The 112,290-nt window shown below is 59.2% G+C and carries 101 protein-coding genes and 3 pseudogenes (1 of these 104 only partly in view); 49 read left to right on the forward strand and 55 right to left on the reverse strand.

Annotated elements, in window-relative coordinates; all coding sequences use genetic code 11:
• From AC3WTM_RS19720 to potE, 5 genes are all read right to left on the reverse strand, one after another.
• On the reverse strand, nucleotides 1-509 hold a 509-nt coding region (locus AC3WTM_RS19720), incomplete at its 3' end, for an OmpP1/FadL family transporter (RefSeq protein ID WP_492587634.1).
• Nucleotides 510-929: 420 nt separating this feature from the next.
• Nucleotides 930-1,469 carry a phosphohydrolase gene (locus tag AC3WTM_RS19725; protein ID WP_102672326.1) on the reverse strand — a complete coding sequence of 180 codons (540 nt, stop codon included), beginning with the start codon at nucleotides 1,467-1,469 and terminating at the stop codon, nucleotides 930-932.
• The gene (locus AC3WTM_RS19730) at nucleotides 1,469-1,870 is read right to left on the reverse strand and encodes a hypothetical protein (protein ID WP_008050481.1); all 402 of its coding nucleotides are present in this window, start codon (nucleotides 1,868-1,870) and stop codon (nucleotides 1,469-1,471) included. The genes AC3WTM_RS19725 and AC3WTM_RS19730 overlap by 1 nt, the downstream gene beginning before the upstream one ends.
• Nucleotides 1,871-2,050: 180 nt before the next feature.
• Nucleotides 2,051-4,336 carry an Orn/Lys/Arg family decarboxylase gene (locus AC3WTM_RS19735; RefSeq protein WP_102672296.1) on the reverse strand — a complete coding sequence of 762 codons (2,286 nt, stop codon included), beginning with the start codon at nucleotides 4,334-4,336 and terminating at the stop codon, nucleotides 2,051-2,053.
• A 16-nt stretch (nucleotides 4,337-4,352) separates the two neighbouring features.
• On the reverse strand, nucleotides 4,353-5,738 hold the full coding sequence (gene potE, locus AC3WTM_RS19740) for a putrescine-ornithine antiporter (RefSeq protein ID WP_102672297.1): 1,386 nt from the start codon (nucleotides 5,736-5,738) through the stop codon (nucleotides 4,353-4,355).
• Between the two features lie 182 nt (nucleotides 5,739-5,920).
• On the opposite strand from potE, the gene AC3WTM_RS19745 reads away from it, so the two are divergent.
• Together AC3WTM_RS19745 and AC3WTM_RS19750 are read left to right on the forward strand one after the other, a co-directional pair.
• Complete coding sequence (locus tag AC3WTM_RS19745) at nucleotides 5,921-6,250, forward strand: hypothetical protein (protein WP_102672298.1); 330 nt, start codon at nucleotides 5,921-5,923, stop codon at nucleotides 6,248-6,250.
• Nucleotides 6,251-6,372: 122 nt separating this feature from the next.
• Entirely contained in the window at nucleotides 6,373-6,789 is a 417-nt protein-coding gene (locus tag AC3WTM_RS19750; RefSeq protein ID WP_102672299.1) for an organic hydroperoxide resistance protein, read from the forward strand.
• Between the two features lie 156 nt (nucleotides 6,790-6,945).
• Here the strand turns inward: AC3WTM_RS19750 and AC3WTM_RS19755 are convergent, their stop codons facing one another.
• The 6 genes from AC3WTM_RS19755 to AC3WTM_RS19780 form a co-directional block, all read right to left on the reverse strand.
• Entirely contained in the window at nucleotides 6,946-7,455 is a 510-nt protein-coding gene (locus AC3WTM_RS19755; protein ID WP_102672300.1) for a copper chaperone PCu(A)C, read from the reverse strand.
• 1 nt (nucleotide 7,456) lies between these two features.
• The gene (locus AC3WTM_RS19760; RefSeq protein WP_102672301.1) at nucleotides 7,457-8,062 is read right to left on the reverse strand and encodes an SCO family protein; all 606 of its coding nucleotides are present in this window, start codon (nucleotides 8,060-8,062) and stop codon (nucleotides 7,457-7,459) included.
• 193 nt (nucleotides 8,063-8,255) lie between these two features.
• Complete coding sequence (locus AC3WTM_RS19765; protein ID WP_102672302.1) at nucleotides 8,256-9,140, reverse strand: ChaN family lipoprotein; 885 nt, start codon at nucleotides 9,138-9,140, stop codon at nucleotides 8,256-8,258.
• Between the two features lie 52 nt (nucleotides 9,141-9,192).
• Nucleotides 9,193-9,960 (reverse strand): heme ABC transporter ATP-binding protein, encoded by a 768-nt coding sequence (locus AC3WTM_RS19770; RefSeq protein ID WP_102672303.1) that lies wholly within the window; start codon nucleotides 9,958-9,960, stop codon nucleotides 9,193-9,195.
• Nucleotides 9,960-10,943 (reverse strand): FecCD family ABC transporter permease, encoded by a 984-nt coding sequence (locus tag AC3WTM_RS19775; protein WP_173677977.1) that lies wholly within the window; start codon nucleotides 10,941-10,943, stop codon nucleotides 9,960-9,962. The genes AC3WTM_RS19770 and AC3WTM_RS19775 overlap by 1 nt, the downstream gene beginning before the upstream one ends.
• Nucleotides 10,944-11,086: 143 nt before the next feature.
• Nucleotides 11,087-11,230 (reverse strand): hypothetical protein, encoded by a 144-nt coding sequence (locus AC3WTM_RS19780; RefSeq protein ID WP_158247459.1) that lies wholly within the window; start codon nucleotides 11,228-11,230, stop codon nucleotides 11,087-11,089.
• 96 nt (nucleotides 11,231-11,326) lie between these two features.
• On the opposite strand from AC3WTM_RS19780, the gene metE reads away from it, so the two are divergent.
• Nucleotides 11,327-13,615, forward strand: a complete 2,289-nt coding sequence (metE, locus tag AC3WTM_RS19785; RefSeq protein WP_102672305.1) for a 5-methyltetrahydropteroyltriglutamate--homocysteine S-methyltransferase — start codon at nucleotides 11,327-11,329, stop codon at nucleotides 13,613-13,615.
• 105 nt (nucleotides 13,616-13,720) lie between these two features.
• On the opposite strand, the gene AC3WTM_RS19790 is transcribed toward metE, so the two are convergent.
• From AC3WTM_RS19790 to AC3WTM_RS19825, 8 genes are all read right to left on the reverse strand, one after another.
• Entirely contained in the window at nucleotides 13,721-14,392 is a 672-nt protein-coding gene (locus AC3WTM_RS19790) for a class I SAM-dependent methyltransferase (protein ID WP_102672306.1), read from the reverse strand.
• Nucleotides 14,393-14,503: 111 nt separating this feature from the next.
• On the reverse strand, nucleotides 14,504-14,722 hold the full coding sequence (locus tag AC3WTM_RS19795; RefSeq protein WP_057715420.1) for a DUF4287 domain-containing protein: 219 nt from the start codon (nucleotides 14,720-14,722) through the stop codon (nucleotides 14,504-14,506).
• A gap of 121 nt (nucleotides 14,723-14,843) precedes the next feature.
• The gene (locus AC3WTM_RS19800; RefSeq protein WP_102672307.1) at nucleotides 14,844-15,365 is read right to left on the reverse strand and encodes a cytochrome C; all 522 of its coding nucleotides are present in this window, start codon (nucleotides 15,363-15,365) and stop codon (nucleotides 14,844-14,846) included.
• Nucleotides 15,366-15,586: 221 nt separating this feature from the next.
• A complete protein-coding gene (locus tag AC3WTM_RS19805; RefSeq protein WP_008050506.1) occupies nucleotides 15,587-16,108 on the reverse strand; it encodes a methylamine dehydrogenase light chain in 522 nt (173 codons plus the stop codon).
• A gap of 18 nt (nucleotides 16,109-16,126) precedes the next feature.
• Nucleotides 16,127-16,753, reverse strand: a complete 627-nt coding sequence (gene mauD, locus AC3WTM_RS19810; protein ID WP_090454794.1) for a methylamine dehydrogenase accessory protein MauD — start codon at nucleotides 16,751-16,753, stop codon at nucleotides 16,127-16,129.
• Between the two features lie 5 nt (nucleotides 16,754-16,758).
• The gene (locus AC3WTM_RS19815; protein ID WP_102672308.1) at nucleotides 16,759-17,298 is read right to left on the reverse strand and encodes a MauE/DoxX family redox-associated membrane protein; all 540 of its coding nucleotides are present in this window, start codon (nucleotides 17,296-17,298) and stop codon (nucleotides 16,759-16,761) included.
• Between the two features lie 11 nt (nucleotides 17,299-17,309).
• Nucleotides 17,310-18,458 (reverse strand): amine dehydrogenase large subunit, encoded by a 1,149-nt coding sequence (locus tag AC3WTM_RS19820; protein ID WP_102672309.1) that lies wholly within the window; start codon nucleotides 18,456-18,458, stop codon nucleotides 17,310-17,312.
• A 231-nt stretch (nucleotides 18,459-18,689) separates the two neighbouring features.
• Nucleotides 18,690-20,180, reverse strand: coding sequence for a sensor histidine kinase (locus AC3WTM_RS19825; RefSeq protein WP_102672310.1), 1,491 nt, complete (start codon nucleotides 20,178-20,180; stop codon nucleotides 18,690-18,692).
• Between the two features lie 339 nt (nucleotides 20,181-20,519).
• On the opposite strand from AC3WTM_RS19825, the gene AC3WTM_RS19830 reads away from it, so the two are divergent.
• The 9 genes from AC3WTM_RS19830 (at nucleotide 20,520) to feaR (ending at nucleotide 28,419) form a co-directional block, all read left to right on the forward strand.
• Nucleotides 20,520-21,683, forward strand: a complete 1,164-nt coding sequence (locus AC3WTM_RS19830; protein WP_102672312.1) for an acyl-CoA dehydrogenase family protein — start codon at nucleotides 20,520-20,522, stop codon at nucleotides 21,681-21,683.
• Between the two features lie 31 nt (nucleotides 21,684-21,714).
• Entirely contained in the window at nucleotides 21,715-22,086 is a 372-nt protein-coding gene (locus tag AC3WTM_RS19835) for a hypothetical protein (protein ID WP_057715413.1), read from the forward strand.
• A gap of 3 nt (nucleotides 22,087-22,089) precedes the next feature.
• Nucleotides 22,090-22,560 (forward strand): nuclear transport factor 2 family protein, encoded by a 471-nt coding sequence (locus tag AC3WTM_RS19840; RefSeq protein ID WP_102672313.1) that lies wholly within the window; start codon nucleotides 22,090-22,092, stop codon nucleotides 22,558-22,560.
• On the forward strand, nucleotides 22,557-23,681 hold the full coding sequence (locus AC3WTM_RS19845; protein WP_102672314.1) for an amidase: 1,125 nt from the start codon (nucleotides 22,557-22,559) through the stop codon (nucleotides 23,679-23,681). The genes AC3WTM_RS19840 and AC3WTM_RS19845 overlap by 4 nt, the downstream gene beginning before the upstream one ends.
• 23 nt (nucleotides 23,682-23,704) lie before the next feature.
• Nucleotides 23,705-24,988: an aromatic ring-hydroxylating oxygenase subunit alpha gene (locus AC3WTM_RS19850; protein ID WP_102672315.1), complete on the forward strand. Its 1,284-nt coding sequence runs from the start codon at nucleotides 23,705-23,707 to the stop codon at nucleotides 24,986-24,988.
• On the forward strand, nucleotides 24,985-25,485 hold the full coding sequence (locus AC3WTM_RS19855; RefSeq protein ID WP_046040360.1) for an aromatic-ring-hydroxylating dioxygenase subunit beta: 501 nt from the start codon (nucleotides 24,985-24,987) through the stop codon (nucleotides 25,483-25,485). The genes AC3WTM_RS19850 and AC3WTM_RS19855 overlap by 4 nt, the downstream gene beginning before the upstream one ends.
• 10 nt (nucleotides 25,486-25,495) lie before the next feature.
• Complete coding sequence (locus tag AC3WTM_RS19860; RefSeq protein ID WP_102672316.1) at nucleotides 25,496-26,236, forward strand: SDR family NAD(P)-dependent oxidoreductase; 741 nt, start codon at nucleotides 25,496-25,498, stop codon at nucleotides 26,234-26,236.
• Nucleotides 26,237-26,398: 162 nt separating this feature from the next.
• A complete protein-coding gene (locus AC3WTM_RS19865) occupies nucleotides 26,399-27,349 on the forward strand; it encodes a PDR/VanB family oxidoreductase (RefSeq protein WP_102672317.1) in 951 nt (316 codons plus the stop codon).
• 152 nt (nucleotides 27,350-27,501) lie between these two features.
• The gene (gene feaR / locus AC3WTM_RS19870; protein WP_102672318.1) at nucleotides 27,502-28,419 is read left to right on the forward strand and encodes a transcriptional regulator FeaR; all 918 of its coding nucleotides are present in this window, start codon (nucleotides 27,502-27,504) and stop codon (nucleotides 28,417-28,419) included.
• A gap of 72 nt (nucleotides 28,420-28,491) precedes the next feature.
• Here feaR and AC3WTM_RS19875 read toward each other — a convergent pair whose 3' ends face one another.
• Nucleotides 28,492-29,121: a response regulator transcription factor gene (locus AC3WTM_RS19875; RefSeq protein WP_053161157.1), complete on the reverse strand. Its 630-nt coding sequence runs from the start codon at nucleotides 29,119-29,121 to the stop codon at nucleotides 28,492-28,494.
• Nucleotides 29,122-29,379: 258 nt separating this feature from the next.
• Between AC3WTM_RS19875 and hpaC the strand changes: the two genes are divergently transcribed.
• Together hpaC and AC3WTM_RS19885 are read left to right on the forward strand one after the other, a co-directional pair.
• Nucleotides 29,380-29,889 carry a 4-hydroxyphenylacetate 3-monooxygenase, reductase component gene (hpaC, locus tag AC3WTM_RS19880; RefSeq protein WP_102672319.1) on the forward strand — a complete coding sequence of 170 codons (510 nt, stop codon included), beginning with the start codon at nucleotides 29,380-29,382 and terminating at the stop codon, nucleotides 29,887-29,889.
• A 474-nt stretch (nucleotides 29,890-30,363) separates the two neighbouring features.
• Nucleotides 30,364-30,657: a DUF6124 family protein gene (locus tag AC3WTM_RS19885; protein ID WP_102672320.1), complete on the forward strand. Its 294-nt coding sequence runs from the start codon at nucleotides 30,364-30,366 to the stop codon at nucleotides 30,655-30,657.
• 184 nt (nucleotides 30,658-30,841) lie between these two features.
• Here AC3WTM_RS19885 and AC3WTM_RS19890 read toward each other — a convergent pair.
• The 3 genes and pseudogenes from AC3WTM_RS19890 to AC3WTM_RS19900 all read right to left on the reverse strand — a co-directional run.
• Nucleotides 30,842-31,873, reverse strand: a pseudogene (locus AC3WTM_RS19890) (methyl-accepting chemotaxis protein); the annotation flags it as partial.
• 369 nt (nucleotides 31,874-32,242) lie between these two features.
• Nucleotides 32,243-32,968 (reverse strand): annotated as a pseudogene (locus tag AC3WTM_RS19895) (cache domain-containing protein); the annotation flags it as partial.
• Nucleotides 32,969-33,022: 54 nt separating this feature from the next.
• Complete coding sequence (locus AC3WTM_RS19900) at nucleotides 33,023-34,345, reverse strand: alginate export family protein (protein WP_102672322.1); 1,323 nt, start codon at nucleotides 34,343-34,345, stop codon at nucleotides 33,023-33,025.
• A gap of 282 nt (nucleotides 34,346-34,627) precedes the next feature.
• Between AC3WTM_RS19900 and AC3WTM_RS19905 the strand changes: the two genes are divergently transcribed.
• From AC3WTM_RS19905 to AC3WTM_RS19915, 3 genes are all read left to right on the forward strand, one after another.
• Nucleotides 34,628-35,017 carry a c-type cytochrome gene (locus AC3WTM_RS19905; RefSeq protein WP_102672323.1) on the forward strand — a complete coding sequence of 130 codons (390 nt, stop codon included), beginning with the start codon at nucleotides 34,628-34,630 and terminating at the stop codon, nucleotides 35,015-35,017.
• A 48-nt stretch (nucleotides 35,018-35,065) separates the two neighbouring features.
• Nucleotides 35,066-36,556, forward strand: coding sequence for an aldehyde dehydrogenase family protein (locus AC3WTM_RS19910; protein ID WP_102672324.1), 1,491 nt, complete (start codon nucleotides 35,066-35,068; stop codon nucleotides 36,554-36,556).
• A 248-nt stretch (nucleotides 36,557-36,804) separates the two neighbouring features.
• Nucleotides 36,805-38,400, forward strand: coding sequence for an ABC-F family ATP-binding cassette domain-containing protein (locus tag AC3WTM_RS19915; protein WP_102672327.1), 1,596 nt, complete (start codon nucleotides 36,805-36,807; stop codon nucleotides 38,398-38,400).
• Nucleotides 38,401-38,433: 33 nt separating this feature from the next.
• On the opposite strand, the gene AC3WTM_RS19920 is transcribed toward AC3WTM_RS19915, so the two are convergent.
• Nucleotides 38,434-40,836: a DUF3772 domain-containing protein gene (locus AC3WTM_RS19920; RefSeq protein WP_102672325.1), complete on the reverse strand. Its 2,403-nt coding sequence runs from the start codon at nucleotides 40,834-40,836 to the stop codon at nucleotides 38,434-38,436.
• Nucleotides 40,837-41,094: 258 nt separating this feature from the next.
• Between AC3WTM_RS19920 and AC3WTM_RS19925 the strand changes: the two genes are divergently transcribed.
• From AC3WTM_RS19925 to AC3WTM_RS19935, 3 genes are read left to right on the forward strand one after another with little or no spacing between them, the layout of a single operon-like run.
• On the forward strand, nucleotides 41,095-42,060 hold the full coding sequence (locus AC3WTM_RS19925; RefSeq protein WP_492587636.1) for a Bug family tripartite tricarboxylate transporter substrate binding protein: 966 nt from the start codon (nucleotides 41,095-41,097) through the stop codon (nucleotides 42,058-42,060).
• Nucleotide 42,061: 1 nt separating this feature from the next.
• Nucleotides 42,062-42,544, forward strand: a complete 483-nt coding sequence (locus AC3WTM_RS19930) for a tripartite tricarboxylate transporter TctB family protein (RefSeq protein WP_102672507.1) — start codon at nucleotides 42,062-42,064, stop codon at nucleotides 42,542-42,544.
• Between the two features lie 15 nt (nucleotides 42,545-42,559).
• Nucleotides 42,560-44,068, forward strand: coding sequence for a tripartite tricarboxylate transporter permease (locus AC3WTM_RS19935; protein WP_102672508.1), 1,509 nt, complete (start codon nucleotides 42,560-42,562; stop codon nucleotides 44,066-44,068).
• Between the two features lie 35 nt (nucleotides 44,069-44,103).
• Here AC3WTM_RS19935 and AC3WTM_RS19940 read toward each other — a convergent pair whose 3' ends face one another.
• A complete protein-coding gene (locus AC3WTM_RS19940; protein WP_102672509.1) occupies nucleotides 44,104-45,003 on the reverse strand; it encodes a LysR family transcriptional regulator in 900 nt (299 codons plus the stop codon).
• Between the two features lie 164 nt (nucleotides 45,004-45,167).
• On the opposite strand from AC3WTM_RS19940, the gene AC3WTM_RS19945 reads away from it, so the two are divergent.
• Nucleotides 45,168-46,469, forward strand: coding sequence for an NAD(P)/FAD-dependent oxidoreductase (locus tag AC3WTM_RS19945; protein WP_102672510.1), 1,302 nt, complete (start codon nucleotides 45,168-45,170; stop codon nucleotides 46,467-46,469).
• Nucleotides 46,470-46,523: 54 nt separating this feature from the next.
• Nucleotides 46,524-47,612 carry a polyamine ABC transporter substrate-binding protein gene (locus AC3WTM_RS19950; protein ID WP_102672511.1) on the forward strand — a complete coding sequence of 363 codons (1,089 nt, stop codon included), beginning with the start codon at nucleotides 46,524-46,526 and terminating at the stop codon, nucleotides 47,610-47,612.
• 164 nt (nucleotides 47,613-47,776) lie between these two features.
• Here AC3WTM_RS19950 and AC3WTM_RS19955 read toward each other — a convergent pair whose 3' ends face one another.
• On the reverse strand, nucleotides 47,777-48,295 hold the full coding sequence (locus AC3WTM_RS19955; protein WP_102672513.1) for a carboxymuconolactone decarboxylase family protein: 519 nt from the start codon (nucleotides 48,293-48,295) through the stop codon (nucleotides 47,777-47,779).
• 134 nt (nucleotides 48,296-48,429) lie between these two features.
• Here AC3WTM_RS19955 and AC3WTM_RS19960 point away from each other — a divergent pair, with 134 nt between their 5' ends.
• On the forward strand, nucleotides 48,430-49,245 hold the full coding sequence (locus AC3WTM_RS19960) for an AraC family transcriptional regulator (RefSeq protein ID WP_102672514.1): 816 nt from the start codon (nucleotides 48,430-48,432) through the stop codon (nucleotides 49,243-49,245).
• 205 nt (nucleotides 49,246-49,450) lie between these two features.
• Here AC3WTM_RS19960 and AC3WTM_RS19965 read toward each other — a convergent pair whose 3' ends face one another.
• Nucleotides 49,451-50,755 (reverse strand): IS4 family transposase, encoded by a 1,305-nt coding sequence (locus tag AC3WTM_RS19965; RefSeq protein WP_102672530.1) that lies wholly within the window; start codon nucleotides 50,753-50,755, stop codon nucleotides 49,451-49,453.
• Nucleotides 50,756-51,430: 675 nt separating this feature from the next.
• Here AC3WTM_RS19965 and AC3WTM_RS19970 point away from each other — a divergent pair.
• From AC3WTM_RS19970 to AC3WTM_RS19980, 3 genes are read left to right on the forward strand one after another with little or no spacing between them, the layout of a single operon-like run.
• Nucleotides 51,431-54,118, forward strand: a complete 2,688-nt coding sequence (locus AC3WTM_RS19970) for a glycoside hydrolase family 19 protein (protein ID WP_102672515.1) — start codon at nucleotides 51,431-51,433, stop codon at nucleotides 54,116-54,118.
• Nucleotides 54,115-54,654, forward strand: coding sequence for a hypothetical protein (locus AC3WTM_RS19975; RefSeq protein WP_146023733.1), 540 nt, complete (start codon nucleotides 54,115-54,117; stop codon nucleotides 54,652-54,654). Before AC3WTM_RS19970 ends, AC3WTM_RS19975 begins: the two co-directional genes overlap by 4 nt.
• A 7-nt stretch (nucleotides 54,655-54,661) precedes the next feature.
• Complete coding sequence (locus AC3WTM_RS19980; RefSeq protein ID WP_102672516.1) at nucleotides 54,662-55,897, forward strand: hypothetical protein; 1,236 nt, start codon at nucleotides 54,662-54,664, stop codon at nucleotides 55,895-55,897.
• Nucleotides 55,898-56,128: 231 nt separating this feature from the next.
• Here AC3WTM_RS19980 and AC3WTM_RS19985 read toward each other — a convergent pair whose 3' ends face one another.
• Complete coding sequence (locus AC3WTM_RS19985; protein WP_102672517.1) at nucleotides 56,129-56,560, reverse strand: nuclear transport factor 2 family protein; 432 nt, start codon at nucleotides 56,558-56,560, stop codon at nucleotides 56,129-56,131.
• A 157-nt stretch (nucleotides 56,561-56,717) separates the two neighbouring features.
• Between AC3WTM_RS19985 and AC3WTM_RS19990 the strand changes: the two genes are divergently transcribed.
• The gene (locus AC3WTM_RS19990; RefSeq protein ID WP_102672518.1) at nucleotides 56,718-57,368 is read left to right on the forward strand and encodes a DUF2238 domain-containing protein; all 651 of its coding nucleotides are present in this window, start codon (nucleotides 56,718-56,720) and stop codon (nucleotides 57,366-57,368) included.
• A gap of 136 nt (nucleotides 57,369-57,504) precedes the next feature.
• On the opposite strand, the gene ilvD is transcribed toward AC3WTM_RS19990, so the two are convergent.
• A complete protein-coding gene (gene ilvD / locus AC3WTM_RS19995) occupies nucleotides 57,505-59,187 on the reverse strand; it encodes a dihydroxy-acid dehydratase (protein WP_102672519.1) in 1,683 nt (560 codons plus the stop codon).
• A 391-nt stretch (nucleotides 59,188-59,578) separates the two neighbouring features.
• Between ilvD and mqo the strand changes: the two genes are divergently transcribed.
• From mqo to sorB, 3 genes are all read left to right on the forward strand, one after another.
• Nucleotides 59,579-61,225 carry a malate dehydrogenase (quinone) gene (gene mqo, locus AC3WTM_RS20000; protein WP_102672520.1) on the forward strand — a complete coding sequence of 549 codons (1,647 nt, stop codon included), beginning with the start codon at nucleotides 59,579-59,581 and terminating at the stop codon, nucleotides 61,223-61,225.
• Nucleotides 61,226-61,863: 638 nt separating this feature from the next.
• The gene (gene sorA / locus AC3WTM_RS20005; protein ID WP_102672522.1) at nucleotides 61,864-63,123 is read left to right on the forward strand and encodes a SorA family sulfite dehydrogenase catalytic subunit; all 1,260 of its coding nucleotides are present in this window, start codon (nucleotides 61,864-61,866) and stop codon (nucleotides 63,121-63,123) included.
• 10 nt (nucleotides 63,124-63,133) lie between these two features.
• Entirely contained in the window at nucleotides 63,134-63,787 is a 654-nt protein-coding gene (gene sorB / locus AC3WTM_RS20010; protein ID WP_102672523.1) for a SorB family sulfite dehydrogenase c-type cytochrome subunit, read from the forward strand.
• A gap of 75 nt (nucleotides 63,788-63,862) precedes the next feature.
• Here sorB and AC3WTM_RS20015 read toward each other — a convergent pair whose 3' ends face one another.
• Together AC3WTM_RS20015 and AC3WTM_RS20020 are read right to left on the reverse strand one after the other, a co-directional pair.
• On the reverse strand, nucleotides 63,863-64,669 hold the full coding sequence (locus AC3WTM_RS20015) for a glycosyltransferase family 2 protein (protein ID WP_102672524.1): 807 nt from the start codon (nucleotides 64,667-64,669) through the stop codon (nucleotides 63,863-63,865).
• 49 nt (nucleotides 64,670-64,718) lie between these two features.
• Nucleotides 64,719-65,000 (reverse strand): annotated as a pseudogene (locus AC3WTM_RS20020) (dihydrofolate reductase family protein); the annotation flags it as partial.
• A gap of 210 nt (nucleotides 65,001-65,210) precedes the next feature.
• Here AC3WTM_RS20020 and AC3WTM_RS20025 point away from each other — a divergent pair.
• The 4 genes from AC3WTM_RS20025 (at nucleotide 65,211) to AC3WTM_RS20040 (ending at nucleotide 69,265) form a co-directional block, all read left to right on the forward strand.
• Complete coding sequence (locus tag AC3WTM_RS20025) at nucleotides 65,211-65,783, forward strand: DUF2214 family protein (RefSeq protein ID WP_102672525.1); 573 nt, start codon at nucleotides 65,211-65,213, stop codon at nucleotides 65,781-65,783.
• Nucleotides 65,784-65,987: 204 nt separating this feature from the next.
• The gene (locus tag AC3WTM_RS20030; protein ID WP_102672526.1) at nucleotides 65,988-66,830 is read left to right on the forward strand and encodes a DUF6502 family protein; all 843 of its coding nucleotides are present in this window, start codon (nucleotides 65,988-65,990) and stop codon (nucleotides 66,828-66,830) included.
• Nucleotides 66,827-68,413 (forward strand): DUF5666 domain-containing protein, encoded by a 1,587-nt coding sequence (locus AC3WTM_RS20035; RefSeq protein ID WP_102672527.1) that lies wholly within the window; start codon nucleotides 66,827-66,829, stop codon nucleotides 68,411-68,413. Before AC3WTM_RS20030 ends, AC3WTM_RS20035 begins: the two co-directional genes overlap by 4 nt.
• Before the next feature lie 102 nt (nucleotides 68,414-68,515).
• Complete coding sequence (locus AC3WTM_RS20040; RefSeq protein WP_102672528.1) at nucleotides 68,516-69,265, forward strand: hypothetical protein; 750 nt, start codon at nucleotides 68,516-68,518, stop codon at nucleotides 69,263-69,265.
• 93 nt (nucleotides 69,266-69,358) lie between these two features.
• Here AC3WTM_RS20040 and AC3WTM_RS20045 read toward each other — a convergent pair whose 3' ends face one another.
• The 3 genes from AC3WTM_RS20045 to AC3WTM_RS20055 all read right to left on the reverse strand — a co-directional run bounded on the left by AC3WTM_RS20045 (nucleotide 69,359) and on the right by AC3WTM_RS20055 (nucleotide 71,873).
• Nucleotides 69,359-70,162: a 2OG-Fe(II) oxygenase gene (locus AC3WTM_RS20045; RefSeq protein WP_102672529.1), complete on the reverse strand. Its 804-nt coding sequence runs from the start codon at nucleotides 70,160-70,162 to the stop codon at nucleotides 69,359-69,361.
• Between the two features lie 83 nt (nucleotides 70,163-70,245).
• Nucleotides 70,246-71,055 (reverse strand): glycosyltransferase, encoded by an 810-nt coding sequence (locus tag AC3WTM_RS20050; protein WP_057715370.1) that lies wholly within the window; start codon nucleotides 71,053-71,055, stop codon nucleotides 70,246-70,248.
• Between the two features lie 332 nt (nucleotides 71,056-71,387).
• A complete protein-coding gene (locus tag AC3WTM_RS20055) occupies nucleotides 71,388-71,873 on the reverse strand; it encodes an adenosine-specific kinase (RefSeq protein ID WP_057715369.1) in 486 nt (161 codons plus the stop codon).
• 359 nt (nucleotides 71,874-72,232) lie between these two features.
• Between AC3WTM_RS20055 and AC3WTM_RS20060 the strand changes: the two genes are divergently transcribed.
• Entirely contained in the window at nucleotides 72,233-73,129 is an 897-nt protein-coding gene (locus AC3WTM_RS20060; RefSeq protein WP_492587638.1) for a hypothetical protein, read from the forward strand.
• Nucleotides 73,130-73,279: 150 nt separating this feature from the next.
• Here AC3WTM_RS20060 and arsH read toward each other — a convergent pair whose 3' ends face one another.
• From arsH to AC3WTM_RS20080, 4 genes are read right to left on the reverse strand one after another with little or no spacing between them, the layout of a single operon-like run.
• Nucleotides 73,280-73,975 (reverse strand): arsenical resistance protein ArsH, encoded by a 696-nt coding sequence (gene arsH / locus AC3WTM_RS20065; protein WP_102669998.1) that lies wholly within the window; start codon nucleotides 73,973-73,975, stop codon nucleotides 73,280-73,282.
• A gap of 11 nt (nucleotides 73,976-73,986) precedes the next feature.
• Nucleotides 73,987-74,457, reverse strand: coding sequence for an arsenate reductase ArsC (locus tag AC3WTM_RS20070; RefSeq protein WP_102669999.1), 471 nt, complete (start codon nucleotides 74,455-74,457; stop codon nucleotides 73,987-73,989).
• 28 nt (nucleotides 74,458-74,485) lie between these two features.
• A complete protein-coding gene (locus AC3WTM_RS20075) occupies nucleotides 74,486-75,769 on the reverse strand; it encodes an arsenic transporter (RefSeq protein ID WP_102670000.1) in 1,284 nt (427 codons plus the stop codon).
• Between the two features lie 23 nt (nucleotides 75,770-75,792).
• Complete coding sequence (locus AC3WTM_RS20080) at nucleotides 75,793-76,140, reverse strand: metalloregulator ArsR/SmtB family transcription factor (RefSeq protein ID WP_090454848.1); 348 nt, start codon at nucleotides 76,138-76,140, stop codon at nucleotides 75,793-75,795.
• Nucleotides 76,141-76,298: 158 nt separating this feature from the next.
• On the opposite strand from AC3WTM_RS20080, the gene AC3WTM_RS20085 reads away from it, so the two are divergent.
• Nucleotides 76,299-76,802 carry a GNAT family N-acetyltransferase gene (locus tag AC3WTM_RS20085; RefSeq protein WP_102670001.1) on the forward strand — a complete coding sequence of 168 codons (504 nt, stop codon included), beginning with the start codon at nucleotides 76,299-76,301 and terminating at the stop codon, nucleotides 76,800-76,802.
• A gap of 42 nt (nucleotides 76,803-76,844) precedes the next feature.
• Here AC3WTM_RS20085 and AC3WTM_RS20090 read toward each other — a convergent pair whose 3' ends face one another.
• The 4 genes from AC3WTM_RS20090 to AC3WTM_RS20105 all read right to left on the reverse strand — a co-directional run bounded on the left by AC3WTM_RS20090 (nucleotide 76,845) and on the right by AC3WTM_RS20105 (nucleotide 82,942).
• Entirely contained in the window at nucleotides 76,845-77,732 is an 888-nt protein-coding gene (locus AC3WTM_RS20090) for a DUF2950 domain-containing protein (protein WP_102670002.1), read from the reverse strand.
• Between the two features lie 26 nt (nucleotides 77,733-77,758).
• Complete coding sequence (locus tag AC3WTM_RS20095; protein ID WP_102670003.1) at nucleotides 77,759-79,285, reverse strand: DUF3300 domain-containing protein; 1,527 nt, start codon at nucleotides 79,283-79,285, stop codon at nucleotides 77,759-77,761.
• Between the two features lie 165 nt (nucleotides 79,286-79,450).
• Nucleotides 79,451-80,728, reverse strand: a complete 1,278-nt coding sequence (locus tag AC3WTM_RS20100; protein ID WP_102670004.1) for a peptidase MATCAP family protein — start codon at nucleotides 80,726-80,728, stop codon at nucleotides 79,451-79,453.
• Nucleotides 80,729-80,815: 87 nt separating this feature from the next.
• On the reverse strand, nucleotides 80,816-82,942 hold the full coding sequence (locus AC3WTM_RS20105) for a TonB-dependent receptor family protein (protein ID WP_102670005.1): 2,127 nt from the start codon (nucleotides 82,940-82,942) through the stop codon (nucleotides 80,816-80,818).
• 30 nt (nucleotides 82,943-82,972) lie between these two features.
• Here AC3WTM_RS20105 and AC3WTM_RS20110 point away from each other — a divergent pair, with 30 nt between their 5' ends.
• The 3 genes from AC3WTM_RS20110 to AC3WTM_RS20120 all read left to right on the forward strand — a co-directional run bounded on the left by AC3WTM_RS20110 (nucleotide 82,973) and on the right by AC3WTM_RS20120 (nucleotide 85,268).
• The gene (locus AC3WTM_RS20110; RefSeq protein ID WP_256586098.1) at nucleotides 82,973-83,095 is read left to right on the forward strand and encodes a hypothetical protein; all 123 of its coding nucleotides are present in this window, start codon (nucleotides 82,973-82,975) and stop codon (nucleotides 83,093-83,095) included.
• A 170-nt stretch (nucleotides 83,096-83,265) separates the two neighbouring features.
• The gene (locus tag AC3WTM_RS20115) at nucleotides 83,266-84,075 is read left to right on the forward strand and encodes an NYN domain-containing protein (RefSeq protein WP_102670006.1); all 810 of its coding nucleotides are present in this window, start codon (nucleotides 83,266-83,268) and stop codon (nucleotides 84,073-84,075) included.
• A gap of 104 nt (nucleotides 84,076-84,179) precedes the next feature.
• The gene (locus tag AC3WTM_RS20120) at nucleotides 84,180-85,268 is read left to right on the forward strand and encodes a transposase (RefSeq protein ID WP_102670007.1); all 1,089 of its coding nucleotides are present in this window, start codon (nucleotides 84,180-84,182) and stop codon (nucleotides 85,266-85,268) included.
• A 289-nt stretch (nucleotides 85,269-85,557) separates the two neighbouring features.
• Here AC3WTM_RS20120 and AC3WTM_RS20125 read toward each other — a convergent pair whose 3' ends face one another.
• The 3 genes from AC3WTM_RS20125 to AC3WTM_RS20135 are packed head-to-tail and all read right to left on the reverse strand — an operon-like array spanning nucleotide 85,558 to nucleotide 89,720.
• Nucleotides 85,558-87,774 (reverse strand): DUF3604 domain-containing protein, encoded by a 2,217-nt coding sequence (locus AC3WTM_RS20125; protein ID WP_102670008.1) that lies wholly within the window; start codon nucleotides 87,772-87,774, stop codon nucleotides 85,558-85,560.
• A gap of 39 nt (nucleotides 87,775-87,813) precedes the next feature.
• Complete coding sequence (locus tag AC3WTM_RS20130; protein WP_102670009.1) at nucleotides 87,814-88,812, reverse strand: HupE/UreJ family protein; 999 nt, start codon at nucleotides 88,810-88,812, stop codon at nucleotides 87,814-87,816.
• Nucleotides 88,812-89,720, reverse strand: coding sequence for a peptidyl-prolyl cis-trans isomerase (locus tag AC3WTM_RS20135; protein ID WP_102670010.1), 909 nt, complete (start codon nucleotides 89,718-89,720; stop codon nucleotides 88,812-88,814). The genes AC3WTM_RS20130 and AC3WTM_RS20135 overlap by 1 nt, the downstream gene beginning before the upstream one ends.
• Nucleotides 89,721-89,875: 155 nt before the next feature.
• Here AC3WTM_RS20135 and AC3WTM_RS20140 point away from each other — a divergent pair, with 155 nt between their 5' ends.
• Nucleotides 89,876-90,223, forward strand: a complete 348-nt coding sequence (locus AC3WTM_RS20140; protein WP_102670011.1) for a hypothetical protein — start codon at nucleotides 89,876-89,878, stop codon at nucleotides 90,221-90,223.
• 197 nt (nucleotides 90,224-90,420) lie between these two features.
• Here AC3WTM_RS20140 and AC3WTM_RS20145 read toward each other — a convergent pair whose 3' ends face one another.
• The 4 genes from AC3WTM_RS20145 to AC3WTM_RS20160 all read right to left on the reverse strand — a co-directional run bounded on the left by AC3WTM_RS20145 (nucleotide 90,421) and on the right by AC3WTM_RS20160 (nucleotide 98,403).
• Nucleotides 90,421-91,317 carry a serine hydrolase domain-containing protein gene (locus tag AC3WTM_RS20145; RefSeq protein ID WP_102670012.1) on the reverse strand — a complete coding sequence of 299 codons (897 nt, stop codon included), beginning with the start codon at nucleotides 91,315-91,317 and terminating at the stop codon, nucleotides 90,421-90,423.
• A 175-nt stretch (nucleotides 91,318-91,492) separates the two neighbouring features.
• On the reverse strand, nucleotides 91,493-92,233 hold the full coding sequence (locus tag AC3WTM_RS20150; protein WP_102670013.1) for a Mut7-C RNAse domain-containing protein: 741 nt from the start codon (nucleotides 92,231-92,233) through the stop codon (nucleotides 91,493-91,495).
• A gap of 56 nt (nucleotides 92,234-92,289) precedes the next feature.
• Entirely contained in the window at nucleotides 92,290-93,423 is a 1,134-nt protein-coding gene (locus AC3WTM_RS20155; RefSeq protein WP_102670014.1) for an ATP-binding response regulator, read from the reverse strand.
• 117 nt (nucleotides 93,424-93,540) lie between these two features.
• Nucleotides 93,541-98,403 (reverse strand): HAMP domain-containing protein, encoded by a 4,863-nt coding sequence (locus AC3WTM_RS20160; protein ID WP_102670015.1) that lies wholly within the window; start codon nucleotides 98,401-98,403, stop codon nucleotides 93,541-93,543.
• A gap of 290 nt (nucleotides 98,404-98,693) precedes the next feature.
• Between AC3WTM_RS20160 and AC3WTM_RS20165 the strand changes: the two genes are divergently transcribed.
• Nucleotides 98,694-99,335 (forward strand): response regulator, encoded by a 642-nt coding sequence (locus AC3WTM_RS20165; protein ID WP_057715341.1) that lies wholly within the window; start codon nucleotides 98,694-98,696, stop codon nucleotides 99,333-99,335.
• A gap of 335 nt (nucleotides 99,336-99,670) precedes the next feature.
• Nucleotides 99,671-99,970, forward strand: coding sequence for a hypothetical protein (locus AC3WTM_RS20170; RefSeq protein WP_102670016.1), 300 nt, complete (start codon nucleotides 99,671-99,673; stop codon nucleotides 99,968-99,970).
• Nucleotides 99,971-100,122: 152 nt separating this feature from the next.
• On the opposite strand, the gene AC3WTM_RS20175 is transcribed toward AC3WTM_RS20170, so the two are convergent.
• Together AC3WTM_RS20175 and AC3WTM_RS20180 are read right to left on the reverse strand one after the other, a co-directional pair.
• A complete protein-coding gene (locus AC3WTM_RS20175) occupies nucleotides 100,123-100,776 on the reverse strand; it encodes a hypothetical protein (protein WP_102670017.1) in 654 nt (217 codons plus the stop codon).
• Nucleotides 100,777-101,051: 275 nt separating this feature from the next.
• Nucleotides 101,052-101,330 (reverse strand): DUF2790 domain-containing protein, encoded by a 279-nt coding sequence (locus AC3WTM_RS20180; RefSeq protein ID WP_102670018.1) that lies wholly within the window; start codon nucleotides 101,328-101,330, stop codon nucleotides 101,052-101,054.
• 491 nt (nucleotides 101,331-101,821) lie between these two features.
• Between AC3WTM_RS20180 and AC3WTM_RS20185 the strand changes: the two genes are divergently transcribed.
• Both AC3WTM_RS20185 and AC3WTM_RS20190 read left to right on the forward strand, forming a co-directional pair.
• Complete coding sequence (locus AC3WTM_RS20185) at nucleotides 101,822-102,796, forward strand: quinone oxidoreductase family protein (RefSeq protein WP_102670019.1); 975 nt, start codon at nucleotides 101,822-101,824, stop codon at nucleotides 102,794-102,796.
• Nucleotides 102,793-103,719: a LysR family transcriptional regulator gene (locus AC3WTM_RS20190; RefSeq protein WP_102670020.1), complete on the forward strand. Its 927-nt coding sequence runs from the start codon at nucleotides 102,793-102,795 to the stop codon at nucleotides 103,717-103,719. The genes AC3WTM_RS20185 and AC3WTM_RS20190 overlap by 4 nt, the downstream gene beginning before the upstream one ends.
• A 960-nt stretch (nucleotides 103,720-104,679) precedes the next feature.
• Here the strand turns inward: AC3WTM_RS20190 and AC3WTM_RS20195 are convergent.
• Nucleotides 104,680-105,018, reverse strand: coding sequence for a hypothetical protein (locus tag AC3WTM_RS20195; RefSeq protein ID WP_102670109.1), 339 nt, complete (start codon nucleotides 105,016-105,018; stop codon nucleotides 104,680-104,682).
• Nucleotides 105,019-105,332: 314 nt separating this feature from the next.
• Here AC3WTM_RS20195 and AC3WTM_RS20200 point away from each other — a divergent pair, with 314 nt between their 5' ends.
• The 5 genes from AC3WTM_RS20200 to AC3WTM_RS20220 are packed head-to-tail and all read left to right on the forward strand — an operon-like array spanning nucleotide 105,333 to nucleotide 110,367.
• Nucleotides 105,333-106,805 (forward strand): cytochrome c oxidase subunit II, encoded by a 1,473-nt coding sequence (locus AC3WTM_RS20200; protein WP_102670021.1) that lies wholly within the window; start codon nucleotides 105,333-105,335, stop codon nucleotides 106,803-106,805.
• A 49-nt stretch (nucleotides 106,806-106,854) separates the two neighbouring features.
• On the forward strand, nucleotides 106,855-108,627 hold the full coding sequence (ctaD, locus tag AC3WTM_RS20205) for a cytochrome c oxidase subunit I (protein ID WP_102670022.1): 1,773 nt from the start codon (nucleotides 106,855-106,857) through the stop codon (nucleotides 108,625-108,627).
• Entirely contained in the window at nucleotides 108,624-109,316 is a 693-nt protein-coding gene (locus AC3WTM_RS20210) for a cytochrome c oxidase subunit 3 (protein ID WP_102670023.1), read from the forward strand. The genes ctaD and AC3WTM_RS20210 overlap by 4 nt, the downstream gene beginning before the upstream one ends.
• Before the next feature lie 6 nt (nucleotides 109,317-109,322).
• Nucleotides 109,323-110,036, forward strand: coding sequence for a heme-copper oxidase subunit III family protein (locus AC3WTM_RS20215; protein ID WP_102670024.1), 714 nt, complete (start codon nucleotides 109,323-109,325; stop codon nucleotides 110,034-110,036).
• A 13-nt stretch (nucleotides 110,037-110,049) separates the two neighbouring features.
• Nucleotides 110,050-110,367, forward strand: a complete 318-nt coding sequence (locus AC3WTM_RS20220; protein WP_057715332.1) for a cytochrome C oxidase subunit IV family protein — start codon at nucleotides 110,050-110,052, stop codon at nucleotides 110,365-110,367.
• Nucleotides 110,368-110,403: 36 nt separating this feature from the next.
• On the opposite strand, the gene AC3WTM_RS20225 is transcribed toward AC3WTM_RS20220, so the two are convergent.
• From AC3WTM_RS20225 to AC3WTM_RS20235, 3 genes are all read right to left on the reverse strand, one after another.
• On the reverse strand, nucleotides 110,404-110,964 hold the full coding sequence (locus AC3WTM_RS20225) for a hypothetical protein (protein WP_102670025.1): 561 nt from the start codon (nucleotides 110,962-110,964) through the stop codon (nucleotides 110,404-110,406).
• Nucleotides 110,965-111,098: 134 nt separating this feature from the next.
• A complete protein-coding gene (locus AC3WTM_RS20230; protein ID WP_102670026.1) occupies nucleotides 111,099-111,389 on the reverse strand; it encodes a hypothetical protein in 291 nt (96 codons plus the stop codon).
• A gap of 570 nt (nucleotides 111,390-111,959) precedes the next feature.
• Nucleotides 111,960-112,290, reverse strand: partial view of a universal stress protein gene (locus AC3WTM_RS20235; protein ID WP_102670028.1) — the 3' end only. 602 nt of this gene lie beyond the right edge of the window; 331 of the gene's 933 nt are visible here — the last part of the coding sequence; its start codon lies off the right edge, out of view — the gene reads right to left on this strand; its stop codon occupies nucleotides 111,960-111,962.

Genomic DNA, 112,290 nt, shown 5'->3' on the forward strand with positions numbered 1-112,290 from the left:
ATGCCCAGGCCGACTGACCACTGCTCATTGAAGCGATAAGCCACGCTCGGTACCAGCGACAGGCCGAGCAGGCTGGAGTTCTGCGCAAAGTAGCGGCCGGACCAGTCGTTGTCGTAATTGACCGCCAGGCCGAAGTCGCCGTACTGGCCGAAACCGACGCTCCAATGCTCGTCGAGTTCATGGCTGATGAAGAAGCTGCCACCGGGAATCGGATCGAGGGCGTTGCCACTGCCGCTGCCCGGGGTGTTGGAGCCGGAATCGCGGTCGAAGCTCAGGTCGCCGTACAGAACCTGCAAGCCGGCGGTGATTTGCGTGCCTGGCAGATAGCTCATGCCCGCGGGGTTGCTGGCGATGGTCGAGGGGCCTTGGGCACGGGCGGCGGCACCGGCGTTGGCCAGGCCGGCGTTATCGGTGCCGATTTCATAGAGCATGATGCCGCCGGCCCAGGCTTGCTGGCAGCACAGGGCAAGTAGCGCAGAGGTGGGCAGGGCTGCTGTTTTTGTCGGCATTGGAACCCCTCGGCAATTGTCCATTTCGAATACGGGAGGACTGCACCGGCCACCCGTGGATTCGGTTGTTATTTGGCCTTTTCAGCGGCCAGGGTCAGGCCAGGTAACGCCATCGCAGACTGCAAATCGCAAACTTCGAGAAGAAGGTTGTCCGGTTCCTGTCGAATTCCTGCGTTCTTGCGTTCTTGCGTGAGTACATCGAGACGAGCCCCTAACCGTCATGGAATTTCGGTACCCCCGCGAAGAGAGTAGGTTTGAATGGCGGAATATCCAGTACTGGATAATCAGAAAGTCAGCGTTTCAGGCGAGTTGCACTGAAATCGCAAGATCTCCCAAGGAAGGCATAGCAGTGTCCCGCGATTCATGTATGACTACCGATTCTGTTTCGCAGCATTTTCGAGGGGGTAACAGAGGTCTGTTTCACCAGCGAAACATGGGCAGCGGGCGCAGCGGCGAGCGAATGAATTGACGGGCTGAAAGCTTCATCAGCATCGAGTGAAAGCCGTGATCGGGAAAGGTCGACTGCACGGTTTTGATGAAGCTGCGGGGCAAGCCGAAACGCACCAGGCCCAGGGACACATCCACCAGATCGGCCTGGCGGAAGGGTTCGACGCTGGCAGCGTAGGCGCCGTGATACCGGCGTAGTTTGTGATGCTCAAGTATCAATGCGCTGACTTCATCTTTGAGTTCCGCTCGTTGCTGATTGTCGAGGTACTCGGTGGCCAGGGCAATGGACGGCGGCAGGTAGTCGAGGGTGTCATCGGTCCAGATGCCCAGGTCATGAAATGCCGCCGCTATTTGGACGGCGGCCGGGGGCAGGCTATCGGTCCCACTGAGGGCTCCGTGGAAATTCAGCACCCGGTAAATGTGGTTGCGGTAGCCCTGCAGGTCGGCCCCGATGGCCAGGGCGAACGAGGTGAGAATCTCGTCGGTGAGGGGGAGTTCGAGAAGAAGCTTCATCATGCGTCACGCAACAGGTCGTTGGCATTGAGCAGTTCGTAGGCGATCTCCGGGCGCTTTTCCATGGCCCGGCGAATGGCGGCGGGGATGTTGGCGCGGGTCTTGCGACACAGCCCCGGCAGTTCGCCAATCTGGATGCCGATGCCGCGCATGGTGCGCACTTCGTTGAAACCGGGTGCGATGTCCACGCGGATGCCCAACTGTTCGAGCATGCGCCGTTGCAGGTGCTCCAGATCGCTCAGGCTCTGCAGGTTCTCCAGACGTTCGATCAGGCGTTTTTCTTCATTGCGGGTCAGAAACAGAATGCGCAGGTCCGCCCCTGGTGTTTCCAGCAACGGGTCACGCCCGCAGTCGCAGGCGCCGGGCGGGCAAGGTGAGCGGATCGCAGCGGTGGTGGTCATGGGGATCAATCATAGAGCTCTGTGATCGAGTTTGCCCATAGGGATTTGGTGTGAAAGCGATCTAAAAATGTGGGAGCGGGCTTGCTCGCGAAGACGTCCTGTCAATCGACAATTGCGTCGACTGACACTACGCCTTCGCGAGCAAGCCCGCTCCCACAGGGGGCGGTGAGCCAGCTTGTCTTACTTCAGTACCAGCATCCGGTAAACGCCATCTTCGACTTCGATCCCGTGGGTGTCATGGGTGAAGCCGGGGAAGGATTTGTCGAAGGCTTCCAGTGCCTTGAGATACGCCAGCAACGGACCGTCCGCAGGCCCTGCGTTCTCACCCGGCATGAGCAGCGGGATGCCTGGTGGATACGGCACGATACCGGTCGCGGCAAGGCGTCCGGCGGCTTCGTTGAGCGTCACCAGCTCGATGTCGTTACGCACCAGTTTCTCGTAGGCCTCCACCGGGCTGAACTCGGCTTTTGGCAGGGTGCCGAAGGCCTGGGACATGTTGGCGGTGGTCTTGTGTTTCTTCATGGCGGCGAAGATTTCGTCGGCCAGATCCTTCAGGCCCATGCCGGCATAGCGATGCTGGTTGGCGTTGTACAGGTCGGGCAGGCACCGCTCGAGCTCGGCGTTGTCGTCATAGTCACGCTTGAAGTCGAGCAGGGCGTTGAGCAGCGTGCCCCACTTGCCTTTGGTGATGCCGATGGAGAACAGGAACAGGATGGTGAAATCGGTGGTTTTCTCGACCACGATACCCTGACGGCCCAGGTACGCCGTGACCACGCAAGCGGGGATACCGGAGGCGAGCAGGCTGCCGTCGTCACCCATGCCCGGGCTGAGCACCGAGACCTTGATCGGGTCGAGCATGCAGTAGCCGTCTTCAATGTCGCCGAAGCCGTGCCATACCGCGTTCGGGTGCAGGACCCAGCAGTTCGGATCGGTTTTCAGTGTAGCCGGGTCGACCTCATGGAACGGCACGGCCGCTGCGCCAACCTGTACGGTCGGCGGCTGCCAGCAGGTGAAGAACCAGTCGTTCTTGCCCGCCATCTCGTTGTGCATGCGCGAGAGAACCTGGCGGAAGCTGATGGCTTCTTCAATCGACTCGTTGGTGAGGATCTGCCCGCTCGGTGCTTCCATCATCGCCGAGCTGACGTCGCAGGACGCCATGATTGCGTAATTTGGCGAGGTCGAGGCGTGCATCATGTACGACTCGTTGAAGCGCGCATGTTCGATCGGGTTACGCCCGTCACGCACGTGGATCATCGAGGCCTGGGACAGGGCAGCCAGCAATTTGTGGGTCGACTGGGTGGCGAACACGGTCGGCTTGGACTTGTCGTGATCGGCCGGATTGCCGTGCATGGCATGGCGTCCGCTGTACAGCGGGTTGAAGCGCGCATAACCGTACCAGGCTTCGTCGAAGTGCAGACGGTCCACGCTTTCGCCCAGCAGTTCTTCGACGCGGGTGACGTTGTAGGTCAGGCCGTCATAGGTCGAGTTTGTGACAATGGCGTGTACCGGCGTCGGGTCGATGCCTTGCTTGACCAGCGGATTGTTGGCGATGGCGGCTTTCACGCCTTCGGCGCTCAGGGTCTGCGGCAGGATCGGGCCGATGATGCCGTAGCGGTTGCGGGTCGGCACCAGGTAGGTCGGAATCGCCCCGGACAGGGTCATCGCGTGCTCGGCGGACTTGTGGCAATTGCGGTCGCAGAGGGCGATCTGGTTGCGCGTGACGCTGGCCATGAGGATGACGCGGTTGGACATCGACGAGCCGTTGGTCACGTAGTACGTGCGGTGGGCGCCGAAGACCTTGGCGGCATAGCGTTCACCCTGGCCGATAGGGCCACTGTGATCGAGTAGCGAGCCGAGTTCGCCAACCGAGATCGACAGGTCGGAACGCAGCAGGTTCTCCCCGAAGAACTCGTAGAAGGCCCGGCCTGCGGTACTCTTCAGGAATGCCGTGCCGCCGGCATGGCCTGGGGTGTGCCACGAGTATTCATAGCTGCGGGCAAACTTTACCAGCGCACCGAACATCGGCGGCAGGGCGGCCTGGCGGTAGCGTTCGATGGCCGCCAGGATGCGCCCGCTGAGGAAACGGGAGGTGTCTTCGGGCAGCCAGATGAAGTCGTCGGCGTGTTGCATGACCAGCAACGGAATGCTCGACGCGGTGGTGCGGTCGCTGATCAGGAACACTGGCACTCGCGTGTTGCGCTCGCGCAGTTTGACCAGCAATTTGGTGCAGTCGGCGTGGCCTTCGCTGGTGTCCATTTCCCACCGGATGAGCACGCATTGAATGGCAGGGTCCGAGCGCAGGATCGAGGCGGCATCGGTGAGGCTTTCCGAGGCCAGTACGCTGACACCACGTCCCTCTACGTCCTGGACCAGTTGATCCAGGGCACGGCCAAACACCGTTCGCTTGTCCGGGGGACTGCTGACCAGTAGCGCCAGCATGCCCAGCGAGTGTTTATATTCCGTCATGATTGATCCTCCAGAGTTAATTCAGGTTGTTGACCGGCACTGGCTCGGCAGTGAGGTGCTGCGCGCTGACGGTTTGCGTCGGTACGCTGTTGTTGAGCGCTTCGAGGCGGATAAGACGGTTGTTGACGAAGCCGAACAGGGTGTAACCAACGATCGTGGCAACGCCGCCCAGCATCAGCGCCTGTTCACCGGAGCTGTACAGCGCCAGGTAGCTGTAGGCCGCCGCGATCAGGGCGATGACGTTGGTGGCCATTGCCTTGCCTTCCGGCACGTTGGAGACTTTCTGCATGGTCATCAGCGCGGCCATTGACAGGATGTACGGCACCAGGTTGGTGACCACCGCGAGGTTGACCAGGGTATCGAACTGCTTGCTCAAGTCGGGGCTGATGGTGAGCAGCGCCAGCGCGGTCTGTGCCGCCAGCAGCACCAGCATGCCGACAATCGGCGTTCCCGCTTTGTTGCCCTTGGCAAAGATCGGCAGGAAGTAACCAGTGTCCGCCGAGCTTTTGTACACCTGGGCGATGGTGAACTGCCAACCCAGCAGCGAACCGATGCAGGCGAGCACCATGGCCGCCATCACGATGTCGCCGACCATCGGGGTGAACATTTTGGCGAAGACCAGGCCGAACGGTGCAGTGGACGCAACCAGTTCTTCGTTGCCGACGATACCGAAGATGACGTTGGTGGAGACGATATAGATCACCGCGGCACCCAGGGTGCCGCCCAGCACTGCAATCGGTACGTTGCGCTCAGGGTTTTCCACTGCGTCGGTGTTGGCGCAAGCCGATTCCAGGCCGAGGAAGGCCCACAGGGTAATTGCCACCGAGGCGCCTGCCGCTTCGAACCAACCTTTGTCGTGGGGGTTCCAGCCAGCGGCGTAAACACTGCTGTCGAACCAGAACCAGCCCACCGTTGAGACCAGCACCACCGGTGCAATCACACCCCAGACCGTCACCGCACCGATACGGCCGGTAATGCTGGCGCCGCCAAAGTTGGCGAAGGTGGTGATCCACAACAGGGCAATAGTGGCCAAGCCTACTTGCAGTGAGTCGAGTTTTATCCCGAACAACACCTGAATATAGCCGACCGCTGTAATACTGATTGCCACGTTGGCAATCAAAAGCGAGAGGCCGTAGGTGTAGTTGGTGATGTAGTTACCTGCTTTACCGAACGTGTATTCGGCATAACCGCCCATGCCGCCGGTCTTGCGGCTGAGCATCCCGCATCGCGCAAAGGCGTACGCCAGAGCGAGAGAACCGGTGGCTGTCACCAGCCAGGAGAGGATCGAAATTGCACCGACTTCCGCGAGTTTCGTCGGTAGCAGGATAATTCCTGAGCCCAACATGTTGACAGCAGTCAACATTGTCAGTTGCCCCACACTCATTTTCTTTGCGACTGACATTCCGTTGCCTCACTTAGTTGGCGATTGAGAGTCTTAGCTATAGCAAAGGATTGAAAACTCGCAAGAAATAACGTCACACATCTCGTTTTCGCATTAATTTGCAAAAAAGGCACGATGCTGGCCCCCAAGTTTAAAAATCCTCAGCAAAATTAGTTCATTTTCTGCTAGTTAGATAGGTCAAGATGCGCAAGACATGGATCGCGTTAATGCCGTTAGTTATCGCGGGTGTAGCCCATTCGGCTCAAGCCAAAGAACTGGCCACCCATGATCAATACATGTGCAGTTGGGGGGCGGGAACCGCCGCAAGGGCACAGGAACTCAAGCTTTCAGGCGTTTCTCTGTACGCCGCACGCCAAAAAATCCAGATCTACAAATTTGCAAAATCCTGGATGCGCATGATGGCTCTTGGTATTACAGAGCAAACTTATGACAGTCCGTCGCGATTCAAACCGGCTGCTGTACGCCAGAGCTTTTATGAGGACTGCGTCAGGTACAAGTTGGCGCGTAAATAAAGAAAAAGCGGACGCCGGTCGGATCGACCGCGGTACGGGGCTGTGACGACTATATTGATTGACCACCCCAGCGACCCGATGGGGTGAAAACCGGTTTTTTACAACTCAATCAGGAGGTCACCATGAGCCAGATCGATAAAGTGTTGTATACCGCCCAAACCCACACCACCGGCGGGCGTGATGGCGCGTCCCGCAGCTCCGACGGGATCCTCAACGTGAAGCTGTCGTCGCCAGGTGCGGGCGGTGGCGGTACTAACCCCGAGCAACTGTTCGCTGCCGGGTGGTCCGCCTGTTTCATCGGCGCCATGCAAGTTGCAGCCAAGGAAATGAAAGTGGCGTTGCCCAAGGATGTGGCCGTCGATGCCGAGGTCGATTTGGGCACCAATGAAGGCGGCTATCTGCTGCAGGCGCGGCTCAATGTCAGCCTGCCGGGGCTGGACAGTGAAATCGCACAGAAAATCGTCGACACCGGGCACCAGTATTGCCCGTACTCGAAAGCTACGCGCAACAACATCAATGTGGTGCTCAAGCTCGTTTGAGTTGACGTGAAAAGGACTCGTATTCACTGAAGATCAAACTGTGGGAGCGAGCTTGCTCGCGATGGCGGAGTGTCAGGCGACATCGATGTCGAATGTGCCTGCCTCATCGCGAGCAAGCTCGCTCCCACAGGTCCTGTGTTTTAACTGATGGAGCAATCAATTCATCTTGCTGTGATCATGCATCATCTTGCTGTGATCCATGGTGCCGATCGCCTTGGCAACGGCTTCAACCTGAATCGACTCTTTCTTGCCCTTGGCGTCTTCCACGGTCAGGGTCAGTGGCACCTTGTCGCCTTCCTTGATCTGGGCCGTCAGGTCCATGAGCATGATGTGGTAACCGTGGGGATCGAATCTCACCGCTTTACCCGCCGGCAGCGCAACGGACTGCACCTGCTGCATTTTCATCACGTCGTCTTTCATGCTCATTTCATGAATCTGCACCAGCTTGGCAGCCGGTGTCTGCACGCTCAGCAACTTGCTGTCGCTGCTGGCGGTGACGGTCATGAAGGCGCCGCTCGACGGCTGGCCGGCCACGGTGGCGCGGACCCAGGCGTCGTCGACCCGGGTTTGTGCCGATACCTGAAAGGCCAGGCCGACCAGGGACAAGCCCAGTGCCAGTTGCTTGCAACCTTGCACGAAGCGGTTTCTTGCCTGCGGGGCATTCATTTCAGCAAACCTCCATCACGGTGAGCAGGTCTTCTGCGCACTCTTTGGCCGTCAGGGACGCGGACAGCCCAAGGCGCAGATTGCCCCGGGAGTCGAAAACAAAACTGGTCGCGGTATGGGAGAGGGTATAGGTATCGCCGCTCGGGACCTTCTCAAAGAACACGCCGAACTCCTTGGCGGTGGCGGCGGTTTCTTCAAGCGTGCCGTACAGGGCTTCGAAACTCGGGTCGAAAGCCTTGACGTACTTGTCGAGCAACTCTGGCGTGTCGCGTTCAGGATCCAGGGTGATGAAGATAACCTGCAGCCTTTCGCCATCGCGACCCATCAGCTTCTTGGCCTGCGCGGCGCGGGCCAGGGTGGTCGGGCACACGGCCGGGCACTGGGTGAAACCGAAGAATACCATCGGCATCAGACCGCGATAGCTGCCCAGCATCCTGGTTTCGCCTTCAGGGTTCTTGAGCTTGAAGTTACGCCCCATGATCTTGTCGCTGAGGTCCTTGCCGTAGTTGAACGACAGCTTGCTGCTGTCGTCGCAACCGGCGAGCAGGCCCAGGCTCAACAGGCCCATGCCTTGCAGGACAGTCCGGCGGGTATACAAAGTACTCATGAAAAAAAGCATCCTGTTGAACAGGCTGAAATGACAGCGTGATGACTGTACAGACGAAAAAATCGCGGGGATGTTAACAAACTGTGCCGGTGCCGGAGGGATGGATACGACCATTGGACCGGCGCACAGGCGTGACATAGTGTCGCGCCGGAGGTTGAAGGCAGGCCCCCTCACCACAATATTTCGGTCGGGTTCAGCGACGCAATTGCGCGCAATGATCCTGTTCCGGTTGCGCGGCGGTGTACCACACGTAATCCGCATTCTCGGCAGTCACGGCCTTGCCCGCTTCGGACAGGATCAGCACCGCATTCCCTTCACCGGCACCGAGGTCCTTCAGGTGCAGTGGCACCCCCAGATCCTTGCGCACGTGGAAGGCACCGGCCAGCAGCAACGCAGGCGTCGGCGCGGCCATCAGGCGCTCGGCCATGCGCCGGTCACGCTGTTGTTGCACGGCGAGCATTGCCGGCATCTGTGCTTCGGGCAACAGGCCGCAATGGGATTCGCGGATGTCGTCCAGCAAGGTCGCCCGTACCTGTTGGGTGGTTGACGCTTGCCCCGTAAGTACCGGGCGCTGTTTATAGATCTGCATGATCTGCGTGCGGTCCATGTTCGCCGCCAGCATCGGATACGGTTGCCGCAGCGCGTAGGTGACGAGTGCGCCATAAACACTCCAGTCCCAATTGGCCTGCCAGGCCAGCGCCGTGAACGCATCGGTCGGTGGCTGGCCCGCGCGGGTCACCGCTTGTGCGGCATCGACCCTGGCCTGTTGGTCGGGATTGAGCATCTCCATCAGCAGGCTGCCCTGGGGGCGTTGTGTCGCCAGTTCGCGCAGCAGCCACAATTGCAGAGCGTGGTGGTCCGGGTTGTCGTGCTGTTCACCGACCAATACCCGAGGCACAACGGCCAGGCGTTGGACAAGTTCTTGCGGTGTCAGCGTACGGCCCGTGGCGAGTTCGCGGATGACTCCGAGGTCGGCGTGATCACGGCCGTGCGGGGCAATCGGCGTCGGCAGTGGTGTGACCTGATGGATTTGGCAGGCAGCCAACAGGCTGAATGCACAGAGCAACAGAAAGCGCATCGGTTTTCCTTATTGGACAGGTGCCCCTTCGATGACAGAGGAGGGGGCGGCATCAGCGCGCGATGATCAGCGGGTGGCCGCGTTCCGGATGCTGGTGAATCAGTACTTGCAGTCCATACACCACCGCCATCGCTTCGGTGGTCAGCACTTCTGCCGGTGGACCGTAGGCGTGGGGCAGGCCCTGATGCAACAACAGTAGTTGATCGCAGTAACGGGCGGCCAGATTGAGGTCGTGCAGAATCACCAGCACGGCAACCCCGCGCTCGGCGAAGTCACGCACGGCTTGCAAAATGGTGTGCTGATGCAGCGGATCGAGCATCGACGTGGGTTCATCGAGCAGCAGGGTTTGCCCCTCGGCACCCGGCCAGAGCTGAGCGAGCACCCGCGCCAGATGCACGCGCTGGCGTTCACCGCCGGACAGGGCCAGATAGCTGCGTTCGGCAAGATGAAGCGCATCGGCGGCTTTGAGCGCCTCGGCGACGATTTCAGCATCGCGCACGCGGCCGCTGGCGTGAGGCAAGCGACCCATGCCGACGATTTCATTGACTGAAAACGCAAAGCTCAGGCTCGAACTCTGCGGCAGTACAGCCAGGCGCTTGGCCCGTTCCTGTCCCGGCCAGTCGGCGAGTGGACGCTCATCGAGTCTGACCCTGCCTTCACTGGTCGCCAGTTCGCCACACAATGCGGCGAGCAGGGTACTTTTGCCGGCGCCGTTCGGCCCCAGCACTCCCAGCACTTCACCGGGGCGCAACTCGATATCGATGTTCGTCAGTACCGTGCGCTTGCCACGGCGTACCAGCAGGTTGTTTGCCCGCAGCATCAGGAGCGTCCTCGCACCAGCAGATAAAGAAAGAACGGAGCGCCGATCAGTGCAGTCACGATACCGATTGGCAATTCGGCTGGCGCCAACAACAAACGCGCCGCCAGATCGGCCAGCAACAGCAGGCTGGCACCGGCCAGCAACGACGCGGGCAGCAACACCCGGTGATCCGGGCCGACCAGCAGGCGCATCAGATGCGGTACCACCAGGCCGATGAAACCGATCAGCCCGGCGGCTGCGACAGCCGCGCCGACGCCGAGCGCTGTGCACAACACCAGCTCAAGCTTGATCCGCTCGATGTCAAAACCCAGGTGACGGGCCTCCGACTCACCCAGCAGCAATGCATTGAGCGCCGCCGCTCTGCGGGGCAACCACAACGCCACGCCCAGGGTGACGATCAGCAACGGCCACAAGCGCGGGTAACTGGCACCGTTGAGGCTGCCCAGGTTCCAGAACGTCAGGGTGCGCAAGGTGGCATCGTCGGCCAGGTAGGTGAACAGCCCGACCCCGGCACCGGCCATGGCCGTCATTGCCACGCCCGCCAAGAGCATGGTGGCAACGTCGGTTTGCCCGTTGCGGCGACCGAAGCGATACACCACCGCCGTGACGATCAAGCCCCCGGCGAAGGCGCTCACCGATAGCAAGTAGGGTTCGATCGCAGGCGGCAAGCCCCCGAGCAGGCTGCCGCCGACGATGGCAAGGGCGGCACCGAGCGCAGCACCGCCGGACACACCGACCAGACCCGGATCGGCCAAGGGATTGCGGAACAACCCCTGCATCGCCACGCCGGACAACGCCAGTACCGACCCCACGGCGATGCCGAGCAAGCTGCGCGGCAGGCGGATCTGCCCGAGGATCAACTCCGCCTGCTGCGTGTCACCACCGTCAAATGGCAACCCGAGCAGACGCATCCCGCCCAGCAAGGTATCGCCCAGGGGCAGGCTGACCGGCCCGAGGGCCAGTGACAGCCAGAACACCAGCACCAGCAACATCAGCAAAAAGATCAACGTCGGACGCGGCCGGAAAATGGCCGTCATGAGCTGATCCCGGCGGTCTGTGCTTTGGCGTCCGGGCAGGGCGTCGTGGCACAGGCCGGCAGTGTTTTGATACGCATCGGGACTATTCCTTAGCCGATCAGAGGGAGGGGGCGGGTATCGAAAACTTCGTAGCGGGTGATGATGCCATCGACGCCCGGCTTACGCACACGCCACGGGCGAGCGCCTTGAATCAGATGTCCATCCAGCGCCGGTTGCGCAGTGCTTCTGATCATGAGAGGAACTTGTGATCATCACGATTAAAATGAGTTTGTCTCACTCGCTGACACTGTCGACAATGACTCCCATCGAACGTATTGGAGTTATTTGACATGGCTGTGGCCCATTCCCTTGGTTTTCCGCGCATTGGTCGCGACCGCGAACTGAAAAAGGCTCAAGAGGCGTTCTGGAAGGGCGAACTCGACGAAGCCGGTCTGCGCACCGTGGGCCGCGACCTGCGCAAGACCCACTGGGACTTGCAGAAAAAGGCCGGCATCGAGTTGCTGCCGGTCGGCGACTTCGCCTGGTACGACCAGGTCCTGACCCATTCGTTGATGTTCGGTGTGATCCCTGAGCGATTCCGCCCGCATGATGGCAAGGCCAGCCTGCAAACCCTGTTCGGCATGGCGCGCGGTGTGAGCGACAGTTGTTGCGGCGGCGCGCATGCCCAGGAAATGACCAAGTGGTTCGACACCAACTATCACTACCTTGTCCCTGAGTTCAGCGCCGATCAGCAGTTCCAGCTCGGCTGGGATCAGTTGTTTGAAGAAGTCGAGGAAGCCCGCGCACTGGGGCACAACGTCAAGCCGGTGATCATCGGCCCGCTGACTTACCTGTGGCTGGGCAAGGCCAAGGGCGTCGAATTCGACAAGCTGGAGCTGCTGGACCGTCTGTTGCCGTTGTACGGCCAGATCTTCCAGCGCCTGGCGGCACAGGGCGTCGAGTGGGTGCAAATCGACGAGCCGATCCTGGTGCTCGACCTGCCGCAGGACTGGAAAAACGCCTTTGAACGGGCCTACAACCTGATTCAGCGTGACCCGTTGAAGAAGCTGGTCGCCACTTACTTCGGTGGCCTGGAAGAGAACCTGGGCCTGGCCGCCAACCTGCCAGTGGACGGCCTGCACATTGATCTGGTGCGTGCACCTGAGCAGTACCCGACCATCCTCGATCGCCTGCCGGCTTACAAAGTGCTGTCGCTGGGCCTGGTCAACGGCCGTAACGTATGGCGCTGCGACCTGGAAAACGCGTTGGCCACCCTGCAGCATGCTCATGAGCGTCTGGGTGATCGCCTGTGGGTCGCGCCATCCTGCTCGCTGCTGCACAGCCCGGTTGATCTGGGGCGTGAAGACAAGCTCGATACCGAACTGAAAAGCTGGCTCGCGTTTGCCGTGCAGAAGTGTGAAGAAGTCGCGGTGCTGGCTCTGGCCGTCAACGAGCCGGAAGCGCCGAAGGTGCTGGAAGCGCTGACTCGAAGCCGCGCTGTGCAGGCCAGCCGTGCTGCGTCGCCGCGCATCCACAAACCGGCCGTACAGGCGCGTGTTGCGGCGATCACCGCCAAGGACAGCCAGCGTCATTCGCTGTTTGCCCGGCGTATCGAGAAACAGCGCGCCGGCCTGAACCTGCCGCTGTTCCCGACCACCACCATCGGTTCGTTCCCGCAAACCGCGTCTATCCGTCTGGCTCGCCAGTCGTTCAAGCAAGGCAAGCTGACCGAAGCCGAATACACCGAAGCGATGCACAGTGAGATCCGTCACGCCGTGCAAGTGCAGGAAAACCTGGGCCTGGACGTGCTGGTGCACGGTGAAGCCGAGCGTAACGACATGGTCGAATACTTCGCCGAGCAACTTGACGGCTATGTGTTCACACGTTTCGGCTGGGTCCAGAGCTACGGCTCGCGTTGCGTGAAACCGGCGGTGATCTTCGGTGACCTGAGCCGTCCGAATGCCATGACCGTGGAGTGGATCCGCTACGCCCAGGGCCTCACCGACAAGGTAATGAAGGGCATGCTGACCGGTCCCGTGACCATGCTGATGTGGTCGTTCCCCCGCGAAGACGTGACCCGCGAAGTGCAGGCTCGTCAACTGGCACTGGCGATCCGTGATGAAGTGGTGGACCTGGAAGCCGCCGGGATCAAGATCGTGCAGATCGACGAAGCCGCATTCCGCGAAGGCCTGCCGTTGCGCCGGGCGCACTGGCAGCACTACCTGGACTGGGCGACCGAAGTGTTCCGCCTGTGCGCCTCCGGGGTGCGCGACGAAACCCAGATCCACACCCATATGTGCTACAGCGAGTTCAACGATGTGATCGAGTCCATCGCCGCTATGGATGCCGACGTGATCACCATCGAAACCTCGCGCTCGGACATGGAACTGCTGGACGCGTTCGAAGCCTTCGCGTACCCGAACGAAATCGGCCCGGGCGTGTATGACATCCACTCGCCAAGGGTGCCGGACTCCTCGGAAATGGCCAACCTGCTGCGCAAGGCCGCCAAGCGCATTCCCGCCGACCGCCTGTGGGTCAACCCGGACTGCGGCCTGAAGACACGCGGCTGGCCGGAAACCGAAGCGGCGCTGGTGCACATGGTCAACGCTGCGCGTCAGCTGCGAAAAGAGTGGGCCTGACGCTGTATTGGGTGCACCACTGAAACCTGTGGCCTCATCGCGAGCTGGCCCGTTCCCACGGGGATGTTCGGTGGGTGCCAGAACTGTGTGCGATATTGAAGCCACTCAGCGCCGTGGTTCGGCCACCAACAGCAACGACTGCGGCACGGGGCTTTGCGGGTGCTGTGGCTCCTGTAAGCCGGCCACTGTAAAGCCGGCCATGTCCAGTGCATTCAGCCAACTGGACAGGGTGCGGAAATACCATGGCATGGGCTGCCACTGCCCCTTGAAGCCAGAGAAGGTCTCTTCCCGCCAGCCATCCTGGTAGTCGCCCGCCGCAGCCGCCCACGGGTGCAGCGTCTGGATCAGCAGCGCACCACCCGGGGCGAGCAGGGTGTTCATGGCGGCGAGCAGGGGGATGATGTCCTGATGCAACAGGGCGAAGTTGGCGCAGATCAGGTTGTAGTCGTGGCCGATGTCGACTTTCGCTTCAGCCAGTTGTTCATAGCTCGCCAAATGCACCCGCGCAGAGCCCGCCGTCCGCGCCGCCTCCACCAGCGTCACATCGCCATCCACGCCGACCGCATCGATGGCCCGGTCTGCCAGCGCACGCAACAACCAGCCTTCACCGCAACCCAGGTCGAGCACACGCTCGGGCTGGCGACCCAGCACCGCCAGCAGGATGGCCTGGTCGGTGACCTTGAGGCGGCTTTCGATGGTGCCGCTGCGAATGGCGTCGATCCAGGCCCGGGCGTTGTGGTGCCAGCTGTCGAGGAGGATGGATTCGGGGGCTGACATGGTCGATGTCCGGCGTGATGGGTTGGATGAAAGGATAGGGCAACAGAAGATTTACGGTGGAGCCGGTTTTACCCGGCACCACCGATAGCACAACAAAGGATGGACCCGTGGCTAGGCACTTTTGGTGGCTGCCAGATGATAGGCAACCAGCGCATTGGCGTGACCATGGCCCATACCGTGTTCGGTTTTGAGCCAGGCCACCATCTCCATGTGTTTCTTGTCGCTGACAGACTTGAGCAGGTCCAGCCAATGGCTGATCGGCTGCCCGTACTTTTTTTCAATGGATGGGAAGTACGAAGCTGGTCCCTTGGTTTTTGTCTCTTCGGTCACGATGCAAACTCCCTTTTCGATTTTCCAGGTTCGAAAACAGCACCGGTTACGTTACTTATTTGCCGTCAACGCGTCCATCGTCCGGGCGGTTGATGTTGAAGCGGGGCGGGGCACATTGTACTCAGTAATTCATTCCGTCATCGATTGCGATGCCTTGGGCACGCATGGCCTTGATCAACTCACCACGGGTGCCGGGCAGGTTGAGCATGGTCTTGGCGCGCAATGCCATGACTTCTTCGGCGGTGTAAGGCTGATAATCAGCCGGCATGCTGCTACCCGCCATGCCGTCTTCGCGCAACAGCCAGTTGAGCAGGTCCGCCAGTTGTGCGTTGTTCAGCGCTGACTGCGACATGCCCGGCACTCGCACGAGGAATTCGCGGCCACCGGGCACTTTCAGAAAGTTACCGACGAAACCTTTCATCCGTGGCGTGTCGTTGGCGGTCGAACCCGTGCCGTCGCCCAGGTGGCAACCGGCGCATTGCAGCTGGTAGTTCACGCCGACGCTGTAACCGGCCTGGGCAATCGGGGTTTGCAGTGATTCATTGCCCGGCGCGTGATGCTGGTTCGGGTCGGGAATGGCCCGGGCGAAAGCGAGCGGGGCGCTCAGGGCACAGACAAGCCCGAGCGATATCAACCTACGCATTAAAAACCTCCGCTGATGACCAGTTTGGCACCTGTTGTAGGAGCGAGCTTGCTCGCGAAGAACGCAAGGGCGACGCGTTCAACCAGATAGCCCGCGTTATCGTTGACGCCCTTCGCGAGCAAGCTCGCTCCTACAGGTACACACTCAAAGCAGTAAAAAAACAAAAGCAGCCACAGAAAAAAAGCGCCGATTGTGCGGGCAACCGGCGCAAAGCGCGTTCTTTAAACGGCGACGCCGCGGATGACCGAAACAGTGCAGTGGTAGATGTGCGATTTGGCGGCCAGGCACCAGTTCACATCGTTATTGTTGAACGGGCGGTAGGCCGGTTCCTCACTGTCGTTACGGGTACAGGCACACTGGGCGCAGCTTTGCTTACCGCAGCAGTCGTTGTACGAAATGATGTAGTCCTTACCGTCGGCCGGGTTGCGGCAGGTGCCGATCCAGGTCACTTGCGAGGCTTCGGTGCCCGGAGGGCAGGACGTCACCGACCCACCGCAGCAGCTGCACAGAAAGCCGTCGATGGAGCAGTAGCGCCAGTAGTCGCAGCTGTTCGGATCGCCCGGGTCACCGGCCTGCGCAGGCTCCGCGGCCAGGGCCTTGCTGGTGCGGTCCAGCGGCAGCAGCAGTGGCAGGGCGGCACCGGCCACCATCAGCGAACCCATGCGTGCCAGCAGTTTGCGGCGCGAAGTGGTGTCGGCGACACGGCGGGACGAACGCTCAAACAACAGATCCAGCAGTTTCATAAAGGTCTCCCTGCCTTATCAGTGGCTATGGCCGTGGCTGTGGTCGTGATCGTGGGTGTGCGGTTGGGCATTGAGGTATTGCTGCAACGTGGCGTGCTTCAAATGCTCGACTTCGAACAGGCTGTCCAGGTGCTCACGGGAGTTGACCAGGCCTTTGGCGCGCAGGGTGCCGGCCTTGTCGATCAGCGCGGCGTACGGCAGCTTGCCGATCTGGTAGGTCATGCCCACTTCCGGGCCGACCACATAGGTGGCGTCTTCGAGTTTGTGTTCGCGGATCAGCGCTTGCTGGGCGTCCATGTCGCCATCGCTGACGAATACCACATCGAGGCGGTCCGATTGCTCCTTGGCGATGGATTTGATCGCCGGCAGCAGCGACTTGCAGATCGGGCAGGTCGGCGAGAGGAAAAACAGCAGTTGCGATTTCTCGCCGGCGTAACCGAAGTTCACCGGACGACCGTGACGGTCGCTGGCGGTGACTTGCGGCGCGGGTTCATTGACCGCCACCCCTTTGTCGACCATCAGCGCGCCAGCCGGGGCGAGACGACCGTGCAGCACGCCGATCTGCCGCACCAGGCCCATGACGACAAACGCCACGGCCACCAGCAGCACCCAGAGCAGAACGTTGGAAACAATCAAGCCTTCCATTTCGGTTACCTACCAATCAATTTGAGCAGAAGAGGGGAGTTCGCCAGCAGCCCATCGGCGGCGGCGTAGATGAGCAGCGCAACCGCGGCGGCAGCCAGGGTCACGAACCCATCGAACAGGTTGAGGTCGCGTGCAACCGGCGCCACGCTGGCCACCAGCGCCAGCGCTATCAGTGCGCTGTTACGTGCCAGCAGCACCGGACGCAGCGGCTGTGCCTGGTCGGGACCGGCGCAACCGCAATCGATGTCCGCGCGACCGCGCCACAGGTTGATGCCGATGGCGGCGGCGTACAGCGCCAACAGGCTGGCGGCGCTCAATGCGGCGTAACCACGGCTGACCGGCACCAGCAGGGCAAAGGCAATGGCCAGTTCCAACAGCGGCACCCACCGTGCCGTCGGGCGCACCAGCGCCTCGGGCAGCAGTTGATAGTCCGCCAGTTGCCGGGCGAAGCGGGCCGGCGCGCGCAACTTGTGGGTCGCGGCGCTGGCCAGCAACACCGCAATGGCGATGGCGCTGGCAATGATGAAGATCGGATCTGTATGCATGGCCGAACCTCTTAGTAGCTCAGGACCTGAGTCGCGGTTTTGGCGACTTTCGGCATGCTGCCGGTGAGCTTGTTGGTCTTCAGATCGAAAATCTGCAAACCGCCTTCCACGTCGGTGCCGAGCAACAACGGCTTGTCGTCGCCGGTTGCCTGCATGCTCCACACCGGAACCGGGGCTTCCAGAGTCGCTACCTTCTTGTGGGTCTTGAGGTCAAACGCCCAGATCAGCGGGCTCGGGTCTTCCCACTTCATCGGTTCGTGGGCGTCGTGCATCAGCACGTACAGGCGGTCCAGCTTCGGCGCCACGGCCATCATCTGCCAGCCACCCGGCGCCCAGCCGGCCTTCTTGTCTTCGTCGGAAACCAGCGACCAGGACGGCAGGACCTTCGGCGCATCACCGGCGAAATCCACCGGGCGTACGGTGCCGGTCGTGGTGGTGAAGTAGTAGGTGTCGCCGACGTTGACGGCGCGCTCTACCAGTTTTTCCGCGTTCGGATCAAAGAACGGCGTGCGGCTGCGCGCGGTTTCCTGGCCCTGATCGTTGAGGGTCACCACTTGCAGGCTGCCGTCGCCGCACAGCGAGGCGAAGCGGCGGTTACCGACCGGGTAGTTGAGCACGCAACCGGGGATGGCGATTTCCGTGGCAACCGCCTTGGTCTGGGTATCGACCACGGTCACCGACGTCGACGGGGTGAAGTTGTAGACGTAGACGAACTTGTCGTCGCCGCTCGGCTTGAGCGCATAACGCTGGGTCAGCGATTCGGCGCGCTTGTTTGGAATCAGCACTTCCCAGGCCGGCGACAGGGTCGAGCTGTCCCACGCGGTGAGCACGTCGGTGCGGGTGCCACGGGTTCCGCGGGAATACCAGATGTCCGCGCTGTAGATGGTTTTTTTGTCGTGACTGAGGGTCGACGGCGCGGCAAAGCCGGTCGGCACCATGCCGAGGATGCGCTTCTGGTCCGGATCGACCACGGTCACGCGGCCCGCCACGAAGCTTTCGAATTCGACGTCGATCACGAACGCGCGGTGAGCTTCCGGGGGAAACGCCAGAACGGTCTGGCCAATCGTACCGGCGGGCAAATCCGCGCGGGCACTGTTCAAACCGAGTACGAGCAGGCTCAGGCCAAGCGCTGACTGTACGGAGATCCTGTTTGTTCGCATAAGGGGAACTTCCTGAATTGTTGGTAACGCGGATCGCGGGTGCTTTGGCAGATTTTTACCCTTTGATTCTGCCGTGCCCTGAGATCGGGAGAATTGCCCTGCCTGCCAAGTGTTTGTGTGTCTGTGCCAGTGTCTTTGTAGGAGCGAGCTCGCTCGCGAAAAACCCAGGGACGCCGCTGGGCATCCAGTTTTCCGGGTCATCGTTTACGACCATCGCGAGCTAGCTCGCTCCTACAGGGAGGTGGGGGAAGTAGCGAGGGGAAGGGAGAAGGTAAACACCGCGCCGCACGGCTCCAGGTTTTGCGCCCAGATATCGCCACGGTGGCGGCCGATGATGTTCTTGCACAGCGCCAGGCCGATGCCATTGCCGCTGACCTTGGACGAGAAAAAGCCGTCGAACAGCTTCTCCTGCGCCTGGGCCTGGATGCCGCGACCGCAGTCTTCGATGCGCACCAGGGCCACATCGTTCTCGCGACTGGCGTGGATACGCAACAGGCGTCGTTCAGTGGGCAGGTCGGCCATTTCTTCAATGGCGTTGAAGGCCAGGTTGAGGATCACCTGGCCGATCAGCACCTTCTCGCAACTCACCCGCAGGGGTTCGGACGCGGCGACGATTTCCACGCGTACCAGGCTCGGATCGGCGCGCAGGCTGATGAAATAGCGGGTTTCGCGCAGCAGCTCATTAAGGTCGACCAGCTCTTCAGTCTGCTCCAGCTTCACCACGTAATCGCGCACGCTCTTGATGATCACCGAGGCATGCTCGATTTGTCGCACGGCGCTCTGCAAGCCCCAGGCGACGCCTTGATCGGTTTCCCCCGTGTTGCCCAGGCGAATCACTGCGCCTTCAATAAAGTTGCGGGTCGCCGCCAATGGCTGGCTCAGCTCGTGGGCGATGGCCACGGCCATTTCGCCCATGGCGTTGTAGCGCGCCAGGTACTCGAGTTTCTGCTCGCTGACCCGCCGCGCCTCTTCGGCCTGCACCTGCTCGGTCACGTCGCGGAACAGCAGCAGATGGCCGACCAGATCGTCCTCGATCTCGATGTAGCGACAAGTTGCGTCATGCCAGCGCCATTCGCCGTCCCGGCGCTGCACCTTGTAGTGCACGTTGAACGGCGCGTGCTCCGGCGTCTCATGGGCGAGCTGTTGCAACAAGCGCTGACGCGAAGCGTCGTCGCACCACGCCAGGAAGTTCTCGCCCATCAGCCGCTGCACTTCGCTGTCGAGCAGGTGCGCGCCGGAGTCGCTGATAAAACCGATATCGCCCTCGGGGCCGAGCACCGCTACACCTTCGGCCAGGTCCTGCATGAAGGCCTTGAGGCGGCTCTCGAAACGCTTGAGGTCGCGCTTGACCTTGTCCTCTTTGGAAATGTCACGGAACTGCACCATCAGCACATCGCGACCGTCCAGGTGCACCAGGGTCGCCACCGCCTCGGAAAGAATCTCCACCCCTTGCTTGGAGCGATAGCACCACTCGATGGTCCGTTGCCCGGTGCGCGCGGCCCGCTCAAGCCAGCGCAAACCTATAGAGCGCCGGTATTTCGGCGCATCGCGGGTCATGTCGGAGGCCTTCAGCGGCGTCAGTTCCTCCAGGGTAAAGCCCAACGCCGCCAGGGCAGCGGCGTTGGCCCAGAGAATTTCCTTGGTGTGCGCGTCATGAAGAATGATGCACAGCGGCATGGCTTCGATCAGCGCATAAAAGTCGTTCGGTTTTGGCTGGTACATCGCACGGCCCCTGGCGGCAGAGATTTGCAGTATGGCGTTTTATACCTGCTCGCACAGCGGAATGCGCTCAGAGGTTACCGGTGTGGGTCTAGGGGTTTTCTTTAGCGAGGGGGCTGCACGCACCAATAGTGGCGGCCGGATGCGGTTTTTACACTGGACCGCAATGCAAGGGTGACCACACCGATTCCCTGTAGGAGCGAGCTTGCTCGCGATGGACCTGAGAGCGCCACGGGGCGTCAGGTTTCCAGCGTCATCGTTGACGACCATCGCGAGCAGGCTCGCTCCTACAACGGGGCATGCGTGTCACCCCACTAACAATAAACAAAACGGAGAATGCCCATGCTGCGTTCAGCGGTTGCGCAACAAGATGCATCGATCGGCGTTGACGAGAATGTCGTCGACAGCCAGGCCTTTGCGCAGGTACTGGATGAAGTGCGCCGGCGCCGCGAAGAATTCGACACTGGCTCCCACGTGCCACGGGACATGATCGAGCGCTTCAAACAAGTGGGCATCTACCGTGCCGCCACGCCGAAATGCTTCGGTGGCGACGCCCTGGCACCGCACCTGTTCCTGCAAATGATCGAACGCATCTCCGAAGCCGACGGCTCGGCGGGCTGGGTGGCCAGCTTCGGCAGCGCCGGTGTCTACCTGGCGGCTTTACCACGGGAAACCCTGGCTGAACTCTACGCCGAAAGCCCGGATCTGGTATTCGCTGGCGGTCTGTTCCCCTTGCAACCGGCCGAGGCCGTAGAAGGCGGCTATCAGGTCAACGGCACCTGGAAATTCGCCAGCGGCTGCAAAGGCGCGGACCTGCTCGGTGTCGGCATCGGCGCTGCGGGCGGCAAGCCACGCACCGCTGTGTTCCGCCCGGAGCAGGTAGACATCGTCGAGAACTGGGAAGTGGTCGGCCTCAAAGGCACCGGCAGCCATGACCTGCGGGTGACCGATAAGCGCGTTGACGAGCGCTGGACCTTCATCCGCGGCGGTGCCTCGACCATCGACGAGCCGCTGTTCCGCTATCCATCGATCGCCTACGCCGCGCAAGTGCTGGCGGTGGTCAACCTCGGACTGGCCCGTGCTGCGCTGGACGAAATCAGCCGCATGGCGGGTGGTAGCGGCATCACCGGCGCGCCGAAATTGTCCGACCGCGCTTACGTGCGCATCGAGATCGCCAAGGCTGAAGCCAAGCTCAGCGCCGCCCGCGGTTTCTTCTACAACGCCACCGAGCAGGTGTGGAACTCGATACTGGCCGGCAACCCGGTCACGCCGGAGCAGACCAGCCTGTTGCGCCTTTCGGCCATTCATGTGTCCCAGGCCGGTGCCGAGGTGGTGCAGAGCGCCTACAGCCTGGCCGGCACCACCGCCATTTACCTGCGCCATCCGCTGCAACGCTACCTGCGCGACTCGATGGTGGTGACCCAGCACGCCTTCCTCAGTGAAGGCCTGTACGACGGCGCCGGCTCGGTGTTCCTCGGCGTTCCGCCGTTCCCGGGCTACATCTGAATCCCCATTACTTTTTCAAGGAACCACACCCATGTCGCAAACCACCCAAGAGCCATTGCGCGTCGTCTTCTGCATCGGCATCACCCAGAACTTTTTCGACCTGCCCACCGGTGAAGGCCTGAGCGTGTGGAAGGGCTTCAGCCAGATGATGGGTGACCTTGGCGCGATGCCTGGCATCACCGTGCTCGGCGCCATGGATGACGACCGCTTGATGGTCGGCCCGTCCACTACCTCGCCCTGGACCGTGTACATCATGGCCGACGTCGACTGCCACCAATCGGTGATCGACGCCTGCAACCTGTTCCGCACCACACCGGTCGGCCAATACAGCCTGTGGCGCTACGCCAAGATCGAAGCGCGCATCGGTCGTCCGCTGACCATTCCTGACGCGGCCAAGGTGTAAGCCATGAACGAGGCCTTGCTGCAGCGTCTGGCGACGCTCGAAGGGGAAAGCGCAGTGCGTCGCTTGATGGCGCGCTACATGGACCTGTGCGATGTGCCGCGGGTGCCGACCCAGGTCAGCGAACTGGCCGAGCTGTTCTGCGTCGATGCGATCTGGGAAGGCGTTGGCCGCGAGACCGCGCAGACCTTCGGCCGGCATCGTGGACGCGAGGCCGTGGCGGCATTTGTCGGCGGTTACTTGCCGCCGTCGGATCACTTTCAGCTGAACCTGCATTACCTCACCAGCGAGTCGATCGTGGTCGACGGCAAGGCGGCGCAGGGGCAGTGGATCATGCAGCAGATCTCGACCTACGCCGATGGCCGCAATGAGTTGTTCGGCACGCGCCTGAACATCGATTTCCGTTGTGTCGACGGTGTCTGGCTGATCGCGCACTTTCGCACGCAACGCTTGTTCAACCAGGAGTTGGGCGCATGAGTACCTTCATCAGCGAGTTCCTGCTCGGTGGCAGCGGCAAACGCGTTGCCATCAAAGACTCAATCGACATCGCCGGTTACCCGACGCGCTCGGGCAGCCGTGCGTTCGCCGATGCACCGGCGGCGACGCAAAACGCCGAGGTGGTCGATGCGATCCTCGATGCTGGCTGGCAGATCGTCGGCAAGACTAACCTGCATGAACTGGCCTTTGGCGTGACCGGTATCAACGACTGGACCGGTACGCCAGTGAATCCTCAAGCACCTGATCGTGTTCCGGGCGGTTCCTCCAGCGGTTCGGCTTCGGCCGTCGCGGCAGGCCTGGCGGACATCGCCATCGGCACCGACACCGGTGGTTCGGTGCGAGTGCCGGCAGCCTGCTGCGGCGTGGCCGGGCTCAAGCCGACTTATGGTCGCGTCAGCCGTGTCGGTGCGCATCCACTGGAATCGAGCCTCGATTGCGTCGGGCCGTTCGCCAAAAGCATGGGCGATCTGATCGCCGCGATGCAGGTGATCTGCCCGGGCTTTACCGCTCAAGGCCTGCCAGGTGACGGCGCCAGGGTCGGCTTTCTCGAGGTGGCCTGTGATTCGCACCTGCAAGCCAGCCTAGGTGCAGCCGCCGACCGCGCCGGATGGCGTCGCAGCAACCTGCACCTGAGCGAATTCGAAGCAGCGTTTGCCGCCGGCCTTACCGTGATCAATTTCGAAAACTGGGCGGCGTTCGGCCATTTGACCGGCAAGGGCCTGATCGGCGCCGACGTGGAAACACGCTTGCTGGCGGCCAGCCGCACCACGCGCGAAGAACTGGCCCAGGCCGAATCCGTGCGCAGTCGGTTCACCCGACAGGTGGATGCAGCGCTGGACGACTTTGCCGTGTTGCTGTTGCCGACGCTGCCAACCTTGCCGCCAACCCTCAGCGAAGCCCGCGCCGGCAGCAAAGCCGTGGCCGGCATGACCCCGCTGGTGCGGCCTTTCAACCTCAGTGGTCACCCCGCGCTGACGGTGCCGGTGGAACTCGATTGCGGCGGGCTGAAAGTCGGCCTGCAAATCGTTGGCCGCAAAGGTCAGGACGAACTGGTCTGCGCCTTTGGTGCGCAGCTGCAAGCCTCTACCACTCAATCATAAAAAGAAGCCATGAGGAGAACCGCATGAGCACTCACGAATATCAGCTGATCGCAACGTCGAAAAGCCCCGAAGACCTGGTCCGGCACGACCGCGTCGACGTCTCGCTGTACAACGACCCGGCGCTGTTCGAAGCCGAGCTGGACAAGATTTTCTACCGCACCTGGGTGTGGGTTGCCCACGAAAGCGAAGTGCGCAATAGCGGCGACTTCAAGACCGCCACCATCGGCCGCCGCCCGGTGATTGTGGTGCGCGACAAGAAGAACAACATCAACGTGCTGGAAAACCGTTGCCGGCACCGTGGCGCCACCGTGTGCGAGAAGCACAAAGGCAACGCCACCGGTTTCACCTGCCCGTATCACAGCTGGTCCTATGGCCTGGACGGCAAGCTACGTGCGCTGCCGTATCCGGACGGCTACGAAGGCATCCTGGAAAAGTCGGAATTGCCGCTGACCAGCCTGCGCGTAGAGAGCTACGCCGGCATGGTCTTCGCCAGCTACAACGACGAGATCGAACCGCTGGAAGACTTCCTCGGCGGCGCGAAACACTGGATGGACCTGTTCATGAAGCAGGGCGCCGGCTACCCGATCAAGACCCAGGGCGAACACAAGTTCAGCTTCAAGGGCAACTGGAAGATCCAGCTGGAAAACACCACCGACGGTTACCACTTCCCGATCGTGCACAAGTCGTTCATGTCGTCGGTGGATGAAGAAACCTCGGAAATGCTTTCGTTCATGACTGACGAACAAGCCGTGACCCACTCCCTGGGCAACGGCCACAGCGTGATGGTGATGGTGCCGGAGCACGTCGACCTCGATCACGACGACGGCACCGAGCAGTTGCAGGAGCGCTTCGCTCATGTGACCGAAGAACTGTCGAAGACCCTGCCGGCCGATCAGGTCCGTCGCATCGTGCGCTCGCTGCACGGCGCCGGTTTCAACCTGAACCTGTTCCCCAACGTCGCGATGTCGATGTCGTTCTTCCGCGTGCTGCGCCCGGTGTCGGTCACCGAAACCGAGATCCGCCACGTAGCCCTTGGCATGGACGGCGGCCCGGAAATCGCCAACCGTGAACGCATGCGCATCCACGAACACTTCCAGGGCCCGTTCGGTTTCGGCAGCCCTGACGATGCCGAAGCCTGGGATCGCGTGCAGCGCGGTTCGTATGCCGGTGTTGATGCGCCGATCCTGGTCAACCGCGGCCTGAACCGCGAAATCACTGCCGAAAACGGCGACAAGGTCAGCCACGCGACCGACGAGGGCGGCATGCGCGGTGCCTATGACATGTGGAAAAGGATGATGAGCCAATGAGTAATCACGACACCCTGAACGGTTTTTCCGGCCCGTTGGCCCAGGCCATCGAATTCATCTGGCGCGAAGCCGAACTGCTCGACCACAAGAACTACGCCGAATGGGCAACCTTGTGGAGCGAAAGCGGCAAGTACATCGTGCCGATCGACCCGGACACCGAAGATTTCGAAGCGACCCTCAACTACGCCTACGACGATGCGCGCATGCGTGACCTGCGCATCGAACGCCTGACCGCCGGCTACTCGCCGTCAGCGGTGGACGCGGCTAAAACCATCCGCACGATCTCGCGTTTCCGCCTGGTGGAAGCGGCCGGCGATATCGTCGAAGTCAATTCGGCGCAGCTGCTGTACGCCTACAAGCGCGGCGTGCACACGCCGTTCGTGGCCGACCTGAACCACCGTATCCGCTTCACCGACGGCGTGCCGACCCTGGAGCGAAAAGTGGTGCGCCTGATCAACTCCACCGACAGCCTGAGCGCGCTCGGCTTCCTTTTGTGAGGGCAACATCATGAGTCGAGTAGCCCTCGTAACGGGTGCCTCGCGCGGACTGGGCGAATGCATCGCCCGCCGTCTGCACGCAGCCGGTTATCGCGTCGGCCTGGCGGATGTGCGCCTCGATGGCGTACAACAACTGGCCGCCGAGCTTGATAGCAGCGGCGCTACTGCCGTCGCCATCGAACTGGATGTGCGCAGCAAGGCCGACTTCCAGCGTGCCCGTGACCTGCTCGCCGAGCGCTGGGGCGGCACCGACATTCTGGTGAACAACGCCGGTGTGTCGAAAGTCGCCGCGCTGATGGACATCACGCCGGAAGAATTCGACGAGTCGATGGCGATCAACCTGCGGGGCACCTTCGTGGCCTGCCAGGTATTCGGCGCGCACTTCGCCGAGCGCGGCTTCGGTCGCATCGTCAACATTGCGTCCCTGGCCGGGCAGAACGGCGGCACCGCCACCGGTGCGCATTACGCGGCGGCCAAGGGTGGCGTGGCGACCCTGACCAAGGTCTTCGCCCGTGAACTGGCGCCCCAGGGCGTGACGGTCAACAGCATCTCGCCAGGTCCGCTGGACTTGCCGGTGGTACGCGAAACCGTGGCTCCGGAGCGTCTGGAACAGATCCTGAAAATGATTCCGGCGGGCACCCTCGGTGACCCAACGTTCATCGCCGACAGCGTGTTGCTGCTGATCGCCGAGAATGCCGCCTCGGTAACGGGTGCGTGCTGGGACATCAATGGCGGTTTGTTCATGCGCTGAGCAGCAGAAAAATGCCCCCACCCTGTAGGAGCGAGCTCGCTCGCGATGATCGTCAACGATGACGCTGGAAACCTGACACCCCGTGTTGTTCTCAGATTCATCGCGAGCAGGCTCGCTCCTACAAGGTGCAGTAAACCAAAACAACAGTATTCAGGTGATGCAATGATGAAGGTGAAGATCGAAAGGATCGTCGACGAAGCACTGGATATCCGTTCCTTTCGCCTCGTGCGCAGTGACGGCCAGCCGCTCGACACCTATGAACCGGGTGCCCACGTCGACCTGACCGGGCCGACCGGGGTGACCCGTCAGTATTCGCTGTGCAGCCCGCCGCAGGATCGCCGTGCGTATCTGGTGGCGGTGAAGAAAGAAGCCCAGTCGCGCGGTGGTTCGCTGGCGCTGCACGAGCAAGTGGAAGAGGGCATGGAGCTGGAAATGGGCACGCCGCGCAACCTGTTCCGTCTCGATGACAGTGCCCGCGAACACGTGCTGTTCGCCGCCGGTATCGGCGTGACGCCGCTGTTGAGCATGGCTTATCGACTGGCGGAAAGCGGCCAGCCGTATCGTTTGCATTACTTCGCCCGTTCGGCGCAGTACGCGGCGTTTACAGAGCTGTTGGCGACGAAGTTCGCTGATAACGTGGAGTTTCACTACGGCGTTGAACCGGCGGATCTGGACGGCGCGTTGAGCGAATGCCTGGCGCGTGCCGGCAGCGCCGCTCACGTCTACACCTGCGGCCCGGCACCTTTCATGAACAAAGTGGTGGAAGTGGCGTCCCGCAGTCGCTCTGACGATTCGATTCACCTTGAACACTTTGCCGCAGACCCGGCCGCCAACAGCGCCCCGGCCGGCACGTTCGAAGTCGAACTGGCCAGTTCCGGCGTGGTGCTGCAGGTGCCGGCCAACGCCAGCCTGGTCGACGTGTTGCAGGCCCATGGTTGCGACATCGACACCGAGTGCCGCGAAGGCATCTGTGGCACCTGCATCGTCGAGGTACTGGACGGCGTGCCTGAGCACCGCGACAACTGCCTGTCGAACAAGGAAAAGGCGTCCAACAAGCAGATTTGCGCATGTGTATCACGGGCGCTTTCCGCTCGTCTGGTATTGGACATTTAACCCGTAGGTCGACTGGAAAGCTTGGGCCGGAGCCTGTTGAATGGGCGCCCGGCGGCCGTCGAAGGAGGAGATGGCTACAGAAACAACCGTTTTGACGAACCGCTCGATGAAGCGGTCGAAAAATAACAACAAAAACGTGAGGCTTTGCGGACATGATTACAGCATCGACGGTGCGCAACGAGGCGTTCGAAAGTTGGTTGAGCCAGGTGAACCAGGCCTGTGGGCGTTTCGATGCCCGGGCACTGGACACCGATTTCTACGGCGAACTGGCGGAATTTCGCAGCGGTGCGATCAACCTGAGTGTGGTCGACATGGCGCACGTGCATTTGTACCGCACCAGCAAGGACGTCAGCACCAGCAGCGACGGCCACTACTACGCGGTGTTCCAGATGCGCGGCAGCTCGCAACTGGAGCAGGGCGACAACCGCGCGCAACTGGGCTGTGGCGACATCGCCCTGATCGACGCCGGCCGCCCGAGCGACATGATCTACAACGACGATTGCCGACAGCTGTCGCTGATTCTTCCGCGCCAGGTGGTCGAGCGGGGTTCACACTTCAATACCGTCAACTGCGCCACGCGCATCGCGGCCGGCAGCCCCCTGGCGGCGATGGCCAACAAGCTGGTGCTGGACACCCGCCAGCAGGAAGGGCTGGACATGCAGGAAAGTGAGGCCGTGCTCGATGCCCTGGCCAGCCTGTTGCTGCCGGGCATCAGCGCCCGGGACGGCGGTGCAGACGCTCATGAGCGGCAGTTCCGCAAGATCATCGCCTTCATCGACGCGCACCTGAGCGACGAAGAACTGTGCCCCGAACTGATCGCCCGTGAAGTGGGGATTTCCGTGCGCGGCCTGTACCGGATGTTCTCCAAGCGCGGGCTGGTGGTGGCGCAATACATCAAGCACCGGCGCCTGGATTTCTGCGCCGAAAACCTGCGCCGCGCCGATGTCGAGCAGAAGCTTTCGGCGTTGTGTTATGCGTGGGGCTTCTCGGATTCGAGCTACTTCTCGTCGGCGTTCAAATCGCGCTTTGGTGTGTCGCCAGGGGCTTATCGCAAGCGCTATAGCTGCTGAATTCGATGTTGAATGGGCTGGCCCCATCGCGAGCTTGCTCGCGATGGCGGCCTCATGATCGCTGCAAATCACTCAGTGCCGCACCGGCTCATCCACCGGTAAATGCAGCACCTCGCGTACCAGCATGGCGATGCTGGAAACACCCATCTTTTCCTTGATCTTGGTGCGGTGCACATCAACGGTCTTCACGCTGATGTTGAGCTCCCGGGCAATCACCTTGCTGGCCTTGCCATCGATCACCAGCATCAACACTTCCCGCTCACGGCTGGTCAGCAGTGCCAGTTTGCCTTGCAGGTTCTGACGCTGCTGCTGATCGGCCTGGGCGTGCACGGCGGTCTTCAGCGCGGCCTGGATGCGGTCGATCATCTGCTGCGGGTTGTAGGGCTTCTCGACGAAATCCAGCGCGCCGTTCTTCATCGCCGTGACCGACATCGGAATGTCGCCATGGGCCGAGACGAAAATGGTCGGCAGGGTGCTGCCGCGCTGGTTGAGGATTTCCTGCAACTGGAAACCACTGGTCTCCGGCATGCGCACGTCGAGCACCAGGCAGGCGGGCTGCTTGGGGTCGTATTGGCTAAGGAACTCTTCGGCGCCGGCAAAGCACTGCGCCTGCACGCTCACCGACTCCAGCAACCAGGCCAGTGAGGTTCGCAGGTCCTTGTCGTCGTCAACGATATAAACAATCGGTTTTCGGATTTCCATCGGGGCTGCCACGAAGTTTTCTAATTATTGTTTTCGCACGGGAACGTGCGGCACGCATTGGCTCATCTTTCTGGAGCCAGTATGCAGAATACCCACTGTGACCGGCCCTTGCGATAAAGAAACCACCTAGTCGACTAGCGGAAACCCAACCCTGCCATGGGGATCGTCAGAATGGTTGCGGCGCGCCCGCAGCCTTAGTCTTGTTCCATCACCTACGGGCCGCCAGATAGCGGTCCTCCTGAAGGAAGGGGCATCGACATGGCCGACCTGAGCCAGCAGCAAATCGACTTTCGCAACGCCATGGCGCAGCTGCCTGCCGCGGTGAACATCATCACCACCAACGGCCCCGGCGGTCGTTGCGGCATCACTGCCAGCGCCGTGTGTTCGGTGACCGACTCGCCACCCACCGTGCTGGTGTGCGTCAACCGCAACAGCGCCACCCACGATGTGTTCCGCACCAATGGCCATCTGTGCGTCAACGTGCTGTGTGGCGAGCAGGAAGAACTGGCCCGTCATTTCGCCGGCATGACCAAGGTGCCGATGGCCGAGCGTTTTGCCTGGGACCTGTGGGACGACGGCGCGGCGGATGTGCCGGTGCTGCGCGATGCCCTGGTGCAACTCGAAGGACGGATCAGCGAGTGCAAGGAAGTGGGGTCGCATTCGGTGATGTTCGTGGAGCTGACGAAAGTAGGCGTGCGCGAGCCGCGTGACAGCCTGGTGTATTTCAACCGGTTGTTTCATCGGCTTGAGCATGCCAGTGCAGCTTGAGAAAGACCGCGTTATCGTTCATCGCGAGCAAGCTCGCTCCCACAGGAATCTGTAGTGAACACAAAGTTTGTGTACGACTGAGATCAACTGTGGGAGCGAGCTTGCTCGCGATGGCGGTGCCAGTTTGGAATGCATGTTTAACGGTTGTAGGAGTAACTTCCTGCAAGCCACAACGCCTTGCGTCATTGCCTACAGCTAAGCCAGAATCCGCCGGCTTGTGCGCCCTGGAGGCCATCGGTAACTTGGTCCGCGTCACTGATTCCCAGTGATCGGGTTTAGCAGCCCGTGGTGACATGAGACGCATTGGCAGTCCAGACAGTCAGGTATTCCCCATCCCTGCACTTGATGGCAGCTGTGCGCAGGGCGCCCTCGGGCGCGCCGGTTTCGCGTCTCCCCGGTCTGCTAACCTGCGTACAGCCGCCACCCATCGTTTAGCAGCGAATCGGTGACGGCTCCAGTTCTGGAGACCGAAGGATGTTGAAGGTTACCCCTGATCCACCGAATACCGACTCTTGCCCCAACCCGGCCGCTCACATCATGGGCAGCCCGCACAAACCCTCCACACTCTTCACCATCAACCCCGCCATCAACACCGAAACCCTGCTGGCCCACGCCTGCGAATCGCTGGCCTCGGCGAGTGTCATGGCCCATGACCTGGCGGGTTTTCTGGAAGGCACGCACCGCAACACCCTGCTGGGCATCGCGCAAGTCATCATGCTGGGGGAGTTGGCGGTGAATCGGGCGCTGGATCGTCTCGATCCGTCTTGAGCCTGATCCGGGTTGCCCGCGAAAGCAGCGTGTCAGCCTTCACTGATATTGGCTGTGAGGGCCTCTTCGCGAGCAAGCCCGCTCCCACAGGGGATCTGCGGTGTACACGGATTTTGTGTGCGGCAGAAATCCAATTGTGGGAGCGAGCTTGCTCGCGATGACGGCGTATCAGGCAACCAAAATTTCAGATCCGAAAACTCCCCACCAACTGATTCAACCGCGCCGCCTGTTGCTCCAGCTCGGTACAAGCCCTCAATGTCGATTGCAAATTCTCCACGCCTTGTCGGTTCAGGGTGTTGATCTGGGTGATGTCGACATTCAGGGCCTCGACCACCGCGGTCTGTTCTTCGGTGGCGGCGGCGACGGACTGGTTGACGTTGTCGATTTCGCCGATGCGCTGGGTCACGCTGCCAAGGCGGGAGCCGGCGAGGTTGGCGATGGTGACGCTTTCTTCGCTGTGGCGCTGGCTCTCGGTCATGGTGGTGACCGACTCCCGCGCGCCCACTTGCAGCTCTTCGATCATCTGCTGGATCTCCAGCGCCGAGGCCTGGGTGCGTCCGGCCAGGCTGCGCACTTCGTCCGCCACCACCGCAAACCCACGACCCGCTTCACCCGCCCGCGCGGCTTCAATCGCCGCGTTGAGCGCCAGCAGGTTGGTTTGTTGGGAGATGCCCTTGATCACTTCGAGGATCTGCCCGATGTTCACGGTCTTGTCGTTGAGCACTTCGATGTTGGCGCAGGAGGCACTGATCTTGCCGGACAGTTCGTTCATTACCTCGATCGTGCGTTGCACCACCTGGCGTCCATCCTCGGCCTGTTGCCGGGCATTGGTGGCCTGATGCGAGGCATCGGAGGCGTTATGGGCGATCTCCTGCGCTGCCGCGCCCAACTGGTTGATTGCCGCCGCCACGCTGTTGGTGCGGGTGGATTGATCGTCGAAATTGCTCATCGACGAGTTTGAAGCATCTAGCACCCGCAGCGCGCCTTCGTTCACCCCCAGCGCCGCCGATGACACCTCGCGGATCGAATGGTGGATGCGCTCGACAAAGCGGTTGAAGGCGGTCGCCAGTTGACCGATTTCATCTCGCGATTGCACTTGCAGGCGACGGGTCAGGTCGCCTTCGCCGAGGGAGATGTCTTCCATGACCCGGGTCAGCACTTGCAGCGGCCGGGTGATGCGTTGCGCGGTGTACCAGATCAACAACAGGCCGAGCAGGGCCGAGCCGCCACCGAGCAGCAGTTCAAGTGCAGTGTTTTGCACGCCCTGGGCATCGAGTTCTTTCTGCAACGTAGTGACCGGTGCCAGCAACACGTTCTGCGGCACACCGACCAACACGCCCCATGGCGCGGCTCCGGCAATCGGCGCCAGCGGTTCAAGCACCTTGATTTGCCGGGCGTCGACAAACACTTTTGGCTGGCCCTGACGCAGGCTGTCCATCACTTCGGCATTGTCCATTGGCTGACCGAGGCGACCGACGTCCTGGCTGTTGGCAGAAATCACCCCACGGGGGCTGACGATGCTGATCTGGCCGTTGCCATCGAACAGTTCACGGGCGCTGGCTTCGCTGTTGTGTTGCAAGGCGGCGAGGTTGATATCCAGTCCCACCACGGCAATGACCTTGCCGTTTTCCAGCAGCGGGAAGGCAACGCTGGTCACCAGTTTGCGGCTGCCGGAGGCCTCGTCGAAATAAGGTTCCAGCACACAGGCCTGGCCGGTGTCGCGGGCACAGGTGTAGAAGGCGTTGTACGGTGCACCGCTGGGGCCCGGCTCAGTGTTGGCAAGCAGGCCTTCGTCACCGATGACCGCCTGCAGCTCGCCGGGTTTGCTCTGCACCCAATAGAGCGCAAAGCGTCCGGCTTCGTTGCTGCCCAAGGCGGCCTGGTCGGCGAAGTCGGCGTCGGCACCGTCGAGTCCACCGGGTTCGAAAATGACATAAAGCCCGAGCAGGTCGGGCTTGTCGATCAAGGCTTGGTGAAGCTGGGTGCTGAGTTCCTGGCGCAGTTGCGGGCGAGTCAGGCTGCCCTGATGCTGCAACTGTCGCAGGTACAACAAGTAGCGCGATAACCCCTGGCCGTATTCGTGGGTCTGCATGAAGGTGCGCTGCACTTGCATGGCCTGCACTTTGCCTAGGGCCTGCATGTGTTCCCTGGCCGCATTGGCGAGCATGTCGCCGCTGGCCTCGGCCACTTGCCGGCTGCTCTTGTGGGTCTGATAGAGCGACAAACCCATCAACAAGCCGACGACCAACAGCAGGCAGAGACCAGCGAGCAGGGCGATCTTGCTCTGGATCGTCAGGAATGTTCTGTGCATTGGAAATACCTTTTTCCACGCGGGCAATGGCGTGGCCACTGCCCGCGGCCGAGATTAGAAGCCGGTGGCGAACACCACCTGGGCGTAGACGTTCTTGTCGTTGTTACCCAGTTGGGTACCACCGTCTTCGGCGCTCTTGTCCGGTTGGTAGATGCCCACCAGTGGCATCACGGTCAGGTGGTCGTTGACGTGCCATTCGGCGTACAGGTCGACTTCGTGGCCATCGGTGTTGCCCAGGTTGCGGTCGATGGTGTCGAAGTTGAAGTACATCGCGCCGACGGTGAGGTTCTCCAGCGGCGAGACTTTCAGCGTGACGTTCTGGATACGCGAGTTACTGTTGAACGGCCCGGCGTAGTTGCCCGCCACTTCACCCTGGAACCAGGTGCCGTAGCCACGGCTGAAACCGTAGAACAGGGTGTCGTAGCCTTCCGAGAAGCGGCTGTAGCGGTAGCTTGCGCTAGGCGTCCAGACTGCGTCGGAGAAGGTCCAGCCGGCCTCCAGGTACCAGGCGTCTTCGCTGGTGGTGTGAGGTTTGTCCTGCTTGGCGTATTCACCGGACAGGAACAGGTCTTTCACCCCGGCGTTGCCCGCCGCACGCAGGCTGTAGGTCTTCATGCCGTCGCGTTCGAGCTGGATCGGCGAGGCGTACTGTTCATCGATATCCGTGGTCTTGATGAAGGTCAGGCCGACCGTACCGGCCTCGGCCACGTGCTCCAGGGTGCCGACGTACATTTCGGTCTTGGCCTGGGCGCGGTTGTCGGATTTGAGCCACATCAGGTCGCTGCGCCAGCCTTCCTTGCCGCCCAGACGCAATACGGCGGTTTCGTCGAAGGCCTTGCGTGCCGCCAGGTAATAGGCGCCGCCCCGGTTGAATTCGCCGTCGGCCAGGCCTTTGCCCATGTTCAGCGCGTCGCCGTCGATCAGGAAACCGTCACCGACCACAATGTTCTGACGACCGAAGGACAGGTCGACGCCGTCACTGCCCAGCGCGCCGAACAGATCGGCCGAGCGCCAGCCGAGGTAGGCGTCTTCGAACTTGGTGGTGCGTTCCGAACCATCGGAGAAGCCGGCGGCATCGCCATCGCCCCAGGTGCCGGAGCTGAGCATGTTCGCCGCGCCGTACGCGGTACCCACACCGCCCAGGCCTTGATCGAAGCTCAAGCCGTATTTGATGTAGCCCTCGCGCCACGACGAGCTGCCTTCATTCAGGCGACCGGACAGGGCGTAGTTTTCCTGGCTGTGGAAAATGCCGAACACGGCTTCGAGGGTAGCGTTCAGATGGCTGTCGTCATCGGCGTAGAGTTCATAGGCACCGGCATTGCCGGCACTGATCATCAGCGCGAGCGTCGAGAGACGAAGCAAGGGGGACTTGAGCATGGTGTGGCATCCGTTCTTGTTCTTGAGCGCAGGTTTGCGGTCTGTCCGGATACTAAGGCGCGGCTATTGTTTACCCTTTTCCCTGTTTGCCAATTAGTTGGTTGTGCATGCCAGATTCCCCGGTTTGGCAGCCCGGCCAACACAACTGGCACGCAGGGCAAAACCTGCGTGCCGGCGACCACCGACAATCCCTGACAACCTGCCGAAGCACCGTTGCCTCGGCATTTTTAGTGTTGGCGTTCGCCTGCTGGCGGGCGCGTGGATTTTCAAGGTCGTTTTCCTATGTTCACTTCGCTGCGTTTGCCCGTGATCGGTTTGCTGTCTTTCACCCTGGTTCAGGCGGTGTCCGCCGCCGAGTGCGCCCCGGACACGAGCCGTGGTGCCGAAGTGTTTGCCACTGAGTGCAGCGTCTGCCACGCGGTGACCAAGGGCACGACCGGCATGATGGGGCCGAACCTGTTCGGTGTGTACGGGCGCAAGTCCGGCTCGCTGGCGGGTTTCAGCTACTCCCAGGCCATGCGCGACAAAGACGTCGACTGGCAGGCCGAGAACATCACGCAATTGATCACCCAACCCCAGGCTTTCGTGCTGGGCACCTACATGCCCTACATGGGCCTGGCTTCCGCCGACGACCGCCAGGCGGTCGCGTGCTTCCTCAAAGAACAACACTGATCAGGCCGGATTTGCGCCTGAACACATCGTCTGAATGAAAGGTGAATTATGAGCAACGTTGAAATCCTGCCCCAGGTTGCTGCATTCCTCGAACGTCGTCACGGCTGCTTCATTGACGGCCAGTGGGTGCTTGCCGAGGGCGACAGCATTGCCGTGGTCAACCCGGCCACCGGGAAAACCCTGTGCGAAACCCTGGATGCACCGCTGGAACTCGTCGAGCGTGCGGTGCAGTCGTCCCACAAGGCGTTCAAGTCCGGCGTGTGGTCGAGCCTGCGCCCGGCAGACCGTGAACGCATCCTGCTGAACTTCACCCGCCTGGTCGAAGAACACGCCGAAGAACTGGCCCAGTTGGAAACCCTGAGCCAGGGCAAGTCGATCAACATGGCCCGCGCCCTGGACCTCAACGCCACGGTGGAGTTCATGCGCTACATGTCCGGTTGGGCGACCAAGATCGAAGGCCAGACCTTCGATGTGTCGATCCCGCTGCCACCGGGTGCCAAGTTCACCGCGTTCACCAAGCGTGAGCCGGTCGGTGTCGTGGTCGGCATCGTGCCGTGGAACTTCCCGCTGCTGATCGCCGCCTGGAAGCTGATGCCAGCCCTGGCCACCGGTTGCACGGTGATCATCAAGCCAGCCATGGAAACCCCGCTGACCGCCATGCGCCTGGCTGAACTGGCGCTGCAAGCCGGCATCCCGGCTGGCGTATTCAACGTAGTTACCGGTGGCGGCGCCTCCGTTGGCGGCGTGCTGCCCCGGCATCCCTTGGTGAGCAAAGTGTCGTTCACCGGTTCCACCGCCGTGGGCAAGAGCGTCGGCGTGGCGTGCATGGAGAACATGACGCGCTTCTCCCTGGAACTGGGCGGAAAGAACCCGATGATCGTGCTCGCCGATGCCGACATCGAAAAAGCCGTGCAAGGCGCGATCCTCGGCGGCTTGCTGAACAACGGCCAGGTCTGCGCTGCGGCCTCGCGCTTCTACGTGCACCGTTCGATCCACGACCAATTCGTCGAAGCCCTGGCCGCCGCCGTCTCTTCGATGCCGATTGGCGCCGGCATGAATTGCGACGCGGCAATCAACCCGCTGGTATCGCGCAAGCAACAACAAAGCGTGCTCAAGCACATCGAACTGGCCCGCCAGCAAGGTGCGCGGGTGGTGACTGGTGGCGAGTTGCTGGAGGGTGATGGTTTCTTCGTGCAGCCGACCATTCTGGCGGACATCGACCACAGCATGGCCGTGGCCCGCGAAGAAGTGTTCGGCCCGGTACTGGGCGTGATGCCGTTCGACGACGAAGACGCCGTGATCGAACTGGCCAACGACAACCGCTACGGCCTGGCGGCCAGCCTGTGGACCAACGACCTGGGCAAGGCCATGAACCTGGTGCCTCGCATCGAAGCCGGTACGGTCTGGGTCAACGCCCACGTGCTGCTCGACCCGGCGATGCCGTTCGGTGGTATCAAACAATCGGGTATGGGCCGTGAGTTTGGCCGTGCGGTGATCGAGGCTTACACCGAGCTCAAGTCGGTGTGTATCGCACATTGAGGCACATCTAGCATTTGGCGCAGCTTACGTTCGGCTGCGCCAGCTACTAAAGGGGCTTGTGTTACCAGTGCCATTGCGGCTCAGGCAAAACATCTAAAAACGGCTCATGCCATCGATATTCGTTTAGAAGACTAAGTGAATGATTATTGCCCCGCGTGGCAGTGAATTTTCAGCATGAGTCTGACGGAGCTTTCTGAAAATTATGGCTGTTGTTGCGATCAATGCGGTTTGTTGGTTGTATGGGCGCCATGACTCAACGGTTACTCCAACTCGATCAAGTGTCGTTCAACCTGCCTGACGGGCGCGTGCTGTTCGATCACTTGAACCACACCCTCAGTACCAGGGCCACGGGAATCGTCGGCGCCAATGGCTGTGGCAAGTCCTTGCTTGGCCGGCTCCTGACGGGGGAGCAACGGCCCACCAGCGGCATCGTCCGTCGCGAAGGGCGGATTTACGCCGTGCCGCAGTTACTGGAACCCGAGCGCTATCCCAGCGTTGCCGCGCTGGCCGGGGTCGACCATATTCTGAGGGCGCTGGATAGCATTGCCCAAGGCAGCGTCGACGAAGACGACCATTCGCTGGCGGTCGATCAATGGGATTGCGCCACCCGCCTTGAGGCGGAGCTGCAGCAGATCGGTCTGGGTCATTTGGATGCCGACGCGCGCACCGACGCACTCAGTGGGGGCGAACGGCAACGGGTGGCGCTGCTGGGGGCGTGGTTATCCAGAGCCGACTGGCTCATTCTCGATGAACCCAGCAACCACCTGGATATTGATCAGCAACTCAAGCTCGCGCAGCAGATCGATCGCTGGCCGAACGGTTTGGTGTTGATCAGTCACGACCGGGGGCTTTTGGAGCACGTGGACGAAATCGTCGAGCTGTCGCCATTGGGGCTTGCGGTTTATGGCGGCAACTACAGTCAGTATGCGGCGGCACGCGAGCAAGAGCAGCAGTCGTTCCAGTCGACATTGCAAGGGGAGCGAGCGCAGGCCAAGCGTGAGCAACGTGAAATGGTCGTGCAGATGGAGCGTCAGCAACGGCGTAATGCCCGCGGCGACCGTCAGGCCCGTGACGGCAATCAGACCAGGCTGATCACCAACGCCCAGAAAGAGCGCAGTGAAAACAGTCAGGGAAAATTGCGCCTCAATCAACAGGAGGCCCGGGAGCAGCAACAACAACGTATCGCCGAGGCCCGTGCGCGGTGCGCGCCGGACATTCAACGCATGATGTTGTCTCCGGAAAGCGTAGTGCCCAATGGCAAGCTGATTGTGCAACTCAAGGACGTGATTCTCCCGTACGGTTACGCGGCACCGGTCAATCTGACGCTGACCGGGCCTATGCGCATGGCGATCCTGGGCGCCAACGGCAGCGGCAAGTCGACCCTGTTGCGAGTGATCGCTGGCCAACTGCCGGTGCACGAAGGCGAACTCATCCGCAGTTGCCATGTCGGTTGGCTGGATCAACACGCCGGGTTGCAGTACCCCGAACGCACGGCGGTGCAATGGCTCTACGAGAGCAATCCGCAGTTGCCCGAGGCAGAGGCGCGGACCCGTCTGGCTCAGATGGGGATTGATGCGGATCGAGCGATGCTCAAGACCTGCCAATTGAGTGGCGGCGAGCGCCTGAAAATTGCGCTCGCCGCGCAGTTATATGCACAGCGGCCACCTCAGTTGCTGTTGCTGGACGAGCCAGACAACCATTTGGACTTGCCTAGTCGAATCGCGCTGGAGCAAATGCTCAATCAGTATCAAGGGGCATTGATCGTGGTCTCTCACGACCGTTCTTTTTTGCAGGCGATACATCTGGATAGCGAAGTCCATCTCAAACGCCAGTTGTCCATGTAAGGCTACGCTCGCATCTTTAGCACTTTCAATGCATCACACAGCAGGCGGTTTCGTCAGTTCAATCCCGGCGGCCCCCAACCGCTTGAGAATTTCAAACAGCAGCTGGCTCTTGATCGCGCCGACCGTGCGTGGGCTACCGACATAGCCGGTGATGGTCAATGTGATGCCTTCGGGTTTCAGCTGACTGAAGCGCAAGAACGGCGCTGGTTTATCCAGAATGGATTCATGTTCGGTGTAGGTGTTCATCAGCAGGTTTTGAACCAGCTCCGGATCGATATCCAACGGGAACATCAGTTCGAGTATCACCACGCCCTGGGCGCTGCCGCCGAGGGTGACGTTGCGCAGGTTCTGCGAAATCAGGTGGGAGTTGGGCACGATCATGATCGAGCGGTCGGCGAGTTGTATTTCCGTGGCCCGCACATTGATCCGGCGGATGTCGCCTTCGACGCCGCTGATGCTGATCAGGTCGCCGACCTTCACCGGGCGCTCGGTCAGCAGGATCAGGCCGGAGATGAAGTTCTTCACGATTTCCTGAAGACCAAAGCCGATACCCACTGACAGGGCACTGACGATCCAGGCCAGGTTGGTCCATTTGATCCCCAGCGACGCCAGCGTGAGCAGGACGACGGACACGTAGCCGATGTTGGCGAACAGGGTGCTGAGCGAGGCGCACATGCCCGGGTCCATCTCGGTTTTCGGCAGGAATTCGCGATCCAGCCAGCGGCGCAGAGTGCGAATCAGGTAGACACCGATCATCAGTGTCAGGAGGGCATGCATCAAATTGTCCGGGACGATGTTCAGCTTGCGCAGCCCTTCACCGCCGAGTACGGCCACAGTACCGGTGACCAGTTGCCCGAGTGTCGTACCGATCCCTCCGACAAACAGTGCAATGAGGCCAATCAGTATCAGGATGGCGCGGCCGGCCCCGGATAACACGGTGCAGATCTGTTCCAGGCGCGGATTGCCGATGCCCAGCAGCTGTTTGATGGTCTTGCCGGTGGGTTGCCGGGGCGAAAAAACGTAGTCGCAGGTGTCCTGATAGACCTGTGTGAGCAGGTAGAAACCGGCGCAGATGATGAATATCCAGACCATTTCATAGGTGATGAACCGGGCCATCGTCACGTAGCCGATCAACAGGGCAAACAGGGACACCACCACGGCAGCGCCCGTGAACGTGTAAATCAGGCCGGCGAAGGTGGTGACGCCTTCGGGGGCTTCTCCGGCAACGATCAGGTCTCTGCGCGTCTTGCTGACGCGCAACAGCAGCGCACCGATTACCAGTGCCGCGACCAATGCCACGATGCCCCGACCGAACAACACCACTTCAGCGCTCATGCCGGTGACATTGCTCATCTGCACCAGGGTTACCAGCACCAGCAGCAGGCTGGCCAGCAACCTCGGATAGGGCTCCATCGCCAGTGCCACCGGATCGGCAATATCGGGCAGGCGCCAGGAAGGATGTCTGGTGGACAACAGTGCGCGGCTCAATCCGGTGATCAGTACGCAGGTATAGGCCAGCTTTTCCAGATATTGCGCCAGGTCGGCCAGCAGGGGGGGGTAGGGCAGTTGCCGGGTTCCGGCAAAATGCAGCAGTTGCAGGGCGATGCCTGCGGTCAGCACCGTCGCCATCACCGACGCCAGCGCAAGGGAGCTGCGCCGCAGCCGGCCTGCAGGCATTCGATGAAAGCACAGCCACGCCAGAACCCGGCCGGCGAGGTTTCGACCCACGGTCCATATGACCAGGGCCAGGATCAGCAGGGTGGCCGTGATCCCGCGTTGTCCGGGTTGCCAGGCGGCCCGGTGCGTGACCTTGAGTTGCTCGATGAGGGCGCTGAAACGTTGACGGTCCTCGATCGGAAGAGCGAACAATGGCGACCAGAATCTCGGGCTCAGGATACTGCTGGTCTGCTGGGTCACTTCCGCTTCCAGCAAGCTGCGCCGAATGCTGGCAATCTGGGTGATCAGCTCGGCGGCACTTATTTTAAGCGCGGCCAGGGTTTTGAGTTGGCTGTCGATCTTGTTTTTTTGCTCGCCGAGGGCGTCTCGTTGGGTGGTAATTGCAGTTGTCAGCTGTACGTTCTCGTCAAGCGGCACGGGCCCCAGCACGTTCAGTTGAGCCTGCAATTGCGCCTGTCCAGGCAGCAGCGATGTGGACAGGCGTTCAATCTCCTGAATCAGTACTTGAACCTGGTCCTGTGAGCTTTCCAGCTGGGTGTAATTGCTGGCCTGGGAAACCTGCTGCTTGAGGCTGTTGAGCTGGTTTTGCACCCCCAGCAATTCGCTGTCGGAGATGCTGATGATCGGGGCTGCGGGAGCGGGGGCAGGTGCAGGAGCAGGCGCAGGCGCGTCGGCCATATCCCCCGCCAGCAGCCATCCCGGGCTTGCCACCAGGACCGCGAAGACGACGTAAATCATTGACTTCAAGACATTGCGCATCGGCGAGCTCGACGGGTTGTTGGTCACTTAGCCAATGAGGTTAGGCCATGACACGTACCCTGGAGCATTGTTTTGTCGCAATGGAACACCGAGAACCTGTGGGGGCTCTCACAAGGGGGGGCGGCGCCTTTGGCGGATGGTTTCAGCAAAACAAGTCAACCCATGAATCCATGGCCTAAGCTTGTTTGCAGGCCCCGGTTCATCACACACCTCGATGGGCAAGCGGCACCGATAAAAACAATGCAATCAGGAGATCCCATGTCCGCCTTGATCCGTCGTTTCAGTCGCTGCATGGCCGCCGGTTTGACCGCTGCGGTGCTGGTCGCACCAGCCTTCGCGCTGGATACCGTGAAATTCATGGCCCCGGGCTCGGTGGGCGGTGGTTACGACCAGACCGCCCGGGTGCTGGGCAAGGCCATGGTCGAAGCCAATACGGCCAAGGCCGTGACCTTCGAGAACAAGGGCGGGGCGGGCGGGACCCTGGGGCTGGCGCAATTTGCCAACAGCACCAAGGGTGACCCGAACGCATTGCTGGTGGTCGGCGCGATCATGGTCGCGGGGATCGAACAGAACAAACCGCAGATCAGCCTTAAGGATGTGACGCCCATTGCCCGGCTGTTCACCGAGTACAACGTGATTGCCGTGCGCAAGGATTCGCCCTACAAGACCCTCGATGACCTGATCAAGGACTTCAAGGCAAAGCCCACCAGCGTCACCTTTGGCGGTGGTTCCAAGGGGTCGATCGACCACATCGGCATCGCCGAGCTGGCGGGCAAACTGGATGTCCCGGTCAACAAGGTCAATTACATCGCCACCGGCGGCGGGGGTGAAATCGTGGCCCAGACCCTGGGCGGCCAGATCAAGGTGCTCACCGGGGGCTACGCCGAACTGGGTCAATACATCAAGAACGGCCAGATCCGGGTGCTGGCCATCGGTGCGCCCGAGCGTGTCCCGGGGATCGATGCGCCGACCCTCAAGGAAAGCGGCTACGACGTGATCATCGGCAATTGGCGCGGTGTCTACGGTGCTGCGAACCTCACAGCCGAGCAGCGTAAAGAAGTGACCGACGCGGTCGTGGCCGCCAGCAAAAGCAACGTCTGGCAAGACAACATCAAAACCAATGCCTGGACCGAGAGCGTGTTGACCGGTGATGACTTCGGCAAATTCGTCGACGAAGAGCACGTGCGTCTGCGGGCGATGCTGGTCAAGGTCGGGCTCCTTTGAGATGGCCGGGTCACGCGCAATCGTACCGACGCAATTGGCGATAGGCCTTGGACTGATCGCCCTTAGCGCCTTGCTGGCCGTGGGGGCCACCCGTTTTCCACCCGAGATGGGCTTCGTGATTCTGCCGGCTTACGTCTACCCCTGGATTGTCGCCGGCTTTCTCGGTGTGGTGGGCCTGTTGCTGAGTTATCAGGCGCTCACCGGCGGTTTTCGCGAACTGGACAGCGGCAATGGTGCGATCCCTGGCGGTAAATCCGGAGCCGCCTGGGTTACTGGAGGGTTGGTGGGGGTGGCCCTGCTGATCAACTTGATCGGTTTCGTGCTGGCCGCCGGGTTGCTGTTCGCCTGTTCGGCGCGGGGGTTTGGCAGCCGTCATCCCGTGCGGGACCTGGCCATCGGCATTGCCTTGACCTTGCCGATCTATTGGCTGTTCAACGCCGGGCTGGGGGTTTCCCTGCCGTCGCTGATCAACATTTGGCTTTGAAAGGAGATCGACACCGTGGACATTCTTTCAAGCCTGGCGATGGGGTTTTCCTCGGCACTGACGCCGATCAATCTGATGTGGGGGTTCATCGGCTGCCTGCTCGGCACCGCCATCGGCGTATTGCCGGGGATCGGTCCGGCGCTGACGGTGGCCCTGCTGTTGCCGATCACCGCCAAGGTCGACCCCACCGGCGCCTTGATCATGTTCGCCGGTATCTATTACGGCGCGCAGTTCGGTGGCTCGACCACCTCGATCCTGCTCAACACACCCGGTGAATCGTCCTCCATGGTCACGGCCCTGGAAGGCAACCTGATGGCGCGCAACGGCCGGGCGGGACCTGCGCTGGCAACGGCGGCGATAGGCTCGTTCGTCGCCGGCACCATCGCCACCGTTTTGCTGACCCTGTTCGCACCCGTCGTGGCCAGGCTGGCCCTGAATTTTGGGCCGACCGAATATTTCGCGATCCTGGTGCTGTCGTTCACCACCGTGTCGGCAGTGCTCGGCGCTTCGATGCTGCGCGGGTTCGCTTCGCTCGGCGTCGGGTTGACCATCGGTTTGATCGGGCTGGACTCGACCTCGGGCATTGCCCGCTACACCCTCGGCGTGCCCGAACTGGTGGACGGCATCGAAGTGGTGCTGGTGGCGGTCGGTTTGTTCGCGGTTGGCGAGGCCTTGTACAGCCTGCTCTATCAAGGGGAGTCAAACGAAGGACGGCATCGCCTGACTTCGATGTGGATGACCCGCGCGGACTGGAAACGCTCGGTGCCCGCGTGGCTTCGGGGCACGCTGATCGGTTTCCCGTTTGGTTCGATTCCGGCCGGTGGCGCCGAGATTCCAACCTTTTTGTCCTATTCCGCTGAGCGCAAGCTCAGTAAGTACCCGAAGGAGTTTTCCGCCAACAAGGGAGAGGGCGCCATCGAAGGCGTCGCCGGCCCGGAAGCGGCCAACAACGCCAGCGCGACCGGGTCCCTGGTGCCGTTGCTGACCCTGGGCATCCCGACGTCCGCTACCGCTGCGATCCTGCTGGCGGCGTTCCAGAACTACAACCTGCAACCAGGGCCGATGCTGTTCGAAACCTCTGCCGACCTGGTCTGGACATTGGTGGCGTCGCTGTATATCGGCAACGTGATCCTGTTGGTGTTGAACCTGCCGCTGGTGGGACTGTGGGTCAAACTGCTGCAAATCCCCCGGCCGTACCTGAACGCCGGCATCCTCGTATTCGCCACCATCGGCGTGTATGGCATGCGCCACTCATCCTTCGACCTGTTCCTGATGTTGGCGATTGGCTGGGGCGGGGTGCTGATGCGACGGTTCGACTTCCCTGTCGCCCCGGTGATCGTCGGCATGCTGCTGGGGCCGATGGCCGAGAAACAACTGCGTAACGCCTTGTCCATCAGCCAGGGCGACTGGACGGTGTTTGTCACGCAACCGATCTCGGCATTCTTCCTCGCCCTGACGCTGCTGGTACTGATGGTGCCCTATGTGTTGCATAAACGCGGCATCAAGTTGCATGAGGATGATTGAGTCCTGCGATGCGCAACTCCCACAGATTCTGGGGCTTAGTTGACTGGCGGTGTTGTGGTTTGCGCGGCAAACCATTGCATGACCGGTGCGCAGGCTGGGTGCGATGCCGCCGAGGGTTGCAGGCACAGCGAGTAAATTCCCCGGGTCTTCAACGGCTTACCAAACGGAATCACCAGTTCGCCCCGTTGAATCGACTCACCCGCCAGGGTCATGTCGGTCATCGCCACGCCCAGGCCCCGGGCGGCGGCATCGAGTGCCAGTTCGTCGAGGTTGAAAGGGATGTGCCGGTAGTCATGCAGCGACATGCCACCATGGGCTGACAGCCAGACCTTCCAGTCATGTTGATCAGAGGAGCGGTGCAGCAACGCGAAACCCGACAGATCTGCTTGCGAAGCCAATGGTCGGTCGTTGGTGCCGAGCCCTGGTGCGCACACGGGCACCAATGCCTCCTCGAACAGGGTCAGGCAATCGGGCGCTGTGGACGGCTCAGGCAGATAGAGAATGTAGGCGTCACTGTCGCTGGCCGGCTCGACCACTTCGGTGGCCACGGTTTCGATTGCCAGGGATACGTCCGGGTGATGCCGGTAGAAATCGCTCAGTTTGGGCAGCAGCCAGCGCACCGCCAGTGACACGTGCATGCGAATGCGGAACGGGCGTTTTTGCGGCGCGAGCCGGTCTTCGAGGGTACGCAACTGTTCAAGGATGCTGCGGGCGCTGGCCAGTACCTGTTCGCCCTCGGCGGTCAGTTGAAGGCTGCGGCTGCTTCTGACAAACAGCGGCAGGCCAAAGTGGCTCTCCAGTTGCTGAATCTGTCGGCTCACTGCGCTCTGGGTCAGGCAGAGCTTTTGCGCCGCTTGGGTGAAGCTGCCTGTCCCGGCAACCTCGACCAACGCCTGCAAGCCCTGCAGCGAGGGGACGTGGCGGATCTTGTCCATGCGTTTTCAGAATGCCTCGATGATTTAATAACGTTGGTTGCCCGCGTTATGAGCCTTTAGATTCTAGTCATCGCCGCCGTCATCGAAAACAGCTTATGCAAATTCTGCATGCAGGGCTGTTTTTGGATCGAGACGGTTCGCAGAACAAGAACCTGAGGTGACACATGGAAAATATCTGTGGCTGGATTGCGCAAGCGGGGAGTTCCCCCTTGCGCGAGCCGCTCAAAGGCGCGCAGCAAGCCGATTGGCTGGTGATCGGTGCTGGCATCACCGGCCTCAGTGCGGCGCACGCGCTCGCGCAAATGCACCCCCAGGCACGTATCGTGGTTGTTGACCGCCAGCGTGCCGCGCAAGGCGCTTCGGCGCGCAACTCCGGTTTTGTGGTGGCTCATGAGCATCCCGCTGCCGGGGAGCTACTGGGTAGCGACGGGTTCGCCGGGTATCAAGTGGATACGGCAATCGGCCGCGCAGCCGCCGACGAAGTCCGCAAGCAGATTACCCGCCATGGCATCGAGTGCGACTTCAGGGAGTTGGGCTATTTCTTTGCCGTCAGCGACCCACGCAAGCTGACTCACGTAGAAGCCAAGCTGCAGACCCTGCGTGCCGTTGGCGCCAGCGCGCAATTTCTGCAGGGTGCGTCATTGCTCGAGAAACTCGGAAACCGGCACTACCGCGCCGCGATCTGGTGCGGCAACGGTAATGCGCTGCTGCAACCGGCAAAGTACGTTCGGGGCTTGTTCGATGCGCTGCCGCCGACAGTGACGGTCTACGAGAACACCGATATCGCAGGTCTTGAGCGCCTGGGCGACGGCCGGGTTCGCGCCCGGGGCCAAAACGGCAGTGTCGAAGCCAAACAGGTATTGGTCTGCCTGAACGCCTTTATCCCGCGCGCGGGCATCGATGACAGCGGCACCTTCGCAATGGAGCTCAGCGCCAGCCTTACGCGGCCGCTCAGCGATCAAGAGTTTCAAACCCTTGGTGCGCCAGCGCCCTGGGGCGTGCTGTCGACCCGTCCGTTGGGCGCCACGGTGCGTCTGACCCCGGACCGTCGGGTGATGATCCGCAACACCGCGGAATACCGCTCGCGGGATCTTTCATTGAGCGAATTGTCGATCCGCCGCCAGCATCATGTGCTGGGGTTGCAACGACGTTTCCCGATGCTCGGCGAGCAGGACATCGAATACACCTGGACCGGTCATCTCAGCGCTTCGCGTTCCGGGCAGCCGTATTTCGGCAAAGTCGAGGAGGGCGTTTTCGCCGTGGCCGGGTGCAATGGTTCCGGCGTGGCACGGGGCACGCTGTGGGGCCGCTTGCTGGCGGAGTTGGCCTCGGGTCGTGATTCGCCGTTGCTGCAATCGGTCATCGCGCGGGCGCAACCCGGCTGGCTGCCGCCCAAGCTCTTGCTCGACATCGGTGCCATGCTGCGTATGAGCGTGGAGGCGGTCCGGGCCAGAAGCGAAATCTGAAAACACCCATTTCACAACAAGAACAAAAGCACTTCCCATCGAAGGTGATTCAACATGCGCGTCAATACGCTTTCCCTTGTGGCCCTGATTTCGACCTTTTCCGCCGCGACTCATGCCGACGAAACCGTCAATATTTCCAACTGGAACGGCTACATCGCCGACGACACCCTGGTCAACTTCAACAAGGAAACCGGGATCAAGGCGACCTACGACATCCACGACAGCAACGAAGTACTGGAATCGAAGCTGATGACCGGCAACACCGGGTATGACGTGGTCAGCCCGTCGAACCACTTCCTGTCGCGCCTGATCAAGGCCGGCGCCATCCAGAAACTCGACCGGAACCAGTTGCCCAACTGGAAGAACCTCGACCCGGCGCTGATGAAGAAACTTGAGGTCAACGATCCGGGCAACCAGTACGGCTACCCCTACATGTGGGGCACGGCGGGAATCGGTTACAACGTCGAGAAGATCAAGGCGATCTTCGGCAATACCGACGTAACCCGGTCCTGGAGCCTGTTTTTCGACCAGAACAACATCAAGAAACTGAGCGAATGTGGGGTGGCGATCATCGACAACCCGACGCAGATCCTGCCGATCACGCTTAACTATCTGGGCCTGCCGCCCCACAGCCATGAGCCTGCCGACTACAAGAAAGCCGAGCAGGCGCTGTTGAAAATCCGGCCTTACGTCCAGTATTTCCATACGTCCAAGTACGTCAGCGACCTGGCCAACGGTAACGTCTGCGCGGTGATCGGTTTCAACGGCGACATCGTGCAGGCCGCCGCCAGTGCCAGGGAGGCAAAAAACGGGATCGATATTGCCTACTCGATCCCGGACGAGGGTTCCACCTTGTGGCTGGACATGGTGGTCATGCCCAAGAACGCGCCCCATGAGCGCAACGGCTACGCCTATATGAACTACCTGCTGGAGCCAAAGGTGATTGCCAACATCAGCAACAGCATCCATTACGCCAACCCCAACAGTGCGGCGGATGCCTTCGTTGACCCGGCGGTGAAGCAGGACCTGGCGATCTATCCGCCGAAAAGCGTGATGGACAAGCTGTTCACCGTCGAGGACTTGCCCGCGGCCATCGCACGGTTGAGCACGAGGCTGTGGACCAAGCTGAAAACCAATACCTGACCGTGACGTCATGCGCATATCTGTCGCTTGAATAAAGTCAGTGTGGGAGCGGGCTTGCTCGCGAAAGCGGCGTATCAGACACCAATGCTGTCGACTGACACACCGCCTTCGCGAGCAAGCCCGCTCCCACAGGTTTTTTCAGACTGGATTTACGCTAGATGGGCTCAGGCATCGATGGCCGGGAAGTCGATGTCGGTCAGCACTGCGTTGTTCAGGTAGTTGGTCAATGTCTGCGAAGCTACATGGGCGATCACTTCGATGATCTTGCCGTCGTCGATACCGGCGGCACGCGCAGCGGCGATCTGTTCGACGGTCAGGTGGCCACGGCTTTCGGTGATCTGGCGGGCGAGGGTGGCTATGGCGTTTAGTTCACCGTGTCGTGCGCTGAGGATGTCCTGCTTCGACAGCCCGGCCTTGCCGGCGAACAGCGTGTGAGCGGCCAGGCAGTAGTCGCAGCCGTTGACCTGCGAAGTAGCCAGGGACACCGCTTCTTTTTCCGTGGCGCTTAAGGACGTCTTGCCCAGTGCGGCCGAGTTTTGCAGGTACGAGGCCAGCACCGCCGGGGCGTGGGCCAATACTTTGAAGACGTTGGGCAAAAAGCCGATTTTCTTCTGCACGCCTTCCAGCAGCGGGCGGGTGGCGTCGGTGGCGTGTTCCAGACTGATCGGGGCAATGCGGGTCATGGTGATACTCCGTGGTGTGAAGCGCGGAATGCGCTGGGTACGGAGCTGATGTTAGGGAGAACGCCTGGCTTGTTGGGTGCAAATCGTCGAGGATATGCGACAGATCGTCCAGAACTGCCTTCGGGAGCCTTGTCATGGATCGCTTGTCCACGTTGCTCACACACTTTGGCGTCAATGCCGGCACGTTCCATAGCGGCACGTTTTGCGGTACCTCCGCCTTCGACGGCCAACAGGTCAGCGGTCATTTGCACCTGCTTCAGGCGGGTGAGTTGCTGCTCAGGTTGGGGGATCAGCCGGATCTGCAACTGACCGAACCGACCCTTATATTTTTCCCCCGACCCTATCGGCATCGCCTGTTCGCTTCAGAAGCGTCCGGCACGCAACTGGTCTGCGCGACCCTGGATTTCGACGGCGGCGCGGGCAATGCCCTGGCGGCGGCACTGCCTAATTACCTGGTGCTTAAGCTCGATGAAATCCCGGCACTGGCCGGGACTCTGGAATGGCTGTTCAACGAGGCGTTTGACGGCACATGCGGACGTGAAGCCGTCATGGACCGGTTGTTTGAACTGCTGGTGATTCTGTTGCTGCGACACATTCTGAGTACGGGTGGCCAGCAACCGGGCATGATGGCCGGCCTCGCCGATGCGCGCCTGGCGCGGCCCCTGAGCCTGATGCATGAAACCCCGGCCAAGGCCTGGAGCGTGGCCGAACTCTCGGTCGCCGCCAACATGTCGCGGGCCAGTTTCGCCGAACATTTTCGTCGGGTGGTCGGGCAGACGCCGGTGGATTACCTGGTGAGCTGGCGCATCAGCCTGGCGCAGAAGCGCTTGCGCGAGGGCCGGCCAATTGCGTTGATTGCCGAGGAAGTCGGTTACGAAAGCCCCTCGGCGCTGGCCCGGGCGTTTCGCCGCAAGACCGGGCTCAGCCCACGGGAATGGAAGGGCAGCTGACCACCGCTTATCCCCTTGTGGGAGCAACTGCCTGTAAGCCGACCTGATATTACCGATGTACCCGATCCAATGGTGGGAGCGGCGGTGCGGCGATCCGACTTGCTCGCGAAGGTGGCCTGACAGTCAGCCTGTCTTTTGTTGACGGTGTACATATCCGTTGCTTCAGTAACGGCGACTTAGGGTTTCGCCCTTACGGCCAGCCCTTTCAAGGTCTTTTGATTTTGGCGGCCTTGAGCACCCGATCCGTCGACACGTGGGCATTCGCGGCCTTGCCCGCAAGCCACTCTTTGGATTTGGGCACCTTCGGGCCTCGTTTACTTTTTTCGACCTGCTTGGGCTGGATGTTTCTGGCCAGTGCAAGCAGGCGCTGGGCCAGTCTTTCTGAGGGTCGTGTGATGGGCAGATACTCCGTTGGCAATGCGATCTGCATACCCTCAAAACCACTGCGTACTTGTATCGCCAAGTGGTAAGTCGAAGCTTCCCAGCCTTCGGGCTGAGTTTCGCGATGAGCATGTTCAACACTGCGTTTGAGCACTGATAACACGTTGTATGCCAGCACTGCCGAAGCAAACCCCAGCAAGGCCGCTCTTGGATTGCCAAGGCTTTCGATCTCACTTTCCAGTACCGACTCCAGCCGCTGGAACATGCCTTCGATACACCAGCGACGACGGTACAAATCGGCGATTTGTTCAGCGCTGATGGCGTCGGGCAAGTTGCTCCAGAACAGAAGCGTGGTGTCACCCGATTCGGTCGGAGTTTGCAGGCTCAGCTCGACCCGCCGCCAGCGGCGTCCACCCTTCAGCTCAATGGTCTGTTCACGCACGGTTCCGCTTGGGACAGTGATCGGCTCTTGCCAGTCGCCTTCCTGAATCAGGCGTGGATGATGGCTTTGCTGACGAATGATGAAGGAAGCTCCGGTATCTTCGCAGGCCTCCATAACCGGGAGCGTGCAATAGAGCCGATCAGCCATCCACAGCTGGCCCGCAGTGGCTTTTTCCAGCAACGGCAGCACGCTGACACGCTCACTGGCGTAAGCATCTTCACAGGGCTGAAGGTCGACGATCTGGTCGAGATCAGGGTCGTAAACCACGACCGAAAAACCCGGTCGGGCGGCACCTCGTTCACGGCGCAAAGCCCCCAGACGTTTTTCGGTGGACGGCAGGTGGTTACCGTCAACAACCCTCAGCTGCCAGCCGGGCAAAATGGCTGAACAGCCCAACTCTTCAATCGTCGGCGCCAGACGCTGTGCACTGCCGGTCACCAAAGCGCGCAGCAGTGCGGGTTCTGTGCGGCTGACCTTGTCATAGAGCGCCGCCAAGCTGACAGGAAGATCATCCATCTGCCGCGCGGCGGCATGCAGCGAAGGTCGCAAACCCTGTGAAACAAGGGACATCAGCTCAACGATGGTCGAAAACAAAAGCTCACGCGGGTACTGCCGTTGACGATGCTCTTCGAACACCTGATCAACCCACTCGGCCGCAATGGCCTGCTCCAGCACCAACTTGGTCATGACACTGGCCGGTGCTTTTTTCTCGAACCGCGCTAGAACCTCTGTCCACATCGTCTCGTCGTCCTGACTGGAGTTTTGGGGGGGATTCTAAACGAAGACCTTGAAAGGGCTGGCCCTTACGGCGACTCACTTTTTTAACAAGCGCCTTAGAAAAGTAAGCAAAAAAAGCGCTCGCCCCGAACGTCCGGCCCCTCGCCAGGGCTCGGGGTTCCTTCGCTCCGGCATTCATCCGGGGGCATTGCCCTCCGGTCGGCTTCGCTCGACCTGCATGCAATGAGTTCGACTGCGTCGAACGGCGCTGCGCGCCATTCCCCGGATGAACACCTCCACTCAGCCTGCCGAGGGGGCGGGTGGATCAAGAGCGGCAGGCGAGCTAACGCTCGGCCTGTTGAATGGTGAAGAGCAGAGCGGGTGTTCGTCAATCTGCCTTTGCTCGGCTCTTCTTTCGGAGCGAGTCCCGTAAAAAAGCTCCTACAGATCCGACACCCCAACACCAGGACGCGTCCTACGCGCATATCAGACGCTTCCTATTTTAACCCTTATGAGCTTCTAGAAAGCTGTCGAGCGTTTGAACGAGGGTGGACATGAGGCCTCCTCGTAACCCATCCAGAAGTCCCCGGGACTGGCGGATTTATCTGCCTGATTTCTTCCGCAGAACAAGGAGCAACACTCAACATGGTCAGTTTGCTTTCCCGACTTTTTGGATTTCACGACAACCGTAAGGAACCTCGATTTGAGCGACCGATCGCCCCGGCGCCCGATACCGAAACCATCCCCGCACCCTCGGAATCCTATGCTTCCACGCTGCAACCCCTGAAAAACTGGTGCCATCCGTTCAAGGGCAAAGGCGATCCACTGCAGCGACTGACCCACCTGGCCAAGGCCAACGCTGGTTACTATCCGATTGGCCGCAACGGCCTGTTTCACGGCGGCGTGCATTTCGACAGCGGTACTGCTGGCACCCTCGATCAATCCAGTGTGCACTGCCTGGCCGACGGTGAAGTGGTGGCCTACCGCATCGACACAAAATCGCCGACCACAGGCTACTTCGTCAAAGAAACCGTCGAAAAACCCTTCTCGCGCAATTTCGTCCTGGTGCGCCATCGCCTTCAGCCACCGAAGATCGATGGCAGCACGGACATTCCACCGAGCCTGACCTTCTACAGCCTCTACCTGCATTTGCAGGATTGGGCGAAGTATCAGCAAGACTCGACCATCGCACGCCCGGCATTCTGGCCCGAGCGCCGAACTTTTCGTGTTAAGCAGACGGCCAATGACATGCTCTCCGGCCAGCCTGAGCAGCGTGGCCTGAGCGTGCTCAACAGGTGGCATGGCCAGGTCATCGATTTTCTGCCGCGAGGCGCCGAGGTCACCATCAGCGGCACGGGAGAGTTCCGCAAGTTGGAGAGCAGTCTGGGACCGGCCAAGCTGCTCAACCCCGATGGCTCGATCAAGGGCTATCTCTCTACCCGAGTGCTCAGGCACCCGAATCTCGAAAAGACCCGCATCAGCTCGACGAAGAAGTTAGTCAACGTCCGCGCCGAACCGGTGATATCCGATCCTGACAACGTGATTTTTAATTTAGCGGCTGAATCAGAGGTCACGGTCAGTGGCGAAGGCGAGTTTCGCAAGCTCGAACGCATCAACCAGTATGTGCATTTTGATTCGCTGGACGGTGCCATTGAGCCGCTAGCGACAGATCAGGTAGTGGTGCTTGACGAGCCCGTGGCGATCAAGGCTGGAGACTTGATCGGCCATCTCGGCCTCTATCAGGATGGCGACGCGAATCAGCCGGAAAAAAAGCTGCACCTGGAAACCTTCAGTGGCGACGACGTCGAGGCGTTCATCGACGCCAGTCGGGCTTGGGCCCAACGCCTGCCGGAGAAAGACAGGACCTGGCTGAAGTTCGCCAAGGGCACACCCGTGGTGGCGCCTGAAGGAAATACCACCGCTGCACTATTGCAGGTGTCGAGTGCTTCCAGCCCGCTCAGTGCTGCCGATTTGCTGGTCCCCAAGAAGTTGCTCGATGATCTTCCGGCAGACCGAAAAATCCAGGTGCCCGCGACCCCGACGCGCAAAGCCCGCACTTGGTATCGCCTGGAAAATTTGCTCCACGACGCCGACAACCGTCTGCTCGATGGCTGGGTGTGTGAAGAGACAGGCGTAACATCTTGGGTCAGTCCGTGGGCTTGGGAAGGCTATGGCGTCATCATCGACTACAGCAGACCCAAACACTTGTTGGCCTCCTTTCTCAGCGCCATCAACGGTTTCAGCGACGCGCAACGCGAGCGTTATCGTCCCATTGCCGAAAAAGACGACAAGGGCCCGATGAAAAGCCGGTTGTACGCAATCATCGATCGCAACCGCGACGGCAAGATGACAGCCACTGAACTGCAAGCGGCCCTTGAGCGTCCGGCTCATGCGCAGTCGATTGCGCAAATGATCCTGTACAAGGAAAGCGAGTGGTTTCACCAGCCGAAGGTCTGGGACGCACTGGATGATTTGCTCGGTCATAGCGGCTCGACGCCGCATCTGCACTGGCTGGCGGAGAAGCAGCGGATTGCGCAGTTGGGGTGGTGGAGGGACGTCGCGGAAAAAGTGGGGTTGCCTTCTTGGGGGAGTGCGTATCACTTTCATCCGATTGGACTAGTAGGTCATTTCTCGTCAACTGAGTCTCTAGCGCTTAGTTCAGTGCAGTTGAAAAAGATATTTCCATTGGCTAGCGCGAGTGATATCGAGGTTGTGGTAGGGGAGATTAATGGCCGTCTGACTGAGTTCAAGTTGGACACTAGACTACGGCAATGTCATTTTTTTGCTCAAATCAAAGGAGAAGTAGGGCCATCGATGAAAGGTGTGTCTGAAAGCTGGGAATACTCGCCGGGAACCCTTAAATCATTTAGCTCTTATTATCGCACCCATCCAGAAGAGGCTGAGGAAGATGGATATGCTAAAAATACGCACGGAATAATAGTTCGTAGAGCGAATCAGCGCCGTATAGGGGTGAGGCATTTTCAGCGGCTTAATGGTAATAGAACATCGCACCCTGATGATGGGTATAACTTTCGTGGTCGAGGGTTGATACAAATTACCGGGTACGAGAAATATCATAATTTCATGGTCGATTACGGAAGGTACTGGGATGGTAGCGTGCCTGATACAGTTGAAAATCCAGATCTAATTAATAATCCGTCGACCGCTATTAGGAGTGCTTTGTGGTTTTGGTTGAAATATAAAGTATACAGTGCTGAGCGGGGGCTTGGTCTTGAAGATGTCAAGCGGGTTACAAAGGTAGTGAATGGAGGGAGTATGGGGCTTGAAGAGAGGGAAGCTGCATTTAAGTTAATTGAAGGTGTTTTGGCATGAACTTGAAAAAGCTCCTGCTCTGTTCTTTCTGGTTTGTATTTTTTGAGGGCGTTAGTGCAAATGAATCTAAAGATGGTTTGTGCGAGCCTGATGAAATCATGGTTGCGTCATGTAGATTGGACGAGAAAAAAAATAGAATTTTATCTTTTTGTGCTAGTGCTGATAGTAAGACGATATTTTATCGTTTTGGTACAGGTTCAACGATTGAGTTGATGAAAAATTTTTCAAGCGAAAATCCAGTTTTTCGGTGGGTAGATGCTGCGACATATACAACGTATTTTGGATTTAGGTCCTCAGGATATGCATATGTTTTTGGTGTTCCGCAAGAGACACTAGGGGCGAAGGCCTTTTTGGAGGTGACGAGCCTGAATAGGTCCGTGATGAGTCGTACATGCACTGATAATTCTTTTGGAAGAAAATCAATTATTAGCGAGGCGGTAAGAGAGATAGAGGATAGTGTAGTTAGAGGGGCCGATTTTTTATTTCCACCAGATAACATCATGTTGGATGAAAACTCTAAACTGAAACGAGAGTGAGTTAACCATGCCAATCAGACTGGATAAAATTCCTCCTCTCGCACTGCGCCCCCAACGACCTCGATTCTTACTCTGGCTCGGCATGTTGTTGCTGAGCTGTTTGCTGGGCGCAGGAACGACGCTGTTGTTCGGCGACGAAACATTACCCCAGCGACCTTCGGACTTCTGGCGCTTGGCCTTGGGCATTCCAATCCTGGGTTGGTGCATACTGGGTTTCGGGCGAGTGCTGTTACACGCGGGCGAACATGGTGCCGCCGATGGTTGGGACGAAGCTCGTGAAGAAGACCTGATCCGCAAAATTCGTCAGGGGCGTCGATCGCAGCAGGTGTTGGGCGTGAGCTTGCAGACTGCGCTTCGAGCACCTGAGGATGAACCGGCAATACAACTGGAGGCTCTGCTGAGTGGGGCGACGGTGCTGAAGTCACAAGCGTCCAGGATGGATGGAGCGACGCTTCGCCATAGTTGTTTATCTTGCGATGCAGATGAAAACCCGGAAGCGGTATTGCTGAGTATTTTGGCGCAGACGCTCGCCGACCTTGCACCCACTATGGCGCAGTTGCCTGGTAATCAACCTTTGGCGCTGTTGCTGGACGTCGATACCGGTTTGCCGCAGAAGCAATGGCGCCGAGTTTGGCAGCAGGCATGGCGCGAATCCGGCCTTCGCCAACCCATCAGTTCCGTCGATGGCAGCGGGCTGGCGGCACTGGACTATTGGCTCGACCAGCGTATTGGTGATCGAGCGATGCTGCTGGTGGTGGCCGTGCAGTTTGCGCCGCAGCAGCCTGAAGGCACGGCGGAAGCCGCCGTCGGGTTGTTGTTTGGCAACCGTCTGACGCAAACCACATTACCGCCAATTGCCTTTCTTCACCGCCCTGAGCAGGAGCGCAAGCCCACCGCCGATGACCTGCTTTACGCTACGCGCCAGGCGCTTGATTGGGTGCCGCTTGAATCGACATCAATCGAGCGGGTTTGGCGAGTGGGTATCGACGCGCGACGGGCTGCCGCCATTGCAGGCGTGTTGTCTGAAGTCGCCATGTCAGTCAATAGGCCGGGATTGTGCAACCTCGACGCAATGCTGGGTCATCCAGGCTGCGCTTCGCCTTGGCTAGCCGTCGCTGCCGGGGCGCAGGCGATTCAGCGCGGTGCCGGGCCGCAATTCATCTTCAGTGGCGGCGCGGCTGCGGCTGGTCTGTGGGGCACGGTGTTGATGCCTGCATCACCACTTTTGAACCAGGAGTCTTGAACGTAGTTCTGACGAGTGAGTTCTACCGCCAGCCAGATGAGCATCTCACCGTAAACCGTGTGCAAGCACTGAGAGTTTCAGCCAAGCACAGATCAAATGTGGGAGCGAGCTTGCTCGCGATTCGGTAGTCCATTCAACATCAATGTCGACTGGCATGACGCTATCGTCGGAACGCCGCCCGGAGCAAGCTCGCTCCCACTGGTTCGGCGGTGGGGTTTGTTTATGCGTGAATCAGAACTTAAACGCCTGCCGTCCTACCAGCAGCCATTTGCCGTTCTGCTTTTGCCAGATCTGGAAGTTTTCGATTTCCGTCGGCACCACCTCAGTGCCTTTGAGCGCTTGCGCCGAGAAGTGGTGACGGACCAGCGCGACATCGCCCGAGACGGTAATGGTCTGGTTTTGCATCTCAAGGGTCTTGAAGGCGCTTTTGCCGGTTTCGATGTCGGCGATGAACGCCTGCTTGTCCTGGATCTTGCCGCTGGAATGCCCGTAGGTCAGGTTCTCGGCGGTCAAGGCGTTCAGCTCCGGGATGTCTTTGTGCAGCATGGCCTGGGTCAGGTGGTCGACCGCCTGGGCCACGTCCTTGTCCGCGGCGGCCGGGGTGGCGGCGACGTAGCCGCTGAACAGGCACAGAAAACCAATCAGCACTGTTGCTTTTTTCATGGGTGTTTCCTTGTTGTTGTAGGGATAGCGCGACGACTGCTCGAGTATTCATCAGTCATCGTACAACGTAGCATGCGATGGAGGAAAAAAGCGAACTTGCCCGGTGACCGTACCTCGAAGTTAAAAGGGCGATGCCCTGACTTCGAGGTATTGCGCCATGCAGTCTGACCCGCGTTTACGGCACGACCTGACGTTGCTCATGGTGTTTCTGGTGATTGTCGTGGTGTCGGGTTTTGCTCCCCGCAGCCGGGTGGACTGGGCGCTGGAGAACCTGCTGGTGCTGTTGCTGGTGGGGACGCTGGTGGCGGTTTCACGGCGGTTCCGCTTGTCGGCGACGTCTATCACGCTGGTGTTTGCGTTTCTGTGCGTGCATGAACTGGGCGCCCACTACACCTATTCCCAGGTGCCTTACGAACAATGGTCTTCGGCGTGGTTGGGCTTCAGTTTCGACCGGGCGACAGGTGCTCATCGCAATCACTACGACCGCCTGGTACATCTGAGCTATGGGCTGCTGCTGGTTTATCCGGTGCGCGAAGTGCTGTGGCGGCTGACACCGCTGCGCGGGTTCTGGCTGTTTTTCGTGACCCTGAACATCATGCTGTCGACATCGGCCTTGTACGAGCTGATGGAATGGATCGGCGGGGCTTTCCTGGGCAAAGACACGGCGAAGGCCTTCGTCGGTGCGCAAAACGATCCCTGGGACTCGCAAAAGGACATGGCCATCGCGGTTGCCGGTGCGTTTGTCAGCCTGTTGCTGGTCTCTTTGCGGGGCATGGCGCAAAAGCAACCGGTGACGACTGCAAGGTGATCGGGTGGACGGCTTCGGCGGGGCAGCTGTCGCGGTCGGTTGATCGGTTCAGGTTTTGAGGTAGAGGTTGCCTGACAGGACGCCATCGCGAGCAAGCTCGCGATGGCAATAGCCCGGAAAACGCAGGACCAGCGGCCTAAAGATACTTATCGGTCACAGCCCCCTCCGATGCACTGGACACCGTCTTCGCATACTTGGCCAACACCCCGCGCGTATATTTGGATGGCGGCCGCACCCAGCGCGACTTGCGCTCGGCCAGCACGGCATCGGAGACATCCACCGTGATCAGCCGGGATTCAGCATCGATGATGATCCTGTCGCCATTCTCGACCAGCGCAATCGGTCCGCCCTCGAAGGCTTCCGGCGTGATGTGACCGACCACGAAACCGTGGGAACCGCCGGAAAAACGCCCGTCGGTGATCAGCGCCACCTCCTTGCCGAGGCCCTTGCCCATGACCGCCGACGTTGGCGACAGCATTTCGCGCATGCCCGGGCCACCCTTTGGCCCTTCGTAGCGGATCACGATCACTTCGCCGGGCTGGACTTCGCCATTGAGAATGCCGGCCAGCGCACCTTCTTCACCGTGATAGACCCGGGCCGTGCCTTCGAAGCGCAAGCCTTCCTTGCCGGTGATCTTGGCCACGGCGCCGGTGGGCGAGAGGTTGCCGCGCAGAATGACCAGATGGGAGTCCTTTTTGATCGGCTGGTCGAAAGGCCGGATCACGTCCTGGCCGGCCGGGTAGTCGGGCACGTTGGCCAGGTTTTCCGCCAGGGTCTGGCCGGTGACGGTCAGCACATCGCCGTGCAGCATCCCGGCATCGAGCATGCGCTTCATCAGTGGTTGAATGCCGCCGATGGCCACCAGCTCGCTCATCATGTATTTACCGCTGGGACGCAGGTCGGCGACCACCGGGGAGATCTTGCCCAGTTCGACGAAGTCATCCAGGGTCAGTTCGACATCCACCGCATTGGCCATGGCCAGCAGATGCAGCACGGCGTTGGTCGAGCCGGCGAGGGCAATCACCACGCGAATGGCGTTCTCGAAGGCTTTGCGGGTCATGATGTCGCGAGGCTTGAGGTCAAGCTTGAGCAACTCCATGACCTGCTGGCCGGCGCGGAAACTGTCCGACGCCTTGTCGGCGCCAATAGCGTCCTGGGAGCTGGAACCAGGCAGGCTCATGCCCAAGGCTTCAATGGCCGAGGCCATGGTGTTGGCGGTGTACATGCCGCCACAGGAACCGGGACCGGGAATCGCCACTTCCTCGATCTGCTTGACCTGAATCTCGTTGATGTCGCCCCGTGCGTGCTGGCCCACGGCCTCGAACACGGAAATGATGTCGGTGTGGCCTGCCCCCGGCTGGATGGTGCCGCCATAGACAAAGATCGATGGTCGGTTCAGCCGCGCCATGCCGATCAGGCACCCCGGCATGTTCTTGTCACAGCCGCCGATGGTCACCAGGCCGTCGAAACCTTCGCAACCGGTGACCACTTCGATGGAGTCGGCGATCACCTCGCGGGACACCAGCGAATACTTCATGCCTTCGGTGCCGTTGGCGATGCCGTCGGAAATGGTGATGGTGTTGAAGATCACGCCCTTGGCACCGGCGGCATTCGCGCCTTTTTCGGCTTCGAGCGCCAGCTTGTCGATGTGCATGTTGCAGGGCGTGACCATGGCCCAGGTCGAGGCGATGCCGATCTGCGGTTTCGTGAAGTCTGCATCGGTAAAGCCCACGGCCCGCAGCATGGCGCGTGCCGGTGCGGCTTCCACGCCGTCGATCACCTGAGAGGAGTACTTGCGCAGATCGTCTTTGTCGCTCATGACCGCTCCTATCGCTGATGGCTGTTGCTCACACACTCGTTGAGAAAAACAGGATGAGTATAGAAGGCCGTGCGCCCAGGCCCGGACTAACCGGTCGGGAACAGACGCGCGGGTAAGCCTTGTCGTGATATTCTTCGCGACAACTTGGTTTGATCTATTCAGTTTTCCTGTCCTTGAGACGGGCGAGCAGAATCACTGTCGCTCAAGTAGCTGAAGCCAATAAAGATAAAAAGTCAGTTCAGAAGGGACATTAAAGTGGGGTCGATGCGGTTCGTCGGCCTTGTGTGCCCACCCCGCAATCCTTGAGTGCCGCACCCGTGACTGCCGTGAAACACGGGGCTGTGCGCATGAGGATGGAAGGGCGGATGGCGTTTTATCATAGGTGCTACAGATGTTTAAGAAAGTGAACACAGCCCTGCTGGGGCTGGCCTTGTCGTTGGGGATGACGACAGCCCAGGCCGAAGAAGCCAAGAAAGTCGACGTACTGCTGATCGGCGGCGGCATCATGAGCGCGACCCTGGGTGTGTGGCTCAATGAGCTGGAACCCGGCACTTCGATGGAAATGATCGAGCGCCTCGACGGCGTCGCCCAGGAAAGCTCCAACGGCTGGAACAACGCCGGTACCGGTCACTCCGCCCTGGCCGAGCTGAACTACACCCCTGAAGACGAGAACGGCAAGGTTTCGATCCCGAAGGCCGTTGAAATCAACGAAGCGTTCCAGATCTCCCGTCAGTTCTGGGCCTGGCAGGTTCAGCAAGGCGTGCTGAAGAACCCGCGTTCGTTCATCAACTCCACACCGCACATGAGCTTCGTGTGGGGCGATGACAACATCAAGTTCCTGAAAAAACGCTACGAAGCCCTGCAAGCGAGCCCGCTGTTCGCTGGCATGCAGTACTCCGAAGACCCGGCTGTGATCAAGCAGTGGGTGCCGCTGATGATGGAAGGGCGTGACCCGAGCCAGAAGATCGCGGCCACCTGGAGCCCGCTGGGTACCGACGTGAACTTCGGCGAAATCACCCGCCAGTTCGTTGCGCACCTGCAAACCACGCCGAAGTTCGACTTGAAGCTGTCCAGCGAAGTACAGGACATTAGCCGGAACGAAGATGGCAGCTGGCGTGTCAGCTACAAAAACCTGAAAGACGGCAGCAAGACCGAAACCGACGCCAAGTTCGTGTTCATCGGCGCCGGCGGCGGTGCCCTGCACCTGTTGCAGAAGTCCGGCATTCCTGAAGCCAAGGAATACGCAGGCTTCCCGGTAGGCGGCTCGTTCCTGGTGACCGAGAACCCGACCATTGCCGAGCAACACCTGGCCAAGGCCTACGGCAAAGCCTCCGTTGGTGCGCCACCGATGTCGGTTCCGCACCTGGACACCCGCGTGCTGGACGGCAAGCGCGTGATCTTGTTTGGCCCGTTCGCGACCTTCAGCACCAAGTTCCTGAAAGAAGGTTCGTATCTGGACCTGCTGACCACCACGACCACCCACAACGTGTGGCCAATGACCAAGGTCGGCATCAAGGAATACCCGCTGGTCGAGTACCTGGCAGGCCAGTTGATGCTGTCTGACGAAGACCGCCTCAACGCCCTGAAGGAATACTTCCCGAACGCCAAGGCTGTAGACTGGCGCCTGTGGCAGGCCGGCCAGCGCGTGCAGATCATCAAGCGTGACGAAGCCGCCGGTGGCGTGCTGAAACTGGGCACCGAAATCGTCGCTTCGCAAGACGGCAGCATCGCCGGCCTGCTGGGCGCCTCCCCAGGCGCATCGACCGCCGCACCGATCATGCTGACCGTGCTGCAGAAAGTGTTCAAGGACAAGGTCGCGACCCCTGAGTGGCAGGCAAAACTGCACCAGATCGTACCGAGCTACGGCACCCAGCTGAACGCCAGCCCCGAGAAGGTTGCTGAAGAATGGGCCTACACCGCCAAGGTGCTGGAACTGACTCCGCCGCCAGCGGTGATTGCGCCGGCTGTGAAGCCAGTGACTGTCGATACGGATGCGAAAGCGCCGAAGGCTAATGCTGCGAGTGATATGGCTCTCTAATTAGACTGCCGGATCAAAAAAGCCCACTGAACCAGAGACGGTCAGTGGGTTTTTTTGCTCTCGGATCCCTTGAAATACCCCTGACTCCCTGTAGGAGCGAGCCTGCTCGCGAAAAACGCCAGGACAACGCGGTCACTCAGGCAGCACGCGGTATCGTTGACGTCCATCGCGAGCAAGCTCGCTCCTACAAGCTGGCGTTTATGCAATTTGGACAGACCATTGCCTTGGCGGCAGCAGGCGAGGGCAGTTTTTAGACTGATGTGAAAAAGCCCACTGAACCGGCGACGGTCAGTGGGCTTTTATGTGGGTGACGCACAAACAACTCTTTGAACCTGGAGTGTCTACGCCGGCCATATCAGGAGTTCCTGTCATCAATTGTCAAGTCACTGACGCTCAATGAGAAGCAGGCACTTTGGCCCTGACGATACTGGTTTGTTTTCCGACCTCGGTAAGGCGAAACCGTAAGCCTGATACCTCTCCGCCCTGGCGGGAATTTGTAGGAGCGAGCTGGCTCGCGATGGACTCAAGTGCGCCGCGTTTAGTCAGTAAGCACGCGTTTTCGTTAACGACCATCGCGAACAAGCTCGCTCCCACAGTCAGTTGCATCTCGATAAAACAAATCATAGAGAGAGCGCAGAATGAAGTTCAGTTTTGTAGACAGCAGCCAGCCGAGCCGCCGGCGGGTTTTACGCGATGCTTTCACTTTGGCTTTGACGGCCTCGCCGTTGGCAAGCCTGGCCAGGGCAGCCGACGAATCCGCAGCCGCCAGCGAATCCGTCGAAGACGTGACCTTTGCCGCAGGCCCACGACCGCTGGTGCAATACCCGCAAAAACGCCCGTTGACCCTGGTGACTACTCGGCCGCCGCATCTGGAGACGCCGTTCTCGGTCTTCAACGAAGGACCGATCACGCCCAATGACGCCTTTTTCGTGCGTTACCACCTGGCCAATTTCCCGACCAGCATCGATCCGGACAGTTACCGCCTGACGATCAAGGGCTCGGTCGACACACCGCTGTCGCTTTCCCTTGCCGAGCTCAAAACCATCGCCGTACCGGTAGAAGTGGTGGCCGTCAATCAGTGTTCGGGTAACAGCCGTGGCTTCTCGATGCCACGCGTGTTCGGTGCGCAGTTAGGCAATGGTTCCATGGGCAATGCGCGCTGGGTGGGCGTGCCGCTCAAGGCGGTATTGGAAAAGGCCGGCGTGAAAGCCGAGGCCCGGCAAGTGACCTTCCGTGGGCTCGATAAGCCGGTGTTGCCAAGCACGCCGGAGTTCATCAAGGCGCTGGACATCAGCCATGCCATGGACGGCGAGCCCATGATCGCGTGGTCGATGAATGGCACCGACCTGCCATTTCTCAACGGATACCCGATTCGTCTGGTGGTGCCAGGCTACTTCGGCACCTTCTGGGTCAAGCACCTGAGTGAGATCGAAGTCGTCGACCACACCTACGACGGTTTCTTCATGGCCAAGGGTTACCGGGTTCCGGATAACGATTGCTTCTGCATTGCCCCAGGCACCACGGCCGCGAAAACCCAGCCGATTTCCAGATTGCCGGTACGCAGCTTCATCACCAGCGTTAAACACGGCGATGTATTGCCGCTGAACAAAAGCGTGGTGCTCAAGGGCATCGCGTTCGACGGTGGCGTTGGGGTCAACAAGGTGGAGGTGTCGATCGACGGCGGAAAAACCTGGCGTGAATCCACGCTCGGGCAGGACCTTGGCCGTTACTCCTTCCGTGAGTGGACACTGCCGATCACCTTTACCGGCAAGGGCGCCACACCGTTGATGGTGCGGGCCAGCAACAGTGCTGGCGAGACGCAACCGCTGCAGGCTGACTGGAACCCAGCGGGCTACCGCCGCCACGTCGTCGAAACCACCCACGTGACCGTCGCCTGAGGAGGGCCGCATGAAACTTGTGAAATGCATGACCGCCTTGTTCTGCGCGGCTCAGGTTTGTCTGGCGACCCTGGCTGGCGCTGCGCCGCTGTCCATCACGCTGCCGCCTGAAACGGCTGCGTTCAAGCCCAGCACGATGCCTGGCTACGCTTTGGCGCAGCAGAAGTGTTCCGTCTGCCATTCGGCCGACTACATCAACTTCCAGCCGCCTGGTATGAGCCTGGCGCAGTGGACCGCTGAAGCGGGCAAGATGCAGCACGTGTACGGCGCTCCGATCAGCGACCAGGATGTGAGTGTTATCGGCGCTTACCTGGCGGTGACCTACGGCAGTGCGAAGGCCAATGATGCCGATGTTCTGGCGGCCTCGAACGCCCCGGCGGTCCAGCTTCCGGCGGTGGCTGGGGCTGGGGCAAAAGTCGACGCCAAGGCTTTGCTGCAGAACAACGCCTGCCTGTCCTGTCACGCGACCGATCACAAAGTGGTAGGCCCTGCCTACCGCGATGTGGCGGTCAAATATGCCAAGGACCCGCAGGCAATGGACAGGCTTATGTCCAGTATCCAGCACGGTGGCAGCGGCAAGTGGGGGGATGTGCCCATGCCGCCGTTCGCGCAGTTGAGCCCTGACGACCTGAAAAGCCTGGCGACTTTTATTCTGCAACAGTAAGTCAGTCTCAGCCTGATGCAAAAAGCCCGCTGAACCGGCGACGGTCAGCGGGCTTTCTTGTGGGCGCTGGTTTATTCAAGACATCGAGGAGTGGGTTGCACTGAAGCGCTTGAGAATGTCCTGGTACATTTTCGTCCGTCGATGACCTTGGCCATATCCGCCCGCAGCAGCGACGGTGCCAGACTGGACGTGGTCCAGGTACTTGAAGATTTTGCCGGGCGAAAGGAACACGACTTTGTAGCCCAGCCGGATCACGCGGTCTTGCAGTTCATAACCGGGCACACGGTCATCGATCTGAAAATGCAAACCCTGCTGCTTCATCAGTCTGCCATTCCATAGCGTGCAAAAGCTTTTCAAGTGGGTTTCCCGGTAGGGTTTCGGCTCCTTCGAGCGCAGGCCAAGCGATTGCTTCAGGCGTCGGTAGTGGTGCTTGATCAGGCGTGAAGTGAAGCGCCAAACGGTCCTTGGCAGTCCGCGGTTGAGTTGCTCCGTGCAACCGACCGCGATGACGTTTTGATCCTTGCTGCAGTGGTCCATCATCATCGCAAAGATATTTGCATCGAAGACAAACGTGTCGGTGTGCATCAGGAACAGGTAGTCGGTATTGACCCTGGCCAGCGCCATGTCCAGCGCTTTGCCATGGGCGATGTGCCCCGGTTCTTTGGTGGGGGCATCGCGTTCGATCAGGTTGATCCAGTCGAGCGAGCGCAAATATTCGACGCTGGCGTCCGCCGAACCGTTATCGACCACCCAGACCGCAATGCCTGATTTTTGGACATGCTCCTGCAACAGTTCCAGGCAGATCCTGGTGAGCTCCGGGGTTTTGTAATTAACCAGAACGATGCTGAACGGTGGCTTGTTGTTTGTATCGACACTACCCATCTTCGAAATGCTCGACGACTCAAAAGAGTCGAAGACTAAAGGGGCAACCTTAGCTCAAGCTTAATTTCTCCTGGGCGACACAGGCGCTGGCTATCGCTGCCTGACGCCTTCGTTCGCCACTGCGGATGTAGCGGACGATCAGCACACCCCCGGGTGAACTGATCGAATTCACCAGGGTGAAGGCTGACGCTTGTGCGTTGTCGTCGAACAGGCGCTTGCCGCGCCCCAGCAGGATGGGATGAATCATCAGCCGCATCTCGTCCACCAGGCCGGCGGCAAGCAGTTGGCGCACCAGATCGCCGCTGCCTTGGGTCAGTAGCCGAGGGCCGTCCGAGACCGCTCCCTGAAAGGTAGTCGAACCAGACGCTGGGAAATCGACAACAGAATGCGCGGTCCATATTCGACTAACGTCGTATGGTGATCTGTCTTGATGAATGTTAAGCGGCGTTTGTCTTGAAAGTGCAATTGCAAATTTGTATCATTCGTTTTCAATTCAGCGAAGCAGGGAACGCAGCGCCAAAACAATAATAAGGTCAAGGCAATGCTCAAAATGCTTCTCGTGTACGGTCATCTGCTCGCTACGTGTATTGCCCTGGGGAGGGTGTTGCAGGCGGATCACAAGCTTTGGAGTTGGCGCAAGGAAGTACTGGACCAGGCGAGGCTTGAATACCTCGATGAAACTCAGAAGATCGTCAGCCTTTCACTGCTGGCCCTTTGGGTAAGTGGACTGTTGCTGGTGCTTCAGGGTTACCTCAATGAAGGCGACGCGTATCTGCTCAATCAGAAACTCTGGGCCAAGGTGACGGTCGTCGCGCTGCTAAGCCTCAACGGTGCACTATTGCATCGAGTCGGGTTCCCGCTGCTGCAGAAGGCTCCATTCGTCGCACTGCGCAGTGCAGGCCGCACGCGGCTTGCCTTGTTGGGGGCGCTTTCCATGAGCGGTTGGCTATTCGCCGCTTTTCTGGGCGTGGCTCGAGCCTGGAATCACGTGTTGCCTTACCTGCATGTGATGGGCGCATTCGTCGCATTCTCGTTTTTGGCCTGTTGCGTGGCACTGGCAGTTGCCGGCAGGGCGGGCAGTGTCGGTGCGCAAAAAAACTCGGTACCGGGGTAGCGATCCATTCCTGTAAATTCGGGCCAGCTTCATTGCGCGGGAAAAGTTCCCGTGCATAAGATTCGGGCGAAACCGTAAGACCGACGAATTGCTCCCAGGCTGCTCCCGGATTGCAACGGGTATTGCGTTGGCGCGGCCTCGGTGAATTCATGGGATTATTTCCCACGCGGCTATACTGGGTTTATCTACCCAGGAATTCGCTGAATGCAATCGTCAACGCTGCCCACCTCGCTCCTTAAAGCCTTGCGACATGTCATGCGGCCGCTGGTGCGCCTGATGCTGCGCAAAGGTGTCACCTACCTGGTGTTTGCCGACCTGCTCAAGGAGGTTTTCGTCGAAGTGGCGGACCGTGAGTTCCGCCTGGGCGAGAAGGCACCGACCGATAGCCGCATCAGCCTGCTCACCGGCGTGCACCGCAAAGATGTACGCCGCTTGCGCAATGCCGGTGATCCGGCTGCTTCCACGCTTCCGGAAAACATCACGTTCGGTGCGCAATTGGTCAACGCCTGGGCCAGCGCGCCCTTCTGCAACGACGCCGGCCAGCCACTGCCGTTGCCTCGATTGGCCAGTGTCGGCGGCGACCGCTCCTTTGATGCCTTGGTGGCGAAGGTCAGCACGGATATCAGAGCGCGGGTGGTGTTGGACGAGTGGCTGCGCCTGGGGATCGTGCGCCTTGACGAACAAGAGCGCGTGCACCTTGAAGCCCAGGCCTTCGTGCCGCAAAAGGGCTTCGATGAGAAAGCGGCTTACCTGGGGCACAATCTGCACGATCATGCTTGCGCTGCGGTTCACAACCTGAGCAGCGAAACCCCGGCCTTTTTTGAACGCAGCGTCCACTATGACGCACTGGCTCCGATGAGCGTCGAGGCGTTACGTGAGGCCGTGGCCAGCGAGGGTATGCAGGCCCTGTTGAGCTTCAACCGACTCGCCGCCGAACTGGAGTTCCGGGACCTGCCCAGCCTTGAACCGCGCCAGCGCATCACAGTCGGCTTGTACTTCTACACTGAAGCTTCCGATCCCAATTCGCCAATAGCCCCTGAACTATGACTGTCAAATTGCGCCTGATTCGTGCAATCGCCCTCGTTCTGGGCCTCGGGCTTGCAAGTGTGTTGCAAGCCGCCCCAGCCTGTGTCAGCCAGAATGATGCGGGCACCAGCGAAGTGCCGGTCATTCAGGCACCTGGTGGCACCGGCGGCACGGGCGCAATACCTGGCGGCATGGGCGGTACCGGCATCGACACCGACAACGGCGGAATCGGTGGTACTGGAGCACCTCTGAAAAAGCGTCCTGGCGGCATTGGCGGCACCGGTGCCGTTGCAGGCGGAGTGGGTGGCACGGGTATCAGCAGCGATAATGGCGGAATCGGTGGCACCGGCATTGTCGGCACCATCACCGGGTTCGCCTCGATCTGCGTCAACGGTGTGGAAGTGCACTTCAACAAAAACGTTCCTGTCAGCGAGAACGGCATCGCCAGCTCCAGTGCCCGCCTGGCGGTAGGCCAAGTGGTTGCCGTGGAAGCGTTCAATTCCCGGCGCGGTCTGGAGGCCGGGCGCATTTCTATCCTGCACGCCTACGAAGGCCCTTTGACAGCTCTGCCGCGCGACTCCATGCCGATGCGCGTCATGGGGCAACCGGTACGCCTGGCCACTGGTGCTCAGGTCGCTGCCGGCCTGCGTCCGGGGGATCCGGTGCGGGTCAGCGGGCTGCGCGATGCTCGTGGCGAAGTGGTGGCCAGTCGCATCGACCGGGCGCCCGGTCTCAAGGAGGCCAGTGCTATCGGCCCAGTGGATCGCAGTGGTTATCTCCAGGGGCTCAAGCTCAGCAATCGCCCAGGTCCGGCGCAGGAGATGCTGGTGCGTGGCCATTGGTCCGGCCGCGAGCTGGACGTGAGCCAAAGCCGCCCCGACCCGAGCCTGCCGTTCATTGGCCGGGCACACAATGCGCTGATCGAGGGTCTGGTGCAGAGCCGGCAGGACCGCCATTTGGTGGTGGGCGGCATTAATGTGACGCTGGTGCGCGACACCGTGTTTGTCGGTGTGCAGGCTTCGGAGCTGGCGCCGGATCGACGGGTGCGGATCAACGGCGTGTTCACCGGTGCGCGGGAGGTGCAGGCAACGCGTATTGAATTGCCCCGCGATCGCTCCGATTCGCCAGCGAGCAACCGGCACGGACGACACGGCACCGGTGGGCAAGATACCGACGACTCAATTGGCTCGGGCAACTCGATCGACTCAAGTGGCTCCGACAACTCTGACAGCTCGGAGAGTTCAGGTCGCTCGGACGGTGACAGGAGCGGCCGCTCCGAGAGCGAGGGCCGCGTTGTCGACGATACTCGCCACGTGGGGAGCGACAGTCATGGCGGTGGCGACAAGATTGAACGCATGGACGTGGACAAGTCCGGCAAGTCAGAGCGAGTCGAGAGGGTCGAGCAATCCGGCAAAGTGGAGAGGGCAGAGAAGGTAGAGAAAGTCGAACGTCCGGAGAAAGTCGAGAAAGTTGATCGGCCAGAAAAGGTTGAGAAGATAGACAAAGTTGATCGGCCAGAAAAAGTTGAGAAGGTCGAAAAAGTTGAGAAGGTCGAAAAAGTCGAGCCGGTTGAAAAAGTCGATCGCTCCGGCAAGTCGGGTTAAGCAGTGCAGTCATGATGCACTTTCGTCATAAGTAACTAGGCTGGGTAAGTCACGCAACAAAACATGCGTGTGAACTTCGATGACGTCAGACACGAGGTGAACATGGATCCCAAGCGCATCCTGCTCATCGGTTGGCTTGCCAGCGTGGCCTTGCCGGCCTTGGCCGATACCTTTACGACCTCGATCGGAACCGACTACTCACGAGGCGACTATGGCACCGGTACGACTTCCGAAACATGGTACGTCCCGCTGGTGGGCAGATACGAAACCGGCCCCATGACCTACAAGCTCACCGTGCCCTGGCTACGCATCACCAATCCTTCGGTCGGCCCTGACGGCGAGCCGCTGCCCGGTGGCTGCGGCAAGGTGGAAAGCGGTCTGGGCGACACCGTTGCCGGTGCCGACTATGCCGTGCTGGACGGCAGCGTTGGCGGGCTGTTCGTGGACCTGATCGGCAAGGTCAAGTTGCCAACCGCCGACGAAGACGAGTGCCTGGGCACCGGCAAAACCGACTATTCCGCCCAGGTCGATGTCGCCAAAGCCTTCGGTCCTGTGACCGGGTTCGCGACCCTGGGCTGGAAAAAGTTCGGCGACCCGTCGGGCTCCGACTTCGACAACCCGATATTCGCCGGTCTGGGCTTTGCCATGCCCGTGTTCGTGCGCACCACGGCGGGCGTGTCCTACGACTGGCGGCAGAAGGTCGTTTCCACGGGTGACGAAATCAAGGAACTGACGCTCTTCCTCACGCACAAGCTCAATCAGGAATGGAAGTTTCAGTTGTATGCCGTCAAGGGCTTTTCCGACGCCAGCCCGGACGGCGAGGCCGGGCTGTTGCTCAGCCACGCTTTCTGATTCCTGGCCGTTGCCTGCCAGGTTACTTGCAGCGTTGATGCCGCTTCACCGTCTCGACAAAGGCCCTTGCCTCACCCCCGGGCGTTTTGCAGTTCAGTTTTTCTTCTTGATCAGTTTATTGATGTAGTACTTCAGGCTCAAACGATCCTTGGGCCTTGGCTTGTAGTGGGTTTTGTTTCTTTGTGCCGGATCGATCACCATGGTTCCCGCGGTGTAGTAATAAAGCGCGATAGACCTGCGGGTGATGTGTTCCGGAGTCGTTAAAGGCTCTGGGTGCCCATGATTGCTGTCCTTGTCTGTGTTGAAAATGACACAGCGATTGTAAATTGGCAGGACTTTTTTAAGGCATGTTTTCATGCCGACATCCCAAAGCTCAAGATTGCCGCCGTATTCCTCTTGCCAGTCTTCATTCAGATAAATGATGATATTCAGTCTGCGTTCAAGATTAAGCTTTTTGTTGAGTCGGAAGTCCGAGTGCACCCCTAGGAAACCACCGCTTTTCGTTTCGTGCAGGCCGCCACCGGTAAAGTAGGGGTCGGGTATCAAACCTTCGATGCCTGTGAGCTTCTCAAGAAACTGCAACATGGGGGCCGAGTTGAACGCGTTGAAAACTGTCTTCAAATAGGGGTCGCATTCGTTGGGACTGATTTGACGTTTCCGTTGACCTTTATAGCCGCGCTCGTAGAGCATTTCGTTGTTGGTTGGCTCGACCGGGAAATGCGAGCAGATGCTCGCAATCAGGTCTTCGTGCAAGAAGTTGTCGATGACTATGTGCGGAAATGGCGTAGCCTGAACATAGCTGTCGGTCAATGAGGCACCAAAGGCGCTGGCGGCATTTTGGTCGAAATCAAGCTCCGGGGACAGGGTGATAGGTAGTGCCTGAGTGATGGGTGCCATTACCGCTCCAATGACCTGATATAAAAACCTGTGGGTGACTTCATGCAGCGTTGAATGCACTGCTTGTTGCGTCTATTCGCAACTCAATTTGTTCTGTCGTCCTTGTTCAAACGCTTAAGGATGTTGTTGTACATTTTGGTTCGTCTATGATTTTTAGCATAGCCGCCAACCGCTGCTACAGTGCCGGACTGAATGTGATCCAGATAGCTGAAAATTTTACGCGGTGATAGCATTTCAACGACATAACCCAGTTCGGTCATGCGGTCCTGAAGCGTATAGCCTGGCACGCGATCATCCATCGAAAAGTGCATGTTGTGCTGCTTTACAAGTTTGCAGTTCCACAATGTGCAGAAACTTTTCAAGTAGACTTCTTTGTACGGCTTTGGTTCTCTGGAACGCAATCCCATGGAGATTTTCAGGCGTCTGAAGTGATGCTTGAAAAGTCGTGAGCTATAGCGCCAGACAGTTCTTGCGGTGCCGCGGTTAATTTGCTCGACACAACCGACGGCCACGACTTTTGGGTTCTTCAAGCATTTATTCAGCATCATCGGAAAAACATTCTTGTCGAAAACAAATGTATCAGTGTGCATCAGGAATAAATAATCGGTGTCAATTCGCTCGAGAACCAGGTCAAGTGCCTTGCCATGGGCAATATGGCCCGCTTCTGGTTCAGAAACAGAGCGTTCAATCAAATTGATCCAGTCAAGCGTTCGTAAGTACTCAGTGCTCTCATCGGCAGAATAGTTGTCAACCACCCATACCGGGACGCTGTTGCTGCCAAAATGCTGGTGTAATAAGTCCAGGCATATCTTGGTGATTTCAGGTGTTTTGTAATTTACTATAACTACGCTGAAGGTTTTGGAGTTTTCAGTTAGTAAATCAGGGTTGTTCATCGTTCAGGTGCTCAATGTTATTCTATTTAATTGTATGGATTAACTTGTATACAATTTTTTCTTGTTTGCCGCGCAAAATCTTGCATGGCCATAGAGCACAGTTTGTTAAGTCGCTTTGTCATGCATAATAACCACGGGCTGCTCAGACCCGATGGAGAGCGGTAGAAGCGGACTTCATCGTATAAGGATCTGCTCTGCAGGTAAACATTTTGACTTGATTCGTTACATCAGGAGGCTGGTCGGGCCAGCATCCCGGGACGGTGTGAACTGCTCTTGCGCAAGGCATTCAGGCAATTTGTTACGACATGTGGTGTGCCAGCACGTTCTGCAATTCACTGCTTGTAGCCAATCTGCCGCAACAGGTTCTTGCGCCACAGGATGTCTTCATCGCCTTCGATGTCATTGGCACAAAAGCCATCCACTACGCCAAGGATCGCTCGTCCTTGCTGCGTCTCAGCGAGAATCACTTCGGTTGGATTGGCTGTTGCACAAAAAATACGGCATACCTCTGGAACCATTTTGATGGTGTTCAACACGTTCAGCGGATAGAAACCGTCGCCCAGGAAAATGATGAAACTATGGCCGGCGGCGATGGCTTTCGCATTTTTCTGTGCAAGTTCAATCATTGAGCTATCGGTGCCAGACCATCGCACCAGGCATTGACCAGAGGCTTCACAAAAGGCCACGCCAAACTGGATACCTGGCACGGTATTGACCAGCGCTTCGTGGATGTCTTCGACGGACTTGATGAAGTGCGTCTGGCCCAGAATGAAGTTCGTCGCATCCGGCTTTTCGATTTTCAACGTGATGAGTTGCATCTCAAACGCCTCCTTTCACGATGTTGCCAGGAGAGCCTGGCCACAAATCAAGCATAGCTACTCATTGGTTATTGCTGCGTCCTCTGTCTGTTTTTGGCCAATTGCTCAACGCGTGCCTTGGACCTGATATGTGGTCGTTGACACTTGGGCTGAGGGTACTAATCTAAGGTGTGTGGGAATATTTCCCACGCATAGATACCAGCTGGCTTTGAGGGACCGTACGGATACCGCAGTGGCTCGCTATTGCTGCAGATTGATGGCCGTGCCGGTTGGCGGGCCGCTCCAATGGGCGGCCGTGAACTCACTGGACATTGCGTTCGATACGGAGGTGACAACGCAACTCCAATCGGAGGTGCATCATGCTGCTCAAGAAATGTTTGTTGGCTCTGGCAATAGGCGGGGTCCTGTCTGCATCGACTGTCCTGGTGCCCGATTACATCAGTAGTTTCTCCAGCGTGTATGCCAAAGATGGCGGCAGCGGCGGCGGCGGCGGTGGTGGTAGCGGCGGAGGCGGTGGCGGTCACGGCGGTGGCGGCGGTTCCGGAGGCGGTGGTCACGGTGGTGGCGGTGGCTCCGGAGGCGGCGGTCACGGTGGCGACGGCGGCGGAGGCGGCCACGGTGGAGGCTCCGGAGGCGGTGGTCACGGTGGTCACGGCGGAGGAGAGGGTGGCGATCATGGTGGTGACGGCCACGACGGTGACGGTCGTGGAGGCCCGGGGCGCGGCGACGCTGACCATGGTGGTATAGCCGGGAACAAAGGCCCGGGCAATGCGCATGACAACGCCAAAGACAATGATAACGATGCCGCAGATGCTGCCAGGGATGCAGCCAGGGCTGATGCCAATGCTGCCCGCGACACTGCTCGGGCTGATGCAGATGCAGCCCGGGATGCGGCAAAAGCGACTGCGGATGCCGCCCGTGACGCCGCCAGGGCTGAGGCGGATGCAGCCCGGGATGCCGCAAGAGCTGCTGGCGTATCGCGCGCAGAAGCGGATGCAGCCAGAGACGCTGCCCGGGCCGCTGCGGATGCAGCCAGGGACGCTGCCAAGGCCGAGGCAGATGCAGCCAGAGATGCTGCCCGGGCTACCGCGGATGCAGCCAGGGACGCAGCCAAGGCTGAGGCGAACGCAGCCAGAGAGGCTGCCAAAGCTGAGGCAAGGGCGGTCAGAGAGGATGTAGCGGATGCACCGGATGCACCGGATGCACCGGATGCGCCAGACGCGCCGGATTTCGACACGGTTGAGGTGCAAAACTAGGCCTGCATGTTCGGCGTTGAACACGGCAGGCATACCGTAGAAAACGTCCCGGGAGTTTGAAGGACGTATCGGCAACGAGTCGCAAGCCCCGAAGCATCGTGGGGTTTGCGACAGGTTTCGGCTATCGAGCCAAAGCAAGCATTTCTACAGTCAGATCGCCCGCTGATTCACGCGCTGACTCAGTTCCTGCGCGGACTCTTTGCGCTCCGAGTAGCGGTCAACCAGATCGGGGCGATCCCGCAGCAGCAGGGTAAATTTCACCAGTTCCTCCATGACGTCCACCACCCTGTCATACAACGACGAGGGTTTCATGCGATTGGTGTCGTCAAACTCCAGAAAAGCCTTTGGCACGGAGGATTGATTGGGGATGGTGAACATGCGCATCCAGCGCCCCAGCACACGAAGCTGATTCACCACATTGAAGGACTGGGAACCGCCGCAGACTTGCATGACCGCGAGGGTTTTCCCTTGGGTTGGGCGAACCGCCCCCAACGCCAACGGCACCCAGTCGATTTGCGCCTTGAACACCGCAGACATGGAGCCGTGGCGCTCCGGCGAGCACCAGACCTGTCCTTCGGACCATTGCATCAGTTCGAGCAACTCCTGGACTTTCGGGTGATCGGAGGGCGCGTCGTCCGGTAGCGGCAGGCCTGACGGGTTGAAGATCCGTGTCTCGGCGCCAAAGTGTTCGAGTAACCGGGCTGCTTCCTCGACCAGCAGGCGACTGAACGACCGCGCACGAGTCGAACCGTATAGCAACAGGATGCGCGGTTTGTGCTGGTCGTCGCGCCCACTGTCGATGGGCTGGGTCAGTGATGTGTCGAGATTGGGCAGGGGATGGGTCATGGGGGCTCCGGTCATAGCGTGCCGATGCGGTCGAGTTCTCGCTTCAGCGCATCGCGGTCGAGTTGTGCAAAAGGCAGGTCGAGGAATGCCCGGCAGCGAGTTTCGATGCGCGCCAGGGTCGAGTGGAACGCCGCCGATACCGTCGCTTCATCCCCCTTTATGTCCGATGGGTCTTCCAGGCCCCAATGAGCTTTCAACGCCGGCCCGAAGTACACGGGGCACGTCTCACCAGCGGCCTTGTCGCAGACCGTGATGACGATGTCCGGCGGGTTGGCTTCGAAAGCCTCATTGCCTTTGCTGCTCAAGCCGTCGATGGCGATGCCGGCTTCTTGCAACGTGCTCAGGCTGCGGGGCAGCACCTGTCCCTTGGGGAAGCTGCCGGCACTGATCGCCTCAAAACCTTGCGGGGCGAGATGGTTGAACATGGCTTCGGACAGGATGCTGCGACAGCTATTGGCGGTACACATAAACAGAACGCGCATGGTGATTCCTCTTTGCAGTCGCACAGGGCTAAACGCTCAGGCGCAGGGCCAGGGCAGACAAGGTGATGAACAGAATCGGCAGCGTCAGTACCACGCCGACCTTGAAGTAGTAACCCCAGGTTATGCGGATGCCTTTGCGCTCCAGCACATGCAGCCAGAGCAAGGTGGCAAGACTGCCGATGGGGGTGATTTTGGGGCCGAGATCAGAGCCGATGACATTGGCGTAGATCATGGCTTCACGCACTACACCGGTGGCGTCACTGGCCTGAATCGACAGGGCACCCACCAGCACCGTGGGCATGTTGTTCATGGCCGATGACAGCAACGCCGTGAGCAGGCCAGTGCCTAGCGCGGCACCCCAGATGCCGAATTCGGCCATGTGGTTCAGCGCCATGGTCATGTAGGTAGTCAGTCCGGCGTTTTTCAGCCCGTACACCACCAGGTACATGCCCAGCGAAAAGATCACGACCTGCCAGGGCGCCTCGCGCAGTACCCTTCGCGTTGAAATCACATGCCCACGCGCAGCCACGGCGAACAGCATCGCGGCACAGACCGCCGAGATGGCGCTGATGGGAATGCCCAAGGGTTCCAGGGCAAACAGCCCGATCAGCAGCAGAACCAGGACAATCCAGCCGACACGGAAGGTCAGGGGATCACGCACGGCGCGTCGCGGGTCCATCACGTCATCGAGAGAGTAGTGCCTGGGGATGTCACGCCGGAAAAACCAGTACAGCACTACGAGCGTGGTCGCCACGGCAACGAAATTGACCGGCACCATGATGGCGGCGTACGCGCTGAAGCCCAGGTCGAAGTAGTCGGCCGAAACGATGTTGACGAGGTTGGACACCACCAGGGGCAGGCTCGCCGTGTCGGCAATGAAACCGGCCGCCATGACGAATGCCAGGGTAGACGCTGGCGAAAAACGCAGTGCGAGCAGTATTGAAACAACGATGGGGGTCAGGATCAGGGCTGCACCGTCGTTGGCAAACAGCGCGGATACGCCGGCCCCCAGCAGAATCGTGAAGACGAACAGGCGCCGCCCGTCACCCTTGGCCCAGCGCGCCACATGCAATGCCGCCCACTGGAAAAACCCGGCCTCATCGAGCAGCAGGCTGATGATGATGAGCGAGATGAAGGTCGCGGTGGCGTTCCAGACAATGGCCCACACCAGTGGAATATCGTCCAGCGTCACGACGCCTGCCAGCAGGGCCAGGATGGCTCCCAGGGAGGCGCTCCAACCGACGCCCAGGCCCTTGGGTTGCCAGATGACCAACACCATGGTGAGCAGGAAAATGATAAACGCAGTAAACATGCGGAGTCTCGATGAATGAAGGGTCAGCAGCAGGCGGAAGTGTTGAGTGGACGGTCGCCCATCGCGGCAAGGCGAGTGCTGTCGTCTGCAAGCCAGTCGGCGTTTGCCAGCAACGTTGTCTCGAGAACGTCGCGAACCCACGCGGGCAGATCGGGATTGAGCCGGTAATACACCCACTGCCCCTGGCGGCGGTCGAGAAGCAGGCCGCAGCCGCGAAGCTGGGCAAGGTGGCGGGAAATTTTGGGCTGACTGTCGTCCAGGGCGCAGACCAGCTCACACACGCATAACTCGCCTTCACGAGTGATGAGCAAAGTGGCCCGGGCGCGGGTTTCGTCGGACAGACATTTGAATACGGCGGCAGGATTGAGCATTGGCGTGGCTCGATACATATGGTTATTCGAATATACGATTTTCCATATGTATTGTGCAAGCCGCTCGGGCTCGCGAAGGGAAGGCTCGGCCCGACCAGGTTGTTCAGGTATGAGATAGACTCGAGCCCATTCGGCACAAGGCACAGGAGAGGCGGTGAATGGAATCATTAAGCGTACGCGAGCTGAAAATGACTGACGCTCAAGCGTTGCTGGCTTTCGAAATCCAGAACCGTGAATGGTTCGAATCCCATATCGATGCGCGCGACCCTGCTTTTTACTCGTTGCAGGGTGTCGCCGATCATATCGAAAGCTATTTGTCCGATTTCGCCATCGGCGCCTGGCACCCCTTTGTCATCGAGGATTCCAGTCAGAGAATCGTCGGTCGAGCCAATCTGAAAAGCATCGACTCATCGACGGGTTCTGCCGAAGTCGGCTATCGGATCGATCAACGCGTGTGCGGGCAGGGGCTGGCAACACTGGCGCTGAGGCACCTGATCCAGGAGGCCCGGATACGCTGGGGACTTGCGCAACTGGTTGCGTATGCCTTCAGGGAGAACGCCGGCTCCAGAAAAGTCCTGGATCGGTGCGGATTCAAGCTTGAGCAACCCTCCTGCAACGACAACACGGGGGGCGAAGATCGATTCGTCCTGTCGATCAGATAACTCCGTTCAACCATTCTGAAGGCTTGTAGCAGGTCACGCCTGCTACTCCTGATCTTCAGGTACCTCTTTCCAGCTGTCATCCGGATCAAAGCGCTTCATCGCCAGCGCCAGTTTTTCACCTTCGGGGCCCAGGTCTTTTTCGAATACCTGTCCTTCATGACTGATCATGAAACTCATCACGCCGGTGTCGTTGTACTTTGCCGGCCAGGCGATCAGTGCAAAGCCGCGGCTCATCTTGTCACCGATGAGGTAGCTGTAGGCGCCACCCGGTGCCGAAGGACCCTGGCCATGAAGGATGCGGAAGCGATAGCCATGCCACTCTTCGTCGGCAATGGCTTTGCCGAACGAGGGCCCCAACGGGCTGATCTGGCCGCTGTCGTCTTCATCCCAATAGAGTCCGTCGTGCATGCCGGGGGTGCTGAAGATTTTCTGCGCATACTCGAGAGCGCCATCATCGTCCCGATCCACTGACGCATAGTCCATCTGGGCATCGTGATAGGCCAGCACCGATTGCACCGCGGCAAGTTCATTGCGGCCGATTTGACGTGCACGGATCTCTGCACTGCCGGCCTTCATGTCGAAGCGCCAACCGTTCTCGTTCTTTGTAAGAGGGATAGGCAGTGTCCAGTTCTCACTGCCGACCGCCAGGACAGCCTTGCGCTCACTGGTGTTTTCAAAGTGGTGTTGCTCGCGGTACTGCTGCAAGAACGCATCCACATCTTTGCGCTGCACGCCTTCGCGGGGGATGTAATTGTGCCAGTCATTGCCCAGCAGTTCGGTCAGGCGTGCCTGGTCGGCGTGTTCCGTGCCCAGTGCTTCGACAAAGGCTTCCGCAGCCTTTTCCGGGGTTGGAAAGGCCTGCTGTGCCGTCGCCATGCACGACCACAACAAGCCGGCGGCTATAACCAGGACATGAGGGAGCAAGCCCATGAGTCCCTTCAATCGAGGATGGTTTTTCAACGACGGCCCCCCCTTTGACGCGCTGGTGGATTGGACGGCCGGCTGACCTGGTGGCCAGCTGATCGCGAAGCACTGGGGCGTTTGGCGGAAGCCTGGCTGGCCCGGCCACGATTGGCCTGGACGTTGGCCTGGGACGGTGAGCGTGCGCCGGCGAACGCATTGTTGCGGGCACTGCCGGCGGGCCGTTTATTCGTCGCTTGCCGCGTCTGCGCAGAGCCCTCTCTGCGCTGATTCAACTGGGCGCTCTGGTTCCTGGGTTGCTGGGTCTCTCTCCTGGGCTGCTGATTCTCCCGGGTGTTCCTGGCCGTGCCCTGGCTTCTGTCCGCCGCCTTCGGCCTGTCTGCACCGGCCTGTAACCGGTTGCCGCCAGAGGCTGCGGACTGGAGTTTGCGTGTTTGATCACGGGCTTCGCGGTTGCTGGTGGCAGGTCGTTCGATACCGTGCCTGTCCATTGAGGTGCGGGCACTTTCACGGGCCTGGGCGCGTTGGGCATTGTCCCCGCGATAGGCCTCACGCTGATTGGCACCGTTGAGTTGGCGTCCGTACTGTGCGCGGCTCGCATTGTCTCGATAGGGCACGCCATTACGGTGCACCGGGTTGTGTTGCCATTTGTTGTTGGTGATCCGGTTGTTGGCATTGATGTTGTTGTAGCGATTGACGTCGATGTCGATGTCGTTATTGCCCCAGTCACATTCACCCCACAACGATCCAATGATCGCCACTCCGGCACCAAACGCGAGTCCGGCCATCAGGGCCTGACCAGGGTAATAGGCCGGTGGCGGTGGATAGTACGCGGGCGGCGACGCCGGGTAGGGCCAGGTGCCGTAGGTGGTGGTTGGGTTATAGGTGGGGACGTACACCACCTGCGGATCGGCAGGCTGAATGATGATGGTGGAGTTGCTGGCGGGGGCCGATTCAGGGGCTGGAGCCGGTGCCGCAGTCGTGGTCGCCGGTGCCGGTGCCGCAACATTCTGGATCGTCACATTCTGATATTGGTTGCTCTGCAGATTGCCCGCTGCCTGTGCCTGGCGCCGCAAGCGTTGCGCGCTTTCCATGACATCGTCGGGCTGCGCCAGGAAGGCATCACCCAGGCGCTGGACCCAGACGGGATCCTGTCCCAGCAATGCCAGCACCTGCGGGAAGGCGACCAGTGCCTGCACGCTCGGATCCCAGGGCTGGTTCGCCACCTGTTTGACTGCGTCGTCACCTTTGGCGTCCGGGTGCGCTTTGGACCAGTTGACCGCCTCGCCGACTTCCCCGGGATAGGTGGTGGCCATCAGCACCTGTGCAAACAGTGGGTCCGGGTAAAGCGCAATGGGCGCCAGCATCTGATCCAGTTGTTCCTGGGTGAATACCGGATCCTTGGTCGCTGGGGCGACGGGTGCTGCATTGGCTGTGCTTGCTGCGGCGGGTGCCGGAACCGGGGCAGGTGCTGCAGCGATCCCCTCCGTACCCAGTGCCAGGCAGGACGATCCGCTCAAGAACAGTACAGCCGACAACGCGTAAAGTAATGGATTGTGCATTACACCCCCCGTGGGGTCAGGCAGGCTTGAAATGAGTGGATCAATCCCTGGCAGGTGAAGCCGACTTTGCAAGCCACAGAGCCTGGCCTCGACACCGCTTCCTAATGGTAGCAGTTGATTTTAAAAAGCCAGGTTGACTTTCAAACGGTGTGATCCTGTTCCTGGTCAATGTGCACTCGCATCACTTTCGTGTTCTTCAGCGAATGCCATGAACACATCCAGGTCCAGCACATCCAGCTTGATCTGGGCGATGAACGCCGAGAAGGCCAGGTTGGCGGCCAGCAGGCGCAGGTCGCTGGCCCAGGCCGGAAGATAGACCGGTCCCTTGAGCCAGCCAGATTCGAACAGGGGCGCCAGGCGCACGGTGTCAGCCAGGCTGAGGCGACCTGCAAACAGATGCCCGACCAGTTCCGGCCGGTTATCGCGGATAGCAATGCGCAGCAGGGTGTGGACACCGAGCAACCCGGTCAGGTAGGCGGCATCCTTGGTGAACGCCGAGCCGCCCCGCAGGTCGGCGCCGCGGAACACCCGTTGGGTTGAGCGGAAGGATTCCTCTTCTGTCTGGTTGGCCGCCAGAAAACCTTCGAATACCTGAATGAAGTCGGCACCCTCCAGCGCCTGCTGGACGGCGAGCACGCGCAGGGCCAGGCGCCGCAGGCGGTTGATGTCCATGCTGCCGGTGAACAGTTCGGCCAGGGTGGCAATGCCTTCCTGGGTCTGGGTGGTGCGGGGCGCCCCCAGGCCCAGGCTCGTGAGGTTGGGCTGGCGCGCGCCGTTCTGTGCCGTGGCGACATGCACGAACGCCTCGTGTTGCAACAGCTGATGCTTGTCCAGTTCCGAGAACAGCGCGCTGGCCCGCAGGCGAATGCGGCTCGATCCGGCGATGGCCTTGGCGGCCAGGTTCGGATCGAGCACGACCGTGATTTGTCCGACGCCGAAGAATCTGTCCAGTTCCGGTTGAATCCAGGCGGCGAACGCCTTGGCCGGGATCTCGGCCGGGCAGGGTGGAATCCGCGCACTGCCCAGCAGGGCGTCGGTGGTCTTGAGGAAGAACCGGGCCGCGTCAAGCATGCTTAGTTGCAGGCGTTTGTAATAGAAATCCGGGCGCCGGTACAGCGCGGATGAAAACTGCGTAAAGGCGGGAGTACCGATGGCTCCCAGCATGTGCCCGGCCGTGGCATAGCTACGGGCGGTCATGGCCAGGTAATTGCCGGCTGGATGCCCCACATCGCAACGACGGATAAAGGTTTCCAGGGCGGCGATGTCGGTGCTGTGGTCGCGGGGCTGCAACTGGACCTTGGGCAACTCGGCTCGCCCGCCGCGCCATTTCGCCAGGAACTCTTCCTCGACGCCGTCCGGCCAGGAAAGGGCGTCCAGCACGCGGATCCTGCGAGTCAGGCCGGGCAGGGCAGCATCGAGTTCGGACAGGGCGGCGGCGCTCATGGATAGCTCCTTGAGGGACGAAGTGACGTTACAAAAGCTTAGTCGTCGCGCGCGGCTGTGTGCGTTTACGAAGTGAGGTAAACGGCCTCAGAGCAGGCTCCACGACACCCCGATGTAAATTGCCATGCCCTCACCGGGTGTGGATCGTGCCGCGTCCAGCCCTTTGTCGTCGTAGCCCGGCGTGACCGTGGCGGCATAGTGCTTGTCGGTCAGGTTGCGCAGGTCCAGCCAGGTCTGCCAGTCGCCCTTGGGCGCGTTGTAGCCCAAGGTCGCGCCGAATATGGCATAGGGATCGGCGTAGTAGCTGTTGGCGTAATCGACAGCTACCTTCGACACCCATTGCGTGTTGATCGTGGCGAAGAAGCCTTGTGGCCAGTCGTAGCGCAGTTCGCCCTGGTAATAGTGCATCGGCAGACCCGGCAGGCGGTTGTCGCCGAAGCGCTCATCGTCGCGGTAGTGGAAGTCACTGAAGGTATAGCTCTGGCGCAGGCTCAATTGGCCGCCATCGTCCGGCGACCAGAGGGGGCTCAGCAGGCTGGCTTCCACGCCCTGGTGCACGGTCGGGCTGGCGTTGAGCTCGTAGGGCGTGGTGGCGTTGGCGTCCGGCAGCACCGAAAGCAGTTCGTGGTGTACCTGGGCGTAGTACCAGGCCAGGCTCCACTGCCCCAGCGTGCTGTCGCCACGGCCGCCGATTTCCAGGGTGGTAGCGGTCTGGTTTTGCAGCGTGACCGGTTCGCGCTGGGCGCCCGTGGCGACGCCACTGCCGGCGGGGAATCGGATGTTCGAGCTATAGATCAGCGACCACGGATGCGGCGCCTCGACCGAGCGGCTGAGATTGCCGAACAGTTGCAGGTCCGGTGTCAGTTGGTAACGCAGTCCCACGCGCGGGGCGTAGTCCCAGTCGTGCAGGCTGGTCTTGCCACCTTCCTGCGGGTAGGTGACAGCGCTTTCACGGCGGGTGTAGATCGCGGCGAGGCCGGTGGTCAGCCACAGGTCTTCGGCGATCTCCAGGTCATTGCCGACATGCAGGACCGTGTCCGAGCCCTGGTAGGTGAAGTTGCGAATCAGCGTGCCCGGTGCGTAACCGGCGGTGTTGCCGGTGGGGATGCGCACGAACTCGCTGGCACCGGCGTTGGGCAGGTGTTTGGTCACTCGCAGGCCCAGGGTGCTTTGGCTTTCCAGCCCCCAGAGCGTGTCGCGACGCTTGTAGTCGAACGTGCCGCTGACATCCGTGTACGCCACCTTCAGGCGGTTGGGGCCCTCGCTCAGGTCCATGGGATAGTCGTGGTAGACAAGGCCGGTCTGGATGCTCGAATCGTCATCGATGTACCAGGTGGTCTTGTTGCCGATAAAGGTGCTGCCCGGCTCGTCGCGGCGGTCGTCCCGCGCCACGTAGGCCGGGTTGGCCGCCCGTGGGTTGTGCTCGATGGAGTACTTGGTCACCCGTCCCGCGAGGTCGTTGTCGGTCTGGCGGTGGCGCAGGTAGAAGCGTGTTTCCAGATTGGGGTTGAATCGATAACCGAAGTTGGCGATGACACCCTGGCTCTCGCTGGCCGTGTGGTCCTGATAGCCGTCGGCGTTGGCGTCGGTCATGGCTACGTAGTAATCGAAGGCGCCGAGCACCTGTCCGGAACTGACCTGGCGCTGCTGATAACCGTGACTGCCCGTTGCGTAGCGTACCTGCAACTTCGGTGCGTTGTAGCCGGTATGGCTGACGTAATCGATGGCCCCACCAAGAGCCAGGGCGCCCCGGTCGAATCCGTTGGCGCCGCGCAGCACTTGCACATGGTCGAGCCACAGCGGTTCCAGCAACTCATAGGGCGTGCCGCCGGGGCCGGTCAGCGGCAGACCGTCGAGCATGGTGTACAGCCCCGAGGCATGGGCGCCCGGTGCTCGGTTGATCCCCGATCCGCGGATCGAAATCTTCACCCCTTCGTTGCCCGCCGACTGGGCATAGATCCCCGGCTGGTAAGCCAGCACATCCTGATTGCTGGCCACGCGGCCCTGCAACGGACGGCGCATGTCGACCACGTTGGTGCCGCCGGGTACCTGGGCCAGCCGGGCCCTGGCGTCCTCGATCCCCTGGTCTTCGTCGCTCTGGTCCTCAGCGCCAATCAGCACTTGTCCCAGCTCCAGGCTCTGAGCTTCGGTCATGGCCGGATAAACAAGGGCCAGGCCCAGCAGCGCAGCGGGCAAGGAATGAGGCGAGGGCATTGGGAAACTCCAGACGTACAGGAACGGGCAATGAACAGTGCGACGCAAGAAGGAACGAAGGGAGCACATGGCAATTTGTTATTTTTTGCCCGCCAAGGACTGGCGGTCGTCTTTTGCCGTGTGCTGCTGCAGTCGACCCAAAGCAACCTCTGACCACCGGCCGATATCGGTCGATTGAAAGTCATTGGCTATCCAGTTCCGCTTTGCACATCACCGCAACTCCGTAGCCGTTGGCAAACACGGTCTCTCGAGCGCGATGCTGTGGTTCCTTTGTTCATCCATGATTTAACGGTATGTTGAAGCCCTTAACTCAAGGACGACCCATGGCCATCCACGCATCCACCCCCACGCAAAAACGCTTGGCAGTGTTAATCGACGCCGACAATGCCCCCGCAGCAATTGCTGAAGGTTTATTCGAAGAAATCGCCAAGTACGGCGTCGCCAACGTCAAGCGGATCTATGGCGATTGGACTGGTCCTCAGTTGGGTGGATGGAAAAAGGTGCTGCTCGACCATTCGATTCAACCTATCCAACAGTTCGCGTACACCAAAGGTAAGAACGCAACAGACAGCGCCTTGATCATTGACGCAATGGATCTGCTGTACACCCGACGCTTCGACGGTTTCTGCCTGGTTTCGAGCGACAGTGACTTCACCCGCCTCGCTTCGCGGTTACGAGAAGAAGGTTTGACCGTCTACGGGTTTGGTGAAGAAAAAACCCCAAGGCCGTTTGTCTCGGCCTGCGACAAGTTCATCTATACCGAATTGCTGCGCAGTGAGGTGCTTGTAGCGGCCAGCAATGGACATGAGCGACTTGAACCCGAGCCACCCGTCGCAGTCGAGGCCGTCAAAGTCGCCAGTACGCTCGAGGTAAAAAAGCTACCCAAGGCACTGGTAAGTTTCATCGCAAAGATCCTGGATGACATTGCCGACGAGGACGGCTGGGCCAACTTAGGGGCGCTGGGCACCAACATCAGCAAATTGAGACCTGAATTCGATCCTCGCACCCATGGTTATAAAAAGCTCAGCGAGCTGATCAAGGGGTACCCGGATATGTTTGAACTGCAATCGAGAGGGGCGTCGGGAGTGGGTAGTTCAATCCTCTATGCCCGGCACCGACAGCCGAACTCGTAGCACCCGTCACCAACGATCGCTCCTGGCCGATTCTGTTGAAAAAGTAGCTCCTCTGTCTGGCCTCCGGCAAAGTCTCCGCATTGGCCAGCAGGGAAGCACGCAGCATGATGGGACAGTTATCGAGTGAACAGGAGCGACTGTTTTACTCGTTCAATCTCGAAGATCACATTCCAGCCAATCACCTTCTGCGCAGCATTGATCAGTGTCTCGATCTGAGCGACCTGCGCCATTACCTCGCCGATTTCTACAGCCCGATTGGGCGTCTGTCGATTGATCCTGAACTGATGATTCGCATGCTGATCGTGGGTGCCGTGGACGCCAGCATCATCAAAGCGGATGCGAGTCGGCAGCGCGGCGTACCGGGTGATGAACAGGTCAACTGGAGCGATCCGGCCCTGAGCACCCGCGCCGTGCGTGAGTACCTTGAGGCACTCGATGAGGAGGCCCTGGCCGAAACGCTACCGAAGCGTTTATCACTGACCGATCCTCAAGCCCGCTGGACGGCCGCTCCGGGTGGCTCCGCGTTCTACGCCTATTCCACGAACTATCTGATTGATACCGAGCACGGTGTCATCGTGGATGTGGAGCCCACACCTGCTCATCGAACCGCAGAAGTCGAAAGCACCAAGACGATGATCGATCGGGTCGAGATGCTGGCCTGGATGGTGGAGGAAAAAGACATCGAGCCGCATGTGCCGGTATGGGACAAAACCGAGCGCAAGAATGACAGTTTTTCGAGTAACGATTCCCACTGGGATGAAGAGGCCGAGGAATACTCCTGCCCGGCCGGCAACGCATTGCGCAGCGAATGGCGAGCCTTCAAAAACGAGCGTTCGCACGTCACCAAAGCCAACACCATCATCTTCCGATCCCGGCAGACCGACTGCGTGACGTGTCCGATGAAAGCCAGGTGCTGCCCGAACACTTCGATTCGCAAGATCGCCCGTAGCGTCCATGAAGCCGCTCGGGATGTGGCTCGACGCATCGCAGCGACGCCGGCGTATCAGCGCTCTCGCCACGAACGTAAGAAGGTCGAAATGTTGTTTGCCCACCTCAAGCGCATCCTGAAACTGGATCGTTTGCGACTACGTGGCATGAGTGGCGCGACCGATGAGTTCACGCTGGCGGCCGCGGTACAGAACCTGCGACGGTTGGCCATATTTACCTCTCAAGGGCCGCCCGTCACGGGATAGGTGCGCCTGCACCAAGCAAAAAACCTCAAACCAACCCAATAACAGAGCAGTAAAGGTCAAGAAAGGGCCGAGAAACCACTCGATCTGAAAATCCGACTGTTTTCAACAGAATCGACCCAAAGCGGACTTCCAGCGATGACCGCTTTCGGTAAAAGTGTCCAGCCAGACATCAATGTTTGGATAAGGACACTAGGGCTAATTTGCGAACGGCTTTTTGAGCGGCGGCAATATCGGTTCGTGTCAATCTGCCAGTGCCGATGTATGCAGAACATCGGTACTGGCCTCGGCGCTACTTGACCTCCTCAACCTCATAATTCACATAGCCGAACTCGTTGCTGCGAGCCGCCATGTATTTGCCGTTTTGTTCGAATACCGTGGCCTCGAAGGGTGTGCCGCCGAATGTTGTCACAAGATGCCCGTCCTTGATTTCATATTTGGCCGGTACGCCAAACTGGCCGTCGTGCAGCATGTTCAGATACTCCCCTTGCGTCGGTGGCTTGCCATCGACGCTGGTGACCAGGCGTTGGCCATCGGTACCATAGACGATCTCGAACGTCTGGCCGGTGACGGTATTACGCACCTTGATGGTTTTGCCCACCACATAGGCTTGCAGCTGCTCATTGGTGAGCGCGTTGGCGCCTTCGGATTTCAGCTGATCGATGGTTTTACCAGAAGCGACAAGCTTGCTGTCCTCAACTGTCGGCGTGTACCAGATGGGTGAGGTCCACACACGCTCCTGGACAGTGGCCGAGACGTCCGCCGGCGGCGGTACTTGCAGCTTGGCCGCGTCATAGGTGCTCCAGCGCGGGGTCGGAATCTGTAGCACGCGGGCGTAGTAGAACGCGTGCTGGGCCGGATCGAAATCCGGATCGACCCACACTTTTTTCAGCTCGGTGGCACCAATGGTATTGGTGTAAGTCGCCTTGGAAACATCGACCGTGGAGCCCACCGGCGGGATTTTGCCAGTGACCGGGTCCGGTTGGCGATCACCGGACCAGGCGACGTCATAGATCTTCTCGAAGGTCTGGCCGTTTTTGGTCCAGCCCTTGATGATCTGGATTCGGTCAAGGTTGCCGTCGTCGACATCCTTGACCGCCCACACCACGAAGGACGGCGCCTGTTTACCCTGTTTTGCCGGCAAGTCGCCGCCCATGGGAACGCCCTTGGCGTAGGCGGCATGCACCCAGTTTTTTTCATCCCACACACTGTTGTCGAAACCCCAGCCACCAAACATGCGCACGGGGATGCGCACGCCGCTGGTGCCATAGACTTCTTTACGCTTCATGGCATCGAAGATCGATTCACGGGTGTTTTCTTCGGCCCAGACACCGGCCAGACCGGAGGTGCTGGTTTGCAGGGCAATCATGCCCGAGTTCTGTTTGTCGGAAAGACGCGCCGCCGGGGTGCTGTCGGTAAAGCCGTGGGAGCCGAAGTTGTAGCTCTGCGAATAAGGAATCACCCCATTGTGCGAATCGCTGGCGCCGACCACGCCCATTTTGTAAGGGTTGTATCCACGAGCTTGCTGCAAAGCCATGCCGTTTTGCCAGGCTTGCCTGATGTAACTGCCATTGAGTTTCGACGTGCTGTTGTCGATACCGAGCAGGAAACTCATGATTTCATAATTGGCAAATTCGTCTGTCGGCGACAGTTCGGGGTGGGTTTCCGAGGTGCCCTTTACTTGGTGAATCTCGGTGAGGGATTCATTGCGCATCCGCGTCTCGGCCCAGGCGGCATCAATTGGGCGGCCACGGTCATCTACGTCCACCGGAAACATCAGGCCGTTGCTGAGGTTGGCATTGTGAGAGATCGCCAGCACCTCGTTGCCTTTTTTGCGTTGATCATCCATCCATCCCCACAAATCTTCTGGTTTGTCCGAATCGAGGGCCGTGAAAGGCAGGTCCGGCACCTTCTTCGAGTCGCGGAAAAACACATTGCGGTGCATGTTTTGATTGTTGGGGGCTGAGGTCCATTCATAGGCGACAAACGTGGTGAACTTGCCGGGCTTGTAGTACTTGTCGGCGATGGCGATGCTCTGCTGCCAGATATTGCCGGCAACCTTCGGATCAATCAGCTCCTTGATCGGATGGCTCAAGCTGCCAGCGATCCATTTGAACACCCGGTTGAAATCTTCCGGGGTTTTGACAATCAGCTTTTGCGCGATGGGCAGCTTGCTGAAGTCTGAATTCGGATCGTTGGCCAGGGCGATCACGCCCACGTATTCCGAGTGGTCGGTTACGCCATGGAAATCCAGCGGGCGACCCTTGAGTTGCACTTCAAACCCCATTGGATGCTTGATCGGCATCCCAAGTGAGTATTGGTACGTCTGCTCGGGATCGACCTGGTGGTTGCCGATCAGGTAGGCATCGATCGACCAGGAGCTGTGCGAGTGCGTCTGGCCAAAGTAAACCTCGCGATCCGGGTTGCCCTCTGCCAATGCCAGCGCGCTGACGGTTAACACGGCGCAACCGAGCACTGTTGGCGCGGTGAAGTGTGTAGGGTTTTTCATATTCCACGTCTCCGGAATACGGCAATGACAGGGTGCAACTCAGGACAAGAAACTCGAGACTCTTTCGAAAAACCAGAAGGCAGCCAGCGTGCCCAACCCGTACGAAGCAATCGGTCGGGCATACAGGACTGCGGGTCGTGGCAGTCGACAACGCAGCAACAGAGCGCGCAGGCTCAACACGACGGCGACGAACATCAGTTGGCCGATCTCGACGCCAACATTGAAGGTGAACAGCGCCAGCGGCAGGTCGTGTTGCGGCAAACCGATTTGCGCCAGTGCACCGGCAAAACCGAAGCCATGCAACAAGCCAAAACAGAACGCCACCACCCATGGCCACTGGAGGGTGAAACTGGTTTCGTCATGGTTCTTGCGGGCGATTTCGACTGCCAGCAACAGAATGCTCAGCGCAATCGTCGCTTCCACAGGAGGGCCGGGCAGCCGCACCGCACCCAGTGTAGCGAGTGCCAGAGTGACAGAATGAGCGAGGGTGAATGCGGTGATGGTCTTCACCAGCATCCAGCCATTGCCCACCAGCAGCAGGAGGCCGAAGACGAACAGCAGGTGGTCGAAGCCTCCGAGGATGTGTTGGATGCCATGGACCAGAAACGCACCGGCTACCGAAAACGCTCCTGGCGTGGCCGTGATCTCTATCCAGGGTTGCGCGGGATGGACGAGGGTGGTCGTCAGGTTGCCGTCCAGACGCGAGACACGCACCAGCACATCGGTGATGCTCGCTTGCAGGCCGATAAACGTGACGCGCTGCCCGACCAGTCCCGCGGGACCGGCATCAATTACCCGGCGCTCGATCAGTGAATCGTTCAGTTCGCTTTCCACCGGGTCCACGACAGTGCGCACACCTTCAGCAAACCGCAGCGCAATCGGCAATCGCATACCTGACAGCACTGGCGTGCGCCACACAACGTCATACCGCCCGGCAGTCGTTTCGTTAAGTTCCAGATAAGCGGGGCGCGACTCATGGGCCATGGCGGTCAGCCCCCTGAACCCGAGCAGTAACAGCAGCCAGACCGTACGCTTCATCACGGCTGCTCGGCTTGCGTGGCGGCAATGGCGCTGGTGGTCGCCGGCATCATCACCACGACTTCATAGCGTGCCTTGAGCGCATCGAAATTCGCGCGTTTCGATTCGCTGCGTTGCTCGGACAACCAATCGGACTTGACTTGTTGGGCTAGGGTTTCGAACGCCGGTGCCGGTGGTTTGGCCAGTGTATCGATCCACACCAGATGCCAGCCAAAACCTGACTCCACGGGCCCCACCCAACTCCCTGGTGGTTGCTGGAACAACGAAAGGGCGAACTTTGAACCAAAGATTCGCGCTACTTGATCCTGTGATTGCTCTGTGTAGGCGCTTTCAAACATGAACGCATCGCCTGCACCGCTGTTCCTGTCAGTCAACCCTCTCAGCGCGGCTTGAGCCTGGGCCTGCGCATTCGCGCCGCGTTTGTCCAAAGCGAAGAACACATGATGGAAGGTCGCCAGGGGTGGCGGGGCATATTGGTCCTGATGCTTGTTGTACCAGGCCTCAAGTACACCGGGGGCGGGTTCGCGAAGTGAAGCGACATCTTCAGCGAGGAAATCCATTTTTTGCGCCAGTCGGCGGCGAATGATGGTGTCGTCTTTGTCCAGGCCAAGTTTCAGTGCTTCGCGATAGAGGATTTCCTCTTTCACATAGTCATCAATCAGGGCCTGCAACTGTTGCTCCGAGGCGGGGCGTTGCCATCGTGCCAGCCAGGAAATCGCAATCCGCTGAACAACTTCAGGGGTAATTTCGATGCGTTGCGGATCTTGATCAAGGGTTGAGCGGTGTAAACCTCCGTACAGTACAAAGAGCGTAAAACCGGCGATTAGAAAGTGCATTAACGGCTGGCGAAGGCATCGCTTGATTAACGGAAGTCGAGATTCTTTCGCTTCACATACGCCCAAGTTCATGACTTATTGCCCCACGTTATACTGCGAGTAGTTTTCGCAGCAGAGTGGAGTATTACTGCTGTACCGGAACTTTCCACCAAGGCTAATCACGATAGGCACTTCTCCAGGGCCGTCCAGTCTTGCACCTATACAGCCCGGGACGGAGCGCCCATGTGATGAAAGGACTGCTGGTTTTCGCCGCGATCATCGAGGCAGCCACTGGTATTGCGTTGATACTTGTCCCGTCGCTGGTCGGGCAACTTCTGCTTGGCATCGAACTAACGGGCGTCATTGTCCGCGTGGCCGGCATCGCCCTCATCGCATTGGCCATCGCCTGCTGGCCCGGACCAGCAATGCTCGGCATGTTGATCTATAACGCAGCCGCTACGCTTTATCTCGCCTACGTTGGTTTTTCGGGAGAATCGCGTGGGGTTCTATTGTGGCCAGTGGTCGTCTCGCACGGGATCATGACGGTACTTTTGATTCGAGCAATGACAAGCCAGAGCAGAAACTCACAGACATAGTCAACGCCTAGCCATATGCGTTTTCAGGCGCCGAAGGGGCATGCTTATCGACTCCTGGTCGGTTGCAGTACTGCCGATGACTTGAAGCCAGAGCAATAGTTCAACGTCTGCTTTTGGCTGTGGATTCAACCTGTCGCCTATGGCAGTAAACAACCTAAGTGGTCTCCGAAGAATCATGAGACTGCCGCAAGAAGGACTTAGACGCCTTCAGCCCCTTGCTGCAGGACTTGTATCAGCTGTCCAGCAACGTGTGCTTCGACGGCACCTTCACTGGCGCCCGACTCAAAAGCAGCGCAACAAACTGATGCGTCGCCGTCGCAGATACGGTAGACAGCAATGACACTGCCTGGCCCGCAGCCTGTGTGCCCGCATAGGGAATATCCGCCGTCTATCGACCCCTGCATCACACCAAGGCCATAGCCCGGGGTGATCCATGGGCGTCCGGGAATCGGGCCGCCCAATGTTCGTGCTGTCTGCATTTCCTGGATCAAGCCCGTGGAGAGCAGGTCTCCACAGAGGAGTCGATCCAGAAATAGCGCTGCTTGCGAAATTGGGCCGATCAGCAAGCCGTGATAAACCCAAGCGGGGTCATAATTTGAGGTGCTTCCGAGATGGGTCGTTTGTAAGTCTGCTCGCGTTTTAGCGAAGCGAACGTTCGACAGACCCAGAGGGGTTAGCGCACGTTGCCCCACTGCATCATCAAGCGTCAGATCCGTCAGCCGCTCAATAAGCCTGCCGATGAGCAAGTAGCCAACATTTGAGTAACGCCAACCGGTTCCGGGACTGTATCGAAGTCGAGCACCGTCCAGGCGTTGCATCATTTCATCTGCCGACCAGGCGGACTCACTGTTCGTAACCGCGGCGTGATACTCCGCAAATTCGCCGTAATCGGCCAGACCTGCCTCGTGCCGCAGTAGCTGGCGTAACGTGAAAGGCTGATCAAGAATTGGGTCGTCCAATCCGATCAGTCCGTCACGTACCAACGACAGGGTTGTCGCAGCCAGGACTGTTTTCGTAAAACTCCACCAGGGGGTAATCAGTTCTAATCGGTCAGGCGTTTGTGGCTGGCCATTTGAGACGAGTGAACTGAGCATTGGCTCCCTTGGATTGTTGAGTGGATCGACAGCTCGACAAGATATCTCATTCACTCTACTTCGCCAGAGTGAAAAGCCAGTAGTTTGTACTGTCCTGAACGGCGACTCTTGGCCGTTATCTACCTCATGCAAAAGCCAGTTATCCCTGGCAACGCAACCGGCCCGATGCGCGCGACTATCGATTCAGCAGCGGTGCCAGCAATGCGCACATACCGCGCCAGTGCGAACCCTCCCAGTAAACCCGTTGGCAGGCGTCGCAGCGCAGGAAGTGCGAATAGAGGACGCCAATGCGTGGCGGCACCTGCGTCCGGGCCAGTTCCAGGCTGATCTCGTGCAGCGGGAGGTTGCAATGCAGGCACAGGCTGAATGGCCGCGCGCTACGTGCCAGGTCGAGGCGCTCGTACAATTCGCGCAGCTGCAGCGACGGTTTCAGGGCATGCACATAACAGCCGTGGCTGATGATTCGCCGCTTGAGCAGTTCGCGGTCGCGGGTCAGCACGATGCGTCCTTGCTGCGCAGCGATCTCGGCGATCTCGCTATCCTCGAAGCCATTGTCGTAGAGGGTGTCGAAGCCGCTCATGCGCAGCAGGCTGGCCAGCCCGCCAAGGTGCGCATCCGCGACGAAACGCAGCACCCGTAAAGGTTGCGCACGAACCTTGAGCAGCGGGCTGATGTCCAGCGCTTCGAACTTGGGGTACACCGCCAGCCGGTCATTGTCGAGGATCACCCGCTCCAGGCCCACCGACTCGCCGTTGAGCAGCACCAGTTCGACCTCGGTGTGCGGTATCCCGAGCGCCTCGATCATGTGCTTGACCGTCGCCCCTTGCGCGCACTTACAGGTGAAGGGTTGCCGCCGCCGTTCGGCCGGCAGGAAATCGTTGAGCTCCTCGTAGAAGCGGAAAGTTGCACTGGTCATGTTGAACAGTATGGCAGGGCTGCAGTGTGGTTGTTCTCGTGTTGGTGTCAGGCGGGTCAGTCAAGTGGCAGCGATATCGTTAATCTCGTTCCTTTGTCCGGTGCGCTGTCGATCGTGAACTCCCCGCCCAGCATGCTGATGCGTTCCTTCATCCCCACCAACCCGAACGAGTTCAGTTTTTTGCGATCCGTCATGCCTACGCCGTTGTCTTTGATCTGCAGGTAAAGCCGGCGACCCTCCCTGGAGAGTTCGATATGCACCTGTGTCGCTTGCGCGTGCCGGGCAATATTCGACAGCGACTCCTGCACGATGCGGAACAGAGTGGTGGCGGATTTTTCATTCAGATCGCAACGGAAGTTTTCGTCTTTAGCCGACATCGTGCAATCGATCGCGCTGCGCTGCCGGAACTCTTCAAGTTGCCACTCGATCGCGGCCTGCAATCCCAGATCGAGTACGGGTGGCCGAAGATCATTGATGATGCTGCGGACACTGCGGATGGCTGTATCGAGGTGATTCAGAGCATCGCTGGCCTTTTCGTTGAGCTTGGGGTGCATGGTACTGGTGCGTGTCTGCAACATGGAGACATCGATTCGCAACGCCAGCAGACTCTGCCCCAGCTCGTCATGGATGTCCCGTGCGATCCGCTTTCGCTCTTCTTCCTTGATGTGCTCCTGATAGGAGGCCAGTTCACGCAGCTGCAGCTTCGATTGCAGCAATTCTTCGGCCTGCATCGTCAGTTTGCGCTGCAAGTAGAACAGGTCGACAAACACCTGGATCTTGGCGCGAAGAACCTCGGCCACAATCGGCGAGAAGATGTAGTCGACTGCGCCGGCCGTATAACCGCGGAAACGCTCGGAATCCGTGTCGGCCTCCGCCGTGACGAAGATAATGGGTGTGTGGGCCGACTTCGGGCGGCCGTGAATGAGTGCAGCGGTTTCAAAACCGTCCATCACTGGCATTTTCACGTCGAGCAGAATGACGGCGAAGTCGCGCTGCAATAGCAGGCGCAGCGCCTCGCGTCCGGAAGTCGCGGTGGCAATATCAAGACCCATGTCGGCAATCACCGCGGCGAGCGCCGTGAGCTTGGCGCGATTGTCATCCACCAGCAACACGGATGCTGGCACGCCATCAGGCGGAAGCGGGTGCCGCACCTGGGTTCTCTCATTGAATACCGGGGGTTCCTGCTGCATATTCAAGCCACTTCGGTTTGCGCTAGCGCCTCTTGCCGTTACGGCAACACCGGTAAAGTCGAGCCGGCCTTGCACACTTTGCCACCTTTGCTGTCGCGCAATGAGCGCGGCACAGAATCATCGATAGAGCCATTTGCGCATCAGTGACAGTAGCTGGTCGGTATCCACCGGCTTGCTGACATAGTCCGAGGCTCCTGCCTCGATGCACTTTTCACGGTCACCCATCATCGCCTTGGCCGTCAGCGCAATCATGGGCAGGGCTTCAAATCTTTTGAATGTACGGATCTGGCGCATGGTTTCAAAGCCATCCATCTCGGGCATCATGATGTCCATCAGCACGATGTCGGTATCGGGCTGCTGCTGCAGCAGTTCAATGGCGGTTCGGCCGTTTTCGGCCGTGGCCACCAACATTTTGTTGCTCTCAAGCACGCTGGTCAGGGCAAAAATATTGCGCACGTCATCGTCGACCACCAGGGCCTTTTTACCCTCGAGACTGTCCGAACCCTCATAGAGTTTTTCCAGCATTCTGCGCTGGGTCTGCGGCAGCCTGGCGACGACACGGTGTAGAAACAGTGCGGTTTCGTCGAGTATGCGCTCGGGGGACTGAACGGCCTTGATGACGCCCTTGCCGAGCAGTGTCCTGAAACGCTCGTGCTCCGGTTTGGTCAGCGTCTCTACACCATAGACGACGATCGGCAACTCACGCATGGCGGGGTCTTCCTGCAACGCCTCGAGAAACCTGATGCCGGATGCGTCGGGCAGTTTGAGATTGATTGCCATGCAGTCGTAGCGTTTCTTTGCCAGTTTCTTCATGGCGTCAGCGCCGCTGTCGGTCGTTTCGATCTTCACGTCGGTGTTACCGAGCAGATCGAGGATGCGGGCACGGCTCCCTTCGTCGCCGTCGATGAGCAGCAGGTTCCGGGTCTTGCGCCGAGCGAATGCCACGATGCCGACCAGCGCATTTTGAATCTCGTCGGCTGTGACCGGCTTGAGCAGATAGTCGAAAGCGCCATAGCGCAGCCCGCGGGTGTGGTCGTCAGCGATCGAGATGATCTGGACCGGGATGTGACGCGTGGCGAAATTGCGCTTCAACTGCTCGAGCAGCGACCAGCCATCGATGTCCGTCAGGCCCGGGTCCAGCGTGATCGCGGTGGGTTTGAAGCGCTCGACAAGCTCCAGTGCATCCGCGCCACGGGTCGTGACGATAGCCTTGAACCCCTTCTGGTGCGCGGCCTCGAGCAGAATGCTGGCGAATCGGGCGTCGCCCTCGAGCATCAGCAACACTTGATCCCCGGGTTGGACAGACTCGCGGTCGTCCAGTACCTGTGCAGTCGGGTTTGACATGAGGTCGCGCTTGACCTGGCCAGGTATTGCCTCTGTCGCTGATTCGTCTAGCGTCTGACCCTGGGCATCCTGTGTACGCAAGGGCACGTACAGCGCGAAAGTACTGCCCTTGCCGATCTCACCGGGGATCAGTCGCAGCTCACCGCCCAGCCGGTGTGCGAGTTCGCGGCTGATCGACAGGCCGAGGCCGGTGCCGCCGTATTTTCGTGAGGTTCCGGTATCTCCCTGCTGGAACGCTTCGAAGATCAGCTTCTGCTTGCCGGCAGAGACGCCAATGCCGGTGTCGGTGACTACGAAGGCGACCACCGCATCGGCACGATTCAATTCGCTGTTGTCCACGCTCCACCCGGACACAGCAGGCGCGATGCTGATCTTGACGCTGCCTTGCTCAGTGAACTTGAAGGCGTTGGACAGCAGGTTCTTGACCACCTGCAGCAGGCGCTTTTCGTCGGTCCAGATGACGGGGGGCAGGGTAGGCGCCAGTTCAATCGTGAAGGAGAGGCCCCGGCTTTCGGCGACCGGCCGGAAGGTACGTTCGATCTGGTCGTGCAGATTGGCGAACAGCGCTTCATTCAGATCCAGTGTGACCGTACCCGACTCGATCTTGGACAGATAGAGAATCTCGTCGATCAGCTCCAGCAGGTCTTTGCCCGCGCTACGGATGGTCTTGGCATATTCGACCTGCCTGGGTGTGAGATTGTGTTCCGCGTTGTCGCTGAGCTGGCGGGCCAGGATCAGCAAGCTGTTCAATGGCGTTCTGAGCTCATGGGACATACTGGAGAGGAATTCGGACTTGTACTTCGAGGTCAGCGTCAGTTGCTCCGCCTTCTCCTCCAGCGATAGCTTGGTGATTTCGACTTCGCGGTTCTTGCGCTCGACTTCGGCTTTCTGCTCCGCCAGCAGTCCAGCCTTGTCCCCCAGTTCCTCGTTGGTCTGTCTCAATTCTTCTTGTTGCTTTTGCAGCTCCTGCGCCAGCGATTGCGACTGCTTGAGCAGTTCTTCGGTACGCATATTGGCTTCGATCGTGTTGAGCACGATACCAATCGACTCAGCAAGCTGATCAAGGAAGGTTTGATGAATGATGCTGTAGCGCGTGAACGAAGCCATTTCGACGACGGCCTTGACCTGGTTCTCGAACAGGATCGGCAACACGATGATGTTCAGCGGGGCGGCCGCGCCCAGTCCGGATGAAATAGCGACGTAATCTGCGGGTACATCGGTCAGCAGGATGCGCCGCTTCTCGTAGGCGCATTGCCCGACCAGGCCCTCGCCGAGCCGCCACTCATCGTTCACATTGATGTTTCCCTTGTACGCATAAGCGGACAGTAGCTTGAGCTTCGCAGGATCGGGCGGGCTCTCGTTCATCATGTAGAACACACCGTGCTGGGCATTGATCAGCGGAGCCAGTTCAGACAACACCATTTTGGAGACTGCCGCCAGATCGCGCTGGCCCTGCAGCAGACGGTTGAATTTCGCCAGATTGCTCTTGAGCCAATCCTGCTCCGCGTTTTGCCGCGTGGTTTCCCGCAGGTTGCGGATCATCTCGTTGACGTTGTCCTTCAGCTCCGCCACTTCACCCTTAGCTTCCACCTCCACGTAACGCGTCAGATCGCCCTTGGTCACGGCAGTCGCCACATCGGCAATTGCGCGTACCTGATTGGTCAGGTTGGCCGCCAGACCGTTCACGTTGTCGGTCAGATCGCGCCAGGTGCCGGCAGCACCCGGCACGTTGGCCTGGCCCCCCAGCTTGCCCTCGACGCCCACTTCACGCGCCACCGAAGTCACCTGATCGGAGAACAGCGCCAGCGTATCGGTCATACCGTTGATGGTGTCGGCCAGTTCGGCGATCTCACCCTTGGCTTCCAGTGTCAGCTTCTTCTTCATGTCGCCGTTGGCTACCGCGGTCACCACTTTCGCAATGCCTCGCACCTGGCTGGTCAGGTTGGCGGCCATGAAGTTCACGTTTTCGGTCAAATCCCTCCAGGTGCCGGACACGCCTTGCACCTGTGCCTGCCCCCCGAGCTTTCCTTCGGTGCCGACTTCGCGCGCCACCCGCGTCACTTCGGCGGCAAAGCTATTGAGCTGGTCCACCATGGTGTTGATGGTGTTCTTCAGCTCCATGATTTCGCCCTTGGCCTCCACGGTGATCTTGCGTCCCAGGTCGCCTTTGGCCACCGCCGTCGTCACGTCGGCGATGTTGCGCACCTGATTGGTCAAGTTGGCCGCCATGCTGTTGACCGAGTCGGTCAAATCTTTCCAGGTTCCACCGACGCCTGTCACTTTGGCCTGGCCACCGAGCTTGCCATCGGTCCCCACTTCGCGAGCCATGCGCGTCACTTCGTCGGCAAAGGTCGAGAGCTGGTCCACCATGGTGTTGATGGTTTCCTTGAGCTGGAGAATTTCACCTTTCGCTTCGGCTGTGATCTTGCGTGAAAGGTCGCCGTTGGCCACCGCCGTCGTCACGTCGGCAATGTTGCGCACCTGGGTGGTCAGGTTGGCCGCCATGCCGTTGACCGAATTGGTCAAGTCCTTCCAGGTACCGGATACGCCGGTCACTTCGGCCTGTCCGCCCAGTTTGCCTTCGGTACCGACTTCCAGCGCGACGCGTGTCACCTCCGCGGCGAAGCTGGAGAGCTGGTCGACCATCGTGTTGATGGTGTTTTTCAGCTCGAGAATCTCGCCCTTGGCTTCAACCGTGATTTTTTTGCCGAGGTCGCCACGCGCCACCGCCGTCGTCACCTGCGCGAGGTTGCGCACCTGGGTGGTCAGGTTGGCCGCCATGCCATTGACCGATTCGGTCAGGTCGCGCCAGGTGCCTGATACGTCGCGCACTTCCGCCTGACCGCCCAACTTGCCTTCGGTACCGACTTCCAGCGCCACGCGGGTCACCTCCGCAGCGAAGCTGGAGAGCTGGCCGACCATCGTATTGATGGTGTTTTTCAGCTCGAGAATCTCACCCTTGGCTTCGACGGTAATCGTCTTGCCCAGATCGCCTTTGGCCACCGCCGTCGTCACGTAAGCGATGTTGCGCATCTGGGTGGTCAGATTGGCGGCCATGTCGTTGACGGAGTCGGTCAGGTCTTTCCAGGTGCCGGACACCCCTTTGACATTGGCTTGCCCACCGAGAATCCCTTCAGTGCCGACTTCGCGCGCCACGCGGGTCACCTCGGAAGCGAAGGAGCCCAGTCGCGTCACCATGGTGTTCACGATTTCGGCGGATTTGAGGAACTGACCCCGCAGTCTCAGGCCGTTGAGTACCGGCGGTACCTGCTGGTTCAGATTACCCTCGGCAACCGAACCGACAACGCGAATGATCTCGTTCATCGGGCTGATCAGGTCGCTGGTGAGCGCATTGCTCGAGTTGACGATCTTTTGCCATGAGCCTTTCATCATCGGTAGTTCGATACGCTCATCGACCTTGCCCTGCTTGCCGATCAGACGCGCCACGCGTTCGAATTCGGTGGTGGTGTCGGCTGCCATGTCGATGATCTCGTTGAGCGTGTCGGCGATCTTGCCCGGCATGCCGGTCCAGTCTTGCGGCATACGCGTAGTGAAGTCACCTTTGCGCAACGACTGCAGCGCTGCCAGCAACGTCTTCATGTCGAAAACTTCGATCGGTGTCGTCACTGTGGCCATGCCTCTGTCCAGTCCAAATTGATGCCACGGGCAAGGCATTACCCATGGGCGTGCAGACAATCCTAAGAGCTTAGGCGCCGCTAACGCCTGAGGCAAAAGTGCAAGTGTGCTCTGTGCCTGCTAACGTCAAACTCTGCAGTAGATTTCATGGTTTGCTGGCCACTGGCCACTGGCCGCAGGGCTAGTGGGGGAATGCATGAGCGCGCGCCACTGTGCCGGCGGGTTCAACATCATCTGTACGTCGAGACACGATACGGCCGGGGCCTTGCGGGTGCGAATGGAAAATTCAGATGATTGACCACAAAATCAGAGTCTTGCTGGTGGACGATCACAGCATTGTGCGTAGCGGCGTGCGACGCATGCTGGAGACTGCCGGCGAGATCGACGTAACGGGTGAAGCGGAGACGGCACAAGACGCAATGCTCCTGGTTCGGGAGCAGGATTTCGACGTGGCGCTGGTGGATATTCAGCTTCCCGACAAGACCGGCCTCCAACTCCTCAAACTCATGCGTGCGCACAAGCCCAAGCTCGCCGTTCTGATGCTGAGCATGCATTCGGTCGAGGCCTATGCGTTACGCGCAATCAAGCTCGGCGCTGCGGGCTATCTCACCAAAGATATTTCCGCAGCCACCCTGGTTACGGCAGTTCGCAAGGTGGCCTCAGGTGGCAAGCACGTCAGTCCTGAGCTGGCGGAAAAACTGGTCAACGCTATCGGCAAAGGCGACGCGGCGCCCCACGAAGCGCTATCCGACCGGGAGCTTGAAGTACTGAAGCTCCTCGCTGCAGGCGAGAGAATTGTTCGCATCGCTCAGATATTGCACTTGAGCCCGAGTACCGTCACGACGTACCGGGCACGTATCCTGGAAAAAACAGGGATGGACAGCAACGCGAAACTGGCCCGCTATGCACTCGAAAACGGCCTGTTGACTTAGAGCGGTCTGCCATCCGACGCAGCCGGGCACCAGACTGTTTGTAGTGGAATCACTACAAGTTCTTGGTCGAAATCTCCACAAAGATGTCCTGCTAACGTCGATAGCGGGAGCCGTTCCAATCAAGCATAGTTCCAATCAAGCATATTTACCTCTCGGCAAATTTTCGTCCGCTCAATGGAGTTGTCTTCGTCAAAGTCTTGTACAGCCATGGCCTTCAGGATATGCATGAGAGCAAGTTTCACGAGTCAGAAAAGACTCCGGAATTGATACTCGCAAGTTGAGCGCGGAGTGCACGCTGCATTCATGTTGAATCAATGTTCAAACTGGAGAGCATCATGATGATAGGTTATTGGTTATGCGCATTGCTGTGGGGAGTGGTGCTGCTGGAGGAGATCCAACTCATACCCCTACAGGAATGGAAAGACGAGGGTCTGAAAAAGGTTCTGTTGCTGCGCCGGACTAGAAACCGGACTGGCTACTTTATTGCGTTGATCGCGGGCGCCATGTGCCTTTATAGCGAAATCCTGGTGGCACCGGTCGATCAGAGTGTTTTCAATCCGGAGCTGATACTTGCCCTATGTGGTGTTCTTTGGGGGGCATATCTGTCCGTAGTCTGCATGAAGGGGAAGCGATAGATGCCGATCTCCATGACGACTGCGGGTAATTGACATTTCACTATCGTCACCCGGCGGGGGAACTTTGCCGGTCAGGTGCTCAACTCAAATTTTGCGAACGGCTAATAGCGGATTTTATTGGCTAAAGCTGAACTTCCTTGTTCAACCTGGCTTCACCATCCAGCCAGGGCGGCGTTCCCCAGAGGCCTGGTGTCTCGCTCCAAACGCACTTCGGTGTCTTTGTCTTTTGCCCAGGCGGTGAGCAGGACCATCGCCCCGAAACCACCGATGATGAGTACCGGATAGGCTGCCAGCAACTCCACCAGCGAGTACTTCCAGGCCAGCGGACGACCAATACCCAGCATGGCGGCATAGAACCATGACACGCCAGAGAGGGCACCGGAAAACAGCGCCAGCATGCGCAAGCTGAAGGAGAGTTTGAGTAACGAACCGGCTTTTTTCAGCGCCGGCAATACAGCGCTATGCAACAGGAAGCCGTTAAAGGTCAACAGCACAACTATGCCGATTTTGGCTTGCAGTTTTGGATTGAGGAAATACTCCATTCCCTTCCCGGCATAATCGATTCCGACAATACCAATGCCCGTAATCCAGAGCGCTACAAGTGCAAGCACTACGGTTTTTTGAAGGCTTTCCATGTGCGCGTCATCGTGGTGGCCTGGCGCATCCCCCTTCAGGAGTTGCTTGACCATTGCAATGTCACTGGTCAAGACCAGTCCGATTGCTACACAGCAGGCGATAAGATGAAAATATACAACGCCCAAACGCACATATTCCACGGTGGACGAAGAAAACATACTAAGTTCCATGGTGACCTCTTGGCTTCAATAGTGAATCAACTTGGCTCTCGTCACGGCTTGATTGGGTTTTGCCGTTGCTGATTGCCAATTAGATCCAGCAATTGTTATCAGTTAATCTTGCGACGTTACGCCAGCAAGACAATAGTGAGTTTCTCGAATGAACGTTTAGTCATTCGATCATGTCCATTTTCAGGTAACCAAAAACCTCAATCGCACTGCGTGCATGGGAGGTTTAACTTCCGCTTCTGGGGGCGGTGAGGCCCGGAATCCAAACGACGAGCAGATCAGGCAATGCTGGTGGGGTTGGCGGGGCTTGCACCCCATTCGAGGAAACGGATCTTGTGAAGCTCACCCTGGCTGTCCAGGTAGACCACAGTCACTGGTACTACGCCGGTCTTGTGGGATGTATCGGTGCGCTGCAGTACCTGTTTGACATCGATGTCCATACCGTAGTGGTAATCGACGGCGGAGACATGCGCGCCAGGTTCTTGAAGGCTGTTCTGGTCGAAGACACTGGGTGCGAGACTGGAAATCACGGCACTGACAATCGTGGCCATGCTCATAAGGCTGTACCTCCACTGAAGTTCGCTTGACAAGGACCTAATGTGACACGCGGTGAAAGTGAAGTTCACTTGACCGCGACGAACGCGCATGCCCGTAAAGCCTGTAGTGGCTGCAAACTCCCGGCAATTCCCCACGCTTGACGCCTCTCGACCGTTCGTCCTTTAACCCCCGTATTTGTTGGCAAAAGCCCGTTTTTCAAGGAGGTCATGACATGTCATGACCGGTTGTCAGGCGTCGGGTATTGGCCGATTTCTGTCTGTCACCAAGCGTTATATCCGACCCATGGCGGACTCTCGGAGGCAATCTTTGGCATCTCCAAAATCAGAATGAAACCAACATGCCCCACGTAGTGAAGCGTGCAATCCGCGATTATATTGCTGCAGTCAGTGCATTGATGTCCTGCAATTAACCCGTCTTGTTCATCGGTAGATCAGTTATCACACTGAGGTCATTCATTTGATAACGGCTTCTGACTGATGGAGAGATGACCATGGTATCTGCGATCCGGTTTAACCAGTTCGGCAACCCTGAAGTACTGAACCTGGAGACACTGAGCGAACAAGCGCCCGGCCAGGGCGAGGCGTGGCTTGAGCAAGAGGCTGTAGGTGTCAACTTTCTCGACGTTACCCAACGAAAAGGGGCGGTGCCCATTGCCTTGCCATCTGGACTTGGGCTGGAAGGCGCGGGGCGTGTCGCCGCTGTGGGTGCGGGTGTCAGCAACGTGCGAGTAGGGGATCGCGTCGCTTATGCCACCGGCCCCTTGGGTTCCTATGCTTCGGCCCGGCTTTATCCGGCAGAGCGGTTGGTCAGAATTCCGGATTGGCTGTCATTTGACGATGCAGCAGCCGTCATGTTCAAGGGCATCACTGCGCAGTACCTGTTGAAAGCCACCTATCCTGTGGGGCCCGGTACAACCATTCTCCTCTACGGTGTGGCCGGAGGGCTGGGGGAAATCATGGTGCCGTGGGCCAGACACTTGGGTGCCACCGTGATCGGCGTGGTTTCAAAGCAGGCCAGTGTCGAGAAAGCTCTGGCGTCGGGATGCGATGAAGTCCTGGTGTTCGATGCGTACAGCCTGGCATCCCAGGTCGCTCGTATCACCAAGGGTAAAATGGTCGATGTCGTCTATGACCCGATAGGGCGTGTTTCTTTCCAGGCATCCCTGGATAGCTTGCGACCACGAGGCCTGATGGTATCGTTCGGAGCCTCATCAGGTGCGCCGTCAGCCGTGGAACTGTCGACACTCAATACCAAAGGCTCGCTGTTCCTGACACGTCCTTCGTTGGCAGCCCATACGACGAGTGCCTCTGAGTACCAGGAACGGGCGCAGGATGTGTTGGCCGCCATTGGTGCAGGTATTATCAAACCTTCGGTCCGGGCAAGTTACTCTCTGGCGGACGCAGCATTGGCGCATGCGGACCTGGAGTCCGGGCGTTCATCGGGGGCGATCATTCTAAAACCATGAATCTTGATGTTTTGAACAATCAGCACAGCGACGAAATCGCTGCGTTTCTGGCCGTGGCCTCGCAAGGCTCGTTTGTCGGGGCAGGCCGGCTATTGCAGCGACACCCAACAGTCGTTTCGAAACGACTCGCCGCTATGGAAAAGCGCCTTGGCGTTCGGCTTGTGGAGCGCTCCACCCGCCAGGTTCGAATTACTGAAACAGGTGCCAGGCTGGAGCAACGCCTTCGCTCAGCCATCGAATTGATGAATGATGCGCAGCAGCAAGCGTCCGAGGGCGCCAGCGAAATCCGCGGTACTTTGCGCCTTGCATTGCCGGCAGCCATGGGCAGACGTTGGCTTGGCCCGATGCTGCCGGAGTTTCTCAAGGCTCATCCGCATGTCTCGATCATCGCTGACTATAGCGAGCGTCTGGTCGACATCATCGATGAAGGTTTTGACGCGGCGATCCGAATCGGAGAGTTGGACGACAGCCGGTTGATAGCCAAAAAACTGAGTGACCATCGCCGGATACTCTGTGCCTCGCCTGCTTACATCACAAAGCACGGCATGCCCGAAACGCCACAGGACCTGATCAGGCACAATTGCCTTCGCTTCAGTGGCCTTGCGTCTTTTCCTCAGTGGAGACTCCATCGTGGCAATGAACTGCAGACGGTTTCTCCCAAAGGAAATCTGACGGCCAACGACAGCGAATCATTACTTGCAGCGGCCTGCGCCGATGCGGGAATACTGGGGGCGGGTGACTGGTTGATGAGTCGTGATATTGCTGCCGGGGGACTGTTGCAGGTCCTTCCTGACTGGCAATTGGATACCGCAGGTGGGGTCTACCTGGTCAGGCCATCAGCCAAGTTTCCGGGGGCCGTGGTCGTCGCGTTCAAACAATGGATCGAGTCAAAGTTTACTCCCGCGCCCCCATGGACCATCTGACCGGCTAACCTTCGGTTCCCCCTGACCGACACATGGCTGCCAGCCATGTGTGTTCATAAAGTCAGGTGGTGATTCACTTTTTCCAGTGCATCAAAGCCAATACAGGATAGTAACGGACCACAACCAGCCGATGCAGAGGGTGATGGCAAGGTAGATCGCCACAATCATCAGAGGCTGATTCCACATGACACACCTCCCATAACCGCTTTCTTTACATGGGTGCCTGGTAAAACGGGCGCTCGTCGTATGAGCAATAACTCGTCAGAACACTCCAAGGGTCAATTCCATCGCCAGTACAGCGGACAACGCCAGCGTCATCACCAACGCGATAAACATCAGGCCCAACTCAGCCAGCTGCTTATAAAGGGCCATCGGCCGTTTCATGATTCGAGCAATTGATCTTTCAGTGGAAGCCATCACCCATCCTCACTTTTGCGTGGAACACGCACCACAGGCTTGACTTGGGTGTAAGGCGATGGAGTCGCATGGTGGTGTCACGCGTTTCATTTCCTACCCCTCGTGTCATGCCGAATCCGGCGAGCCCCGCCGTCTCCATGATGTCCGGGACGACAGTTGTTGCGGGTACCGGGGGTGGTGCAACTTATGAGCCATTTCAATAGGGCGAAGAAAAAACTCAAATTAATTAACAAGCTGTTTGCGAGGGGGGGGCACGCGCGCGAAAGGAGGAGGGGGAACATTCCTCAAAGTTGGTGGTAAATGCCTGGTTGGGTGGGTGTAGTACCCCATTTTTGGAGAGAGTAGCGGCCCTGTTTCACCGATCGTTTTTGCTAGGTGCTACTTGTCCCTGAGGCGAGGTGGATTCAACGGGGCGAGAGGGCCGCTTCTAACTGTGGTTTCAACTGGTCGAAGCAACACACTGAATCCTGTTTAATAGACGAGTGAGTTTTCGGCACCGCACATTACCCGCGGAGAAACATCGATGCCGAAATCACGTAACCGCTAATCAAGCAGCTGATCTATCAACACCGCATTGGTGTAGATCAAACTGCCGTCACTCGCCCGGTGTCCAACCAGATGGAACTGCCCGCGTTCGTCGTGCAAATAGACACGCATCTGACAGTCGGACAAGGGGGCGTATCCCTCGGGCATGATCAGATCCATCGAGTCCATATCGACATCGACCATGGCTTCCTGCTTGTGGGTGTTCTGCAAGCGCTCTTCGGCCTGCTCCAGACGGAGGTGCAGAGGGCCGTCGACATTGAAATGAACTTCCCCGATCGGGGTGGATTTTTGGGCGCCACTGGTTTTGCACCAGCCTTCGATCGTCAGGGCACTCATGACGAAACCTCCCATGTGGATTGCTGGAATCTGTAGCTATCGTTCCTGCTCGATGCCATTACTTATGTTGGATGACTGCACAAGGGCAGGGTTCGATTTTTGGCGCCGCTTCTGGCCGACCCTGCTGTCCGTCATCAAGCATTCAGTATAGCCGGTCGCCGGACCTCGCTTGCCAACCTCACGTACAACCCGATGGGCTCTATACTTCTTACTGACTTTGCCGCCCCGATGGGTGGTATTTGTCTGCCCTGCTTGGACGTCAGTGGCGATGCTTTTGCATAACCAATGAACAACAGGAATAGGATGAAGAGGAAATGGCAATAGCAATTGTCCTGATACTAATCGTTATTGCATCAGTGCTATTCCACATACTGGCGCCTTGGCACGCGACTCCGGCAGCTTCCAACTGGGGTTCCATAGACACCACCCTGTTCATCACCCTGATCATTAGCGGAATATTTTTCATTGCCATCACGGTATTCATGGCGCTCGCGGTGATGCGGTATCGTCACAAGGAGGGCGCCAGGGCGGCCTACCAGCCAGAAAATAAAAAGCTGGAACTGTGGTTAATCATCATTACGTCGGTAGGTATTGCCGGGATGTTGGCGCCAGGCCTTGTTGTCTACAACGATTTCATCCGGGTGCCGAAAGAGGCTTACGAACTTGAAGTGGTCGCCCAGCAGTGGCAGTGGGCCTTTCGTTTTCCAGGCCAGGACGCAAAGTTGGGCAAATCGGATATCAGGTTTATTGATGGCGCCAATCCCTTCGGCCTTGATCCCAAGGATCCTGCAGGGCAGGACGATGTGCTTGTATTGAATAATGAAGTTCGCCTTCCGCTCGACCGACCGGTGAAAGTCTTGTTGCGGGCTAAAGATGTCCTGCACGATTTCTATGTGCCGCAAATTCGCAGCAAGATGGATATGGTGCCAGGAATGGTGTCGTACTTTTGGTTTACGCCAACCAAAACCGGAAAATACGAAGTCCTTTGCGCTGAATTTTGTGGCGTAGGTCATTACAACATGCGTGGCCATATGATCGTGGAAGAGCAGGGCGTCTTCGATCAATGGCTCAAAGGCCAACCGACTTTTGCGCAGACATTGACGACAACTGCCAAACCCGGTCGCGACAGCGTGCTGGAAAAAGGCCGCCAGTTGGTCGAACAGCTCGGCTGCAAGGCCTGCCATAGCCAGGATGGCAGTGCCAGTCTCGGGCCGGGATGGAAAGGGCTGTACGGCCGCACTGAACAGTTTGCCGATGGCACCAGTGCGGTGGTCGACGAGGCCTACCTGAAAGAGTCGATTCTCGATCCGAAGGCCCGGCTGGTACAGGGCTACCCGCCGGTGATGGTGGCCTATACTCTCAAAGACGATGAACTGGGCGCTGTCATCGCCCTGATCAAATCACTGGGTGCTGCGGGGCAAGACGATGAACCTTCGACCGGCGAAGCGTCGAGCCCGGGTGAAGACCTGGTGGCGCAGGGGCAGCGACTGGCCGGCTCGCTCGGCTGTCTGGCCTGCCACAGTGTCGATGGCAACAAGGGCGTCGGCCCCAGCTGGCAAGGCCTGTATGGCAAGACGCAAACCCTTGCCGACGATACGAGCGTAAAGGTCGACGAGGGCTATATCAAAGAGTCGGTTCTGCATCCCAGTGCCAAAATCGTCAAGGGCTATGCAGCCGTCATGCCGGCTCTGGCTCCGAGTGACGAGGAGCTCAATGCGCTGATCGCTTTTATCAAATCCATAGCCAATGCTGACGCTGATGCGAGCAAGGCGGAGCCAGGGAAGTAGCCGTAAAACAGCCAGGAATGCACTGAAACTTCGGCAGGAGGATGACGTGATGGCCTATGCGGAGCAAGCCGAGACAGAAGCACTGCACGAGCCCAAGAGTTTCCTGACCAAATATATCTGGAGTCAGGACCACAAGGTCATAGCCATTCAATATTCCTTGACGGCCATCTTCGTGGGTCTTATCGCTCTGGTGTTGTCCAGCTTGATGCGCATGCAGATAGGTTTCCCCGGCAGTTTGGCGTTCATGGACGCCAGTACTTACTATCAGGCGATGACCATGCACGGCATGATCATGGTCATTTACTTGCTCACGGCCTTGTTTCTGGGGGGCTTCGGCAACTATCTGATTCCTCTGATGGTGGGCGCCCGCGATATGGTCTTCCCCTATGTCAACATGCTCAGCTACTGGTTCTACCTGGTGGCTGTACTGGTGTTGCTCAGCAGTTTTTTTGTCCCTGGCGGCCCCACAGGTTCGGGCTGGACGCTCTATCCGCCACAGTCCATTACCCAAGGGACACCGGGGGTCGAGTGGGGCATTGTCCTGATGCTCGTCTCACTGGCGATTTTTATTGTCGCCGCCACCATGGGCGGGTTGAACTACGTCACCACGGTGTTGCAGGCGCGCACGCACGGCATGACATTGTTTCGCATGCCGCTCTCGGTATGGGGCATCTTCATGGCCTCGATCATGGCCTTGCTGGCCTTCCCTGCGTTGTTTGTCAGTGCGGTCATGATGCTGTTCGACAAGCTGTTGGGCACCAGCTTCTTCATGCCGGCGATGATCTCGCTTGGGCAGCAGCTCGATCACCAGGGTGGCAGCCCGATATTGTTCCAGCACCTGTTCTGGTTCTTCGGTCACCCGGAGGTCTATATCGTCGCTCTCCCTGCGTTTGGTCTGGTCTCCGACTTGATCAGTACCCATGCGCGTAAAAATATCTTCGGCTACCGAATGATGGTGTGGGCCATTATTGCGATTGGCGTACTCAGTTTTGTGGTCTGGGCGCACCATATGTATGTCAGCGGAATGAACCCGTACTTTGGTTTTTTCTTCGCCGTCACTACTTTGATCATCGCGGTGCCGACGGCGCTGAAAGTCTATAACTGGGTACTGACCCTGTGGCGCGGAGACATCCATCTGACCGTGCCGATGCTGTTTGCCCTGGCCTTTATCGTCACCTTCCTGGTCGGCGGTCTGACCGGGTTGTTTCTCGGCAATGTGATCGTGGACATCCCGCTTTCGGACACCTATTTCGTCGTGGCCCATTTTCATATGGTCATGGGGGTAGCCCCGGTACTGGTGGTGTTCGGCGGCATTTATCACTGGTACCCGAAAGTCACCGGGCGCATGTTGAACGACACCCTGGGCAAGTTGCACTTCTGGATAACCTTTCTGGGCACCTACGCCATTTTCTTCCCCATGCACTACTTGGGTTTCCAGGGCATGCCACGTCGCTACTACGCCTACGAAAACTACGCGTTCATTCCGCAGTCCGCGCAAGACTTGAATGCCTTCATTACGGTGATCGCATTGACTGTCGGCGTTTCCCAGTCGCTGTTCCTGTTCAACCTGGCCTGGAGTGCATTCAAGGGCAAGCCCGCAGGCAGTAATCCCTGGGGTGCGGCCAGCCTGGAATGGCAAACGCCGGACACCCCGCCGAAACACGGTAACTGGGGAGAGAAGTTGCCGGTCGTGCATCGCTGGGCCTATGACTACAGTGTGCCGGGGATAGAGCAGGATTTCGTGCCGCAAACGGTCTCCGCCGAGGAGCTGGAGCAGATGCGGCAACTCAGTGCCGGAACCAAGGCGGACATCAAGACATGAACAGACTGCTATTGAGAAACGCCGACGGCGCTGATCCCGGCGGTAGCTGGAGTCGCGACCCTGAGGGTATACCGGCCGCCGAGGATGCCGATAGAAGCCAAACCGCAAGGGTAGGCCTGCGCTTGTTTCTGGTAGTGGTGAGTTCGTTATTCTTCCTCTTCCTGATCGCCTTTATTGCCCGTTCTCAAATGGCCGACTGGCTCCCCCTGACAGAGCCTTTGGCGCCGTTAGGCAATCTTCGGCCGCTCTGGCTGAATTCGGCTTTTCTGGTATTGAGTTGCATCGCACTGCAATGGTCGCGTATGGCCGCCCGAAAGGCTCGGCTGGGCGCAACGGTCATTGGTTTTGCATTGGGCGGGGTGTTTGCCATTGCCTTTCTGGCGGGGCAACTCTGGGTCTGGCAGCAGTTTGTCGCCTGGGGCTACTTTGTCGCCAGCAATCCGGCCAACAGTTTCTTCTACCTGTTGACCGGCCTGCATGGGCTCCACCTGCTGGGCGGGCTGATCGCCTGGTGCTGGATCGTCGCCAGATTTTTGCGTCATGTGCCACTGGCGCAACTTGGTGCCAGCGTAGAGCTCTGCGCCATCTATTGGCATTACTTGCTGGGCCTTTGGTTCGTGCTTTTCGCGCTGCTGGCCAGCACACCGCAAACCTATGAAGCCATCGCCAGATTCTGCGGCCTGAGGTGAACAGTCATGGCATTGCACCCACAAGCCCAAGTCGAATCCAGCTCATCCAATCCACCAGGTTCGCCGCCTGCACCGGGATGGCAGGGCATCGCCAGCGATTGGTCCTCGGATAAAGAGGCCTTCAAGCAGGTGCCCTGGGGCAAGGCGATGATGTGGATATTCCTGCTCAGCGACACGTTTATATTCACCTGTTTTCTGACCGGATACATGTCGGTACGCATGACCATCACCAGCGCCTGGCCGAACCCCAGTGAAGTGTTCGCATTGACCATCGGCGGCAAGGAAATCCCTCTTATTCTGATCGCCATCATGACCTTTGTGCTGATCAGTAGCAGCGGCACCATGGCCATGGCCGTCAATTTCGCCTATCGCCGTAATCGCGCGAAAACCGCGGCCCTGATGCTGGCGACCGCTGCCTTGGGTGTGACTTTCGTCAGCATGCAGGCATTTGAATGGAGCAAGCTCATCGCAGAAGGGGTGCGTCCCTGGGGGAACCCCATGGGAGCGGCGCAATTTGGCGCATGCTTTTTCATGATTACCGGTTTTCACGGACTGCATGTATCAATCGGCGCCCTCTACCTCAGCATTGTGGCGCTGAAGGTATGGCGCGGAGATTATGAGCGCTCCGGCAACTATCAGAACGTCGAGATAGCCGGGCTTTACTGGCACTTCGTGGATCTGGTGTGGGTATTTATTTTTGCATTCTTCTATTTATGGTAGAGGAGCACAGGTGATGGCACATGCTCAGGGTCAGCAACATCCAATCAGTTTGTACCTTAAAATCTGGGGACTGTTATTCGTCCTCAGCACGCTGTCGTACCTTGTCGACTATTTCCACTTTCATGGCTACCTTCGGTGGTCCTTGATCATCACTTTCATGTTGTTGAAGGCAGGTTTGATTGTCTCCATCTTCATGCATATGGCATGGGAGCGCCTGGCATTGGTCTACGCCATACTGGTGCCACCGTTGTGTTTACTGGTGCTTATCGGGCTGATGGCCTCCGAGGCAGACTATATTTTCCTCAGCAGGGGTATTTTCTTTGGCCAGTAGGCAAGCAGCTTTCGGATGGCCTTGAGTCCCTAGGCGCTAACCCGATATCACTCGCTTGAACTGATGCCATTTGTGCTGCCAGGCCACTGTCCAGTGGGGGGCTGCCGTTCCCGTGCCGGCGATCTTCAGCTTCGGATGCTGTTTGATGACCTGGTCCAGTACCGATTCCTGATTCGGTTCAACATCCACGAAGAAGATATGTTTGCCTTCTTTTACTGCCTGTTTGAAATTGCGGAAGTGAGTGTTCGGCACCTGGAACCCAAAAAAACCGCCTTCCCAGATGCAGAAGCCCAATACAACAATGGCAAGGAAGATAAAGGGCATCCAGCCTGCGGCGGATTCGGTCCAGCCCATCCAATAGGCACCACCCAGAACCAACGCTGCAAGTGGCACGCCGATCACCGCACCAATCTCACCAGAGTGAACAGCATCCTGTTCCATCAGCGAACTGATCTCGTGGAGGTGATGTTCTTCTACATCAGCAACTTTTTCACTGAGTACATGAATTTGTTCGGAATTGATGCCGCTGGCTTCCAATTCACATTCAACGTTTTCAAGATCGTTGAGATTGTCACTGATGTAATAGTGTCGGTTCATGCCACACCTCCCGTCTCGGGTTTGCTGCAGACCTCCTCTGTCCGGCAGCACTCGGCAGCTGTACTGTGGGGAACGTTGCACACCCGGTGCAATCTGAAAAAAAGTATAGCACTCACCATCCTGCGGACCGGTCGCTAGCTGATCTGCACAATGACCGGACCTTCCGTCACGATCGGCGGGTTCACGCGGATATTCGATGCATTTTTCTGAATCCAGTCACGCGCGACTTTCAGGCTCGCATCGCTGCCGGCCTTGTCCGTGCAAACAGTCACCGCTGTACCACCATCACCTGTATTCAACAGTGTGTAGCTGACGAGGCCAGGCACTGTCCGCAGGGTCGCTTCGACGTCGGCATTGCGCTCTTCCAACAACTCGAAAAGCTGCTTTGCTCCAGTACCCAGGTAGGTTCTTATAACCGCATACATAGTCGTCTCCCTTGGGAGTGTCGCCTTGATGCCAATCCAGATCCGTTGATGGCCGCTATTACTCAAGGCTTCAGTTCGCCCTGATTTATTAAGCTTAGCCAAAAGCCGGTGAAACTCGTAATGCAACGACCACCGGCCATTTCTGGCCGATTGCTGCCTGTCTGGAAGGGCTGCAATCGACCGATTCTGTTGAAAAAGTCGGCCATGGTTTCCACGACAGAAAAGTACGCGCTTGAGATTGAAATCTTTACTTTGAGCAGAGGATTCCGGGGGCAGATTTCGCGTAGCGGCGCGCAAAAAAGGCGTTTTCAGCGGTCAGTATGCGGGCAGTCTGGAAGAACCGACTTTTTCAACAGAATCGACCCAAAGCCGACGATCACAAGTGCCAAAGAAACATGTGGCAATTCATCCTGCAGACATGTTTGCTCGCAGATTCCGGTGCGGGCCGGCCCCGCCTTCTTCTTGGCGCGGACGGGCAGGGCAGCAGGTCTTGTTTACTGAGTGAGTCTGCATGATTGGCCTGAGGGGCTATGCCAAGGCAGTTGGTTGGCCGGTGCAGTTGACTAACTCCTAGCTATGTGGCCGATGGTTATGGTGGTTATACGGCCAAGAGGATGCTGCCGTATCGGCCGATGGACTCGCTGGTGGAGCGGCCAGTTCTTCCAGGTGGGTGATGATATCGTTTGGTTTTAGCACCAGTACGTCGCTGTCCAGGGTGTCCAGAATCATCTCGGCGGTGTTGCCGATCAATGCGCCGGACAGTCCGGTGCGGGCCACGCTACCGATCACCGTGAGCACGGCTTCGAGCTTGTGCGCGATGTACGGGATCAGCACATCGGCAGGACCTTCCTCGATATGCAGGCGTTCGTCGCTGACATCGAATTCGGCCTGGAACGTCTTG

It is taken from the genome of Pseudomonas sp. EU05-FHT14B02, assembly GCF_058791055.1.

Excerpts from the sequence above, each read along its gene's own strand:
- AC3WTM_RS19725 (WP_102672326.1), bottom strand. The coding sequence starts at position 1,469 with ATGAAGCTTCTTCTCGAACTCCCCCTCACCGACGAGATTCTCACCTCG.
- AC3WTM_RS19730 (WP_008050481.1), bottom strand. The coding sequence starts at position 1,870 with ATGACCACCACCGCTGCGATCCGCTCACCTTGCCCGCCCGGCGCCTGC.
- AC3WTM_RS19735 (WP_102672296.1), bottom strand. The coding sequence starts at position 4,336 with ATGACGGAATATAAACACTCGCTGGGCATGCTGGCGCTACTGGTCAGC.
- potE (WP_102672297.1), bottom strand. The coding sequence starts at position 5,738 with ATGTCAGTCGCAAAGAAAATGAGTGTGGGGCAACTGACAATGTTGACT.
- AC3WTM_RS19745 (WP_102672298.1), top strand. The coding sequence starts at position 5,921 with ATGCGCAAGACATGGATCGCGTTAATGCCGTTAGTTATCGCGGGTGTA.
- AC3WTM_RS19750 (WP_102672299.1), top strand. The coding sequence starts at position 6,373 with ATGAGCCAGATCGATAAAGTGTTGTATACCGCCCAAACCCACACCACC.
- AC3WTM_RS19755 (WP_102672300.1), bottom strand. The coding sequence starts at position 7,455 with ATGAATGCCCCGCAGGCAAGAAACCGCTTCGTGCAAGGTTGCAAGCAA.
- AC3WTM_RS19760 (WP_102672301.1), bottom strand. The coding sequence starts at position 8,062 with ATGAGTACTTTGTATACCCGCCGGACTGTCCTGCAAGGCATGGGCCTG.
- AC3WTM_RS19765 (WP_102672302.1), bottom strand. The coding sequence starts at position 9,140 with ATGCGCTTTCTGTTGCTCTGTGCATTCAGCCTGTTGGCTGCCTGCCAA.
- AC3WTM_RS19770 (WP_102672303.1), bottom strand. The coding sequence starts at position 9,960 with ATGCTGCGGGCAAACAACCTGCTGGTACGCCGTGGCAAGCGCACGGTA.
- AC3WTM_RS19780 (WP_158247459.1), bottom strand. The coding sequence starts at position 11,230 with ATGATCAGAAGCACTGCGCAACCGGCGCTGGATGGACATCTGATTCAA.
- metE (WP_102672305.1), top strand. The coding sequence starts at position 11,327 with ATGGCTGTGGCCCATTCCCTTGGTTTTCCGCGCATTGGTCGCGACCGC.
- AC3WTM_RS19790 (WP_102672306.1), bottom strand. The coding sequence starts at position 14,392 with ATGTCAGCCCCCGAATCCATCCTCCTCGACAGCTGGCACCACAACGCC.
- AC3WTM_RS19800 (WP_102672307.1), bottom strand. The coding sequence starts at position 15,365 with ATGCGTAGGTTGATATCGCTCGGGCTTGTCTGTGCCCTGAGCGCCCCG.
- AC3WTM_RS19805 (WP_008050506.1), bottom strand. The coding sequence starts at position 16,108 with ATGAAACTGCTGGATCTGTTGTTTGAGCGTTCGTCCCGCCGTGTCGCC.
- mauD (WP_090454794.1), bottom strand. The coding sequence starts at position 16,753 with ATGGAAGGCTTGATTGTTTCCAACGTTCTGCTCTGGGTGCTGCTGGTG.
- AC3WTM_RS19815 (WP_102672308.1), bottom strand. The coding sequence starts at position 17,298 with ATGCATACAGATCCGATCTTCATCATTGCCAGCGCCATCGCCATTGCG.
- AC3WTM_RS19820 (WP_102672309.1), bottom strand. The coding sequence starts at position 18,458 with ATGCGAACAAACAGGATCTCCGTACAGTCAGCGCTTGGCCTGAGCCTG.
- AC3WTM_RS19825 (WP_102672310.1), bottom strand. The coding sequence starts at position 20,180 with ATGTACCAGCCAAAACCGAACGACTTTTATGCGCTGATCGAAGCCATG.
- AC3WTM_RS19830 (WP_102672312.1), top strand. The coding sequence starts at position 20,520 with ATGCTGCGTTCAGCGGTTGCGCAACAAGATGCATCGATCGGCGTTGAC.
- AC3WTM_RS19835 (WP_057715413.1), top strand. The coding sequence starts at position 21,715 with ATGTCGCAAACCACCCAAGAGCCATTGCGCGTCGTCTTCTGCATCGGC.
- AC3WTM_RS19840 (WP_102672313.1), top strand. The coding sequence starts at position 22,090 with ATGAACGAGGCCTTGCTGCAGCGTCTGGCGACGCTCGAAGGGGAAAGC.
- AC3WTM_RS19845 (WP_102672314.1), top strand. The coding sequence starts at position 22,557 with ATGAGTACCTTCATCAGCGAGTTCCTGCTCGGTGGCAGCGGCAAACGC.
- AC3WTM_RS19850 (WP_102672315.1), top strand. The coding sequence starts at position 23,705 with ATGAGCACTCACGAATATCAGCTGATCGCAACGTCGAAAAGCCCCGAA.
- AC3WTM_RS19855 (WP_046040360.1), top strand. The coding sequence starts at position 24,985 with ATGAGTAATCACGACACCCTGAACGGTTTTTCCGGCCCGTTGGCCCAG.
- AC3WTM_RS19860 (WP_102672316.1), top strand. The coding sequence starts at position 25,496 with ATGAGTCGAGTAGCCCTCGTAACGGGTGCCTCGCGCGGACTGGGCGAA.
- AC3WTM_RS19865 (WP_102672317.1), top strand. The coding sequence starts at position 26,399 with ATGATGAAGGTGAAGATCGAAAGGATCGTCGACGAAGCACTGGATATC.
- feaR (WP_102672318.1), top strand. The coding sequence starts at position 27,502 with ATGATTACAGCATCGACGGTGCGCAACGAGGCGTTCGAAAGTTGGTTG.
- AC3WTM_RS19875 (WP_053161157.1), bottom strand. The coding sequence starts at position 29,121 with ATGGAAATCCGAAAACCGATTGTTTATATCGTTGACGACGACAAGGAC.
- hpaC (WP_102672319.1), top strand. The coding sequence starts at position 29,380 with ATGGCCGACCTGAGCCAGCAGCAAATCGACTTTCGCAACGCCATGGCG.
- AC3WTM_RS19885 (WP_102672320.1), top strand. The coding sequence starts at position 30,364 with ATGTTGAAGGTTACCCCTGATCCACCGAATACCGACTCTTGCCCCAAC.
- AC3WTM_RS19900 (WP_102672322.1), bottom strand. The coding sequence starts at position 34,345 with ATGCTCAAGTCCCCCTTGCTTCGTCTCTCGACGCTCGCGCTGATGATC.
- AC3WTM_RS19905 (WP_102672323.1), top strand. The coding sequence starts at position 34,628 with ATGTTCACTTCGCTGCGTTTGCCCGTGATCGGTTTGCTGTCTTTCACC.
- AC3WTM_RS19910 (WP_102672324.1), top strand. The coding sequence starts at position 35,066 with ATGAGCAACGTTGAAATCCTGCCCCAGGTTGCTGCATTCCTCGAACGT.
- AC3WTM_RS19915 (WP_102672327.1), top strand. The coding sequence starts at position 36,805 with ATGACTCAACGGTTACTCCAACTCGATCAAGTGTCGTTCAACCTGCCT.
- AC3WTM_RS19920 (WP_102672325.1), bottom strand. The coding sequence starts at position 40,836 with ATGCGCAATGTCTTGAAGTCAATGATTTACGTCGTCTTCGCGGTCCTG.
- AC3WTM_RS19925 (WP_492587636.1), top strand. The coding sequence starts at position 41,095 with ATGTCCGCCTTGATCCGTCGTTTCAGTCGCTGCATGGCCGCCGGTTTG.
- AC3WTM_RS19930 (WP_102672507.1), top strand. The coding sequence starts at position 42,062 with ATGGCCGGGTCACGCGCAATCGTACCGACGCAATTGGCGATAGGCCTT.
- AC3WTM_RS19940 (WP_102672509.1), bottom strand. The coding sequence starts at position 45,003 with ATGGACAAGATCCGCCACGTCCCCTCGCTGCAGGGCTTGCAGGCGTTG.
- AC3WTM_RS19945 (WP_102672510.1), top strand. The coding sequence starts at position 45,168 with ATGGAAAATATCTGTGGCTGGATTGCGCAAGCGGGGAGTTCCCCCTTG.
- AC3WTM_RS19950 (WP_102672511.1), top strand. The coding sequence starts at position 46,524 with ATGCGCGTCAATACGCTTTCCCTTGTGGCCCTGATTTCGACCTTTTCC.
- AC3WTM_RS19955 (WP_102672513.1), bottom strand. The coding sequence starts at position 48,295 with ATGACCCGCATTGCCCCGATCAGTCTGGAACACGCCACCGACGCCACC.
- AC3WTM_RS19960 (WP_102672514.1), top strand. The coding sequence starts at position 48,430 with ATGGATCGCTTGTCCACGTTGCTCACACACTTTGGCGTCAATGCCGGC.
- AC3WTM_RS19965 (WP_102672530.1), bottom strand. The coding sequence starts at position 50,755 with ATGACCAAGTTGGTGCTGGAGCAGGCCATTGCGGCCGAGTGGGTTGAT.
- AC3WTM_RS19970 (WP_102672515.1), top strand. The coding sequence starts at position 51,431 with ATGGTCAGTTTGCTTTCCCGACTTTTTGGATTTCACGACAACCGTAAG.
- AC3WTM_RS19975 (WP_146023733.1), top strand. The coding sequence starts at position 54,115 with ATGAACTTGAAAAAGCTCCTGCTCTGTTCTTTCTGGTTTGTATTTTTT.
- AC3WTM_RS19980 (WP_102672516.1), top strand. The coding sequence starts at position 54,662 with ATGCCAATCAGACTGGATAAAATTCCTCCTCTCGCACTGCGCCCCCAA.
- AC3WTM_RS19985 (WP_102672517.1), bottom strand. The coding sequence starts at position 56,560 with ATGAAAAAAGCAACAGTGCTGATTGGTTTTCTGTGCCTGTTCAGCGGC.
- AC3WTM_RS19990 (WP_102672518.1), top strand. The coding sequence starts at position 56,718 with ATGCAGTCTGACCCGCGTTTACGGCACGACCTGACGTTGCTCATGGTG.
- ilvD (WP_102672519.1), bottom strand. The coding sequence starts at position 59,187 with ATGAGCGACAAAGACGATCTGCGCAAGTACTCCTCTCAGGTGATCGAC.
- mqo (WP_102672520.1), top strand. The coding sequence starts at position 59,579 with ATGTTTAAGAAAGTGAACACAGCCCTGCTGGGGCTGGCCTTGTCGTTG.
- sorA (WP_102672522.1), top strand. The coding sequence starts at position 61,864 with ATGAAGTTCAGTTTTGTAGACAGCAGCCAGCCGAGCCGCCGGCGGGTT.
- sorB (WP_102672523.1), top strand. The coding sequence starts at position 63,134 with ATGAAACTTGTGAAATGCATGACCGCCTTGTTCTGCGCGGCTCAGGTT.
- AC3WTM_RS20015 (WP_102672524.1), bottom strand. The coding sequence starts at position 64,669 with ATGGGTAGTGTCGATACAAACAACAAGCCACCGTTCAGCATCGTTCTG.
- AC3WTM_RS20025 (WP_102672525.1), top strand. The coding sequence starts at position 65,211 with ATGCTCAAAATGCTTCTCGTGTACGGTCATCTGCTCGCTACGTGTATT.
- AC3WTM_RS20030 (WP_102672526.1), top strand. The coding sequence starts at position 65,988 with ATGCAATCGTCAACGCTGCCCACCTCGCTCCTTAAAGCCTTGCGACAT.
- AC3WTM_RS20035 (WP_102672527.1), top strand. The coding sequence starts at position 66,827 with ATGACTGTCAAATTGCGCCTGATTCGTGCAATCGCCCTCGTTCTGGGC.
- AC3WTM_RS20040 (WP_102672528.1), top strand. The coding sequence starts at position 68,516 with ATGGATCCCAAGCGCATCCTGCTCATCGGTTGGCTTGCCAGCGTGGCC.
- AC3WTM_RS20045 (WP_102672529.1), bottom strand. The coding sequence starts at position 70,162 with ATGGCACCCATCACTCAGGCACTACCTATCACCCTGTCCCCGGAGCTT.
- AC3WTM_RS20050 (WP_057715370.1), bottom strand. The coding sequence starts at position 71,055 with ATGAACAACCCTGATTTACTAACTGAAAACTCCAAAACCTTCAGCGTA.
- AC3WTM_RS20055 (WP_057715369.1), bottom strand. The coding sequence starts at position 71,873 with ATGCAACTCATCACGTTGAAAATCGAAAAGCCGGATGCGACGAACTTC.
- AC3WTM_RS20060 (WP_492587638.1), top strand. The coding sequence starts at position 72,233 with ATGCTGCTCAAGAAATGTTTGTTGGCTCTGGCAATAGGCGGGGTCCTG.
- arsH (WP_102669998.1), bottom strand. The coding sequence starts at position 73,975 with ATGACCCATCCCCTGCCCAATCTCGACACATCACTGACCCAGCCCATC.
- AC3WTM_RS20070 (WP_102669999.1), bottom strand. The coding sequence starts at position 74,457 with ATGCGCGTTCTGTTTATGTGTACCGCCAATAGCTGTCGCAGCATCCTG.
- AC3WTM_RS20075 (WP_102670000.1), bottom strand. The coding sequence starts at position 75,769 with ATGTTTACTGCGTTTATCATTTTCCTGCTCACCATGGTGTTGGTCATC.
- AC3WTM_RS20080 (WP_090454848.1), bottom strand. The coding sequence starts at position 76,140 with ATGCTCAATCCTGCCGCCGTATTCAAATGTCTGTCCGACGAAACCCGC.
- AC3WTM_RS20085 (WP_102670001.1), top strand. The coding sequence starts at position 76,299 with ATGGAATCATTAAGCGTACGCGAGCTGAAAATGACTGACGCTCAAGCG.
- AC3WTM_RS20090 (WP_102670002.1), bottom strand. The coding sequence starts at position 77,732 with ATGGGCTTGCTCCCTCATGTCCTGGTTATAGCCGCCGGCTTGTTGTGG.
- AC3WTM_RS20095 (WP_102670003.1), bottom strand. The coding sequence starts at position 79,285 with ATGCACAATCCATTACTTTACGCGTTGTCGGCTGTACTGTTCTTGAGC.
- AC3WTM_RS20100 (WP_102670004.1), bottom strand. The coding sequence starts at position 80,728 with ATGAGCGCCGCCGCCCTGTCCGAACTCGATGCTGCCCTGCCCGGCCTG.
- AC3WTM_RS20105 (WP_102670005.1), bottom strand. The coding sequence starts at position 82,942 with ATGCCCTCGCCTCATTCCTTGCCCGCTGCGCTGCTGGGCCTGGCCCTT.
- AC3WTM_RS20110 (WP_256586098.1), top strand. The coding sequence starts at position 82,973 with ATGAACAGTGCGACGCAAGAAGGAACGAAGGGAGCACATGGCAATTTG.
- AC3WTM_RS20115 (WP_102670006.1), top strand. The coding sequence starts at position 83,266 with ATGGCCATCCACGCATCCACCCCCACGCAAAAACGCTTGGCAGTGTTA.
- AC3WTM_RS20120 (WP_102670007.1), top strand. The coding sequence starts at position 84,180 with ATGATGGGACAGTTATCGAGTGAACAGGAGCGACTGTTTTACTCGTTC.
- AC3WTM_RS20125 (WP_102670008.1), bottom strand. The coding sequence starts at position 87,774 with ATGAAAAACCCTACACACTTCACCGCGCCAACAGTGCTCGGTTGCGCC.
- AC3WTM_RS20130 (WP_102670009.1), bottom strand. The coding sequence starts at position 88,812 with ATGAAGCGTACGGTCTGGCTGCTGTTACTGCTCGGGTTCAGGGGGCTG.
- AC3WTM_RS20135 (WP_102670010.1), bottom strand. The coding sequence starts at position 89,720 with ATGAACTTGGGCGTATGTGAAGCGAAAGAATCTCGACTTCCGTTAATC.
- AC3WTM_RS20140 (WP_102670011.1), top strand. The coding sequence starts at position 89,876 with ATGAAAGGACTGCTGGTTTTCGCCGCGATCATCGAGGCAGCCACTGGT.
- AC3WTM_RS20145 (WP_102670012.1), bottom strand. The coding sequence starts at position 91,317 with ATGCTCAGTTCACTCGTCTCAAATGGCCAGCCACAAACGCCTGACCGA.
- AC3WTM_RS20150 (WP_102670013.1), bottom strand. The coding sequence starts at position 92,233 with ATGACCAGTGCAACTTTCCGCTTCTACGAGGAGCTCAACGATTTCCTG.
- AC3WTM_RS20155 (WP_102670014.1), bottom strand. The coding sequence starts at position 93,423 with ATGCAGCAGGAACCCCCGGTATTCAATGAGAGAACCCAGGTGCGGCAC.
- AC3WTM_RS20160 (WP_102670015.1), bottom strand. The coding sequence starts at position 98,403 with ATGGCCACAGTGACGACACCGATCGAAGTTTTCGACATGAAGACGTTG.
- AC3WTM_RS20165 (WP_057715341.1), top strand. The coding sequence starts at position 98,694 with ATGATTGACCACAAAATCAGAGTCTTGCTGGTGGACGATCACAGCATT.
- AC3WTM_RS20170 (WP_102670016.1), top strand. The coding sequence starts at position 99,671 with ATGATGATAGGTTATTGGTTATGCGCATTGCTGTGGGGAGTGGTGCTG.
- AC3WTM_RS20175 (WP_102670017.1), bottom strand. The coding sequence starts at position 100,776 with ATGGAACTTAGTATGTTTTCTTCGTCCACCGTGGAATATGTGCGTTTG.
- AC3WTM_RS20180 (WP_102670018.1), bottom strand. The coding sequence starts at position 101,330 with ATGAGCATGGCCACGATTGTCAGTGCCGTGATTTCCAGTCTCGCACCC.
- AC3WTM_RS20185 (WP_102670019.1), top strand. The coding sequence starts at position 101,822 with ATGGTATCTGCGATCCGGTTTAACCAGTTCGGCAACCCTGAAGTACTG.
- AC3WTM_RS20190 (WP_102670020.1), top strand. The coding sequence starts at position 102,793 with ATGAATCTTGATGTTTTGAACAATCAGCACAGCGACGAAATCGCTGCG.
- AC3WTM_RS20195 (WP_102670109.1), bottom strand. The coding sequence starts at position 105,018 with ATGAGTGCCCTGACGATCGAAGGCTGGTGCAAAACCAGTGGCGCCCAA.
- AC3WTM_RS20200 (WP_102670021.1), top strand. The coding sequence starts at position 105,333 with ATGGCAATAGCAATTGTCCTGATACTAATCGTTATTGCATCAGTGCTA.
- ctaD (WP_102670022.1), top strand. The coding sequence starts at position 106,855 with ATGGCCTATGCGGAGCAAGCCGAGACAGAAGCACTGCACGAGCCCAAG.
- AC3WTM_RS20210 (WP_102670023.1), top strand. The coding sequence starts at position 108,624 with ATGAACAGACTGCTATTGAGAAACGCCGACGGCGCTGATCCCGGCGGT.
- AC3WTM_RS20215 (WP_102670024.1), top strand. The coding sequence starts at position 109,323 with ATGGCATTGCACCCACAAGCCCAAGTCGAATCCAGCTCATCCAATCCA.
- AC3WTM_RS20220 (WP_057715332.1), top strand. The coding sequence starts at position 110,050 with ATGGCACATGCTCAGGGTCAGCAACATCCAATCAGTTTGTACCTTAAA.
- AC3WTM_RS20225 (WP_102670025.1), bottom strand. The coding sequence starts at position 110,964 with ATGAACCGACACTATTACATCAGTGACAATCTCAACGATCTTGAAAAC.
- AC3WTM_RS20230 (WP_102670026.1), bottom strand. The coding sequence starts at position 111,389 with ATGTATGCGGTTATAAGAACCTACCTGGGTACTGGAGCAAAGCAGCTT.